104 protein-coding genes and 1 pseudogene (2 of these 105 only partly in view) are annotated in these 113665 nt (G+C 60.4%); 48 read left to right on the top strand and 57 right to left on the bottom strand.

Translation table 11 applies throughout. From position 1 onward, the window contains the following. From Q1A91_RS20100 to Q1A91_RS20010, 19 genes and pseudogenes are all read right to left on the bottom strand, one after another. Nucleotides 1–2345: the 5' portion of a hypothetical protein gene (locus Q1A91_RS20100; RefSeq protein WP_299881915.1), read on the bottom strand. The gene continues 340 nt to the left of window position 1, outside the view; only the first 2345 of its 2685 coding nucleotides appear in the window; the start codon lies at nt 2343–2345; its stop codon lies beyond the left edge, outside the window. A 22-nt stretch (nt 2346–2367) separates the two neighbouring features. Further along, on the bottom strand, nt 2368–2697 hold the full coding sequence (locus tag Q1A91_RS20095) for a gas vesicle protein K (RefSeq protein ID WP_299881913.1): 330 nt from the start codon (nt 2695–2697) through the stop codon (nt 2368–2370). Then, nucleotides 2694–3179, bottom strand: coding sequence for a hypothetical protein (locus Q1A91_RS20090; RefSeq protein WP_299881911.1), 486 nt, complete (start codon nt 3177–3179; stop codon nt 2694–2696). Before Q1A91_RS20090 ends, Q1A91_RS20095 begins: the two co-directional genes overlap by 4 nt. Before the next feature lie 158 nt (nt 3180–3337). Beyond that, nucleotides 3338–3544, bottom strand: a complete 207-nt coding sequence (locus Q1A91_RS20085; RefSeq protein WP_299881909.1) for a gas vesicle protein — start codon at nt 3542–3544, stop codon at nt 3338–3340. After that, nucleotides 3534–4256, bottom strand: coding sequence for a GvpL/GvpF family gas vesicle protein (locus Q1A91_RS20080; protein WP_299881907.1), 723 nt, complete (start codon nt 4254–4256; stop codon nt 3534–3536). The genes Q1A91_RS20085 and Q1A91_RS20080 overlap by 11 nt, the downstream gene beginning before the upstream one ends. Then, nucleotides 4253–5197, bottom strand: coding sequence for a GvpL/GvpF family gas vesicle protein (locus Q1A91_RS20075; protein ID WP_299881905.1), 945 nt, complete (start codon nt 5195–5197; stop codon nt 4253–4255). The genes Q1A91_RS20080 and Q1A91_RS20075 overlap by 4 nt, the downstream gene beginning before the upstream one ends. Next, the gene (locus Q1A91_RS20070) at nt 5194–7290 is read right to left on the bottom strand and encodes an AAA family ATPase (RefSeq protein WP_299881903.1); all 2097 of its coding nucleotides are present in this window, start codon (nt 7288–7290) and stop codon (nt 5194–5196) included. The genes Q1A91_RS20075 and Q1A91_RS20070 overlap by 4 nt, the downstream gene beginning before the upstream one ends. Next, the gene (locus tag Q1A91_RS20065) at nt 7287–7517 is read right to left on the bottom strand and encodes a gas vesicle protein GvpG (RefSeq protein WP_299881901.1); all 231 of its coding nucleotides are present in this window, start codon (nt 7515–7517) and stop codon (nt 7287–7289) included. The genes Q1A91_RS20070 and Q1A91_RS20065 overlap by 4 nt, the downstream gene beginning before the upstream one ends. Next, nucleotides 7517–8287 carry a GvpL/GvpF family gas vesicle protein gene (locus Q1A91_RS20060; RefSeq protein ID WP_299881899.1) on the bottom strand — a complete coding sequence of 257 codons (771 nt, stop codon included), beginning with the start codon at nt 8285–8287 and terminating at the stop codon, nt 7517–7519. The genes Q1A91_RS20065 and Q1A91_RS20060 overlap by 1 nt, the downstream gene beginning before the upstream one ends. Then, the gene (locus Q1A91_RS20055) at nt 8284–8841 is read right to left on the bottom strand and encodes an Hsp20/alpha crystallin family protein (protein WP_299881897.1); all 558 of its coding nucleotides are present in this window, start codon (nt 8839–8841) and stop codon (nt 8284–8286) included. The genes Q1A91_RS20060 and Q1A91_RS20055 overlap by 4 nt, the downstream gene beginning before the upstream one ends. 155 nt (nt 8842–8996) lie before the next feature. After that, a pseudogene (gvpJ, locus tag Q1A91_RS23725) lies at nt 8997–9158 on the bottom strand (gas vesicle protein GvpJ); the annotation flags it as partial. Beyond that, a complete protein-coding gene (gvpO, locus tag Q1A91_RS20045) occupies nt 9158–9472 on the bottom strand; it encodes a gas vesicle protein GvpO (RefSeq protein WP_299881893.1) in 315 nt (104 codons plus the stop codon). The gene gvpO and the pseudogene gvpJ, both read right to left, overlap by 1 nt. Continuing rightward, a complete protein-coding gene (locus Q1A91_RS20040; protein WP_299881891.1) occupies nt 9469–9681 on the bottom strand; it encodes a hypothetical protein in 213 nt (70 codons plus the stop codon). Before Q1A91_RS20040 ends, gvpO begins: the two co-directional genes overlap by 4 nt. 57 nt (nt 9682–9738) lie before the next feature. Next, the gene (locus Q1A91_RS20035; RefSeq protein ID WP_299881889.1) at nt 9739–10653 is read right to left on the bottom strand and encodes an AAA family ATPase; all 915 of its coding nucleotides are present in this window, start codon (nt 10651–10653) and stop codon (nt 9739–9741) included. A gap of 98 nt (nt 10654–10751) precedes the next feature. Next, the gene (pcl, locus tag Q1A91_RS20030) at nt 10752–12065 is read right to left on the bottom strand and encodes a 4-coumarate--CoA ligase (RefSeq protein WP_299881887.1); all 1314 of its coding nucleotides are present in this window, start codon (nt 12063–12065) and stop codon (nt 10752–10754) included. After that, a complete protein-coding gene (locus Q1A91_RS20025; RefSeq protein WP_299881885.1) occupies nt 12043–12525 on the bottom strand; it encodes a hypothetical protein in 483 nt (160 codons plus the stop codon). The genes pcl and Q1A91_RS20025 overlap by 23 nt, the downstream gene beginning before the upstream one ends. Further along, nucleotides 12513–13088: a hypothetical protein gene (locus tag Q1A91_RS20020; protein WP_299881883.1), complete on the bottom strand. Its 576-nt coding sequence runs from the start codon at nt 13086–13088 to the stop codon at nt 12513–12515. Before Q1A91_RS20020 ends, Q1A91_RS20025 begins: the two co-directional genes overlap by 13 nt. A gap of 14 nt (nt 13089–13102) precedes the next feature. Next, entirely contained in the window at nt 13103–13477 is a 375-nt protein-coding gene (pyp, locus tag Q1A91_RS20015) for a photoactive yellow protein (protein WP_299881882.1), read from the bottom strand. A 27-nt stretch (nt 13478–13504) separates the two neighbouring features. Beyond that, the gene (locus tag Q1A91_RS20010; protein ID WP_299881881.1) at nt 13505–13930 is read right to left on the bottom strand and encodes a hypothetical protein; all 426 of its coding nucleotides are present in this window, start codon (nt 13928–13930) and stop codon (nt 13505–13507) included. Between the two features lie 165 nt (nt 13931–14095). Here Q1A91_RS20010 and Q1A91_RS20005 point away from each other — a divergent pair, with 165 nt between their 5' ends. The 3 genes from Q1A91_RS20005 to Q1A91_RS19995 all read left to right on the top strand — a co-directional run bounded on the left by Q1A91_RS20005 (nt 14096) and on the right by Q1A91_RS19995 (nt 15545). Continuing rightward, nucleotides 14096–14248, top strand: coding sequence for a hypothetical protein (locus Q1A91_RS20005; RefSeq protein WP_299881879.1), 153 nt, complete (start codon nt 14096–14098; stop codon nt 14246–14248). 71 nt (nt 14249–14319) lie between these two features. Then, on the top strand, nt 14320–14835 hold the full coding sequence (locus Q1A91_RS20000; protein WP_299881877.1) for a hypothetical protein: 516 nt from the start codon (nt 14320–14322) through the stop codon (nt 14833–14835). Beyond that, nucleotides 14832–15545, top strand: a complete 714-nt coding sequence (locus tag Q1A91_RS19995) for a hypothetical protein (protein WP_299881875.1) — start codon at nt 14832–14834, stop codon at nt 15543–15545. The genes Q1A91_RS20000 and Q1A91_RS19995 overlap by 4 nt, the downstream gene beginning before the upstream one ends. A 73-nt stretch (nt 15546–15618) precedes the next feature. Here the strand turns inward: Q1A91_RS19995 and Q1A91_RS19990 are convergent, their stop codons facing one another. The 3 genes from Q1A91_RS19990 to Q1A91_RS19980 all read right to left on the bottom strand — a co-directional run bounded on the left by Q1A91_RS19990 (nt 15619) and on the right by Q1A91_RS19980 (nt 18901). Next, nucleotides 15619–16161 (bottom strand): VPLPA-CTERM sorting domain-containing protein, encoded by a 543-nt coding sequence (locus tag Q1A91_RS19990; RefSeq protein ID WP_299881873.1) that lies wholly within the window; start codon nt 16159–16161, stop codon nt 15619–15621. Between the two features lie 378 nt (nt 16162–16539). Beyond that, nucleotides 16540–17835, bottom strand: coding sequence for a xylose isomerase (gene xylA, locus Q1A91_RS19985; protein ID WP_299881871.1), 1296 nt, complete (start codon nt 17833–17835; stop codon nt 16540–16542). After that, nucleotides 17795–18901, bottom strand: coding sequence for a LacI family DNA-binding transcriptional regulator (locus tag Q1A91_RS19980; RefSeq protein WP_299881869.1), 1107 nt, complete (start codon nt 18899–18901; stop codon nt 17795–17797). Before Q1A91_RS19980 ends, xylA begins: the two co-directional genes overlap by 41 nt. A gap of 288 nt (nt 18902–19189) precedes the next feature. Here Q1A91_RS19980 and Q1A91_RS19975 point away from each other — a divergent pair, with 288 nt between their 5' ends. Further along, nucleotides 19190–20941, top strand: a complete 1752-nt coding sequence (locus Q1A91_RS19975; RefSeq protein WP_299881867.1) for a helix-turn-helix transcriptional regulator — start codon at nt 19190–19192, stop codon at nt 20939–20941. Here the strand turns inward: Q1A91_RS19975 and Q1A91_RS19970 are convergent, their stop codons facing one another. Beyond that, entirely contained in the window at nt 20942–21871 is a 930-nt protein-coding gene (locus Q1A91_RS19970; protein ID WP_299881955.1) for an aminotransferase class IV, read from the bottom strand. It lies immediately after the preceding gene. Between the two features lie 295 nt (nt 21872–22166). Here Q1A91_RS19970 and Q1A91_RS19965 point away from each other — a divergent pair, with 295 nt between their 5' ends. After that, on the top strand, nt 22167–24143 hold the full coding sequence (locus Q1A91_RS19965) for an ATP-binding protein (protein WP_299881865.1): 1977 nt from the start codon (nt 22167–22169) through the stop codon (nt 24141–24143). On the opposite strand, the gene Q1A91_RS19960 is transcribed toward Q1A91_RS19965, so the two are convergent. Beyond that, entirely contained in the window at nt 24140–25090 is a 951-nt protein-coding gene (locus tag Q1A91_RS19960; protein WP_299881863.1) for a D-glycerate dehydrogenase, read from the bottom strand. The genes Q1A91_RS19965 and Q1A91_RS19960 overlap by 4 nt on opposite strands. Next, entirely contained in the window at nt 25087–26043 is a 957-nt protein-coding gene (locus Q1A91_RS19955) for a dihydrodipicolinate synthase family protein (protein WP_299881861.1), read from the bottom strand. The genes Q1A91_RS19960 and Q1A91_RS19955 overlap by 4 nt, the downstream gene beginning before the upstream one ends. 207 nt (nt 26044–26250) lie before the next feature. Between Q1A91_RS19955 and Q1A91_RS19950 the strand changes: the two genes are divergently transcribed. Both Q1A91_RS19950 and tpiA read left to right on the top strand, forming a co-directional pair. Further along, nucleotides 26251–27084, top strand: coding sequence for an NAD(P)-dependent oxidoreductase (locus Q1A91_RS19950; RefSeq protein ID WP_299881859.1), 834 nt, complete (start codon nt 26251–26253; stop codon nt 27082–27084). A gap of 81 nt (nt 27085–27165) precedes the next feature. Further along, nucleotides 27166–27906, top strand: a complete 741-nt coding sequence (tpiA, locus tag Q1A91_RS19945; protein ID WP_299881857.1) for a triose-phosphate isomerase — start codon at nt 27166–27168, stop codon at nt 27904–27906. Here the strand turns inward: tpiA and Q1A91_RS19940 are convergent. The 5 genes from Q1A91_RS19940 to Q1A91_RS19920 form a co-directional block, all read right to left on the bottom strand. Then, the gene (locus Q1A91_RS19940) at nt 27903–28664 is read right to left on the bottom strand and encodes a hypothetical protein (RefSeq protein WP_299881855.1); all 762 of its coding nucleotides are present in this window, start codon (nt 28662–28664) and stop codon (nt 27903–27905) included. The genes tpiA and Q1A91_RS19940 overlap by 4 nt on opposite strands. A 258-nt stretch (nt 28665–28922) precedes the next feature. Continuing rightward, complete coding sequence (locus Q1A91_RS19935; RefSeq protein ID WP_299881853.1) at nt 28923–30236, bottom strand: TRAP transporter large permease; 1314 nt, start codon at nt 30234–30236, stop codon at nt 28923–28925. Further along, nucleotides 30229–30735, bottom strand: a complete 507-nt coding sequence (locus Q1A91_RS19930; protein WP_299881851.1) for a TRAP transporter small permease — start codon at nt 30733–30735, stop codon at nt 30229–30231. The genes Q1A91_RS19935 and Q1A91_RS19930 overlap by 8 nt, the downstream gene beginning before the upstream one ends. 68 nt (nt 30736–30803) lie before the next feature. After that, nucleotides 30804–31826 carry a TRAP transporter substrate-binding protein gene (locus tag Q1A91_RS19925; protein WP_299881849.1) on the bottom strand — a complete coding sequence of 341 codons (1023 nt, stop codon included), beginning with the start codon at nt 31824–31826 and terminating at the stop codon, nt 30804–30806. A 125-nt stretch (nt 31827–31951) separates the two neighbouring features. Next, the gene (locus tag Q1A91_RS19920; RefSeq protein WP_299881847.1) at nt 31952–32419 is read right to left on the bottom strand and encodes a MarR family winged helix-turn-helix transcriptional regulator; all 468 of its coding nucleotides are present in this window, start codon (nt 32417–32419) and stop codon (nt 31952–31954) included. Between the two features lie 99 nt (nt 32420–32518). Between Q1A91_RS19920 and Q1A91_RS19915 the strand changes: the two genes are divergently transcribed. From Q1A91_RS19915 to Q1A91_RS19880, 8 genes are read left to right on the top strand one after another with little or no spacing between them, the layout of a single operon-like run. Next, nucleotides 32519–33460, top strand: coding sequence for a PDR/VanB family oxidoreductase (locus Q1A91_RS19915; protein ID WP_299881845.1), 942 nt, complete (start codon nt 32519–32521; stop codon nt 33458–33460). A 12-nt stretch (nt 33461–33472) separates the two neighbouring features. Next, nucleotides 33473–34816: an aromatic ring-hydroxylating dioxygenase subunit alpha gene (locus tag Q1A91_RS19910; RefSeq protein WP_299881843.1), complete on the top strand. Its 1344-nt coding sequence runs from the start codon at nt 33473–33475 to the stop codon at nt 34814–34816. Continuing rightward, on the top strand, nt 34813–35286 hold the full coding sequence (locus Q1A91_RS19905) for an aromatic-ring-hydroxylating dioxygenase subunit beta (RefSeq protein WP_299881841.1): 474 nt from the start codon (nt 34813–34815) through the stop codon (nt 35284–35286). Before Q1A91_RS19910 ends, Q1A91_RS19905 begins: the two co-directional genes overlap by 4 nt. Beyond that, nucleotides 35283–36902 (top strand): AMP-binding protein, encoded by a 1620-nt coding sequence (locus Q1A91_RS19900; RefSeq protein WP_299881839.1) that lies wholly within the window; start codon nt 35283–35285, stop codon nt 36900–36902. The genes Q1A91_RS19905 and Q1A91_RS19900 overlap by 4 nt, the downstream gene beginning before the upstream one ends. Continuing rightward, on the top strand, nt 36899–38068 hold the full coding sequence (locus Q1A91_RS19895) for a thiolase family protein (RefSeq protein ID WP_299881837.1): 1170 nt from the start codon (nt 36899–36901) through the stop codon (nt 38066–38068). Before Q1A91_RS19900 ends, Q1A91_RS19895 begins: the two co-directional genes overlap by 4 nt. Continuing rightward, entirely contained in the window at nt 38065–39315 is a 1251-nt protein-coding gene (locus Q1A91_RS19890) for an SDR family NAD(P)-dependent oxidoreductase (RefSeq protein WP_299881835.1), read from the top strand. Before Q1A91_RS19895 ends, Q1A91_RS19890 begins: the two co-directional genes overlap by 4 nt. Next, the gene (locus tag Q1A91_RS19885; RefSeq protein ID WP_299881833.1) at nt 39312–40085 is read left to right on the top strand and encodes a cyclase family protein; all 774 of its coding nucleotides are present in this window, start codon (nt 39312–39314) and stop codon (nt 40083–40085) included. Before Q1A91_RS19890 ends, Q1A91_RS19885 begins: the two co-directional genes overlap by 4 nt. Beyond that, nucleotides 40082–40807 carry an SDR family oxidoreductase gene (locus Q1A91_RS19880; RefSeq protein WP_299881831.1) on the top strand — a complete coding sequence of 242 codons (726 nt, stop codon included), beginning with the start codon at nt 40082–40084 and terminating at the stop codon, nt 40805–40807. Before Q1A91_RS19885 ends, Q1A91_RS19880 begins: the two co-directional genes overlap by 4 nt. Nucleotides 40808–40968: 161 nt before the next feature. Here the strand turns inward: Q1A91_RS19880 and Q1A91_RS19875 are convergent, their stop codons facing one another. Both Q1A91_RS19875 and Q1A91_RS19870 read right to left on the bottom strand, forming a co-directional pair. After that, nucleotides 40969–42000, bottom strand: coding sequence for a fatty acid desaturase (locus tag Q1A91_RS19875; RefSeq protein ID WP_299881830.1), 1032 nt, complete (start codon nt 41998–42000; stop codon nt 40969–40971). A 204-nt stretch (nt 42001–42204) separates the two neighbouring features. Then, nucleotides 42205–46023, bottom strand: a complete 3819-nt coding sequence (locus Q1A91_RS19870) for a choice-of-anchor I family protein (protein WP_299881828.1) — start codon at nt 46021–46023, stop codon at nt 42205–42207. A gap of 416 nt (nt 46024–46439) precedes the next feature. Between Q1A91_RS19870 and Q1A91_RS19865 the strand changes: the two genes are divergently transcribed. Further along, a complete protein-coding gene (locus tag Q1A91_RS19865; protein ID WP_299881953.1) occupies nt 46440–47534 on the top strand; it encodes an alpha-hydroxy acid oxidase in 1095 nt (364 codons plus the stop codon). A 48-nt stretch (nt 47535–47582) separates the two neighbouring features. Here the strand turns inward: Q1A91_RS19865 and Q1A91_RS19860 are convergent, their stop codons facing one another. Genes Q1A91_RS19860 through Q1A91_RS19845 form a run of 4 tightly spaced genes read right to left on the bottom strand, consistent with a single transcriptional unit; the run spans nt 47583 to nt 51922 of the window. Beyond that, nucleotides 47583–48557, bottom strand: coding sequence for a D-glycerate dehydrogenase (locus Q1A91_RS19860; RefSeq protein WP_299881827.1), 975 nt, complete (start codon nt 48555–48557; stop codon nt 47583–47585). Next, nucleotides 48557–49444 carry a succinate--CoA ligase subunit alpha gene (sucD, locus tag Q1A91_RS19855; RefSeq protein ID WP_299881825.1) on the bottom strand — a complete coding sequence of 296 codons (888 nt, stop codon included), beginning with the start codon at nt 49442–49444 and terminating at the stop codon, nt 48557–48559. The genes Q1A91_RS19860 and sucD overlap by 1 nt, the downstream gene beginning before the upstream one ends. Next, nucleotides 49441–50640, bottom strand: coding sequence for a malate--CoA ligase subunit beta (locus Q1A91_RS19850; protein WP_299881823.1), 1200 nt, complete (start codon nt 50638–50640; stop codon nt 49441–49443). Before Q1A91_RS19850 ends, sucD begins: the two co-directional genes overlap by 4 nt. Nucleotides 50641–50674: 34 nt before the next feature. Next, on the bottom strand, nt 50675–51922 hold the full coding sequence (locus Q1A91_RS19845; protein ID WP_299881821.1) for an aminotransferase class V-fold PLP-dependent enzyme: 1248 nt from the start codon (nt 51920–51922) through the stop codon (nt 50675–50677). Between the two features lie 207 nt (nt 51923–52129). On the opposite strand from Q1A91_RS19845, the gene Q1A91_RS19840 reads away from it, so the two are divergent. Then, nucleotides 52130–52795 (top strand): response regulator transcription factor, encoded by a 666-nt coding sequence (locus Q1A91_RS19840; RefSeq protein WP_299881818.1) that lies wholly within the window; start codon nt 52130–52132, stop codon nt 52793–52795. Between the two features lie 80 nt (nt 52796–52875). Continuing rightward, complete coding sequence (locus tag Q1A91_RS19835; protein WP_299881816.1) at nt 52876–53853, top strand: CoA ester lyase; 978 nt, start codon at nt 52876–52878, stop codon at nt 53851–53853. A 47-nt stretch (nt 53854–53900) separates the two neighbouring features. On the opposite strand, the gene Q1A91_RS19830 is transcribed toward Q1A91_RS19835, so the two are convergent. After that, the gene (locus Q1A91_RS19830; RefSeq protein ID WP_299881951.1) at nt 53901–56891 is read right to left on the bottom strand and encodes an ABC transporter transmembrane domain-containing protein; all 2991 of its coding nucleotides are present in this window, start codon (nt 56889–56891) and stop codon (nt 53901–53903) included. Nucleotides 56892–57077: 186 nt separating this feature from the next. Here Q1A91_RS19830 and Q1A91_RS19825 point away from each other — a divergent pair, with 186 nt between their 5' ends. Both Q1A91_RS19825 and Q1A91_RS19820 read left to right on the top strand, forming a co-directional pair. Beyond that, nucleotides 57078–57470 (top strand): DUF3307 domain-containing protein, encoded by a 393-nt coding sequence (locus Q1A91_RS19825; protein ID WP_299881814.1) that lies wholly within the window; start codon nt 57078–57080, stop codon nt 57468–57470. Nucleotides 57471–57570: 100 nt separating this feature from the next. Further along, on the top strand, nt 57571–58380 hold the full coding sequence (locus Q1A91_RS19820; RefSeq protein ID WP_299881812.1) for a phytanoyl-CoA dioxygenase family protein: 810 nt from the start codon (nt 57571–57573) through the stop codon (nt 58378–58380). On the opposite strand, the gene Q1A91_RS19815 is transcribed toward Q1A91_RS19820, so the two are convergent. The 5 genes from Q1A91_RS19815 to Q1A91_RS19795 form a co-directional block, all read right to left on the bottom strand. After that, complete coding sequence (locus Q1A91_RS19815) at nt 58377–59390, bottom strand: ABC transporter ATP-binding protein (RefSeq protein WP_299881810.1); 1014 nt, start codon at nt 59388–59390, stop codon at nt 58377–58379. The two genes, Q1A91_RS19820 and Q1A91_RS19815, sit on opposite strands and share 4 nt — an antisense overlap. Then, nucleotides 59387–60370: an ABC transporter ATP-binding protein gene (locus Q1A91_RS19810; RefSeq protein ID WP_299881808.1), complete on the bottom strand. Its 984-nt coding sequence runs from the start codon at nt 60368–60370 to the stop codon at nt 59387–59389. Before Q1A91_RS19810 ends, Q1A91_RS19815 begins: the two co-directional genes overlap by 4 nt. After that, nucleotides 60367–61248 carry an ABC transporter permease gene (locus Q1A91_RS19805; RefSeq protein ID WP_299881806.1) on the bottom strand — a complete coding sequence of 294 codons (882 nt, stop codon included), beginning with the start codon at nt 61246–61248 and terminating at the stop codon, nt 60367–60369. The genes Q1A91_RS19810 and Q1A91_RS19805 overlap by 4 nt, the downstream gene beginning before the upstream one ends. Continuing rightward, nucleotides 61245–62219: an ABC transporter permease gene (locus tag Q1A91_RS19800; RefSeq protein WP_299881804.1), complete on the bottom strand. Its 975-nt coding sequence runs from the start codon at nt 62217–62219 to the stop codon at nt 61245–61247. The genes Q1A91_RS19805 and Q1A91_RS19800 overlap by 4 nt, the downstream gene beginning before the upstream one ends. A gap of 71 nt (nt 62220–62290) precedes the next feature. Then, nucleotides 62291–63877: an ABC transporter substrate-binding protein gene (locus Q1A91_RS19795; protein ID WP_299881802.1), complete on the bottom strand. Its 1587-nt coding sequence runs from the start codon at nt 63875–63877 to the stop codon at nt 62291–62293. A 220-nt stretch (nt 63878–64097) separates the two neighbouring features. Between Q1A91_RS19795 and Q1A91_RS19790 the strand changes: the two genes are divergently transcribed. The 6 genes from Q1A91_RS19790 to Q1A91_RS19765 are packed head-to-tail and all read left to right on the top strand — an operon-like array spanning nt 64098 to nt 69365. Next, a complete protein-coding gene (locus Q1A91_RS19790; RefSeq protein ID WP_299881800.1) occupies nt 64098–64610 on the top strand; it encodes a MarR family winged helix-turn-helix transcriptional regulator in 513 nt (170 codons plus the stop codon). Next, on the top strand, nt 64607–65323 hold the full coding sequence (locus Q1A91_RS19785; RefSeq protein WP_299881799.1) for a creatininase family protein: 717 nt from the start codon (nt 64607–64609) through the stop codon (nt 65321–65323). The genes Q1A91_RS19790 and Q1A91_RS19785 overlap by 4 nt, the downstream gene beginning before the upstream one ends. Continuing rightward, nucleotides 65316–66335 carry a ketopantoate reductase family protein gene (locus Q1A91_RS19780; protein WP_299881796.1) on the top strand — a complete coding sequence of 340 codons (1020 nt, stop codon included), beginning with the start codon at nt 65316–65318 and terminating at the stop codon, nt 66333–66335. Before Q1A91_RS19785 ends, Q1A91_RS19780 begins: the two co-directional genes overlap by 8 nt. Then, nucleotides 66332–67075: an SDR family oxidoreductase gene (locus tag Q1A91_RS19775; protein ID WP_299881794.1), complete on the top strand. Its 744-nt coding sequence runs from the start codon at nt 66332–66334 to the stop codon at nt 67073–67075. The genes Q1A91_RS19780 and Q1A91_RS19775 overlap by 4 nt, the downstream gene beginning before the upstream one ends. An 11-nt stretch (nt 67076–67086) precedes the next feature. Further along, nucleotides 67087–68499, top strand: coding sequence for a dipeptidase (locus Q1A91_RS19770; RefSeq protein ID WP_299881792.1), 1413 nt, complete (start codon nt 67087–67089; stop codon nt 68497–68499). Continuing rightward, nucleotides 68496–69365, top strand: coding sequence for a DMT family transporter (locus Q1A91_RS19765; RefSeq protein WP_299881790.1), 870 nt, complete (start codon nt 68496–68498; stop codon nt 69363–69365). The genes Q1A91_RS19770 and Q1A91_RS19765 overlap by 4 nt, the downstream gene beginning before the upstream one ends. 7 nt (nt 69366–69372) lie before the next feature. Here Q1A91_RS19765 and Q1A91_RS19760 read toward each other — a convergent pair whose 3' ends face one another. Then, nucleotides 69373–70266 carry a LysR family transcriptional regulator gene (locus tag Q1A91_RS19760; RefSeq protein WP_299881788.1) on the bottom strand — a complete coding sequence of 298 codons (894 nt, stop codon included), beginning with the start codon at nt 70264–70266 and terminating at the stop codon, nt 69373–69375. 166 nt (nt 70267–70432) lie between these two features. On the opposite strand from Q1A91_RS19760, the gene Q1A91_RS19755 reads away from it, so the two are divergent. From Q1A91_RS19755 to Q1A91_RS19735, 5 genes are all read left to right on the top strand, one after another. Further along, nucleotides 70433–71476: a D-cysteine desulfhydrase gene (locus Q1A91_RS19755; protein ID WP_299881949.1), complete on the top strand. Its 1044-nt coding sequence runs from the start codon at nt 70433–70435 to the stop codon at nt 71474–71476. 33 nt (nt 71477–71509) lie between these two features. Beyond that, nucleotides 71510–72472: a glycine betaine ABC transporter substrate-binding protein gene (locus tag Q1A91_RS19750; RefSeq protein WP_299881786.1), complete on the top strand. Its 963-nt coding sequence runs from the start codon at nt 71510–71512 to the stop codon at nt 72470–72472. A 97-nt stretch (nt 72473–72569) separates the two neighbouring features. After that, a complete protein-coding gene (locus tag Q1A91_RS19745) occupies nt 72570–73625 on the top strand; it encodes a glycine betaine/L-proline ABC transporter ATP-binding protein (protein WP_299881785.1) in 1056 nt (351 codons plus the stop codon). Then, nucleotides 73622–75178, top strand: a complete 1557-nt coding sequence (locus Q1A91_RS19740; RefSeq protein WP_299881783.1) for a proline/glycine betaine ABC transporter permease — start codon at nt 73622–73624, stop codon at nt 75176–75178. Before Q1A91_RS19745 ends, Q1A91_RS19740 begins: the two co-directional genes overlap by 4 nt. Then, nucleotides 75175–75903 (top strand): alpha/beta hydrolase, encoded by a 729-nt coding sequence (locus Q1A91_RS19735; protein WP_299881781.1) that lies wholly within the window; start codon nt 75175–75177, stop codon nt 75901–75903. Before Q1A91_RS19740 ends, Q1A91_RS19735 begins: the two co-directional genes overlap by 4 nt. Nucleotides 75904–75943: 40 nt before the next feature. Here Q1A91_RS19735 and Q1A91_RS19730 read toward each other — a convergent pair whose 3' ends face one another. The 3 genes from Q1A91_RS19730 to Q1A91_RS19720 form a co-directional block, all read right to left on the bottom strand. Continuing rightward, nucleotides 75944–77326 carry an amidase gene (locus tag Q1A91_RS19730; protein ID WP_299881779.1) on the bottom strand — a complete coding sequence of 461 codons (1383 nt, stop codon included), beginning with the start codon at nt 77324–77326 and terminating at the stop codon, nt 75944–75946. A 50-nt stretch (nt 77327–77376) separates the two neighbouring features. Further along, entirely contained in the window at nt 77377–78255 is an 879-nt protein-coding gene (locus tag Q1A91_RS19725; RefSeq protein ID WP_299881777.1) for a helix-turn-helix domain-containing protein, read from the bottom strand. 89 nt (nt 78256–78344) lie between these two features. Further along, a complete protein-coding gene (locus Q1A91_RS19720) occupies nt 78345–79451 on the bottom strand; it encodes a mandelate racemase/muconate lactonizing enzyme family protein (RefSeq protein WP_299881774.1) in 1107 nt (368 codons plus the stop codon). A 116-nt stretch (nt 79452–79567) separates the two neighbouring features. On the opposite strand from Q1A91_RS19720, the gene Q1A91_RS19715 reads away from it, so the two are divergent. The 7 genes from Q1A91_RS19715 (at nt 79568) to Q1A91_RS19685 (ending at nt 88114) form a co-directional block, all read left to right on the top strand. After that, nucleotides 79568–81049 (top strand): PLP-dependent aminotransferase family protein, encoded by a 1482-nt coding sequence (locus tag Q1A91_RS19715; protein ID WP_299881771.1) that lies wholly within the window; start codon nt 79568–79570, stop codon nt 81047–81049. Between the two features lie 126 nt (nt 81050–81175). Next, nucleotides 81176–82252 (top strand): extracellular solute-binding protein, encoded by a 1077-nt coding sequence (locus Q1A91_RS19710; protein WP_299881768.1) that lies wholly within the window; start codon nt 81176–81178, stop codon nt 82250–82252. A 75-nt stretch (nt 82253–82327) separates the two neighbouring features. Further along, nucleotides 82328–83431 (top strand): ABC transporter ATP-binding protein, encoded by a 1104-nt coding sequence (locus Q1A91_RS19705; protein ID WP_299881765.1) that lies wholly within the window; start codon nt 82328–82330, stop codon nt 83429–83431. Between the two features lie 12 nt (nt 83432–83443). Next, nucleotides 83444–84310: an ABC transporter permease gene (locus Q1A91_RS19700; RefSeq protein WP_299881762.1), complete on the top strand. Its 867-nt coding sequence runs from the start codon at nt 83444–83446 to the stop codon at nt 84308–84310. 14 nt (nt 84311–84324) lie between these two features. Beyond that, on the top strand, nt 84325–85185 hold the full coding sequence (locus Q1A91_RS19695) for an ABC transporter permease (RefSeq protein ID WP_299881758.1): 861 nt from the start codon (nt 84325–84327) through the stop codon (nt 85183–85185). An 11-nt stretch (nt 85186–85196) separates the two neighbouring features. After that, on the top strand, nt 85197–86822 hold the full coding sequence (locus tag Q1A91_RS19690) for a GMC family oxidoreductase (protein ID WP_299881755.1): 1626 nt from the start codon (nt 85197–85199) through the stop codon (nt 86820–86822). After that, a complete protein-coding gene (locus Q1A91_RS19685) occupies nt 86822–88114 on the top strand; it encodes an FAD-binding oxidoreductase (protein ID WP_299881752.1) in 1293 nt (430 codons plus the stop codon). Before Q1A91_RS19690 ends, Q1A91_RS19685 begins: the two co-directional genes overlap by 1 nt. A 33-nt stretch (nt 88115–88147) precedes the next feature. Here the strand turns inward: Q1A91_RS19685 and phaZ are convergent, their stop codons facing one another. The 4 genes from phaZ to Q1A91_RS19665 are packed head-to-tail and all read right to left on the bottom strand — an operon-like array spanning nt 88148 to nt 92949. Beyond that, nucleotides 88148–88996 (bottom strand): poly(3-hydroxyalkanoate) depolymerase, encoded by an 849-nt coding sequence (phaZ, locus tag Q1A91_RS19680; protein ID WP_299881749.1) that lies wholly within the window; start codon nt 88994–88996, stop codon nt 88148–88150. A 34-nt stretch (nt 88997–89030) separates the two neighbouring features. After that, nucleotides 89031–90740: an alpha/beta fold hydrolase gene (locus tag Q1A91_RS19675; protein ID WP_299881746.1), complete on the bottom strand. Its 1710-nt coding sequence runs from the start codon at nt 90738–90740 to the stop codon at nt 89031–89033. Nucleotides 90741–90757: 17 nt separating this feature from the next. After that, complete coding sequence (locus Q1A91_RS19670) at nt 90758–91234, bottom strand: MaoC family dehydratase (protein WP_299881743.1); 477 nt, start codon at nt 91232–91234, stop codon at nt 90758–90760. Between the two features lie 23 nt (nt 91235–91257). After that, nucleotides 91258–92949, bottom strand: a complete 1692-nt coding sequence (locus Q1A91_RS19665) for a long-chain-fatty-acid--CoA ligase (RefSeq protein WP_299881740.1) — start codon at nt 92947–92949, stop codon at nt 91258–91260. 154 nt (nt 92950–93103) lie between these two features. Here Q1A91_RS19665 and Q1A91_RS19660 point away from each other — a divergent pair, with 154 nt between their 5' ends. Together Q1A91_RS19660 and Q1A91_RS19655 are read left to right on the top strand one after the other, a co-directional pair. Further along, a complete protein-coding gene (locus Q1A91_RS19660) occupies nt 93104–94525 on the top strand; it encodes a wax ester/triacylglycerol synthase family O-acyltransferase (protein WP_299881737.1) in 1422 nt (473 codons plus the stop codon). Nucleotides 94526–94680: 155 nt separating this feature from the next. Next, nucleotides 94681–95454, top strand: a complete 774-nt coding sequence (locus tag Q1A91_RS19655; RefSeq protein ID WP_299881734.1) for a hypothetical protein — start codon at nt 94681–94683, stop codon at nt 95452–95454. Nucleotides 95455–95496: 42 nt separating this feature from the next. On the opposite strand, the gene Q1A91_RS19650 is transcribed toward Q1A91_RS19655, so the two are convergent. Both Q1A91_RS19650 and Q1A91_RS19645 read right to left on the bottom strand, forming a co-directional pair. Next, on the bottom strand, nt 95497–95922 hold the full coding sequence (locus Q1A91_RS19650) for a phasin family protein (protein ID WP_299881731.1): 426 nt from the start codon (nt 95920–95922) through the stop codon (nt 95497–95499). Nucleotides 95923–95985: 63 nt separating this feature from the next. After that, nucleotides 95986–97251, bottom strand: a complete 1266-nt coding sequence (locus Q1A91_RS19645) for a DUF445 family protein (protein ID WP_299881728.1) — start codon at nt 97249–97251, stop codon at nt 95986–95988. 330 nt (nt 97252–97581) lie between these two features. Here Q1A91_RS19645 and Q1A91_RS19640 point away from each other — a divergent pair, with 330 nt between their 5' ends. Continuing rightward, nucleotides 97582–98052: a phasin family protein gene (locus Q1A91_RS19640; RefSeq protein ID WP_299881725.1), complete on the top strand. Its 471-nt coding sequence runs from the start codon at nt 97582–97584 to the stop codon at nt 98050–98052. 164 nt (nt 98053–98216) lie between these two features. On the opposite strand, the gene Q1A91_RS19635 is transcribed toward Q1A91_RS19640, so the two are convergent. Next, complete coding sequence (locus Q1A91_RS19635) at nt 98217–101414, bottom strand: cytochrome P450 (RefSeq protein WP_299881722.1); 3198 nt, start codon at nt 101412–101414, stop codon at nt 98217–98219. 493 nt (nt 101415–101907) lie between these two features. Between Q1A91_RS19635 and Q1A91_RS19630 the strand changes: the two genes are divergently transcribed. Continuing rightward, nucleotides 101908–102942, top strand: coding sequence for a glutathione S-transferase C-terminal domain-containing protein (locus Q1A91_RS19630; RefSeq protein ID WP_299881720.1), 1035 nt, complete (start codon nt 101908–101910; stop codon nt 102940–102942). Nucleotides 102943–102966: 24 nt separating this feature from the next. Here the strand turns inward: Q1A91_RS19630 and Q1A91_RS19625 are convergent, their stop codons facing one another. Genes Q1A91_RS19625 through Q1A91_RS19610 form a run of 4 tightly spaced genes read right to left on the bottom strand, consistent with a single transcriptional unit; the run spans nt 102967 to nt 106952 of the window. Then, the gene (locus Q1A91_RS19625; protein WP_299881717.1) at nt 102967–103848 is read right to left on the bottom strand and encodes a VOC family protein; all 882 of its coding nucleotides are present in this window, start codon (nt 103846–103848) and stop codon (nt 102967–102969) included. Next, nucleotides 103845–104573 (bottom strand): serine acetyltransferase, encoded by a 729-nt coding sequence (locus Q1A91_RS19620; protein ID WP_299881714.1) that lies wholly within the window; start codon nt 104571–104573, stop codon nt 103845–103847. Before Q1A91_RS19620 ends, Q1A91_RS19625 begins: the two co-directional genes overlap by 4 nt. A gap of 8 nt (nt 104574–104581) precedes the next feature. Beyond that, nucleotides 104582–106090 (bottom strand): aldehyde dehydrogenase family protein, encoded by a 1509-nt coding sequence (locus Q1A91_RS19615; RefSeq protein WP_299881712.1) that lies wholly within the window; start codon nt 106088–106090, stop codon nt 104582–104584. Beyond that, nucleotides 106083–106952 carry an NAD(P)-dependent oxidoreductase gene (locus tag Q1A91_RS19610; protein WP_299881709.1) on the bottom strand — a complete coding sequence of 290 codons (870 nt, stop codon included), beginning with the start codon at nt 106950–106952 and terminating at the stop codon, nt 106083–106085. The genes Q1A91_RS19615 and Q1A91_RS19610 overlap by 8 nt, the downstream gene beginning before the upstream one ends. Before the next feature lie 454 nt (nt 106953–107406). Between Q1A91_RS19610 and urtA the strand changes: the two genes are divergently transcribed. The 6 genes from urtA to Q1A91_RS19580 form a co-directional block, all read left to right on the top strand. Then, entirely contained in the window at nt 107407–108669 is a 1263-nt protein-coding gene (gene urtA, locus Q1A91_RS19605; protein ID WP_299881947.1) for an urea ABC transporter substrate-binding protein, read from the top strand. A 63-nt stretch (nt 108670–108732) separates the two neighbouring features. Beyond that, complete coding sequence (gene urtB / locus Q1A91_RS19600; protein ID WP_299881706.1) at nt 108733–110691, top strand: urea ABC transporter permease subunit UrtB; 1959 nt, start codon at nt 108733–108735, stop codon at nt 110689–110691. A gap of 1 nt (nt 110692) precedes the next feature. After that, nucleotides 110693–111949, top strand: coding sequence for an urea ABC transporter permease subunit UrtC (urtC, locus tag Q1A91_RS19595; protein WP_299881703.1), 1257 nt, complete (start codon nt 110693–110695; stop codon nt 111947–111949). Beyond that, nucleotides 111946–112686: an urea ABC transporter ATP-binding protein UrtD gene (urtD, locus tag Q1A91_RS19590; RefSeq protein ID WP_299881700.1), complete on the top strand. Its 741-nt coding sequence runs from the start codon at nt 111946–111948 to the stop codon at nt 112684–112686. The genes urtC and urtD overlap by 4 nt, the downstream gene beginning before the upstream one ends. Further along, nucleotides 112676–113383, top strand: a complete 708-nt coding sequence (urtE, locus tag Q1A91_RS19585) for an urea ABC transporter ATP-binding subunit UrtE (RefSeq protein ID WP_299881697.1) — start codon at nt 112676–112678, stop codon at nt 113381–113383. Before urtD ends, urtE begins: the two co-directional genes overlap by 11 nt. A 123-nt stretch (nt 113384–113506) precedes the next feature. After that, nucleotides 113507–113665, top strand: the 5' end (the start) of a protein-coding gene (locus tag Q1A91_RS19580; protein WP_299881695.1) for a sugar phosphorylase. Its footprint extends 1593 nt past the window's final position; only the first 159 of its 1752 coding nucleotides appear in the window; its start codon is at nt 113507–113509; its stop codon lies beyond the right edge, outside the window.

Here is a 113665-nt window from a genome sequence, read left to right as displayed (position 1 = left end):
TGCGCGCTGTCTCTTGCGTCGACCTGATCGGGAAGCGCTTCCGCCACGGATTCCAATCGTTGAATGACTTTCTGTATTGCTGTCGCGAAGCGGGCCAGGCTCTGCCGTTGCGCTGTCAGGTCAATCTCCGGCACGCCTTGATGCGCAATCTGTGCCTCAAGGCTGGTTTGCATCTTCGCAATTTGCGAGGGCAGCGCGTCAATTGCGCGGAATTTATTCTCAAGACGTGTCGTATCAGCGCAAAGGGACGCAATTGCATCGTGCACGCTACGCAGCAGAACCTCGGACTCAGCGCTTTCAGCGCCTGTGGTGCCAATCTGCCCAACCGCATTTTCAAGCCGCGCCACAACGGCTGCGAGCGCGGTACTGAACATCGCAAAGCTGGCGCGTTGTTCGCTGGTGTCCAGCGCCGGGGTGGGCGCGTTCCTGAGCGCCGAAACCTGTTCTTCGAGCGTGTTTAAGGCTGAGGGAATACCTGCCTGCCCCCTCACAAGCTCCGTGATCTGCGCTTCCAGCGGCGCGAGGTCCGGCGCTGCCATGTCGACTGGGCTGGCGATCCGATCCTCCAAAGCGCTCAATGCCGCCAAGACAGGGGCAAGGTCAGGCGATGCGGGCAGCGCCTTGACCAATTCCTGCGCCATAGCCGAAACGTCCAGTGATTGAGGCAGCTGCGCTGCCAATTGATCCGGCAGCCGCGCGATCAGATTTTCCAAAGGGCTTCCCCCGGAAGCAGGATCGGGCATGTCGCCAAAGCGATCCGCAGATTTTTCCAGCCTTTGAACCACGGTCGCCAGCGCCGTTGTGAAAGAGGCAAAGCTCCGGCGTTGTTCGGTCAGATCCAGAACCGGCTTGGGACGATTGGCAAGCACCTCCACAGTGTCGCTGACCTTTGAAAGGTGATCCCGCGTCTCTGGAAGCAGGGTCAGTTGCTCCTTGATTGTTGCCAGATGGGACATCACCGACGCCGCTTCCGGCGATTCCCGAAGATGGCCGATCAGGGCCATAGGCAAGCTGGCAAGCTGCGCATTCAGACCCTCCGGCGCGTCTGCCGCTGGGGTGTTCATGGTTTCCAGACTGTATTTGATCTGTGTCGCCGTGCCTTCCAGACGCTGGACGACCATATTCATGACCGTGCCAAACTGCGCAAAACTCTGTCTTTGTGCTGTCAGATCCAAAACCGGATCTGGCCGTGCGGAGAGGCCTTCAATACTCTCATGGACCTGCGCAAGCGCCGCAAGGATCGTGGTCCGTTCGGCAGTGCTGTCTTGAAGGGCAGCCAAGGCAGCCGCAATGCTCTCCGATTGCGCGTCGTTCCCGTCCGCGTTCAGTCGCGTCAGGACCTCGTCGAGTGACGTTTGAATAGACGTAAGGACAGCACCCTGTTCCTCGACACGCGGATCAGTTCCCTCGCCCCCCAACTGCGTGCGCATCTCTTCAAGCGTTGCTTGAATGGATGCCAGGGGCGCGTCTTGCGCCTCCGCGCGTGTGCCAGTTTCCGCTGCCTGCGTGAGCTGTGTCAAAACCTCGTCCAATCGGGCGTGACCCTGCTGCATGGCGACAGAGAGAGCGTTCTCGATGCGCCCAAGACCCGCGCCAAGATCAGGCAGCGTCTTGAGCAGGGGTTCAAGGTCTTGTCCCACTGGCGACGGCGCTTCAGCTTCCTTGGCGGCGTCTTCACAAGCCGCATCGATCTGACCTTCGACGGTTTTCAGACGGTCCGAAACATCATTGAGCGCTTCGATGACCTTGTCCGTCCGGGCGCTCTGATCCGCTCTAAACACCTCCAGGGGCGCGTTGATAAGCGCACTCAGATCCTCTTCTTGAGGTTCTTGGGGGAGGTCTGCTGCATGATGCGCCAGATCACCCACCAACCGTGCTGTTTCCAGACCCACGGTGTCCAGCATGCTCAACTTCTCCTGGATCGCGCCAAGACCAGATGGCCCTTCCAGGGCCGTCAGGCGGTCCAGAATTGAAGCAAGCACAGGTTGAACGTCCACTTGCGGGGGCGGTCCTTCGTCAACTGGCTCAGCGGGCACAGAAATTGGGGCTGCAAGGTCCACCAGTTGCTCAGGCAGCCCATCCGGACAGCCAAGTGCAATCACGCCTTCCCGGAATGCCGCGACAAAACGCACTTCCGGCAAATCGCGCAGTTGGCCCACAGCAAACAGCGGATCAATCGCCTCTCCATGGCCCACGACATGGGTCACCACACCTGCGCGGGCCAGATTGTCCAGCTGTGCCTGCGCCCCCTTTGCCGGACGCGCCCCGTGCCGTCCTGAACGGAAGGCATGTTCGTCGGGACCCGCAGGTTCGGATGGGTTGGCTGGGGCAGGGGCGATGCTCATGTCTGATATGCCTCTTTTGGTTTCAAATCGTTCGGCCCAGTGGTCCAAGATCGAGGGAAAGTTCAGCCGGGGTCAGACCGAACTTTGCCGCAAGATCACGAATGGCATCCTCCGCCCGCATCAGTGTGGTGCCAAGCCGTTCTTCCTGTTCAGGGCTCAGCGCACCTGCTTCCATCTGGCGAATGGCTTGCAGTTCCATCAATTCACGCAGAAAGGCCATCAGTCCGAGAACAAGACGGGCAAGGTCCTGCTCAACGTGGTCCGGGTCGATGGCCAACCGGGCGGCAGACGCAACGTTGGGCGTTTTGGACGCGCCCGGATCAAGGTCCAGAACAAAGGGAATTTCGGTCATGCGACAGCCCGATCTGCTTGCGGTTCCTGAAGCTGGGAAAACGCGTAAGGGGGCCATAGCCCGGTTACCTGCAAAAGACCTGTTTCGGCGGGTAAGGTTTGCGCCTCCGCGGCAATGCCGGCCCGTATGCGGGCAGCTTCTGTCCGCTGGACCAGAAGATGACACTGGACGGTGCCGCGTTTGGGGTTATGCAAGATACGCAACGGCAAACCGCTGTTTGAAATCAGGCGCAACACGGCGCGTTGCATCTTCTGCACCGTTTCCTCGGCTTCGTGGCGCTCGGCCTGTCGGCGGCGCAGCCAGCTGTTGCCCCGCGCCGGCCTCTCCGCAACAATCTCGGGCCCTGAGAGTAAGAGCGTCAATTGCCCCAGACCTGCAAGCCTCTCAATGTGCTCCATGATGTGGGGTGCATGTGCCGCAGCACCCTCAACCGCATCTTGCTCTGTCAAGACCGCGCGGGGCGCGATCGGCAACAGGTCCATTCCGAGGTCGAAACACGAAACCTGATGGTGCAAGCGTTGCCGGGGCGCACTGGCTTGGCATTCGGAAACAGACAGGATTGCCAAAGGCCCGACATCTGTTTTGTGAACATCCTCTGGACAGGGGCAATCTGCCAGACACCATCCGATGGCAAACCGTTTCATGTCTTGAGCTCCCGCATTTTCTGAGGACTGCTCAGCACCAGATCAAGGCCCAGAAAAACCAGTTCCACGTCCGCCACGGTCAGCCAAAGACCGCCGCGCAGCACGACGCCGTGATCAAGCAACCCGTCAACAAGATCGACCAGTCGCCCATCGGTCGTTGCAAGCGCCTCCGAAGGGCTGGCCATCTGCATTTCAACAGCCATTGAACGCCACCTCTCTGCCGGGGGAGGCGTTGAAACTATAGGCTGGCCAAGGCCCGCTTGCCTCCAACAGCAACCCAAACTGTTCGGCCCTTGGCCCTTGTTCTTTGAGCAGCGCCTGAAGCTCCAGACGCTCTTCCTGTGTCAGCAGCATTGTAAGATCGAGAAGCGCTTCGCGTGACCCAAAGGATGTCACCTCCGCAATGCCCTGGAGCGCCTGCGCCAGCCATCGTGCAAAATCAGTGCGGTCTTGCCGCGCCGTTTGACGCTTGTCGCGTGCTTGGCGGCGCTGGCTCAGAAACTGCGCACCTGTGGCCTGCTGTGCAGGTGCATCCGCCCCGCCCAGGGGCTGCGCAGATATGCTGAGGCGCACATTGTATTCACGCCGATGGGTCAAATGGGCCAGCCCGGCCAGATGGGTTTCTTCATCCGCACCAAGCGCCTGCCGGACGGCATCAATCGACGAAAAGAACGCTCCAAAGCGCGTCGGCAACAGCACATGGTCGGCGCTGTACGCCAGCAAAAGTTCATGATGCGCCAGCACCCGGTCCGACAGCCCTGCAGGGTCAATCGCGTCAAGGTTGCCATCAAAAGGGCAGCGGCTGACCAAGGCGGTCAGAGCGCCCAATTGCAGCATACGATGCGGGTGCCTGGACCGCAGACGCGGCGACGCGGCAGGCAGGATGCCATGCAGCTGTAAAACCGGGGCGTTCATGCGACGTCCCGGTGATGCACTTTGATCTCACTCTGGCCGTCAGCGCGGATCAGGCACATATGAATGCCGTCATGGATTTGGTCCAGCTGTGCAGCCGCATGGACGGTCTGCGCAGCCCTCCGAATGTGATCTGCATCGCACCCCGGCTGCATCAACGCCGCCCGCCGCGCATTGGTAATGGCATCTGCATCACTGCCGTTGGGCAGGCCAAGGGTGGCATACGCTTCTGCCACCTGATCTGCTGAAACCCACATCGGGTCGATTAGCGCAAAGGAACTGGCAGGTGCGGGGCCAATCTGACGGATGGCAAAACCCTCTGGCCAGATGGCATCAATGCGCTCAACCGCCAGATCAAGGTTGAAGGCATCGCTCTCCGCCACCAAGAGCACAGTGTTAAAGATCACATCATCGGTGTGCGGCAGCAGGATCATGTCCTGCGCAACACCGGATATCTCCTGTTGCATGAGGGCATGAAGACGTGTGGCAAGCCGAGTGATAGCCGCTTGCAGGGCAGGCGCTGTCGTCCTTTCCCCAGCGAAAAGTGGTGCAATTTCGGGCGCGTCTCTGAAGTGGCTGAGAACATCAGAGGCCGTCCATTTGACCGTGACCTGAAACTGCTGCGCCTGGCGCACCCTATGGCTCACCCCCGCAAGGATCTCAGCATTGGCCGTGACGAAGGCCTGCACTGCTGCATCGTCAAGATGTGCATTCGGCCGGACCGGCAGGACGGTGCCAAGGCGCATGCATTGCTCCAGCTGCGCCTGCCGCTGGACGGCCTGTTGCAATGCCTGTCGCCTGTTGGGCAAGAGGGAAAACACGCCAGAGATGTCCGTCGCCAGCGCAGCTATAAAACGCCCCAGGTGCAGCAGCCGTATCCCGTCCGGTGCTTCCGCGCCGTCCGGACACCCGTCCAGAATTGCGATCAAAGCCTGCTTGCTCATGCCTGCGTCCCCTCGTCGATGAAATCCTCGTGACGTGCATCCCGCGCGCGGACCATATCCTCGAACGCCTGTTCGAAATCCACCGGTCGAATGACCGGCGCGTCCGCGCTTTCTGCCAGACTGCGGCGCAATGCCTGTCGTGCTGCGGCCGCCACCAAAGCAGCCAGATCCGCGCCAGAAGCCCCTTCCGCCCGATGGCCCCACCTGTCCAGATCCAGTTCCGGATCAAGCGGAAGGTGTCGACAATGGACATCCAGAATGGCCTTCCGGGTGTCAGGATCGGGCAGTGGGATCCGGATGATCAAATCGAAACGGCCTGATCGGGTCAGCGCCGGATCAATGGCAGCCGCCCGATTTGTCGCAGCCAGCACAACAACATCCGCGTTGGGTGCCATGCCATCCAGCTCTGTCAGCATCTGGGCAACAAGCCGATCCTGCGCGGCATCGCCGCGCCCCCGCCGCGGCGCAAGCGTGTCCAATTCGTCAAAGAACACCAGACAAGGCGCGGCCTGACGCGCCTTGCTGAAAACCTCCGCAATGGCGCGTTCCGCATCTCCCAGAAACTGCGACAGGATGCGCGCGGGTCGCACGGGGATGAAATTCATCCCGCTCTTCGCCGCAAGCGCGCGCGCCAGCATCGTCTTGCCGCTGCCGGGAGGGCCGGTCAGCAAAACCCCTGCTGCTGGTGAAAGGCCCAATGCCGCACAGGCGCTGCGGTGCTGTAGTGGCCACAAAACCGCTTCGGTCAGCGCGGCTTTTACGTCCTCCATGCCGCCGATATCATCAAAGGTGAGGCGCGGGCTTTCGAGCGTGGTATCCCGCAAGACGCTTGGATTGGTCGCATCAACCCCTCGAACAAGGTCGGCATGGGTGATGAACAAATCCGCAGGATCAACACGGCCCTCTCCGCCGGCTTGCGTTACAGCGCGGTCCAGCGCGGCAAGGGACCCTTCGCGCGCGACCGCAGCCAGATCCGCCCCGACATACCCCTGCGTTTCGGCGGCAATCTCTGCAAGGGTGACGTCCGGCGCCAGGGGGGCGTTACGCAAATGAACCGCAAGGATCGCTTCGCGTTGCGCCACATCAGGGGGGCCAAATCCAATCTCCCTGTCGAAACGGCCTGGCCTGCGCAAGGCGGGGTCAAGGCTGTCGGGCAGATTCGTGGCGGCCATCACGATGATGCGGCCGCGTTCGGACAGCCCATCCATCAGCGTCAGCAATTGTGCCACAACCCGGCGTTCGACCTGTTTTTCCCCCGACAGCACATCGCGCCGGGGGGCAATGGCGTCTATCTCATCAATGAAAATGATCGCGGGAGAATCCTTGGCCGCCGCTTCAAAAACCGCCCGCAGGGCCGCTTCGCTTTCGCCATAGTGTTTTGAGACGATCTCGGGCCCATTGATCTGAAAAAACGCAGCAGAAGTGCGCGCGGCAATGGACCGGGCAAGCAGCGTCTTCCCGGATCCGGGCGGTCCGGTGAACAGCACGCCGCGCGGTGCGGGCACACCCAGCCGCTCAAAAAGGTCAGGCCGCAAAAGAGGGACCGCGACCATCTCATGCACGCGGGAAATCTCACGTTCCATCCCGCCGATGTCACTGTAATCCGCCGAAGGCGGCGGTGCCGCGGCGAGTGTAAGCAGCGTCTCCGAGCCGAAGAGGCCCGCAGGAGTTGGGTCAAGCGTGATAACCTCCACCTCAGCCTCCCGGCCCAGCGGAAGACTGATCGAAAGGGTGTCCCCTTCTGTCAACGGGAGATCAAAAAGGGCTTCGGCCAGATCATGGGGGCGGACATCCACATTGCCATTTACCCTGATCAGGGCAGAGCGCAGATCCCGCAGATCCGCCGGGCGCGCCTGTGCGGGACTGCCAAAATCGCCGCGCATGTTCTGTGTGATTTCAACAGAGGCCTCGATCCCGCTGTTGCCCGATGCGGAAGGTGTAACGCGCGCATGTGTGGTGCGCCCGACATGCAGGGCCACGCAATCGCCGGGGCGCAATCCCAGCTCCGACATCCTGTCCATCGGCATCCGCACAAGGGCGCGGCCCTGATGTGCGGTTTGCGTCACCTCAAGCGTCAGACCTGCTGCGCTCATGACAGCATTCCCAGCCGGCTCAGCAGGGTGTCTTCTGCCGCGTCATAGGTGTCATCATCAATCTCTCCGGCCAGCAGCTGCGCCTCAAGCTCGACAAGTGCTTGTCGGATGGCTGCCGGGTCATTGAGTTCCTGTTCCGCGGTTTCATGGATTTTCCGCGCAACCCACATCCCAGTGGCGGCCGGCGCGGTGACGGGCGACAGAAGAAGGCGGCGCAGCAAACCCATCAGGCGGCAACCTCGCTTTGTTGGTCGGTGAGATGCAGGTGCACGAAGTGATAAAAGGGCGCCGGACCGATGATCTGGATCTCAGGGCGCGCATCTGCTGCGAATGGCAGGCTGAAGGCTGCCTCTTCAAGGGCTTGGATGAAAGCGTCTTGCGCGCCCGCTTCAATCAGGAATTCGGCCCGTAAGACTTGTGTGTCATTGTCCGGCGCGCGCAGCACATGGTCACGGGCAACGGGACGCAACGCATCCAGCAGAGCGGATTGTGCGACACCGCGCCGGCGGTCCAGAAGATCCGCAAGGCGCCCGCCAAATTCGGCCATCGCATATTGCGCCTCGGCCCCCCGTCTGGACAGGGCGTCCCGTTCCCGGCGCAGCGCCGGTTCCGCTTCCAACGTGGCAAGGAGCGCGTGCTGGCGGTCAAAGGAAACCCTGATCCCCAGTTCAACACAGCCGCGGATACGTTCAAATGCGGCGCTGATCTGATCATGTTGGGCGTCGATCAGCCTTGCCGCCTCTGTCACGGAAGCGGCAACAAGGCCAAACCGGGCAGGCAACACAGGGGCGGCTGGCAACAGACGCTCAAGCACCTTGGTGTGGGTCAACATCAACCGGCGTTTCGGCGTGATTTCCGCGTCATCCTGCGCCGAGTGGATCAGGGACCAACTCCCGATCCGTTCCACCTCCAGCGCGGATTGCAGCCCCATTGCGCCTTCGAGGGCAGGCAGAACATCCGATGGTCCGGCTTCGGCCAATCCGTACAGGTAAATCATGGCGCCACCTTGGGAATTGTGAGCGCCAGAATGCCGTTGCGCAGTGTCGTGGTGATCTGATCAACCTCGAAGTCCGCTGACAAGGCAATCTCTGCACTGTACTGGCGCTTGCCACTTGTGGTGAGCACCAGTTTTGACCCGGACCGGTCCATCGTCAGCTCCTTGCTGGCCACGCCGGGCATGTCGGCCGTCAGGATCCAGGCATCGTCCTGCTCAAACAGATCGTAGGACAGCGGCGTAGGCGCAGGCGGGGCAGGAGGCTCCGTGTTCTGCGATTGTCGGGCTTGTGAGGCACGGTTAACCGGCTGTGGGGACGGGTCGCTGCGGGTCTCCACGTCCATTCCGCCCATGCGCAGACGGATTCCGGCATGGGCGCGCATCGGGCCCTTCGCGGTCTCAAAAACATGATCCCGTGCGATAGAGCCGCTTTTGCCATCTTCCAGCTTGCCTGCAATCTCTCCGATCGCCTGTCCCAGAGCAGAGAAGAGGCCATCCAGACCCGCGTCGATTTCTGCGCCTTTCTTGCCAAATGTGCTGCGGCGTTTGTCACTCATCCTGTGGCCTGCCTTTCGTGATCCAATGCGGTGATGCGGCTTTCCAGCGCCTCAATCCGGTCCTGCAATGCTGTGTTTTCAACGCGCAGTGCCTCTGCGTCTGCGCTGAGGCCAGGGTCTGATTCCCACCAGTTGATGCCCATTTCCTTGGCCTTATCGACCGTCGCGATCAGCAGGCGCAGCCGGATCGTCAGCAGTTCAATTCCGACGAGGGAAACCGACACATCACCGGCAATCACCACCCCCTTGTCGAGGATCCGTTCCAGCACATCCGCCAATCCGTCGCCCTGCGCGGGCCCCTGAATGTCATATCCCATCAGCCCATCCGATCTTCGCGGTGGTACCTGCGCAGCCGCTCGAAATGCAGCAGCTCTCCGGCCGCATCCAGTTGCACCTCATAGGCGGACAGCAGATCGTTATCCCCCATGCGCGCGCGGCTTTCGACAACGTCCAGTGTGACCGCCCAGCTTGCACCTTCGGCGGATGATTTCGCGCAGTGCACCACCGCATCGATATCAAGACCCGTCATCGTTCCGATGGCGGTCCGCGCGCGCCCGATGGCATCCATCATGCTCAACCCGTCGCCTTTGGCGGGGGAGGCATCGAACTGGACTTTCGCCTCATGTTTCATCTCGCGGCACCCGGTGCATTGGCTGCTTGTGACAGCACCGCCATCAAATGACGGCGTTCTTCGGAATTGCGCGCCAACTCATGCTGATAGGTCTTCGCGCGGTGGGCCGCCTGGTCCAGGCCCTGTTGCAGCCGTGCTGCGTCAAACTCCAGACGCACCAGGCTGATCGCGGCTTCCTTTGCGGAACGTGCCACTTTGGCGGATGCCATTCTGGGCCGTCTGGGCATCTGGGTCTTGGGTCTGTTCATGGTGCTACCTCTCCTGGTCTAAGCGGCATCTGCGAGGGCCTGGGCAATCTCGCGTGTTGTCAATGCAGCTCCCCGTCCGTTGAGCACATCTGCCACGATCTGCGCGATGAGGGCATCCGACAGCGGTACACTGCGCTGTCGCACAGCGGCGATGCGCGCAATCATCAACCCCGCCCGCATGGAACATTCCGCGTCCGGCCAGACTTGCTTTTGCAATCCACGCACCAGCCGGACGATCTTGGTGCTCATCTCCGCATCCAGCCCGGTTCGGGAGGACACGATCCCGGCTTCGGTTGCGGCATTGTACCGCTTCAGCCGAAAGGTCAGCATCCGGTCCAGCAGCGCATCAGGAGAGCTGTTGACTCCGGCATAATCATGCGGGTTGGAGGTCAGGATGATCCGAAAGTCAGGGTGCGCTTCAATACAGGGTGCATCTGCAAGACGGTCGGTTGTGATCAGAATGCCTTCCTCCAGAACGCTCAACAAAATGCCGTTGGCCTTGGCGCTGGACCGGGTGAATTCATCATAGACCAACGTATGCCCCTCGCGCATCGCTTCCCCCAGCAATGAGGCTTCCCAATCGTAGCGCAGGCTTGCTTCGCTGCGGCGGACCCGCTGAACATATTTATCAACCACTGAATGGGCACTTTGGCCGACTTCCTTGCCAATCAGGTCATCGCTGCCCAGCCAGTCGTTCCCGGCCATAAGGGACACCTTGCGCCCCAGTCTGCGGGCAATTTCAAGCGCAATGGAGGTCTTGCCCAACCCCGCAGCGCCTTGAAAATTCAGCGGAACCCCTGCACGTGCATAAAACAGACCTCGTTTGACGAGGCTGGAAATCTCTTCTGTTTCAAAGAATGGGGAGGGCCGTTGCCCCCCGGACCAGGCCGACCGTTGCGCCCCTTGCGCGGCAACTTCTGTGCTGGGCCCCATAAGATGTGATGAACTCTCAAATTTGGTCACGCGGGGCCCCGGATGTTAGCAGATGCGTTTCTGCATCTGCCGTCACCATGCGTGCTTTGGCTTTATTTTCAGTTAATCAATGGGATTGAAGTTTTGATTTCCAAGGACCCGCTCCAACCCACCGGCGCTGGCACACCCCAGTCACACAATTTCCCCATCTCATTGCGGGGCAGCGCCGCGCCAAAGCGAACGGAGGCAGGCCGCGCGGGCGCTGGCAGGTGCCTGCACAGATGCCCATGTATCCGCTTTTCAAGATCCTGCGGGTGTTTGATCCCAGATGCGGGCACCACGAACGCTTTCAACCGCTCACCGTCCAGACGGACAGCGACGTCTGACACGCCCTCAACCTCCCGAATCCGCTCTGCCACCAGGGAGGGTTCGACATTCACCCCCGCGACCTGCACAATATGATCCAACCGGCCGTTCAGCTTGAACTGGCGGCTCCCCTGCCAGTCGATGCGGTCCTGCACGGGCAAGGCAACATCCGGATCTGACGCGCGGGCAATGCCGGTTGGCAACGGCACAAGATGCGGCAAGAGATCAAACGGCGCATCAAACGCCTTACGGCTGCCAAGTCCGCCCGTTTCTGTTGCGCCGTAAATCTCGATCATCCCATCTGGTCGCCCGTCCCCACAGCGCTGCCACGTCTCGGCAGTGCTTGGACCGGCAGAGGTGATGCCCTGCAAACCTTCCGGCAACGCCGCTCCGGCATGGGCCACCATCTGCCACGAAAAGGGTGTGCCGATCACCAGGTCGCCCGCCCGTCCATTCCGCGCGAGCGCAGAAGGCGCAAGGCGGTGCAGATCAACAACAGGTGCCCCCAGATACGCGGGCAAGAGGCAGGAAAAAAGGAACCCGTAGATATGATGGGGCGGGACGAGAGAAACGACGCGCGCGCAGGGCCGGGCCATTGCCAATGGGCCCTCACACAGCGCCTTCAATTCGGCTTCCAGCGTGTCGATCCCATGCACATGTGTGCGCACAGGCCCTGCGGTTCCGGATGTCGCAAATCCAAACGAAAGCCGGGTGTCAACCAAAACCAGATGATGCGTGACCACCTCAACCCACCGCCCCAGCGTGGGGGTCACCAGCAAATAGTCTTCCGCGCCCGTCTGGCTGAGCTGGAAAAACTGGTTAACCCGGCTGATCAACTCCAACCGGGACAAACTGTCAAAGCCCAGCGACGCCTCGTCAATGGCGATGGCATCCACCTGTGACGCAGACCGCCCAAGACTCAGGGCGGCCAGAGCCTGATCCTCCCGGATCAGGCCCCGCCTGTGCAAATCCGACTGCGCTTGCGTGATCAGCGCAAGCAGGACGCGGCGTATCGTTGCTTCATCCAGCCAGTGCGCTGGGCGCTCACTGCGCGCCTTCAAGTTCATACAGGAACTCTCCGATCAGGCTTTGATAATGGCGGCGGTAATCAGCGACCTTTGCGCGCAGATCCAGGGCATAGGCAGCCAGTTCCGCAGGGGCCGCCTTTGCCTCATCCAGACCCATGCCCAGATACACATCAGCGGCAGCATCATATTGAATCAGCTTCTCGATTGCTTCATCCAGATCGTCAAAAATCCATCCCTGCACCCGGTCTTCTTCCTTGTCAGAGACGAAGAACAGGCGGACCGTGGTCACGAACCTCTGATCATTGGTGCGGTACAGATTGATCTCGTACCAATAGGGCAGACTGGGCGAAAAGCTCATCGCCATGGCCAGCTCGCTCCCGTCAAAACTGATCGGACGGCCGCCCACGCGCTTGATACGACGGGATTGAGCGGGGAACTGGGCCACACCATTTTGTTGGGCGCCATGATCTGTCGGCGCGGGTTCCATCATTGAAGACATTGTTCTTTCCTTTCAAACAACGGATCGACGCTCTGCAAGCACTGACCCGTCAGGGAGTGAAATGCGGCAAGCACCTTGTCAGGTGCCAACCTGCGATATGGCGTTTGTTGGGCCAGGGCAGGCCCGACAATCTCTTGAACCCACTGACCCAGCCAGAACCTCAGCTGAAGACCGCTCTCCAACGTCAGATACCGGTAACTGGGGCGGATGCCTTGCCGCTCATCCGGGTTCAGGCTGACGGCGGCGTGAAGGCCCCCGGCGGCATCGACAAAAAGCGCGAATTCATGCGCAAACGCGTCAGTGCCTTCAGGCCAGTGCCCTTCAACGCGGAAGATCTCCGATCCAAGAAAGCGCACAGGTTTCGTGCCGTCCTGCCGCAAGAGAATGCGACCTGACGGACGGCCTGGAGCCACAGACATGTCCTCATCCGATTGCACCCGGTCGGGCTCGGGTCCGGGATCTGCTGGGGGCTTGGCTGCCGCAGGGGTACGCCGTGCCGCCAGCAAATGCCGTAACTCAGGTGAGATCGTGACCTCAACCGCAATCGCATCCGCTTGGTGCATGTCCGTGGCCCTGCTCAGGTGCGTTTCACAAACATCCAGCAGTTCTGCCCGTCGGGCTGCGACTTGAGGTGGATCTTCACCCCGACATCTGCGCCCTTATAGGCAAATGTATAGTCAAACATGACGTTGATCTGCCCCGTGCGATGGAACTTGAGAAACTCACCATGAAACCGCTTGCCCTTCGCACAGGGGGCGACGTCATTGAAAAAGTCCTTGCCAATCATGTCTTCCGGGGCACGGCTTGCGATCAGGCCTTCGGCCTTGTTGTACTTGGTGATCTTGCCATTGCGGTCCAGCATAACGGCGCCAAAAGGCAGGTATTCGGCACGCTGTGGCTCACGGCTGAGGATGTTGTCCAGATCCTGGCTGCCAAAGGGAATGATTTCCATTTTGAAGTCCTTACTTTTTCAGGTCGTTTAGTCGTCCATGTTCACGCCGGGCTCATTCGCAAGGAATGAATTCGATCGCGTCATCGACATGTCATGCAAACGTTTGAGGGGCTGAGAGCCGAATTCCTCGGGCTTTTGGGCCCGTCCTTCGGCTGCGGCCCATTTGTAGTCCATCTTGCCCAGTGACACGACGCACTGCGGGACCAGCTCAAACCGTTCTTTGAGGGCGTATTTGGCAGAATCGACCTCGATCGGTTCTGCCGCTTCGAATTCCAGCATCGCGGTGAGTTCTTCCACCACGCTTTCAGCTTCAAGTCGCGCTGTATTGCCGATCACCTCGGCAGCTGCCTGCAAGACCCATTCAGGATGTTCCCCCCGAATGATGAGCGCACGTGTCGGGTCGCGATACTCATACTGGCCGTCAGCTTCGCTAAGTTGTCCAATTTGGTTCATTCGTCCTTGCTCCTTCCGGCGCGGCAATGAAGTGCATGCCGCGACAATCTGCGGATGGGACGGTGATGCCGGGAATTAATGAAGAATGAGCAAACGATTGCGCCGCCAAAGCCATATGTTAGTTTCAATTCGGGGCGCTTTTTAGGGGTATGGGAGACATTAAGAATGTCCGGAATGGTAGAGATGTTTGTGCAGGACGGTGGCGAAGACGTCCTATATTACAGCTTCAGCTCAATCGCAGAGGCGTCAGAGATGCTGGCGTTCCTGAAAGAGTTCTTTCCGTCAGGCACCTTCCTGATCCAACCTCTCCGACATTGACCGCTTTTGAGTTAACCGTCGGATAACCAAGGCCTGTTATCGCAGTCGCACCCAAGAGAGAGCGTTGCGGTATGATGAACCTTTCGATGCGCACACATGGCCCTGTGCCGTCCGGCCCGGTGGGGGCGGATGATCCCAATGTGCAGGGCGCTATCACAACACCCGGCGGATGGGAAAAGCAGGTGGTCAAACGCCTTGGCAATCCGCCTCTGCGGTTTACTGGCCGGAGGCTTTGTCTCCATTGGCGGTACCTGGATGCGGAACAGCCCATTGAAATCGCTGTCTGGGAACGGCGGCAAAAGGGTTTTGTCCTCGGCCATCCCCGGCTTCATGAGGGGCAGGTGCGTGCAGATGCAGCACAGCTGAAGACGCTGGGTGACGCGGCGGATTTTCTCGAAGACCTGTGTCAAGCGGACCTCGCCGCGCCGTCAGGAGAGGAACCTCTCCTGAACCTGTTATCATCCCTGCACGTAAGGCTGCGCTTTCAGCAGCAGTTCGCCCTGCTTGTTGGGGAGGTTCTTGACCATTGGGACGCCATGCTTGCCGCCCATCCAGATGCCCTACATCAGAAGGAGCCGTTTCAGTGACCTTGTCAAAAGACTACCGCACCCGTGCCGCCCATGTTCGTCGGTCTGCCCGCGCGCATCTGAAGGAAATCCGCCGTGCCAGACTGGCGCGCAAAGATGCCGGCGGCATCGGGGATACCATGGACGATGCACCCCAGTTTCATGAAGAGATCGAAGATGTGATGCCTGTCGCTGAGGAGGCGGCGCATTCACCGCAGGTTGAGGAAGACACGCCGTCGTTTGACGACGACAGCAACCCGCCCATGGAAGAACCCGACGCGGGACCGGATTCTGATGCCGTTGAACATGCAGCCCTCGCTGACATGTTTGATGAGGCCCCCGACATGTCAGACATGCAACCAGACCCGCCAGCTGAAGCATCTGCACCATCGCCCGACCAAAACGTCGAACTGACAGAGGCATCTGACGATGACGCCGAAGATCAAGGAATCGCTGCTGTCGAAGACCCTTCGCCCCTCCCCGAAGCAGAACTGGCGGAGCCTGCCTCTGTCGAAGCAGAAGTGGATTTTGAAAGCAGCGATCTCAACACGTTACCCGGTGCGGGGCCAGGGCTGGTCTGGATGCTGCATCAATGCGGTGTCCGAAGCCTCGCTGATCTTGCCGCAAGCGATCCGGAGGTGTTGACCCCGAAACTGGGTGTCGTGGGGCAAATCCTCGACGTCAACAAATGGATCGACTTTGCATCAAGCGAACCGCCCCCTGCGCATTGATGATGGCCAAAAACAAAACATCCCGCACAGGGGCGGGATGTAGATCTTCCAATTTAGCCTTAGCGGGAAAGGTCTAGGCTTGAGGCGCCTTGCGCCGACGGCGCGACACAAGCGCCATCCCACCCAAACCGGTCAGCAAGAGACCCAGCGCTGCGGGCACCGGAACCACTGTTGCTTCGACGCGAAGATCGAAATCAGACTGGTCACGTGCGACGTTGTCCCAGCGTGCGATCAGGTACTTCGTCTCGCCTGCATCAAAAGTCGTGCGCAGGATGTCACCCGCCGCAAGCGCCGCGCCGGTGATCGTACCGAAAGACATGCCTGAACCGTCAAAGGCAGAGTTCCATTCCACCCGCGCGCCGACAAAGCTGTTGATGGGGTTGAGAGAGTTCGTTTCCAGCGCCGCAAGCGCCTGTGTGGCTGTAAAGCCAAACCAGGTCGACCCGCCGCCATCCACGGTGTCCCCCTCGATGTTCATGGAGAACACGCTGTCCGGTGAAATCCCCACGATTCCGTTGGTGACTGCGCCACCGCGCGTTGTAATGGTCAGTGCTTCCGCTGTCATGGGCAGCGCCATCATTGCGGCAGCAGCGCCTGCAATCAGGTAATTCTTCACGGTGTCTTCCCTTCCCCGATGTAGATGCCTGCGTTCGTTTCCGATCGCAGTGGATTAAGGCAAGAGCTATGCCGCTGAGCGGTAACAGTCGAGTCACAAGCGCGTTTTTGCAGTAACGAAAATCTGATTGGAGTCAGGGGCTTAGCGATGGGGCTGAATTTTTTAAAGAATTTCAATAGCTTGGAATGCGGCGAAATTGGGGCAAAATGGTCATATTCTACCTCTCCCGAGAGGATTTGTGCCGCTTTCGCATCAGTTCTCAGAAATTGAGCAAAGGTATTTTACCACTTTAGACTCGATTCCTATCCATAAGACTCAGAGAGAATCTACCCCTACCGGTCAGTTAGGGGCAGATTCGCTCAGAATCGTCTACCACCCTCATACAAACCGGTTGATGATGTTCTCCAGGATCTCCTGCTGCCCTGACCGGGGGTGCGGATCGATGCCCCCACCAGCAACTTTTTCCGCCACAGCTTCCAGATCCATCTCCAGCAGCGCCTGTCCTTCCGGGGTGTCCCAGCCCGCGTAGCGCGCTTTGCGCATCCGCTCCAGCGTGCCATCTTCCAGCATTGCCGCTGCTGCCTTCAGCCCGCGTGCGCAAACATCCATCGCACCGGCGTGGGCCGCGATCAGGTCCTCCGGACCCAGCGACTGCCGCCGCAGCTTGGCGTCGAAATTCGTGCCGCCGGTGATAAACCCGCCCCCCTTCAGGATTTCGTAATACGCCAGCGCGACCTCGGGCACATTGTTGGGGAACTGATCGGTGTCCCACCCGGATTGATAATCGTTGCGGTTCATGTCGATGGAGCCAAAGATCCCAAGCGCCTGCGCCATCGCGATCTCATGCTCGAAACTGTGACCCGCCAGAATGGCATGGCCCTGTTCGATGTTCATCTGCACTTCGTTCTCAAGCCCAAACCGCTTGAGAAAACCGTATACGGTCGAGACGTCATAATCGTACTGATGTTTGGTTGGCTCCTGTGGCTTTGGTTCCACCAGAATGGCGCCTTTGAAGCCGATCTTGTGCTTGTACTCCACCACCATGCTCAGGAACCTGCCCATATGCTCCGTCTCGGCGGCCAGATCGGTGTTGAGCAGGGTTTCATACCCCTCACGCCCGCCCCAAAGGACATAATTCTCACCCCCCAGCGCATGGGTGGCGTCCATACAGTTTTTCACCGTGGCAGCAGACCACGCATAAACATCCGGGTCGGGATTGGAGGCCGCGCCGGACATGAAACGACGGTGCGAAAACAGATTGGCCGTGCCCCACAAAAGCCGGGTGCCCGTCTGTTCCATCTTCTGTGCAAAAAGATCGGTGATCTCGGAAAAGCGCCGCGCGCTTTCGGCGAAGGTCGCCCCCTCGGGCCGAATATCCGCGTCATGAAAACAAAAGTACGGCGCGCCAAGGATTTGAAACATCTCAAACGCCACATCCGCCTTCAGCCGCGCATCCTCCATGGTTTCGCCAAACCATGGCCGCTCAAACGTCTGACCGCCAAAGGGGTCACCGCCCGGCCAGGCAAAACTGTGCCAATAGGCAACGGCAAAGCGCAGATGGTCCTCCATCCGTTTGCCCATCAGCATCTCGTCAGGATTGTAATGCCGAAAGGCGAGCCCCTTGCTGTCCGGATCAAAACGCAGGGGGGAGAGGGTGCCGAAGAAGTCGGTCATGGTGGGGCCTTTCATCAGGGGGAAGGGAGGGGGCCGCGGGCAGGTTGTCCCGCAGGTAAATGGCTGGCGTGATCGGTGGGTTATCGCGCAGGGGCAGCCGATCCGCCGCCTGCCGCATCATGTCGAGCGCGCGGTCCACCTCTTGTTCAGGCTGTTGGTCAATCACCGCATCCACCAGCCCCGTTTCAACCGCATGCCGCGCATCCGGCGTCAGTTCGTGCACAACGCAAAACGGGTGCGGCGCCACCGGGCGGCGCGCGGCCATCGTGCGAAAGATACCGCCATTGCCTGCGCCAAGGCCGTATATCGCTGAAATTTCAGGGTTTTCAGTCAGATGCCGGTGCAAGAGGTTCTCAACCAGCGGGTCCTGATCCAGCCCTTCGATGGGGGGCAGCACGTGCACATGCGGGAAATCCTGCGCCAGCACCGCTTGCGCGCCAGCCAGACGCTCCGCGTGGTCGCGCAGAGTGAGCGCGCCAAGAATGATCTGAACCACCCCATATCCTGCGGCATGCGCCATCCCGATCAGCCGTCCTGCGGTGCGCCCGGCGGCAACGTTGTCGACACCAACATACCCGACCGCTGCGGCATGGCTGACACCGGATACAAGCGTCACCACGGCAACCCCGTCTGACTGTAGGTCAGAGATCTCTTTCGAAACAGCCGGATCATCGATCCCGACAACCGCCAGCCCATCATATCCTTCGGATCGCAGTGCCCGAAGCTGACCAACCAATGCGGTGATATCAAACGCTTCTACGTCGAAAATCTGCAACTCCACCTGCCGGGCAGGGAAGGTGGCCGCGCGTTGTCTGATAATGTGCCGCATATGGTTAAAAAACGCATTTTCCCCGACAGGCAGGACAAACCCAAAACGGTAGACCCGTTTCTGGGACAGGTTTGCCGCCGCCACGTTGCGCACATAGCCAAGCTGCGCGACGGCCTCTTCCACCTTGGTGCGCGATTTCTCCGCCACGCCGCCGCGTGCGTTCACCACCCGATCCGCCGTTGCATAGCTGACCCCGGCACGGGTCGCCACGTCATTCAATGTGGGGGTGCGGGTCATGAAAGATCTGTGTTCCTGCGGAAGGGAAGGCGTAGGGCTGACAATAGGAGCAGTTCTGATATACGTCTATCAAAAAATGATAGGCGTCTGTCATTATAAGAAAAACTGCGTTGCCCGCCCGGCACCGGAAATTTGCAATTTCCCTAACATTTGCCCAGAGCCGTTCGTTTTCCAAGTTTTTCACCACCATTTCGATTGGAGAAACATGCAATTTCAACTAGTTTCCCCTGGGTAAAGACTTTTTAGTTGTATTCGTCCAGCAATCCATTTTTTGAAAATCGAGTGTCTATGTCTTCCGACTCCGTCCCAGAACGGGACCCACAGCCGTATGATGATCTGATTGGTCGCGTTTATGATGTGGCTCTCAATCCCGAGCGCTACATTGAATTGCGCGATACCTGGGAGAAACACTTCATCTCCGACCGGACCCGCTCCGCTGCGAACATGCAGCTGATCAATCCGGATATCTTCAGTCATTTCGAACGTGCGATTGACGTGCTGGACAAGCTCGACAGCATCAAGCCGCAGAACCCGACGCAGGAACTCCTTGCGCAGTTTGAAAACGTATCGGCCTTTATCCTGACGGGTCAGCAAAAGGTCATGGCGGCAAACACCGCAGCGCGCCAGAACCTCGGGATTGACAGCGGCTGCTCGATCAAGGCGCTGCCGATCTTTGAGGAAGACCGGGCCGAGCTTTCCCGCCAGGTGGCACGCATGATCCGCTCCGGCGCGGCGCCTGTGTCGATTTTCCGCGTGCGCAGTAACGTCAGCAACCGGTACATGATCGTGCAGATGCGGCGTGCGCAGCTTGAAAGCGGTGAGCCCATTGTCATTGCCGCCACTTCCGACCTGCGCTGGCCGGACGGGTTCAAGACGCTGCTGAAAGAAGCCTTCGATCTGTCCACGGCCGAGGCAGAGGTAGTCCGCCTGCTGATCGAATGTTGCAGCGTCAAGGAGATCGCGCAGACGCGGGGCCGGTCCGTGGATACAGTCCGGGCGCAGGTCAAGGCGATTTTCTCCAAGACGGAAACGACCAGCCAGGTCGAACTGGTGCGCCTGGTGCTGTCGATGATGGATATGGCGGCCATAACACTGGCTACAGACGCCAAACCAGCAGCACTTGATGGCGGTGATGGCACGCTCGAAGCCTTGCCCTACAATGCGATCACCGCAGATGACGGGCGCCGGTTGGAATACCTCGTGCTGGGCGACCCCAAAGGCAAACCGATCCTCTTTGTCACCTCCGAGTATGGATGTTTCCGCTGGCCTGCCAGCGCGGAGCGGGAGGCCAGGCGGCGCGGGATCAAGATTATCTCTCCGATGCGCGCTGGATACGGGAATTCTGATCTGGTCTCGCAAAGAGACGATTTATGTGAGCGCGTCGCGCGTGATCTGCTCTGTGTGCTGGATGCGGAAGGAGAGCAAAGCGTCACCGTCGTTTCACTGGTGGATGACCACATGTACGCCACCATGGCTGAAAAACTGCGCCCCGGTACCATGAACGCGCTCATCGCCACGGCAGGCGGCCTGCCGTTTCTGAGCGAAGAACAGGTGGACCGGATGGATAAATGGTTCCGCTTTGTGCAGGCCACCGCGCGGCTGACACCCAACATGCTGCCGTACATCATCAAGATGGGCTACCATCTGGCCCGCCGCCTTGGCCCGCATCGGTTTTTCCAGACGATCTATTCGGATTCTGCCGCTGACATGAAGACCCTTCAGGAGCCCGAAGTGCTGGAGGCGATGCTGACCTGTTCAGAGGTGCTGCTGGCCCAGAAAAGCAAGGCGGTTGATACTTTTGTCCGGCAAACCGTGCTGGAACAACAACCCTGGCTTCTGGACCATGTCAGATGGCTGAAAGGCCGGATGCCGGTGCATTTCCTCCTAGGGTTGGAAGACCCCGCCATGCCGGTCGAAAGCATCGCGGAACATCAACTGGCCTTCGAATGGATTGATTTCCGTCTCTACCCCGAGACGGGCCAGTTGCTGCTGTTCAAACACTGGCGCGATGTTCTGGATCTGGCCGAAGATTACCTCTGATCAGGCCGTTACCGCTGCCACGTGATCGCTGATCAACGCCTTGTAGAGCGTGCGAATGCGCGTTGTCACCGGTGCAGTGCCGTCGCCGATCGGCTTGCCGTCAATTTCGCTCACGATGGTCTGCGCGCCGAAGGTGCCGGTCAAAAAGGCCTCCTCCGCGCCATAAGCCTCATAGAGAGAGTAGTTTTTCTCCCGCACCGGGATGCCGTTGTCCCGGCACAGTTCAATGACCTTGGCGCGCGTCACCCCGTTCATGCAGTAATCCCCGGTTGAGGTCCAAACCTCGCCCTTGCGGACAATGAAAAAGTTGCAGGCGTTGGTGGTGTTCACGAACCCATGCGGATCCAGCATCAGCGCCTCATCCGCCCCCGCCTGTTCGGCCTGTAGGCAGGCAATCACACAATTCAGCTTGGAATGACTGTTCAACTTTGCGTCCTGCGCATGGGGCAGCCCCCGCACCTGCGGCACGCTCGCCAGCCGAATGCCCTGTGCGCCCAGATGGGCTGCGGGGCGCGAATGCTCCATGATGATCACCAACGTTGGCCCGGTCCGGCTGAGCGACGGATGCTGGAACGGCTTCACCTTGACCCCGCGCGTCAACATCAGCCGACAATGCACATCGGTGGTCATGCCATTGGCCGCCGCCGTCATCTCCAACGCGGCCTTTATGCCGGCGCGGTCCATGCCAACCTCAAGCGACACCGCTTTGCAGGAGGCGAAAAAGCGGTCCATATGTTCATCAAAGAACGCCCAGACCCCATCATAAAGGCGCATGCCTTCCCACATGCCGTCCCCCAGCAAGAACCCGGAATCGTAGACCGAAACAACCGCCTCATCCCGGTGATACAGCCTGCCGTTCACATAGATCTGGATGTCACGATTGCGCTGGTCTTCTTCAGCATCATGGGTGGTGGGGGCAGTATCAGGGATCACGGCATTCTCCGGCATCGAGGGGCAGGCTCCATCTGACAGCCGCTGGCCTGTGGACGCAAGCCCTGTCCGTGTTGCGCGGGGTTAACCATCTCTCCAACAATTGCTGCGATAGGTGGTCGCACGGCTGTCGGGATGGGGTGTCGGCTCCGTTCTGACAGCGCCGACAGACCAAGCGATGGAACCCAGATGTATGCCCCCTGAAACGCCTCCCCACACGTTCGAAGGGCAGCCGTTTCGCCCTGTGCAATGGGTCCTGAAAGCCCTTGTTTTGACAGCTGTTCTTGTCACCGGCATGCTGAATCCCGCGCAACCCATGGCGCAACGGCAGGCCGAACCGCCGGTACGGCTCGCCTATACTGAATTTGCACCCTATTCCTTTACCGGCCCGGATGGGACGGCGCAGGGGTTGGCCATTGATCTGGCCCGCCGTCTTCTCGAACCCGAAGGGCGCAGTTTGCAGGCCATTGCCGCACCAAACCCGGCATCAGTGATCGACCTTCTTAACCGGGGGGAGGCTGACATGTCCGCGCTGCTGGGTCAGACGGCGGCGCGCGCGCAGCTGGCAGGGCATACTTCATCTGTTGGCGCGCTCAGTGCGGTGATATTTGCCAAAAAGGCAGATGCGGCACGCACCCCGTCCAGCTTTTCCGGACAGCGCATCGGTGTTGTGTCTGGATCAGTTGGCATGTCGCTCGTCGATGCGGTCCCCTTTGCCGAGGTTGTAGAGCAACCCAATCTGGACAGGCTCATCATGGCGATGATGACCGAACAGGTCGATGCCGTCATTGCCCCATCGGACGGGTTTCACGCGCGCATGCGGTTGATGGGGATCGACCCGCTTGTCGAGGAAGTCCTGCCGCCGCTCGCCCGGTTTCCCTTTGTGTTCTATGTCAGCCCGTCGCAGCCCGGCCTTTTGTCGACGCTGGAAGACGAGATCACGCAGGGCCTGTCACCTGCCGAACTGCGCGCGCTTGATGAGATATGGTTTGGCGTCCCCACCCGCCCGATTGAGCGGGAGATCATCCTGTGGGGCAGCCTCGCCTTTGTCTTTCTGGCTTTGGCCACGCTTGCCGCTCTGCGTGGCAGTTTTGTCCACGCGCGACGGGCAAAGCGCCTCAGCAAGGAAACCGAAGAAAGCCGCTTGCTGATTGATGCGCTGAACGCAGTGGACGCGGCCATCGTGATCTTTGATCAGGATCTGCGCGCGGTGCATTGGAACACTGGCTTCTTCCGGGCCTTCCCTACCATGGTCGACCGGATGGAAAACGGCGTCGGCTACCGTGCCCTGATCGCGGAATGCTACATGGATGGCAGCATTGCCGCGATGCCCTCCAAGGAGGAAGCCGAAGACATGGCAGACAGCATGCTCAGAAAACTGACGACGGGGCAGACCACTCGGCGGATGATCAGATCCGTCGCCGGGCGGGTGTTCGAAGCGGCTGATTTTCGCATTGGTGCCCATCATTATGCTTCTGTGCGGGTGGACATGTCGCGGCTCTATGATCAGGCGGAGCTGATCAGGGAACAAAAGACCAAGCTGGAAACGGTGAACGAACAGCTTGAGCGTTTCAGCACGCTTGCCGCCCATGATCTCAAAGGCCCGCTGCTACAGCAATCCGCGCTGCTTGGTTTTATCGAAGAAGACATGTCAGAGGCGATGCAGGCCTATCCCGGCGATGTGGCGCAGAACCTCCACATCATGCGGACCTTGTGCGGGCGCATGACCCAGCTGGTGGGCGATCTGCTGGAACAGGCCCAGACAGATCAGGACAACGAATTACCCCGGCGCTTCCAGCCCAGAGACCGTCTGCCCGCCATCCTCCAACTGGCCGGCATTCCCGCCAGTTTCGATGTGGAGGTCGCGTCGGACATGCCGGAAGTGACCCTCATGCCCGCCGCATTTGACACCGTCCTGCGCAATCTCATCTCCAACGCTGCCAAACATCACAACGCCAAAGAAGGGTCGATCCGCGTGACCGGACACTGCGAAGGCAACTGGGTTGTCATCGAAGTGGCGGATGACGGCCCCGGCATCCCGGACGCCCACCGCGCCCGCATCTTTGAGCCATTCCAGCGGCTCAGCACCACGAAGGAGGGGTTCGGCCTGGGTCTCGCGTTCATTCAGAAAACCGTCACCTCATGGGGCGGGGAGATCTTTGTCTCCTGCCCGCCGTCCGGCGGCAGCGTGTTTCGGTTCACCATACCAAAGGTCCCCGCTGCGCTGCTGGCGTTGAAACAACCGCAGTTACAGGCGGGAAAGCCGCATTAGACCCGGTTTGGCGGGGTCTGTCCGGCAAAGAAGGCCTTCAGGTTGTCAACCGCCATCATCCCCATCTGTTCGCGCACTTCCAGCGCCGAGGTCCCCAGATGCGGCAGCAGCGTGACGTTCTCCATCGCCACAAGTGCGGCTGGCACCTTGGGTTCAAGCTCATAGACATCAAGCCCCGCCCCGGCGATTGCGCCGTGCTGCAAGGCGTCGATCAACGCTGCTTCATCCACCACATCGCCCCGCGCGATGTTGATCAGAAAGGCGTGCTTTGACATCGCAGACAGGGCCGCCGCATCGATCAGGTGATGGGTTTGCGGGGTAGCCGGAACAGCCAGCACAACCACATCCGCAGCCGCCAGGACGGACGCGAGATCAGGCAGCTGCCGCGCCGGAAACGGCAGATCTGTAACCGGGGACCGGTTGTAGAAGACCACCTCCATCCCAAACCCGGCCTGCGCGCGCTGCGCGATGGCCTTGCCGATCCGCCCCATCCCGACAATGCCAATCCGCTTGCCGGTCACATGCATCCCCAGCAGTTGCGTGGGATGCCAACCTTCCCATGCGCCCGCCCGCACCATGCGTTCGCCTTCGCCCGCGCGGCGGCAGGTCATCAGCATCAGGGTCATTGCAATATCCGCTGTGGCATCTGTCACCGCGCCGGGGGTGTTGGTCACCACAACCCCTGCCGCCCGCGCGGCCTGTGCATCAATATGGTTAAACCCCACCCCGAAATTCGCCAGGATCCGGCACCGGTGTGCGCCCTGCAAGGCCTCTGCGGTGAACTGATCCCCCAGCGTTGGCAGAACCGCGTCATACCCGCTCAATGCCTCGGCGATTTCTGCCGGGCTCAGCGGAGTGTTCTGCGGGCGCAGCGCGACATCGAAGGTCTCCTGCGCGGCGGCCACAACCCTGTCCGGCAAGGGGCGCGTGATCAGCAATTTGCTCATACAGCACCTCCAAGGGGCGGCATCTGCACACCCAACTCTGCCAGCCTCGCATGCAGGCGGTCCATCAACCGATCCACTTCCGCCGCCGTCACCGCATCCAGCATCGCACCGGGCGATCGCACCGCGGCAGAGGCGATGACCCCCCGCCGGGCCAGCACATGTTTGCGCACGGCCAATCCCAGCCCCGGCTGCATCTCAAACCGGATCAGCGGCATATAGGCGTCAAACAGATCCTGCGCCCGATCTGCGTTACCCGCCGCCATCTGCCTGCACACCTCAACCATCATCTCCGGATAGGCAAAGCCGGTCATCGCACCGTCTGCCCCGCGCGCGATTTCCTCCGGCAGGAAACTGCCGCCATTCCCGCACAGGACCGAAATGCGCCGCCGCCCTGTAGCTTCAGCAGCGCGCAGTTTGCTGATCTTGCTCAAACCCGGCCAGTCTTCATGTTTCAGCATCACGATCGACGGCAGTTCATCAATGACCCGCCCCAGCACATCGTCGCTGATGTGTACGCCCGTTGTCAGCGGAAAATCCTGCAACACCACCGGCGTGTCCGGGCCAAGCGCCTCCACTACACCCCGATAATACCCATGAATCTGCGGATCGGTCTTCAACGTGCCGGGCGGGGCCACCATCACACCCGCAGCCCCCATGCCCATCACCTGCGCCGACAGCGACGTGAGGGCCGCCAATCCGGGCGAGGACACGCCAACAACCACCGGCACGTCCCCGGCGCGCTTGATCACCCGGCGCGCCACGTCCGAGGATTCATCCGGCGTCAGCTTGCCCGCTTCCCCCATGATGCCCAGAATGGTCAGCCCGTCGGCCCCCGCATCCAGATAGAAATCCGTCACCCGGTCGAGCGAGGCCCAGTCAATCGCCCCCTCCGGCGTGAACGGCGTCACGGAGATGACAAAAACCCCCTTCGCCGCTTCGGTCAGTCTGGCCATCTTGTTCCTCCTCGCCGCGATGCTGGCAGGAAGGTGCGTCAACACGCTTCGACCCGCAAGGGGCGCGGGACAGGTTTCCGCGCCCTGACCCCGACGGATGGCGGAAAAGGACTGGCAATTTGCATCCACTGATGTCTTCTTCACGTGAAAACAACAACGACAGCCGCGCAGATGTCGCTTGTCGCAATGCTCACAAGGATCCCGCCCATGAAAAAACTCGTCCTCACCGGTGCTGCCGGCCGTCTCGGCTCTCACCTGCGCGCGCCCCTGTCGCAGATGTGCGACACGCTGGTGTCCACCGATATCGCCGACAGCATCAGCGATCTGCATGCCAACGAAACCTACGTCAAAGCCGATCTGGCGGACTTCGACGCCATGGTGTCTTTGCTGGAGGGCGCCGACATGGTGGTGCACTTCGGCGCCATCGTGGATGAGGCCCCCTTTGAAGAACTGCTCGGCCCGAACTTCATCGGCGCCTACAACATCTGGGAAGCCGCGCACCGCAATGGCCTGCGCCGCGTGGTCTATGCCTCCTCCATCCACGCGGTTGGGATGTATCCCAAGAACGAATGTATCGGCATCGACGCGGCGCACCGGCCGGACACCTTCTATGGCCTTGCCAAGTGCTTTGCCGAAGATCTGGCGAGCATGTATTGGGACAAACGCGGGCTGGAAGCGGTCTGCTTGCGCATCCTCAGCTGTGCGCAGGTCACAAACCCCCGCGCGGTGGGCAGTTGGCTCAGCTATGATGACCTGATCCAGCTGGTCACACGGTCTGTCGACACGCCAATCACGGGTTTCTCCATCATCTATGGCGTGTCGAACAACGACCGCGCGCCGGTCGACAACAGCGGTGCCGCGCATCTGGGCTACCGCCCCAAGGACAACGCCGAACAATTCGCCAAGGAAATCTACGCCGAAGCAGGCCCCCTTGATCCGCAAGATCCGGCAAACTTCCTGCATGGTGGCCCATTTGCGGCCGTTGACCTTGGCAACAGCGGCATGGCTTTGCTCAACCTCAAGGAAGAGGATCGGCCCTGACCTCACCCCGTCGGTTTACGCGGGCCCGGATGTGACCCATAAAGGCGGGGCCGTTTTGAACCCGCCCAAGGAGCCCTGTCCATGACCCAAAGACGCAAGATCGCCGCTGGCAACTGGAAGATGTTCGGCACCTCCGGCGACCTGCCCGAACTGGTGGCGATTGGACAGGCGGCAGCGGGTCTGTCCGGGATTGAGACAGTGCTGGGCCTGCCCGCAACCCTCCTGACCCGTGCGACAGGCAACAGGGTTTCGCTGGGCGGGCAGGATTGTCATGCGGCAGCCCAGGGCGCGCATACCGGAGACACCTCTGCCGGGATGCTGGCAGATGCCGGCGCGGATTTCGTCATCCTGGGCCATTCCGAGCGCCGCAGCGATCATGGTGAAACCGACGATCAGGTCGCCGCCAAGGCGCAGGCCGCATGGGCCGCAGGCCTCACCGCCATCATCTGCATCGGAGAGACCCGCGCGGAATATGAGGAAGGCCGCACGCTGGACGTGCTCCGCAGGCAGATCGCAGGCTCTCTGCCCGAAGGGGCCACGGCGCAGAACACTGTTCTGGCCTATGAACCCGTCTGGGCCATTGGCACCGGGCTGACCCCGACGGCGGATGAAATTCAGGCCGTCCACGCAGAGGTCCGCGCGATGCTGGACGCACAACTGCCCGAGGGGGCCACGCTTTCGGTACTCTATGGCGGGTCCGTTAAACCGGGCAATGCGGCAGAGATTTTTGGCCTCGCCGATGTGGATGGCGGGCTGGTCGGGGGCGCATCGCTCAAGGCCGCTGACTTCGTGCCGATCATGGAAGCCCTCGCACAGGCCTAGCGGTGGTGCGCCTCACTGAAACCCGCAACGGGTGTTGGTTTATTGGCCGCATAGAGGGTCTCTTCAAACTCTGATGTCTCTGGCCAAGGGGTCACGATCTGCGGATGGGCCTGTGCCGTGACGGGCACGTCCTTGCGCGCGGATGCCGCACCAAGGGAACGCAGGCGCACCCGGCCAAGACCGATTGCCGCCAGGATCGCGCCATACAGGACAAACAGATACATCGGATAGGCCAGCAGCACCGGGTCAAAGCTGCCCACCGACAACAGCGCAAACCCCGATGCGACAAAGGACACCACCCAGGTCACGGATGTCTCGCTCCCCGGATCGCGGTAGGTCTTGACGACTGTCGCCGCCCCACCCAGCAAGCTGATGCTGATCGTGACGGCCAGCGCATAGGCCGCCGATTCTGTGAAGTACCACAAGACAAGTCCGAACCCGGCTGCCATGAAGATCAGATGATCCGTGTGGCGCAACCTGTTGTTCGTGCCCACCCAGCTTGACAGCCCAAACACCAAAACCGTGCAGGACACCTGCACCCCGGCAAACAACAGCGACGGGCCGGCCCCTTCGTGGATCTGTGACACCAGCGCAATCGTGCTCAGCACCGACCAGATCAGCCATGAGGCGCGCTGCGGTCTGGTGCGCCCCGCGATGGTGTCCTTGATGTAGGGAATATAGGCAAAAACGCTCAGCACACCGGACAGAATGCCAAAAAGAACAACTGTTGGCGTGTCCTGAAAAAGGGTTTCAATCATCAAAAAATCCGCACCTGAAATATCTGTCGTCAGTGGTGCGAGGAGGGGAAAACCGACCCGGAAATATCGAGCCTTTCCTGATCCCTGTCTGCGACCACGGGGAATGGGTAACAGACTGGCAGGCAGGCAGGCCTTTGCCATCCTCCAAATGGGGTAAAGCGCCCGGTGGCGGTCTTTTTAACGGAAAGGGAAACGCACCTTAACGGAAAGGGAGACGCACCCTAACGGAGCGCTGGACACGAGCGCCAAAAAATTGGGCTACATCTGGTTGGGCAGGAACAACACCAGCGCCGGGAAGGCCAGCAACAAGAGCAGCCGCAGGATGTCCATCAGCCAGAACGGCGTCACCCCGCGAAAGATCGTGCCGGTGGACACATCGCCCACCACACCTTTCAGAATGAACACATTCAGCCCCACCGGCGGGGTGATCAGGCTGATCTCAATCACCACCACAACCACGATCCCGAACCAGATCGGATCAAACCCCAGTGACGTAACCAGGGGAAAGAAAATCGGCACCGTCAGCAGCAGCATCGACATGCTTTCAAAAATGCACCCCAGCGCCAGATAGATCACCATGATCAGCGCCATCACGACCCAAGGCCCCAGATCGAGCGATGTCACCAGCGCCAGCAACCCCTCGGGCAGTCCGGCAAGGTTCACGAAGTTGGAAAACACCCATGCCCCAATCAACACGGAAAACAGCGACGCGGTTGTCAGCGTCGTTTCCCCCAACACCTCCCGCATGTCCTTCCAGCTTAACCCGCCCCGCGCCAGCGCGATCAGGAACGCACCCATCGCGCCCATGCCCGCCGCCTCGGTTGGCGAAAACGCAAGGTGCAGCGGCCAGAAATCCAGCGCACCATAGAGCCCGCCAATCACGAGGAAAAACAGCAACAGCACCGCCCAGACATGGCTCAGCGCGCTGAAACGTTCCCCCCATGTCGCACGCGGCCCGGCAGGGCCGGAAGCCGGATCGCGCGCCACTGTCAGGCGCACAGCGGCAAGGTAGAACAGAATGCCCAGAAACCCCGGAATGATCCCCGCCACAAACAGCTTCCCGATGGAGGTTTCCGTCAGCAAACCATAAATCACCAGAATGACCGACGGCGGGATCAGAATGCCCAGCGTACCACCGGAGGCAATCGACGCGCTCGACAGCTTGTCGGAATATCCATACTTGCGCATCTCCGGCATCGCGACCTTGGACATCGTGGCGGCCGTGGCCAAGGACGAGCCACAAATCGCCGCAAACCCACCGCAGGCCACAATCGTCGCCATCGCCAGCCCGCCGCGAAAGTGCCCCAGAAAGGCGTTGGAGACCTGATACAGCTCCTTGCTGATCCCGCCCTTGTTCACGAACAAACCCATCAGGATGAACAGAGGGATCACGCTCAACCCGTAGTCCTGCGAGGTGTCGATGATCAGCCGCCCCACCATGGAAATCGCCGCGCGGTAGCTGGTCTCATACATCAGCCCGACCATGCCGACAAAACCCATCGCAAAGGCAATCGGGATGCGCAGCAGGACCAGCACAAAGACCGCAACAAACCCCAGTGCGGATTCAAACATGCCGGGTCTCCAAAAGGTGCGGGGCGAAAAGGTGCAGCAGTCCCCGGCCCACCAAGGCCACCACGGTGATATAGGTCATCACCGCAATGAAATAGCCCACATAGAACGTCGGAATCGACAGATACTCCGTCACATCCCCATAGCCCCGCGCGCGTTCCGCCAGATCAACAATGCGCCCGGCCGGATACCAAAGCATCGCCGCACAGGCCAACGCGATGAAGGCATCCCGCCAGCGATCCAGTTTGAACCGCCGAAACGGCCCATCCATCAAATCAACCGCAATATGCGCATTTGTGGCGGACAGAACCGGCAGGGCAGCAAAGACAATCAACGCAATCCCCATGCGGATCAGTTCCGTCGCCGCTTCAATCGGCGCGTTGAACATCGACCGCATCAGCACATCCGCGAACGTCAGGCACATCAGTGCAAACAGCGCGAGGCTCGCCACGAACATCGGCAATTTGGCGAGGGTCTGAATGAGACGAAGGGCCGGGTGCATAGGGCGTTCCGCAGGGCTAAAGAAACGGGCGCGCCAGAACCGGCGCGCCCGCGTGTCATCAGGTCGGATCAGCTGCCGGAGGCGGCAGCCATCTCCTTGACCATCATCTCGTAAGCCGCCTGACCATCAACGCCCGCTGCTGTGACTTCGGCAATGATCTTGGCGCGGACCTTCTCGGCCATCGCCGCGAAAGCCGCCTGATCTTCGGCACTGGCCTCAACGATCTTGTTGTCGCCCGCTTCCATGGTCATCTTGCGCGCCGCTTCATCGCCCGCGTCCCAGACCGCACCCATCATGCGCGATGCCGGTTCGCCAAAGACCTCTCCGTCCAGCGCCGCCTGAACATCCGCAGGCAGACTGTCGAATTTCTCCTGAGACATGATGACAGAGAACGACCCGCGATAGAAACCACCGGGCATCTCATACACATTCTTGGCCACTTCGTTCAGCTTGAAACCAATCCGCTCCCCCAGGTTCATCGCAACCGCATCCGCCGCACCGGAATCGAGCGTCTCATACACCTTGGGCGCCGGCACCTGAATGCCCACCAGACCCAGTTCCGCGCCGACATCCGCAGACACGCCACCGCCCAGACGGGTCTTCAACCCGTTCAGATCAGCCAGAGACGACACTTCCTTGTTGGAGTGGATCTGCCCCGGACCATGCGTGGTCAGCGCGATCACCTTCACGCCGCGATGCTCATCCAGCTCGGCCAGCATCGCCTCATGCACCCGCCAATGCGCAACCGAGGAGGCTTCCGCATTGCCGTCATAGCCGGGGATTTCCACCAGCTTGGTGCCCACAAAACGTCCCGGTGTGTAGCCGTGGAACAGGATCGCCACGTCCGCCGCCCCATCCAGCACCAGATCCATCTGCGCAGGCGGGGACGCCAGACCGCTCTTCAATTCCGTTGTTACGGCGCCATCCGTGGCTTCCGCCATCATCTCGCTCAACTGCGCGAACATGCCGGTGTTCACCGGATGTGTCGGCGGCAGCCAGGTGGAGATCGTGATCGTATCGGCAGCAAAGGCGCTGGTGGCGGTGCAGACGGCAAAGGCCGCGCTGCTGAGAATCTTGGTGAATTTACTCATCTGGTGTGTCTCCCTAGAGGTTTGATTTTCTTGATCTTCACGGTCTCTCGCCGCGTTTCGGTGGTTATATGCGTTTTCATATAAGCCCATTTCCCAAGGCTTGAAAACAGTTTTCTTGCCACGCGCTACTCTGGCGTGTCCTGCTCCAGCATTTCCAAAAGCGCGTGCAGGATTGGCTTGAGCCTTGCTGCATCCTCCGGTTTCAACCGGGCCAGAAGCGCCGCTTCATGGGCGCTGGCCTGCGGCACCAGCGCCTGCGTCACCTCCCGGCCCGACGCTGTCAGGAACACCCGAACGCGCCGCCCATCGTGGGGATCGCTCTGCCGCACAACCAACCCACGGTCTTCCATCTGCACGATAATCCGCGTCAGGCGCGACTGTTCCACCAAGGCAATCCGCGCCAGCTGGGTGATCATCTCCCCGTCACGATCATGCAGACAGGCCAGCACCCGCCACTCCGGCACCCGCAACCCGGCCTTGCGCACCTGCGCATGAAACTGCGCACTGGCCCCGTCACTTGCCGCCGCCAACAGATACAGCAGGTAGTCCGAGACAAATCCGGGGCGCGCCGTGGGTTCAGGCTGTGCAGTCATGGATGCCCCTTCTTATGGATCCCGTGGTTGATCGGTTTCACAAACCCTCTTGACCAAAGTTATATGAAAATTCATATTCTTTCAAACGGAGGATCTCACATGGGCAAAATTGACGCCGTTGTCGACAATGTGCAACCGCTGACCGACCGGATCTCTGCCTTCCGCCTGCGCGCCGCTGCGGGCGGGCCATTGCCGGATTGGGAGGCCGGGGCGCATATCGATGTAGAGATTGCGGAGGGCACGCGATCCTATTCGCTGATCTCATTCACCCCTGTGTCCGCTTCCCCCGACAGCTATACCATCGCTGTCCAGCGGGAGGACGATGGCACCGGCGGGTCCGCTGCGATGCATGAATTGCAAGCGGGCGATGCCCTGACAATCTCCCAGCCCAAGAACGATTTCCAGGTCACACCCGACACAGATGCACTGCTTCTGGCCGGTGGGATCGGCGTGACCCCTCTGATCTCCATGGCCGCAGCGGTGAAGGACGCTGGTCAAAACATCCGCTTCCACTACGCCGGGCGCAGCGCGGATATCATGGCTTACCGCACGGCACTCGCCGAAACCTTGGGCGAAGCCTTCACGCTCCATTGCGACGACGACGCCAGCGCGCTCAACCTCGACGCCCTGATCGCCACCCTGGGCGATGCCCACCTCTACGTCTGTGGCCCGCGCGGCATGATCGACGCGGCCCGCGCCAAGGCCGAAGCCGCAGGCGTCCCCGCAGATCGCATCCACTTCGAACTTTTCGAAGCCGCCGCGCCGCAGGAAGGTGACACCGCCTTCGAGGTGCAGATCAACGACGGCTCGGTCTTTACCATCCCGCCGGGCCGCTCCATCATCGACGTGCTGGAGGAAAACGACGTCGACGTGATGTACGACTGCCAGCGCGGGGATTGCGGCATCTGCCAATGTGACGTGCTGGAAGGCGAACCCGATCACCGCGACGTGGTCCTGTCCGAGGCCGAACGCGCCGCAGGCGACGTCATGCAAATCTGTGTCAGCCGCGCGAAATCCGCGCGTCTGGTGCTGGATATCTGAGGGAGGAACGACATGGGCATTTACACCGGAGACCCCGCCGCCGCTGCCAATCTGGTGCAGCCAAATCAGGTCCACCGCGACGTCTACATCAACCCCGACGTCTACAAGCTGGAGATGAAACACGTCTTCGCCAATGCCTGGGTCTTCGTCGGCCACGAAAGCCAGACGCCGAACAAAGGCGATTACTTCGCCACCCAGGTCGGCGACCAACCCGTCATACAGGTGCGCCACAAACCCGATGACATCCACGTTTTATACAATCGCTGCCCGCACAAGGGCACCAAGATCGTCATCGACCGGCAGGGCAATACCGGCAAATTCTTCCGCTGCCCCTACCACGCATGGTCGTTCAAAACCGATGGCTGCCTTTTGGCGATCCCTTTGAAGAAAGGCTACGAAGGCACCGGGCTGGAGGACACCCCCAGCGGCAAAGGCATGAAAGCCGTTGGTGCCGTGCACAACTATCGCGGCTTCATCTTCGCCCGGCTGGCGGAGGAAGGCATCAGCTTCGAGGAATTCTTCGGCGACAGCCTGTCCTCCCTCGACAACATGGTCGACCGGTCCCCGGAGGGACGGCTCGAAGTTGTCGGGCCCCCGCTGCGCTATCTGCACCATTGCAACTGGAAGATGCTGGTCGAAAACCAGACCGACACCTGCCACCCGATGGTGGCCCACGAAAGCTCCGCCGGCACCGCCGTGAAACTCTACGAGGAACTCGGCCTGCCCGAAGACGCCCCCAAACCCCCCGCGATGGAGATCATCGCGCCCTTCATGTCGCCCTACGAATTCTTCGAAGGCATGGGCATCCGCACCTGGCCCAACGGCCACGGCCACACCGGCGTGAACCATTCGATCCACTCCAACTACTCCGCCATCCCCGGTTATTTCGAAGCGATGGCGGAAACCTATGGCGAGGAGAAGGCGAAAGCCATTCTCGACGAGAACCGGCACAACACCGTCTACTTCCCCAACATCATGATCAAAGGCCCGATCCAGCAGTTGCGTAATTTCATCCCGCTAGCCGCTGACCGCACCATCGTGGAAAGCTACATCTACCGTTTGGTGGGCGCTCCGGATGAGCTGACCGCCCGCACCGCGATGTACAACCGCATGATCAACGCGCCCACTTCCATCGTGGGTCATGACGATCTGGAAATGTACGAACGCGCGCAGGAAGGGCTGCATGTGGACGGCATGGAATGGGTCAACATCCAGCGGTTGCTGGAAGAGGACGAGGATTTCAGCGAAGAAGCGGTGCTGAACGGCACCACCGAACGCCAGATGCGCAACCAGTTCGATGCCTGGCGAAAGTTCATGCTGTATGACCAGACAGCACAGCAGGAGGCGGCGGAATGAGCGTCTCCAAGGATCAACTGATCGACTTCATCTACGACGAAGCACGCATGCTGGACGAAGGGCGCTACACCGAATGGCTCGCCCTCTGGCTCCCAGACGGCCACTACTGGATGCCGCTGGATTACAAACAGGCCGATCCGATCAACGAGACGTCGCTGCTCTATGAGGACATGTTCATGCTCAAACTGCGGGTCGAACGCCTGAACGGCGCGCGCACCTTCAGCCAGAAACCCAAAAGCCGCTGCCACCATGTCATCCAGCGCCCCTTCGTGGACGAAATGAACGGCGATACCTTCGTGACCAACACCTCCATGCACTATGTGGAGACGCGGCTGGACGAACAGCAACTGCTGGCACTGACCGCGCGGCATGATCTTGCGCTGGTGGATGGCGCGCTCAGGATCGCGAACAAGCGGGTCGACATCCTCAACTGCGACGCGGCGTTTCGCAATATCCAGTTGCTGCCATGATCACCGCCGCAACCGTATTTGACGCCTTTGCGGATAGCGCCGCGCGCTGGCCGGAGCGCCCGTTCCTGAACGTGCTGCCGGAAACTGCCGGGGTGTATGGCATCGACGATGGAGAGATTGGCTATGCCGAGGCTTCCTCAATCGTGGCGGCACAGAAGCAGCAGTTGATGGAGACAGGCTACGTCAAAGGCCAGCGCGTCATGTTGCTGCTGGAAAACCGTCCGGACTATTTCCTATGGTGGCTGGCGTGTAACGCGCTGGGCATTTCTGTGGTGCCGGTGAACCCAGATCTGAGGCAGGCCGAATTGGCTTACATGATCGGCCATGCCGAACCGGTTCTTGCCATCTCCATCCCTTCCCGTGTGGGCGATCTGCGCAACGCCGCGCGTGAAGCGGGCAGCGCCATGCCTGTTGTCCCCTTGGGGACGGCACTTCCAAACGCGATCACCCAAGACGCCATCGCCGCCCGCGACGCGGAAGCGGCCCTCCTTTATACCTCCGGCACCACCGGCCAGCCCAAGGGCTGTATCCTCACCAACGCATATTTCATCGAAGCGGGCCGCTGGTACAGCACTGCCACCGGCATCTGCGCGCTCAACACGGATGGCGAGCGGATGATCACCCCGCTGCCGATCTTCCACATGAACGCCATGGCCTATTCCTTTATGGCGATGGTGGCCGTGGGCGGTTGCCTGACCGCACTCGACCGGTTCCATCCGCGCACGTGGTGGGCGTCTGTGCGCGACAGCAAAGCCACCTGCCTGCACTACCTTGGCGTGATGCCATCGATGCTGATGGGGGCGAACCCGTCCCCGCAGGACCGTGATCACAGCGTCCGCTTCGGGTTTGGCGCGGGCATCGACCCGAAACTGCATGCACCTTTTGAAGATCGCTTTGGCTTCCCCCTCAGCGAGGGGTGGGCGATGACCGAAACCGGCGCAGGCGGCACGATCTGCGCCAATCGCGAACCGCGCAATGTGGGCACAAGTTGCATCGGCGCGCCGGATGACAAGGTCGAGGCGCGGCTGGTCGATGATCAGGGCCAAGATGCCGATCAGGGGGAGCTGTTGGTGCGGGCGGCTGGGGAGGACCCGCGACGCGGTTTCTTTGCCGGCTACTTCAAGAACCCGCAAGCCACCGCAGAGGCGTGGAAAGACGGCTGGTTTCACACCGGCGATATCGTGCGGCGCGCCGCGGATGGGACGATGTACTTTGTCGACCGCAAGAAAAACGTCATCCGCCGCTCAGGTGAAAACATCGCGGCGGTCGAAGTGGAATCGGTCTTGGCCAAACATCCCAGCATCGCGCAGGTGGCCGTCGCGGCGGTGCCGGATGCGGTGCGCGGGGATGAGGTTTTCGCCTGTATCGTGCTTGCCGAAAACGAGGCTGTCCCCGCGGGGACAGATTATGTTAAGCTCGCAAAACGCATCACCTTATGGTGTCTGGACCAGTTGGCGTACTATAAGGCACCGGGATATATTGCTTTTCTCGACAGCCTGCCGGTTACTGCAACGCAGAAACTACAGCGCGGTGAACTCAAGAAAATGGCAACAGACCTGTTGGACGACCCCGGCACCATCGACACCCGCCCCCTGAAAAAGCGGACCGCTGCGTGAGGCGCGCGCCCTATGATGGCGTTGTGCTGACCGCACCCGTTTCGGTGCCTTACGTGCGCTATACCAATGAGACGGCCCATTGGTGGATCGCCCGCGCGCTGCGGGAGGCGCTCAAGATCATCGACATGACGCCGCCTGAATTGGACGGGCTTTCCGTCTCCAGTTTCACCCTTGCGCCCGACACCCCCGTGGGCCTGACCCAGCATCTGGGCCTGTCGCCCCGCTGGCTGGATACCGTGCCGATGGGCGGGGCCTGCGGTGTGGCCGCAATGCGCCGGGCCGCGCGGGCGGTGCAGGCGGGGGACGTGGATGTGGTGGCCTGTGTGGCCGGCGACACCAACCGCATCGACAGCTTTCGCAATCTGCTGTCGGCGTTTTCGCGCTTTTCGATGGATGCGACCTTTCCCTATGGATTTGGCGGCCCCAATGCGAGTTTCGCGCTGTTGCAGGACGCCTATATGGCGGAGTTTGGCACCCCGCGTGAGGCCTTTGGCCAGATCGCCGTCGCGCAGCGGGCCAATGCGCTGAAGAACCCGCAGGCTTTGATGAAGAAACCTCTGACGCTCGACGACTACATGAATGCGCGGATGATCTCCGACCCGATTGGTCTGTTTGATTGCGTCATGCCCTGCGCGGGGGCCGAGGCCTTTGTGATGATGCGCGAAGACATGGCGGTGGCCAAAGGTCTGCCTTTCGCCCGCATCCGTTCCACGATTGAGCGCACCAATGCCTTCCCCGACGATCCCATCCAACTGCGCGGAGGCTGGGCGGTGGATGTGGATGAGCTGTGGGAGATGGCGGGGCATGGCCCGGAAGACATCGACCTGTTGCAGACCTATGACGACTATCCGGTCATCTGCATGATGCAGTTCGAGGATCTGGGGTTCTGCGCCAAGGGCGAGGGTGCCGCGTTTGTGGCCAGGCACGACCTGACCATTGGCGGTGATTTCCCGCACAACACCTCTGGGGGGCAACTCTCCGTCGGGCAGGCGGGGGCGGCCGGGGGATACCTTGGGCTGGTCGAAGCAATCCGGCAGGTGACGGGGACCGCAGGGCCGACGCAGGTGCCGGATGCGCGTTGGGCGGCAATCTCAGGCTTTGGGGTGATCAATTATGACCGGGGATTGTGTTCTGCCGCCGCAGTGATCGAGGGGGCGGGCACATGACGGAACCGTTGGCACCCCCGCCGAAGAAGAACCCGCAGAAACGCACGCCGACGCCGTTGTTGCCGCCTGCAACGCGCAGTCGCGCAGCGTTGGGGTTGGGTGCGATGGCGGCGCAAGGGCGGTTTGGCTTGCAGGTTTGTGCGGAATGTCAGGCGGTGCAATACCCGCCGCGCGATGCCTGTGTGAAATGCCTGTCGCACGATCTGGCATGGCAGGATGTGGACCCCTCCGGCAGGCTCATGGCCGAAACCACCATCCGCGTCTCACCTGAGCCATACTTCCGCGAGCGGATGCCATGGCGGATGGGGGCGGTGAAGCTGGACGCGGGGCCGATGTTGAATTGCCATCTGCATGGCGAAGTGGCGCGGGGCGACAGCGTGCGCATGGCGCTGAAACTGGATAGGGCGGGGCAGGGCGTGTTGGTCGCGCTGCCGCTGGAAGGAAGTGATGTGATGCAAGATGATCCTGTGCTGCGGGCGATGTCCTGTGATCCCAAACACCGGCGGGTGCTGATCTCTGACGCGCGGTCGCCGGTGGCTTTGGCTTTGGCGGAGGCTTTGCTGGCCGCAGGGGCGGCACATGTGTTCGCGGGAGAGCCGGAGGCCTGGCGGCATTGGCCTGCGCGGGCGGCTTTTGAGGCGATGGAAGACGTCTCCCTCCTGCCGTTGGATGTGACGGATGTGTCTTCCGTGCAAAAGCTGAGTGCGGAGATTGGTGGCAAGGTCGATATCCTGATCAACACCGCGCGCTTTACCCGGCCCGGTGGTGTGCTTGGGAACGACACGACATTCGCCCGCGACGCGATGGAGGTGAACACGCTAGGCCTGATGCGGCTGGCGCAGGGGTTTGGACCGGGCATGGCAGCGCGGGTGCAGGACGGGACCAATGCGGCCGCGGCCTTTGTGAATATCCTGTCGGTGCAGGCGTTGGTGCCGGACGCAGGCTATGGCGCGTTCGGCGCCTCGCAGGCGGCGGCGCGGTCGATTTCGCAAAGCCTGCGGGCGGAATTCCGGGCGTCGGGCCTGCGGGTGATGAACGTCTATGCGGGACCGGGAGAGGACGATCCGTGGTTCCAGCCGCTGCCCCCGCCCAAGGTCACGCCGAAAGCACTGGCGCGGTCGGTGGTGCAGGGTTTGGTTGACGGGTTGGAGGAGGTCACCTGCGGCGATGTCGCGCGGGATGTCTACGCGCGGTGGCAGGACAACGCGCTGTTGTTGGAGCGTGAATTGACGGGGGCAGGGGCATGAGCACGGCAGTTTCAGAAGTGGCAGCAGCCCTGTCCAGGGGTACGGCGCGGATTGTGGATTTGACCCACACGCTCGACCCGGATTTTCCGGTGATCGTGCTGCCGCCGGAGTTCGGCCAATGCGCGCGGTTCCGGATGGAGGAGGTCAGCGCCTATGATCATCGCGGGCCTGCGTGGAAGTGGCACAACATCACGCTGAACGAACATACCGGCACCCATTTTGACGCGCCCATTCATTGGGTGTCCGGCAAGGATGTGCCGAACGGGGCGGTGGATGAGATTGATCCGGGGGCATTTGTCGGGCCGGTGGTGGTGATTGATTGCTCCGACGGCGCGGCGCGGGACGATGATTTTGAACTGACGCCGGAGGTCATCGAAACCTGGGAAGCGCAGCATGGCATGATCCCGAAAGACGCATGGGTGCTCATGCGCACGGATTGGTCCAAACGCAGCGGGGCGGATTACCTCAACATGGCTCAGGACGGCGCGCATTCGCCGGGGCCGACGCCTGCGGCGATTGAACTGTTGCTGGCGCGTGACATTCGCGGGTTCGGGACAGAGACCGTGGGCACCGATGCGGGGCAGGGGATGCATTACACGCCGCCCTATCCTGCGCATTACATGCTGCATGGCGCGGGCAAGTTCGGGCTGCAATGTCTGTGCAACCTCGATCTGTTGCCGCCCACGGGTGCGCTGCTGATCGCGCCGCCGCTCAAGATCAAAGGCGGGACAGGCAGCCCCCTGCGGGTGCTGGCGATGGTGATGGCATGACGGAATACACCGCACTGATCACGGGGGGCAGCAAGGGCATCGGTGCTGATCTGGGGCAGCGGCTGATCCGGAAGGGCTATACTGTGGTCTCTCTCTCACGCGGCGCGCCGGAGTGGTCGGATGCGAAACTGGTGCATGTGGAAGTGGACCTGCTGGATGCAGATGCCGTGACGCAGGCGGGGGCGGAAATTGCCGCCGCGCATGCGGTGTCGCATCTGGTGCACAATGCCGGAATGATCTGGCCCAATCTGGTGGAGGAGGCGACGCCCGCCGATCTGGCGGGGCTGACGCAGCTGCATCTGGGGTCGGCGCTGACGCTGCTCCAGGCCTGTTTGCCGTCGATGAAGGAGCGGCAGTTCGGGCGGGTCATGTTCAACGGCTCACGCGCGGCTTTGGGGGTGCCCACGCGCACCGCCTATTCGGCGACCAAGGCGGGGATCATCGGGATGGCGCGGACCTGGGCGCTGGAACTGGCGCCGCATGGGATCACGGTGAATGTGGTGTCGCCCGGTCCGGTGCAGACGGATAACTTCTGGGGCATCATCCCCAAAGGCAGCGACCGGGAGGCGGACTTGGCCAAGCGCATTCCGGTGGGGCGGTTGGGGACAGTGCGCGATATCTCCAATGCGTTTTTGTTTTTCTGCGACCCGGAGAACGGGTTTGTCACCGGGCAGACGCTTTATGTTTGCGGCGGTGGCAGTGTGGGGGCGATGTCTTTGTAGGGGCTGCACCAGCGGCGTGGCGCTTGGGGTGTCCGCTGCGCAGGGATATTTTTGGCCAAAAAGAGGGGCCAGGGCGGTGGTATGGTGGCTGCCCGGTGGATCTGGGGCAGCCGTGGCAGGCATCGGGTGGAGAAGGGGTGCGCCTCTCTGCGTGCGTGGGGTTAGCCGAGGGCTTTGGCTTGTGAGAATGACAGCAGGGTTTTGCTCTCTTCGTCCCACAGATGCAGGCGCGCGTTGGCGAGGCTTTCGCGGATGGTCATGCGGTTGCCGGTTGCCAGCACTTCGTGGTCGCGCAGCACTTCGGGCAGGCGGTAGAACGGGATGCGGCTGTAGAGGTGGTGGACGTGGTGAATGCCGATGTTGGCGCTGAACCATTGCAGCGTTGACGGCAGCACATAATGCGAGCTGCCATGCAGGGCCGCTTCATGCAGGTCCCAGTCCGGGTCGTTTTCCCAATGGGTGGCTTCGAACTGGTGCTGGACGTAGAACAGCCAGACCCCTGCGGTGGCGGCAAGGATGGTCGAGGGCAGGAAGATCAGCAGGATCGGCATCACCCCCCCAAAGTAGAGGATCACGGACAAGGCCACCAGAATGGCGGCATTCGTGCACATGGCACTGACCCAATAGCGCGCCTTTGCCATCATGCCGAGGGGCAGGCGGTTTTGCAGGAAGAACAGATACCCCGGCCCAAGTCCAAAAAGCACAATCGGGTGCCGGTAGGCCCGGTATTGCAGCCGTCTGAGCGGCCCAAGCGCGCGGTATTCCGCAACCGTCAGGGTATGCACATCACCGATGCCCCGCCGTCCCAGGTGCCCGGCAGAACTGTGGTGGATGGAATGCGAGCGCCGCCAGACGTCATAAGGCGTGAGGGTCAGCACGCCCAGCCCCCGGCCGAGCCAATCGCTGACGGTGCGGTTGTTGAAGAACGCGCCATGGCCGCAGTCGTGCTGGATCGCGAAAAGGCGCAACAGGAACGCGGCATTCAGCAGCGATATCGCAAAGGCGAGCCAGCCGCTGATGGACAGGGACCACCAGGCCAGCGCCCAAAGCGCCACGAAGGGAACAATCGTCAATGCCAATTCCACAGAACTGCGCCCGATACTTGGTTCACGGTATTCCGAGAGGGTCTTGACCCAGTCACGGGCGTTGCGTTTGCCGTGGTCTGGCCGGATCGGTCCTGTTGTTTGCTGCATTTGCCTGCTTCTTATCGTTGTCTGCAAAAGTGATAAACGAATGCGCGGATGGGGCAACGTTTAACGCCAATCCTCTGCGGAAAATCCTAACAAATTGCGGTGATGGGGCAGGAAAGACGACATGTGCAGGTCAATTTCCGGCGCGCGGCCAACAGAAGCGTCGGCCGGAACAGGTTCGCCCGACGCGATTGTGCTGTGGGAAATTCAGACGAAAACGAAGTCGTCGTCGAAAACACCGCTCAGCACAACGGTGCCTTCGGTGTCACCTTCGACAGTGATTTCCATCCCGAAGAAGGTGCGCGTGACGCTGACATCTGCCGGGTCCACACCGCCGAAATCAAGCGTGTCGCGGTGGATCTGGAAATCCATGATCACATCATTGCCAAAACTGCCGTCAAAGACAAAGACGTCCGCGCCGCCGCCGCCCGCAAGCCGGTCATCGCCTGCACCCCCCGTCAGCCTGTCCGCGCCACGGTTGCCAAAGAGCTGATCGTCGCCCGCGCCGCCGTCGATGATGTCCCGTCCGGCGCCGCCGAACATCGAATCGTCGCCGTCACCGCCGTTCATCACGTCGCGCCCGGCGTTGCCAAAGATGTAGTCATCCCCCTCATTGCCGTTAAGCGTGTCACGCCCCCCCAGCCCGAGGATGGAATCGTCCCCGCTGCCCCCTTCCAGAACGTCGCGGCCTCCCCTGCCGACCAGCAGCATGTCGGGGTCCGCCCCGAGCAGGAAGGTGGCCACAATGGGCTCGTGGTCAGAGGCGTTGTCGCTGAAGTCCACGTTCAGGTGCACCACGTCCACTTCCACCTCTTCCAGCAATCCTTCGGTGACAAAGATATGGTCGAGCGACTGGTTGTTGCCCTGGAAGTTGAAGGTATAGGCCTCATCCCCTTCCATTTCCTGGATCAGGTTGGTCAGCACCTTTTCCTCTCCCACACCCGGCAGGTCTTCGGCCAACTCGTCCGTGAACTCAAAGGTGTTCAGATCGCCCAGGACGGACACATTGGCGTCAGGGTCATCGGCAAGCAGGGCATCGACCACTTCGTTCAGGGTCAGCGCCTGCTGTTCGCGTTCCGCTTCGCCGGCCTGCACGAAAGGCTGCACCGCGCCAAAGACGGGGGTGGAGCCGAAGCGGGAAGAGAAGTGGTTGTTGATCAGCGTGATGTCTTCGCCTTCGAAAGTGAAAGTGCCCAGCAGCGGATCGCGGGTGCCGTCGAAGGCATTGGGGTTGGTCACACCGAATTCAGCCAGTTTGTCGGACTCCAGCGTTGTGACCTCTTTCATCTCCACGCGGTCAGCGTTGTAGAGGAAGGCGTTGCGGATGTTGCCGCCCGGCACGCCGCCGTTTTCGCCGTCTTCATCGACAATGGCGCTGACGAAGCTGTAGGTCGGACCGCCTGCCGCTTCGATCGCATCGACAAGCGCCTGAAGGGTTTCATCCGCATCCAGCGTGCCGTCATCCGCCACGCCGCTGTTGTCCTGAATCTCCTGAAGTGCGAGGATATCCGGGGCGCCGAGGTTATTGGCGATCTGCTGGCCGAGTTCCGCAATTTGATCTGCGTCGCCGTCCGCTTCGGCGGAAGTGACGTTGAAGACGTTGTAGGTGGCCACCGACAGTCGGTCTTCTGAGCCGGAGAGCGCGGTGGTCTCCCGGTCGTTGGTGGTGGGGGCTTCAATGCCAAAGACCTCCGTCACGCGGACTTCGTAGTTGCCAAAGCCGTAGTCGACCACGCCGGTGATGTTGCTGAGGAAATCGCCGACAAACATGTCGAATTGCTCAAAACCCTCGGGCAGCAGATCGGGGTCGTATTGGATCTGGATCTTTTCGGGGTTGAGATCCCCGGTGCCCTCGGCGTTGGCGTTGATCGTCAGCCCACCCCGATCATTCAGCCCGCCCGTGGGGGAGGTCACGCCCGCGCCGTCATCGGCCACCACCCATGTTTCGCCAAAGCGGTTGGTGGCGGAAACGGCGGTGGGGGCATCCACTGCGACCAGCATGCCTTCAAGGCTTTCGAAGAAGTCGATGCCATCTGTTTCGGGGTTAAAGGTGCCGGGGTCGTCTTGCAGGTTCACGGGCAGTTCGCTGTCAGAAATCACCACATCTGTGGGCGGGGTCCGGCCTGCGCCGCCCAGCAGGACGGCCTGAGGCAGGGCATTGCCGCTGCTCAGCACCTCGATTGTGGCACTGCTGATCTGGGTGGTTGAGAGGTTGCCGCTGCTGGCGCCGCCGGGGATGAATTCGCCCACAGTGCCTTGAATGTCGATGGCGTCACCGATGCTGACCACATCGGTATTGCCAAAGCCGGTGAAGACAAAGATCGCGTCAGAGGTTGCGTCATCACCGTCGCCTTCGGGATCCTGCATGTAGAAGCCTGCGCCATCAATGGCGGTGACGATGCCATTTGTGCGCACGTCCTGTCCTTCGTAGGCAGAGAGATGGCCCGCGCCTTGGATCTCCCCGATGCTGAGTTCTGGCACCGCTGCTTGCAGATCGTAGACGATGGTGGTGCCTGAAATCTCGTATGCCACGGCGATCTGCGCCTGACCGGAGGTGCTGTCTTCTGCGGGGATGAATGCAATGGTTTCGGGGCCTTGGCGGGCCACGTCGCCCTCTTCTGTACCTTCAACAAAGGCAGGTGGAATGTAGTTCACGAAATGCGCATTTGCCGGATCGCTGATGTCATAGATCATCACGCCGCTGTCGCGCTCCAGCCCGATGAAGGCCATGGTGCTGCCGCCGACTTCGCCGACAACGATGGCCTCCGGCTCCGGACCTTTGGCGTCTGATCTGTCCTCTCCATCATCGCCGTCGTCATCATTGAAACGCTCAGGGGCGAGGTTGGCGATGATCTGTTCGAACTCCGGGCCGGAATCGAAGATCAGATTGCCGTCGTCATCGAAGATGGAGAACGAGCGGGAGGAGAAAGTGTGCAGCACGTCAATGTCGCCGTCCCCGTCCGTATCGCCATCGGTGGTGGAGACTTCGAGCCGCTCCAGCCCGGTTGGATCGACACTTTCATCGAGGTCGCCGATCAGGTCGTCCACGCGGTCTTCGTCAAAATCGCGGCTGTCACCTTCGTTTGCGGTGGCGATGTAGGTCTGGCCGTCAATCTCAAAGCTGGCGATGGCGTCTGCCATGCGAAATCCCACCAGATTGTCGAAATGGCGGATGTCGATTTCGCCATTGTCATTGGGGTCGAGCATGCTGTCGGTGCTGAAATCCACCGTGCCGAGGGAGAACACCTCAGCCACAGTGCCGGTGGCCAGATCGATCTTGGCGATGGCATTGTTTTCCTGAAGCGACACGAAAGCGGTGGTGCCATCCGGGCTGACGGCGATGTATTCCGGCTCTGCGTCCTCGCCAAAGCTGGTGCCGTCCTGAATGCGAACGCCCGCTGCGCGCAGCGCGTCTTCGGTGCCGTCAAACCCGGTGAAATCGAGGATCGTGGCAACGGGTGTTTCGGGATCGGTCACGTCGATCAGGGCGACGGTGCCCAGCGGGTTATCCTCGTGATCGCTGTCGTCGTTTTTCTCCCCTTCGCCCGCGACCAGCAGGGTGGTGCCATCGGCGTTGAAAGTCACGGCATCGGGCAGGTTGCCCACATCCACGCGCGACAACAGATCGCCGGTGGCGGCGTCAAAGAAGGCCACGAAACCGGGTTGGGATTGCTCAATCGTGCCGTCGATCACGGTCACGTCGGCGTTGGGGCGGGCGATGGCCGCAGCAACCACGCCATTCTTGACCGCCACGGATTGAACCCCGTCATAACCATCGAGATCCCCAAGGGTGATGGACATCGAAAGGCTGTTGGTGGCGATGTCGAAGACGTCGATCTGATCCTCGGCGCCGTTGGTGACGTAAAGCTTGCCATCCTCATGCGCGACCACTTCGGAGGCCCCTTCGCCGCCCGCGCCGACAAACTCGGCAGCGATGGAGAAGGTCACTTCGGCGCTTGCGATGGGCACGTCCATGCCGTTTGCAGAGGCAGAGTGGATGTCAGTGGCAGGTATCGTTGAGGGCATATCGTCGTTCCTATGTGAATGTTCTATCCGTGGAATTCGCGCGGTGGAGAGCAGCCAGATTCATGAACATCCGACGTCGGACAAGTCGCCAACAGATCGATACACCGAGACCAAGCAGCACTGCTCCCCGGACAAAGTGCTAGGGACCGAAGGTAACAATTTTAAGTCAGCCTCGGCATCTTCTTGGCTTAATTGGCGGGTGCAATCGGGAAGATGTGGCGCAGGGGAAACCGGGTGAATTGGCGTGTTTGGGCGGCGGCGGGTCTATTGTGCGAGACACCTGTGCGATGTACTCAGCGGTCACGGGCATCACGGCGATGTGGCGAAGGGGAGTGACGGGCGTTGAGAACGAAGACGACTGGGCAGGGGCCAACGGCGCGGCGCGTAGAGGCTGGCCTGCCAGCGTGGGTGTCGGCATGAGCGCACAGGGCATCCATTCTGCTGAAGACGCGCGCAGGCTGGCCAAACGCCGGTTGCCGTGGATGGTGTTTGACTACATCGACGGCTCGGCTGGCCGGGAAACGGGGGCGGACAGGAACCGCGCGGCACTGGATGCGATGACGCTGCGGCCGCGTATCCTCAAGAATGTCAGCAACCGCTCCTTGACCACCACGTTGTTTGATGCCCCGGCGGAGCGGCCCTTTGGGATCGCGCCCATGGGCATGTGCAATCTGTCCTGGCCCGGCGCTGATCTGATGCTGGCGCGGCTGGCCGCGCGCCATAAGGTGCCGCATGGGGTGTCGACCGTTGCCTCCACGCCGCTGGAAAAGATCATCGAGGTGGCCGACGGCCATGCGTGGTTTCAGATTTACTTCAGCGGCGATGGCGCGGGCACCTTCAAGCTGGTCGATCGCGCGCGGCAGGCGGGGTACAAGACGCTGGTGCTGACCGTGGACGTGCCCGAAGTGGGCCGCCGCCCGCGCGAGTTGCGCCATGGGTTCAAGATGCCGTTCCGCATCGGCCCCAAGCAGTTCATTGATTTCGCGCTGCATCCGCAATGGTCCCTGACGAGCCTTTTTCACGGCAAGCCGCAGATGGCGAATTTTGACATGCCGGGATACGATTTTGACCGCACCGAAAGCCGCGCGGCGGCGGATTGGGACACGCTGACCCGCATGCGGGAGGCCTGGCCGGGCAAATTGGTGGTCAAGGGCGTGCTGGATGCAGAAGACGCGAAGATGCTGAAAGACAGGGGCGTTGATGCGATTCAGGTCTCAAGCCACGGGGCGCGGCAGCTGGAAAGCGCGCCGTCGCCGTTTGGCGTCCTGCCGGAGATCCGGGACGCTGTCGGCCCGGATTTCCCGCTGTTTTTCGACAGTGGCCTGCGGTCAGGCGAAGATGTGTTGAAGGTGCTGAGCAGTGGCGCGGATTTCGCCTTTTTCGGGCGCATCCTGCAATTCGCCATCGCGGCAGGCGGAGAGGCCGGGTTGAACGCGCTGTGGGATGTGTTGAGCGATGAGCTGAGCATCGCGATGGCGCAATGCGGGATCACCGATCTGAGTACGCTATAGAAAAAGGGGGCGCTTTGGCCCCCTTCTGTTTCGCTATGGAGGCTCCGATCAGGCGACAAGGTCGCGGGGGGCGGCACCTTCGAAGAAGTCGTTGAGGTTGTCGAGGACCCGGAACCCCATCGCCTCACGCGCTTCCCGTGTGGCGCTGCCAAGGTGGGGCAGCATCACCAGATTGTCGCATTGGGCAAGCATCGGATTGATCCGGGGTTCGGCTTCGAACACGTCGAGCGCGGCACCGCCGATGGTGTCAAACATCAAGGCCTGCGCCAGTGCGCTTTCGTTCACGACCTCACCACGGGCGGTGTTGATCAGGAAGGCATCTTCTTTCATCAGATCGAGACGGGCTGAGTTGATCATGTTCCGGTTCTCCGCCCCGCCGGGGCAGTGGAGGGAGACGAAGTCGCACTGCGGCAGCAGGGTTTCAATCGTGTCGACCTGCCGTGCGTTGTATTGCGCCAGCACCGCCGGATCGACCGCAGAGCGGTTGTAGACGACGATATCCATCCCAAAGCCGAAATGCGCGCGCCGCGCCATCTGCTGGCCGATGCGGCCAAAGCCGATGATGCCCAGCGTTTTGCCCGACACTTTGGTGCCCACCAGATGCGTGGGCCGCCAGCCTGTCCAGTTGCCTGCGCGCAATTCACGTTCGCCGTCCCCCGCCCGGCGAGCGACCATCAGCATCAGCGTCATCGCCAGATCAGCGGTGCATTCGGACAGGACATCGGGCGTGTTGGTGATTGCGATCCCCCGCCGTGCGGCGGTGTCCACGTCGATGTGATTGAACCCCACGCCGTAGTTGGCAAGGATCTTGGTCTGGGCACGCGGCACATCCAGCGCTTCTGGCCCGATCTTGTCCGTCACGGTGGGCAGCACCGCGTCAAAGCGGCCAATCGCATCGCGGAAGTCCGACGGCGACAACGGGCGGTCAGAGCGGTTGAGTTCCACGTTGTAGGTTTCGGCCAGCTTTTGTTCAACAACAGCGGGCCAGCGGCGGGTCACAAGGATATTGGGTTTCACAGCCATCACGCGGCCTCCATCACTTTTGCAATTGTTTCGCCGATCACGGCGGGGTTTTCGGCCACGGTCACACCCGCAGCAGAGAGGATTTCAACTTTCTCAGACGCGCTTTCCCCAAAGGCGGAGATGATCGCGCCGGCGTGCCCCATCGTGCGGCCCTTCGGGGCGGTCAGACCAGCCACATAGGCGACGACGGGTTTGGAGATGTGGTCGCGGATATACTCCGCCGCTTCGGCTTCCTGCGGGCCGCCGATTTCACCAATCAAAGCGATGACATGGGTGTCAGGGTCCTGTTCAAACCGCTCCAGAATGTCGCGGAAAGAGGAGCCGTTGATCGGGTCCCCGCCGATGCCGACGGAGGTAGAGACCCCGATGCCGCGTTCCTTGAGCTGTGCCGCGGCCTCATAGCCCAGCGTGCCGGAGCGGCCCACGATACCCACATTACCTTGCAGGTAGATGTGACCCGGCATGATGCCCAGCATCGCTTTGCCGGGGCTGATGGTGCCTGCACAATTCGGCCCGGTCAGCACCATGCGGCGTTCCTTGGGGTAGCGGTACATGTAGCGTTTGACCCGGATCATGTCCTGCGCGGGAATGCCATCGGTGATGCAGACGCAATAGCGGATGCCCGCATCTGCGGCTTCCATGATGCTGTCGGCGGCAAAGGGGGGCGGCACGAAAACCAGCGAGGCTTCGGCGCCTGTCGCGGCAACGGCGTCCTCAACCGTGTCGAAGACGGGCACACCTTCAACCGTTTCACCGCCCTTGCCGGGCACCACGCCTCCCACGACATTGGTACCATAGGTCAGCATGTCCTTGGTGTGGAACCGGGCCATTTTGCCGGTAATGCCCTGCACGATGACTTTGGTGTCGCGCTCAATCAGAATGCTCATGATACGGCCCTCACGTTGGTGGCTTGCGCCAGATCGTTCTTCCACGCGCCCACGGCGCGTTCGGCGGCTTCGTTCAGGGTGGCGGCGCGGATGATCGGCAGGCCGGATTGAGCGAGGATCTTCTGGCCTTCTTCCACATTCGTGCCCGCAAGGCGCACGACAACGGGCACGTCCACATCAACGTCCTGCAACGCCTGCACCACCCCCTGGGCGACCCAGTCGCAGCGGTTGATGCCTGCAAAGATGTTCACCAGAATGGCCTGTACGTTCTTGTCCGACAGGACGAGGCGGAAGGCTTTGGCCACACGCTCAGGCGTGGCGCCGCCGCCGATGTCGAGGAAGTTCGCAGGCTCCCCCCCGGCGAGTTTGATGGTGTCCATCGTGGCCATCGCCAGACCCGCACCGTTCACGATGCAGCCGATGTTACCGTCAAGACCCACGTAGTTCAGGCCACGGTCCGCCGCGCGGCTTTCACGCGGATCTTCCTGGGACTTGTCGCGCAGCTCGCTGATCTGTGGATGGCGGAAGAGCGCGTTGTCATCAAAGGTCATTTTGGCGTCCAGCGCGATGACGCGGTTGTCTGTAGTCACCACAAGGGGATTGATCTCTACCATGGTGGCATCCAGTTCGGTGAACGCGCGGTAGCAGCCTTGCAGGGTGCGTACCATCTGCTGGACCAGCGACGCTTCGATCCCCAGTTTGAAGGCGATCTGACGGCACTGAAATTCGCGCAGGCCCACGGCGGGTTCGACGGTCGCACGCACGATGCTCTCGGGTTTGTCGGCCGAGATATCCTCAATCTCCATCCCGCCTTCTGCACTGGCGACAATCATCACCCGTTGCGATGTCCGGTCCAGTACGAAACCGAGGTAGATTTCCCGATCAATCGGCACAGCGGCCTCAACATAGACGCGGTAGATGCCTTTGCCTTCGGGGCCGGTTTGATGCGTGACCAGCTTCTGGCCGAACATCGCGTCGGTGGCATCATGGATCTCAACGTCGCTGGCGCAGACTTTGACACCGCCTGCCTTGCCGCGCCCACCGGCGTGGACCTGCGCCTTGACGACCCACCGCTCCCCGCCCAACTCGCGGGCGCGGTAGGCGGCCTGTTCGGGGCTATAGGCGAGCGCGCCGTCCGGCACGGCCACCCCGAAATTGGAGAGCACTTCCTTGGCTTGATATTCGTGAATGTCCATCTTCCCTCCTCCCAAAGGTATGACGTTGCGGGCGTTATTCGGCGGCGATGGCCCGGCGGTAATGACGATCCAGTGCGGCGGTCACGTCGGCCTGATCAAAGGTGACCCCAAGTGCGCGCATCGCATCGCCGAAGCGGGTGACGATATCGGTGATGGCGGCTTCGTTCAGCAGGTTCAGGATGCCGATGCGCACCTGCACGGGTTCGGACAGGGTGGGCCAGATGCCGAAATTCTGCGCGCGGCAATGCTGCACCAGTTCCATCTCGCGGCCTGCCATGTCTTCGGGCAGGTTGAGGACAATCAGCGATGTCATGTTGGAGGTCACGTCACAGCCCATCGCGGTGACAGCCTCCTTCAGCGCGGCTTCATGGAAAGCGTAATCCTTGGCGCGCTGGGCAACGGTCTGTTGCAGGGTGATGCGCAGCGCTTCGTGGAAGGCGGCAACGGCGTAGGCGCTGTGGGTGCGGTGATAGGTGCCGGTTGCCACGTCCTGACCGTCGATGATGCCCCAATGGCGCGCCTCAAGGATCGGGTGGTGCACAAAGGTGCGGGTGCCGGTCTGCTTGAGGGTGTCGATGTAGCGATCGGTGAAGGACACCGGTGCATAGGTCAGCGGCAGGCAGCAGATGCCTTTTTGCGGGCAGGAGGCCCAGCCGTGCACACCGGGGTAGTCGTCAATGCGGAAGTTTTCCACGCCGAGCGAGGAGACGGCATCGACCAGTCCCATTGCGCCATGCGCCTCGCAAGCATCGGAGAACCCTTGGATGTCATTCACCCGGCCTGAACCGGTTTCCCAATGCGCCATCGCGGCCCATTTTGGTTTGTGCGTGGCGAGCGCCTTGTCCACGATCTCGGCCGTGACGGACTGGCCATGGGGCACATTGATGATTGTCACGCTGGCGGGCTGCGGATCCATGGGGTTGGCGGCGAGTTCCTCAGCGGTGGCGGCTTTCATCCGGACGGTCAGCCCGTCGATGCCGGAGAACGTGCCATTGACGAACATCACGACACTGTCGCCGGGCATCACGGCGCTGAACATCACGTCCAGACCGCTCCACCCCGTCCCGGCGACGCCGTAGGTGTGGATGTTGTCGGTGCCCATGACCTCGCGCAGCATCTGCTTGCATTCGACCATGCCACGCAGGACATCCGGGTGCATGTGATCCGCTAAACCTGCACCTGCGAACCGCGCCAGCACGCGGGCATCGGTGTTGCCAGGTCCGGGACCGGCTGCGATGGTCTGGGGAATGTCGAGTTGTGGAAAGATGGATACGTTGGTCATGTGGGCTCCTCCTGTTCCTGCGGAAGACAACGGTCATTTCGCAGGGTTGAGAGGAACCATATGGGCGTGGACATTTACCACAACGCCCCTTACTCCTGCTTTTGGGTATCTATATGGGTGGGGATTTACCCACCCAAAGGTGTAAAAATACCATTGTATACCGTTTGTGAAGCCACCCAAATGGGTAGTAAATTGGAATAAGTAAATATGAATCAAAGTGTTAACGATTCTGGGGCGCCGATTGGGATTATGCTGGCGGACAGCAATCCGCTGGTTCTGTCGGCCCTGTCAGAGATTATTGACCGTGATCCGCGATTCTCTCTGGTGGCCACATCGGCCACGGCGGAAGGGTTTCTGGGCACGGTCATGCGGGTGCCGGTGCAGATTGGCGTGATTGACTGGAACCTGCCGGCGCTGGGCGGCGCGAAGCTGATCGAAGTGCTGCGCGATCAGGCCAATGCACCGCGGGTGGTGGTCTATGCCGAGGATACCGGCGATTTGCCGCGTCTCGCGATGACGGCAGGTGCGGCGGCCTTTGCCCCGCGATCCAGCGCGGCGGAGACGTTGCTGGAAACCTGCATGGACGTTGCGGCGGGAAAGATGGTGTTTCCCTTCCTCGATGTGCGGGAGTTGCAGTCAGATCCGATCCATCAATTGTCCCGCAAGGAACGGGTCATGCTGGAGGCGCTGTCAAAGGGGCTGACGAACCGCGAGCTGGCCAAAGAGCTGTCGATTTCGATCAACACGGTGAAGTTTCACCTGTCCAACCTCTTTGAAAAACTGTCGGTCAAAAACCGGGCGCAGGCCATCGCGTTTTACTACTCCTCCCGGCTGGCGCTTGAGCGGGATCAGGGCGACGGTATACCCAGATAGACCGAAACTCTCCTTGACATAATCGTTCATTCTCAACCTATCTGCCGCAATATTATTACTTGCTAGAAAGGCAGCAGATCATGTCATTCCACCCCGTCGAACAGGCCCCCGGCCGCCTGAACCGTTCTGAACTGGCCGTGCCCGGCAGTCAGCCAGAAATGTTTGAAAAGGCTGCGAAATCTGATGTTGATGTGATCTTTCTTGATCTTGAGGATGCGGTGGCGCCGGACGAGAAAGAACAGGCGCGCAAGAACATCATCAAGGCGCTGAATGAAATCGACTGGGGCACCAAATCCATGTCGATTCGGATCAACGGGCTGGACACACATTACATGTACCGTGACGTGGTTGACGTGGTGGAACAAGCGGGCGAGCGGCTTGATCTGATCATGGTACCCAAGGTCGGCACGGCGGCGGATGTCTATGCCGTCGACATGATGGTGACGCAGATCGAAGACGCCAAGGGCTACAAAAAACGCATCGGGTTCGAGCATATCATCGAGACCGCTTTGGGGATGCAGAACATCTCGGAAATTGCGGGCGCATCCAAGCGGAATGAAAGCCTGCATTTCGGTGTGGCGGATTATGCCGCCTCCACCCGCGCGCGCACCACGGTCATTGGCGGGGTGAATGAGAATTACGCCGTGCTGACCGACCCTGCTGCTGACGGCAGCCGGGACACCCATTGGGGCGACATGTGGCACTATGCGCTGGCCCGGATGGTGGTGGCCGCGCGTGCCAATGGTTTGCGTCCAATTGACGGGCCGTTTGGTGATTTTCAGGACCCTGAGGGGTACAAGGCAGCCGCGTATCGCGCCGCAGTGCTGGGATGTGAAGGTAAATGGGCCATCCACCCCAGCCAGATCGCGCTGGCAAACGAGGTGATGAGCCCGTCGGAAGCGGAGATCACCAAGGCAAAACGCATTCTGGAAGCCATGGCAGAAGCCGAAGCCGCAGGCAAAGGAGCGGTCAGCCTGGATGGACGGTTGATTGATTATGCGTCGATCCGTCAGGCCGAAGTGCTGGTGGAGAAAGCCAAGCAGATCGCGGGCGGGTAACGGGCGCATTATGCCAGCGCGCCGCCGTTGCGCGCGGTGCGCTGGTCCTAGTTCGTGACGTAGCCTGCAACCACTTGAAGCAGCTTGTAGGCGGTTGATGCGTCGTTCTCCACCACGGCGAGGAATTCTTCCGCGCCGATGCGCAGGCAGGTCAGTTCGGTCGCGGCTTTCATATCCAGCGCGCGCGGCACATTGCGGATGAGGCCAAGCTCCCCCACCAGTTTGCCGGACCCGATGGTGCCGATGAGGGTGTCTTCCCCCCCGCTCTGCGGGAGCAGCAGGTCTGCTTCGCCTTCCACCACCACATAGGCGCCGTCGCTGGGATCATCGTCCTTGTGAAAGACGTATTCCCCCGGTTTTGCCTTATACCAGCGCGCGCCAAACGCCAGCAGGCGCAGCTGTTTCCGATCAAGGCCCGAGAACAGATCGGTTTGTTCCAAGGTGGCCAGCTTGCGGGCCAGATCCGCGCCAACGCCGCCTTCTTCACCTGTGTCACTTTGTGCCGTGTCGCCCACGATGCGCCCCTGTTGCAGTTCAAAATGGGTGTCAAATCGGCTGATGTCCTCATGCGCGGTATTGAGGAAGATCAACGTGGTTTCCGGCAGCAGATCACGCAACTTGTCGAACAGCGCGCGCTGCGTGTCCGCATCATAGCTGGCCAGCACCGCATCCAGTATCAGAATGTCCGGCCGTTTGATGGAAGCGCGGCTGACCGCCAGCAATTCCGCATAAAGCGCAGGCAGGTTACTGCCGCCAAGGGTGATCGGCATGTCAAAGATCAGCCCTGGCACAAGCCTGTCGATCCCCTTTTCGATCAGCAGGTTGGCCGCAACACGGCGGACTTCATCCCCTTTGGAACCCGCGCTTTCCGAGATTTTCCCATAGAGCGCGTTTTCAAGAACCGACAGGCCCGGCACGCATTCATCCGCGCGCAAGAGGGCAAAGAGGTCATCCATCCGTTCCTGCAAAGCGTGCCCATGGTCGCGCCGCATGGACAGCACCCGCGTCTTCATATTCTCAGGGAAAGCCGCCCCGATCCGCTCGGCCGATATGACAAAGGGGACGGCGATCAGATGGGCCTCTTCCTGAGATGAAAGCGGCAGATCCTTGCGTTTCTTCGCGACCAGATCGACCCCTTTCTCATAGCTCTCCGCTTCCAGCCCCAGATTGCGGAACAGCGGGTGATCGGTGCCGTCCATGCCGAAAATCTGGCGCAGCAGGTCGATCATGTCGACGGCCAGTTGCAGCAGGTCCTGTTCCAGATTGAATTCGACAAGAAGCTGCATGAAGTGCGGATGCCCTGACAGCAGGTCAACCGTGATCGGCACACGCGGCGTGGCAAACATCAGGTTGTCGCCCACGGGCAGGGCCGGGTTATACGCATCTTCATCAAAGAAATGGACGTATTGCGACAACGCCGCGTCCGAAAGGGTGGCGGCCAGTTCAGCGCGCAGATCAACCAGTTGCCGTGCCAGACGGGGATAGCTTTCGGGGCTGAAACGCTGATCCAACCCGCGCCGGAACAGCGCGTTGCCACGGCCCATGCCTTCTACCAGCCCCAGCCACCAGTCGCGCAGTTCCAGCGTGCTTTCCATGCGGGCCAGAGAGGGGTCAATCCATTCCGCTGTAACGGGATCAAGGCTGTTGCCGGATCCGGCGGCCTCTTTCATGAGCCGGGGATCGCCTTGGTCATTTTGTGGCGCATGTTTCAGCGGCATCAGGACGTTGTCGCCAAAGCTGCCCATGAACATCACAGGTCGGGAGGTCGCATGCCCGATTCGGGCCGAGATCACGCCTTGGTGCAGTTCCGCCAGATCGAGCCCGCTCAACATCACTTTCCCGCTGGCGGGCGGGATTTCGCGGATCAGCAGTTCGGCAAAAGCGCGGCGGTCTTCGTCTTTGGGGGCGGTGATGCCGATGGTCGTGCCCGCGCGCAACGTAGTGTTCAGGTCTTCCAGAACGGGGTTGCCGTCTTCATCACGTACCGTGACGCCTGCCAGTTCGATGTCACCGTTCAGGGCAGGGATGGCGTCAGGCTCCCCGTCGAACAGCTGGGCTTCAACCATGCCCTTGGGCGCGAAGCGTTCCATGATCGTGTCCCAGCGCAGCGACATGTCCTGCGTCTGGTTGTAGTATGCCAGCAGTTCTTTCCACGGGCTGGACAGATCCTTGTAGGCGGCCAATGCGGCCACCAGCGCGCCGACGGTGATCTCCCCCTTGATCGTCAGGTAGCCCCCGATGGAATAGAAAAAGAATGGCGTCAGCTGTGTGATGAAGTTGTTGATAAACTTCATGAAGAACTTCTTCTGGAAGATATCAAACCGGATGAAATAAAGATGCCCCAACCGGTCGGAAATCATCGCCATCCGGTAGCGGACGCCCCCATTGGTGCGCAGGGACGCCGCCCCGACCGAGCCTTCCCCGATCTCCGCTGCCAGCGCGCGCACCTGTTGCACGCGTTTCTTGTTCAAGAGGTTGATGCGCCTTTGCAGACGGGGGATCAGCCAAGCCTGCAACGGGATCAGCGCGCAGGCGGCAAGGCCGAAGGTGATGGATTGGAAAAACAGAAACCCCAGAATGGTCAGCATCTGCCCTGCCTGAAGCACCGGTTGGGCCAGCGCATCTCCCATCAAACCGCCCATCGGTTCAGATTCGGAGGTGACCATCGACACCAGTTCCCCTTGCGAGGTCCGTTCAAAATAGGGGGCGGGGAAGCGCAAAATGCGGGCGATCAACGTATAGCGCAGGCGCCGCAACAGCCGTTCGGCCAGCACACCTTTCATCGTGTTGATGCGCATTTTCATGATGCCGTGGACAAAAACCGACAGCAGAAACAGCCCGCACAAAAGGCCCAGGAACATGATCTGCGACATCTGAACGCCGTAGACATCCACCACCGGAGAGCCCGCCCCAATGGCGTCATTGATGATCCGCTTGGGCAGTTCAAGCGTCAGATAAAGCAATGGAAACAATGTGATCGTGACAAGCAGCAGGATCAGTTGGTCACGTTTGGAGTATTTCCAGATGAATGCAAAAATCGAGCGTTCTATGGTGGCAGTCCAATTCGGATAAACTGCAGTGTCCCCCGCGGGCTCTGCAACGGCGTTGGGACAGGGTAGCAAGGAAAGGGCGACAGAACCAAGTGCTTTGGTCTTAACCACAGGAATGTTGCTGCGCGGGGCAGGGCGCACTAGGCTGGTGGTGTAACTGCGTGGAGTGTGTGTTTGTTCGACGTTTTAAATGATGTGCTGATCCTGCTGGTCCTGCTGCAGGTGAAACATATGTTAGCGGATTTCTATCTGCAGACCCCGCGCATGTTGGACGGACGCGGTCGGTATGTGCATCTGGGCCGCGCCCAGCATGCGGGCATCCACGCAGTCGGCTCGGCTTTGGCGTTTTTCGTGATGGGAGCGCTGTCGGGCGTTGTCTTGTGGATTGTTCTGGCTGAATGGCTGGTGCACTACCACATCGATTGGGGCAAAGGCCGGTATTCTGATATCAAGGCCCATACACCTGCTGATGCGGGATACTGGCGGGCGTTTGGTTTCGATCAGACATTGCACCAGCTGACCTATGTGGCCATGGTCTGGGCATGGGCTGCATACGGCCTGAGCTAGATCCTGAAGGCGTCTGGCCCCCCGGTGCGGGACCTCGTGTAGACATGGCGGGTGGTCACCCGCTAGGCTGGGTCACAGCCTTTGCAGGAGGAGCCGACCGATGCACTACGCCCCTATCCGCGCGATCACTCAGGATGAAATAGACACATTCGACCGCGACGGTGTGGTGTGTCTGCGCCAGTTCTTTGATGCCAAAACAATCGGCCTCCTGCGCGACATGGCTGAGGAAAACACCCGCAACCCCAGCCCCATGGCCGTGGATGCCTCCCGCGAAGGCACGGGACGGTTTTTTGGTGATACCTTTGTCTGGGCTCATCATCCGCCGTTGAAAGAGTTCGTCTGGCACTCTCCCGCGGCTGATATGGCCAGCGCCGTCTTGCAGTCAGAGAAGATCAACGTGATCTTCGATCAGTTCCTGATCAAGGATCCTGGCACTTCAACGCCGACGCTTTGGCACCATGACCAGACCTATTGGCCAGTGGCGGGCGATCAGGTGGCGACGATGTGGATCGCGCTTGATCCGGTCACCAACGCGACGGGCGCGGTTGAGTACATCAAGGGCTCCCACAAGTGGGGCCAGCGGTTCAAGGCGGTCTCTTTCAAGGACAAGGACCTTTACAAGGAAGACCTGCCTGAGGTGCCTGATATTGATGCCAACCGCGATCAATATGAGTTCGCGCAATATGAGATGGAGCCGGGCGATTGCACGCTGCACCATGGTTTGACGGTGCATGGCGCGCCGGGGAATTCCAGCCTCACGCAGAAGCGCCGGGCGTATATCATCCGGTGGGCGGGGGCGGATGCGACCTATGACCCGCGTCCCAACCTGCAACCGATGCTGCGCGATCCGGGCATTCAGCCCGGCGACCCGCTGGATTGCGATCTGTTCCCGGTGGTGCGGGGCGGTTAGCCAGCTTTGTTTGTGGCCATTTGCTGCGCATAATGATGGCAGGCCACGGCGCGCAGGTCTGACACGCTTTGCGTCAGGGGTTGCGTGGTTTTGCACGTCGGCCCGGCGAGCGGGCAGCGGGGGTGGTAGTAGCAACCAGAGGGGGGCGAGAGGGGCGAGGGGACTTCGCCTTCGATGGTGTCGAAGCGCACCAGTTCATCCGCATCGACAACAAGTTTGGGCACACTGCCAAAGAGCGCGGCCGTATAGGGGTGGGCGGGGGTGCCGAAGACGTCTGCAACCGGCCCCAGTTCAACGATGCGACCCAGATACATCACGGCGACCCGGTCGCTGACGTGCTGCACGACGGACAGGTCGTGGCTGATGAACACGCAGGTCAGGTTCAGATCGCGGGTGAGTTCCAGAAAGAGGTTGATGATCTGCGCCTGGATGGAGACATCGAGCGAGGCGACAGGTTCATCGCAGATCAGCACATCGGGCTGCATGGCCAGCGCACGGGCAATCGCGATCCGCTGGCGCTGCCCGCCGGAAAACTGGTGGGGGTAGCGGTCGACCCAGACCGGATCCAGCCCGACACGTTCGAACCATGTGGCAACGTAGTGTCGGGCGTCTGACCGGGTGGTCAGCCCGTGGGCGATGGGGCCTTCGGAGACCGTGTCACCCACCTTCATACGCGGATCAAGGCTGGCGAACGGGTCCTGAAAGACGGTTTGCACACGGGTGGTGACCTTGGTGCCGTTCTCCATCACCGGGGCGCCGTCGATGGCGACGGTGCCGGAGGTGGGCGGCAGAATGCCTGCGATGACCCGCCCCAGCGTGGATTTCCCACAACCGGATTCGCCAACCAGACCCAGCGTTTCGCCTTTGCGGACGCAGAGTGTGACATCGGACACCGCGCGGACGGAGCGCGTCTCCACCTTGCTGCCCAGCTTGGCGGCGATCTTTTCGCCGGTGGTCAGTTTCGGGCCGAAGACCTTGCTGACATCGTTGATCTTGAGAAAGTCGCTCATGCCGTGGCCCCTTCCGGCAGACCACCCGGATGGAAGCAGCGCCAGCCGCGGTCGTCATCAAGCGTCATCTGTGGATCGGTGCTGCATCTGTCTGTCGCTTCAGTGCAGCGCGGCGCGAACGGGCAGCCGGGGGGAAGGGACAGGAGCGACGGCGTGGTGCCGGGGATCTGGGTGAGCGGTGTGCCGGGTTTCGCCATCGCGGGCAGCGACGCGATGAGGCCTGCGGTATAGGGGTGTCGCGGGTCGCGCAACAGCGTGGCCGTTGGCCCCTGTTCCACAATGCGGCCTGCATACATGACCGCGAGCTTGCTGGCGAGGCTGGAGACCACGGCAAGGTCATGGCTGATCCAGATCATCGCGGTCCCCGTCTCAGCCGCCAGATCGCGCATCTGGTAGAGAATTTGCGCCTGGATCGAGACATCAAGCGCAGTCGTTGGTTCATCGGCAACAATCACCGCAGGACGGTGCAGGAGCGCGATGGCAATCGCCACACGCTGCCGCATCCCACCGGAGAATTCATGCGGATAGGCGCGCAGACGAGCGGCGGCAGAAGGAATGCCGACCTGTTCGAGCAGTTCAGCGGAACGTGCCAGCGCCGCACGGGTGCTCAACCGTTCGTGGGCATCCAGCGCCAGCTTCATCTGCTGACCGATGGTCAGCATCGGGTTCAGCGTGGCGATGGGGTCCTGGAAGATCATCGAAATCTCCCGCCCCCGCCGGTCGCGCAGATCGGTGTTGGAGAGCGTGGTGAGTTCGGTTCCGTTGAGTTTGACCGATCCCTCCACAATCCGCCCCGGTGCATCCACCAGCCCCAGAAGGGAAAAGCCCGTGACGGTCTTGCCCGATCCGCTTTCGCCGACAAGGCCCATGATCTCTCCCTTAGCGAGATCGAAGGAGACGCCGTCGACGGCTTTCACCACACCTGCACGGGTGAAGAAATGGGTGGTCAGGTTGGTGACGCTGAGGACCGGATTGCTCATTTCCGCAGCCTCGGGTTGAACTGGTCGCGGACCTGATCGCCGACGATGTTGATGGCCACAATGAGGATGATCAGGGCCACACCGGGGTAGACGGAAATCCAGTAGCGGCCGCTCATCATATAGGGAAACCCGTTTGAGATGAGCATGCCGAGGGAGGGTTCCGTCACCGGCAGGCCGAGGCCGAGGAAGCTGAGGGTCGCTTCCAGAGAGATCGAATTGGCGATTTGCACCGTGGCCACCACAATGAGCGGCGGCGTGCAGTTGGGCAGCATGTGCCGCCAGACCACCAGCCGCGCGCTGAGCGGGGTGGCAAGTGCTGCTTCGATGTAATCCTTGCCGCGTTCGGCCTTGGCCGCCCCATAGGCCGTGCGCGCGAAATAGGCGTATTGCGCGGCAACCAGTGCGCCAATCAGCTGCGCCTTGCCTTGCCCCAGCAGGGCGACAATAACGAGCGCCAGCAGGATCGCAGGGAAGGACAGTTGCAGGTCGACCATGCGCATGATCAGCGCCTCGACCCGCCCGCCGACATAAGCGGCGAGGATGCCGAGCGTGGTGCCGATGGTGAGCGACACAAACCCTGCCGCCAGCCCGATCTGGATGGAGATGCGCAGGCCGTAGAAGATTGCCGACAGCAGGTCACGGCCCTGCGGGTCGGTGCCCAGAATATGTGTATACCCACCGGAGCCGACAAAGCCCGGCGGGCGGCGCGAATCCATCAGCGACAGGTTCGCCAGATCATAGGGGTTCTGCGGGGAGACGACGGAGGCAAAAAGCGCCAGCAGGATCATCAGCGCCACGACGACCAGCGCCACAACGGCAATCCGGTTCTCCCGAAACTCAACCCAGAAGCGGCGCAGCGGTGTATTGGTATCGCTCATGCAGAGGCCCCATGGCGCACGCGTGGGTCAATAAGGGCAAAGGTCAGGTCAATCACGAAGTTGATGGTGACAAACAGGAAGGCCACAAGGATCAAGTAGGCGACCATCACGGGCCGGTCGAGCACGGCAATGCTGTCGATGATCAGCTTGCCGACCCCGGGCCAGGAGAAGATCGTCTCGGTCACCACCGCAAAGGCGAGGGTGGAGCCGAGTTCCAGACCAAAGACGGTGATGATGGGGATGGAGATGAGCTTCAGCAGGTGGCGGCGCAGGATCGTGGCCTCCGACAGTCCCGCGGCGCGGGCGAATTTGATGGTGTCGGTCAGCATGATCTCCCGCGTGCCTGCGCGGGCAAGGCGGATCATCATCGCCAGTTTGAATAGCGCCAGATTCACGGCAGGCAGGACAATGTGCGACAGCCCGTCGAGGGTGGGGAAGGACCAGGGCACGCCCCAGATCTCAACCGTGTCGCCGCGGCCCCCGGCGGGCAGCCAGCCGAGGTTGACCGCGAAGGCGAGGATCAGGATCAGGCCCACCCAGAACGACGGCACGGAAAAGCCCAGCACAGAAACCGCCATGATGGTCTTGGAAATCCAGCTGTCAGGGCGGTAGCCTGCGTAGATGCCAAGGCTGACGCCCAGCACAGTGGCAGAGATGACGGAGATCAGGACCAGTTCGAGCGTCGCAGGCAACCGCCCGCCGATCAGTTCCAGCACCGGCATGTTGTAGACGAAGGACCGCCCCAGATCGCCCTGCATGAGGTTGGTGATGAAGATGAAATACTGCTCATACAGTGGCCGGTCGAGGCCAAGCCGCCGGATCGCTTCTTCGCGGATATCCTGCGTGGCATCGGGGGGGATCACGATGTCGATGGGATTGCCGATGGCATAGACGCCAAAGAACACGATGACCGACATCACAGCCATCACCACAACGGCCTGCATGAAACGCTGGATGATGAAGCCGAGCATCAGCTCTCCCTTTGGGCAAAGCAAGGGCCGGGCGACACATCAGCCGCCCGGCCCCTTTGTCTGTTGGTCAATTAGGACGCAGGCTTGATGAAGAACGCAAGCGTGTCTTCGTCAAAGCGCGGCATGAAGTCGAGCATGCCTGCCTTTGCGCCCCACACGGTCTGAAGCTGCACCAGAGAGATATAGGCTTTGTCCGCCATGACCTTCTCCATCGCCTCTTCATAGGTGGCGCGGCGCTGGTTTGCGTCCATCATGGTGGCACCTTCCTGCAACAGCCGGTCCACGTCAGCGTTGCTGTATTCAATGCGGTTGAACGCACCCAGCTTGACGTCAGGGTTGTTGGTATGCGCCAGCCCCCCAAGGGTGTAGGACGCCTCACCCGTCAGGGTGCCCCAGCCGTTCATGAACATGGAATACTCCAGCCGCGCCTGAGCGGGGAAGTACACGGTCTTGGAGATCGCATTGACATTGGTCTTGATGCCCACCTGTGTCAGCATCTGACCCAGACCCTGACAGATCGCACCGTCACCCGGCAGACGGTCAGCGGTGCAGTAGAGATCAACTTCGAACCCATCGGCATAGCCAGCCTCAGCCAGCAGTTCCTTGGCTTTGGCGGGATTGTATTCCGGCATGGGGATGTCTTCGGAGGAGCCAAAGAAGCCAGGAGGCATCATCTGGTTGGCAGGTTTGCCCAGCCCTTCGAGGACGATGTCCACCATGGTCTGGCGGTCAATCGCGTGATCAATCGCCTGCCGGACTTTCAGGTCGCGGAATGGGTTTGCATCCAGATCGGACCCATCGATGGCGCGCACAAGGGGCGTGTCTTCGCGCTGATCCAGTTGCAGGTTCATGATGTAGACACTGTCGCCTTTGACGGCATCAATGTTCGCGTCCCGCTCCAGCGCCAGATAATCGACGGAGGAGACGTAGTTGATCACATCAACCTGGCCGGCTTTCAGCGCCGCCAGACGGGAACTGTCGTTGGGGATTTCCTTGCGGATCACCTGTTCCCACGCGCCCATGCCGCGCCAGTAGTCGTCGTTGCGTTCCAGCACCAGATCGCCCTTGGGCTCCCAGCTGACATACTTGTAAGGGCCCGTGCCCACCGTCGCAGCGCCTGAGTTGAAGCCTTCGGCGGCTGTTTCAGGGGTGGAGTAGTCCGCTGCCGCCTCGGAGGAGACGATGAATAGGCGGATGAAGTCGTTGGGCAGGGTGGCGGCCTGACCATCGGTGTTGATGTGGATAGTGTGGCTGTCGATGATGTCCACGGACGCCACGCGGCGCACATAGATGGTCGTGGTTGTCGGACCGGTCACTACCGGGATACGCTCGATGGAGAACTTCACGTCCTCGGCGTCAAAGTCGGACCCGTCGTGGAATTTCACACCCTGACGCAGCTTGAATTCCCATGTGTCTTCATCGACAGGTTCCCAGCTGGTCGCAAGGCCCGGTTCGATCTGTAGATCAGTGCCCGACCAGACCAGCGTGTCGAAGATATGCTTGGCTGCTTCGGCATGCGAGCCAAGTGCGGAGAAATGCGGATCCATCGATTCTGGTCCGCCACGCACCCCCATCGTCAGTGTCTGCGCCGACGCGGCCCCCGCCGCCGTCAGACCCAGCGCAACTGCCAGTGGTGCAAGGAATTTCCGGTAATTCATGATTTTCCCTTCCCGTTGGTGAAGAAGGCGGTATGCCCCATCCACAGTATCTTGTGTTCCATTTGGAACTTGCTTTTCCAGAATGTGCGGAGATAATGAGGCAGTCAAGTTCATTTTGGAACTCACCGGGGTGATTGAGAGGAACAGCAAAGATATGTCAGGTCCACAGACTGCCTGTGATCAAGATTTTGGCACAACCAGCGCCGGGCAAGGCCCGGATATGCTGGAGGCCAAGCTTTGGGGCAATCCGTGCCCCTTCACATTTCGGATCAACTATCTGGCGCTGTTGTATAACACGCCGCTCTATACCTGGGTGCAGGACACCTATGGGTTGAAGCGGCCGGAGTATGTGGTGCTCTATTCCTTGGCGCTGGCCGATGGAGGCAGCGCGCGGGACATTTCGCGCACCTCGGGGTTTCCCAAGAACACGCTGAGCCGCGCGATCAACCGGCTGGAGCTGATGGGGCTGATCGTAGCGCGCGACAAGGCACCGGGGGGCGGGCGCAGACAGGCGTTGCATCTGTCCACAAAGGGCTGGACCCTGTTTGAGGAAACGCGCCCGGCCTTTGAAGCGCAGGAAAAGCGGATGCTGACCGCCTTGTCGGACGGGGAGCGGCAAATGCTGTCTGAACTGATGTCCAAGGTTGTGCTGGCCGCACAGGACTGGGCAGGGGAATTGCCGTCTGAGGCCACGTCCGGTCTGCAAAGTCTGCAAGAAGGGACACCGCAATGAAAGTGGCCGACATGAACTGGCGCGATGTTGAAGCCGCCGCCGCCCGTGACCCGCGCTGTATCCTGCCCATCGGCTCCACTGAGCAACATGCGCAATTGTCGCTGTGCGTGGATATGATTTTGGCTGAACGGGTCGCGACGGAAGCCGCGGCGCCGCTGAACATTCCGGTTTTTCCGGTCATGCCCTACGGCCTTGCCCCCTATTTCAACGCCTATCCCGGCACCATTTGCCTGCGGGTGGAAACCCTGATGGCGGTGGTGCGGGACATCATCGCATCGCTGCGCCGCGCGGGGTTTCGGCAGATCCTGATCGTCAACGGACATGGTGGCAACAACCCCGTCGGCGCGCTGGGGCAGGAGTTGATGGCCGAATACGGCGATATCTCCGTCAAGTTTCACAACTGGTGGAATGCGCCTGCGACATGGGCAAAAATCCAGTCGATTGATCCAACCGGGTCGCATGCCAATTGGATGGAGAACTTTCCCTGGACCCGGCTGGCCCATGCCCCGGCCCCCGAGGGTGAAAAACCAACCGTTGATATGGCGCAGATGAAAGCCTCCCCGCCCGCGCAGGCGCGCGCGCTGCTGGGGGACGGATCATTTGGCGGGCCGTGGCAGCGGCCGGACGATGAAATGCAGGCGATCTGGGATCAGGGCGTGGCAGAAACACGCGCTGAACTGGAGGGACCCTGGGCTGACTTCGGCCATGGATGATCCGGTTCTGATCTGGGGCGCGGGCGCGATTGGCGGGATCCTTGGGGCCTATTGGGCGCGCGCCGGTGTACCGGTTCTGATGGTTGATATTGTACCCGAGCATGTCAGGGCCTGCGCCACCACCGGTCTGGTGATTGAAGGCCCGGTTGCGGCATTCACCCAAGTGGTGCCCTGCGTGACGCCGGACCAGTTGGAAGGCAGCTACAGCCGCATTGTGCTGGCCGTGAAGGCGCAGGCGACGGAGGCCGCGCTGGCGCAATTGACGCCGCATCTGGCTGAAGACGGGTATGTGCTGTCTGCGCAGAACGGGTTGAATGAACATGTGATTGCCCGCCACATCGGGGTGGCCCGCACGATGGGGGCTTTTGTGAACTACGGTGCCGACTGGATCGGTCCGGGGCGCATCCTGTTTGGCAACCGCGGCGCGGTTGTGGTGGGAGAGGCCGCAGGGCCGCCGCAAGACCGCACGGCGGGCATGCACAAGTTGTTGCAGGTGTTTGAGCCGGAGGCGGTGCTGACCGAAGACATCTGGGCGTATCTGTGGGGCAAGCTCGGCTACGGTGCGATGCTGTTTGCAACGGCCCTGACGCCGGACAGTATGACAGAGAACTTTGCCGACCCCGAACGGGGGCCCGCCCTGATGGGGCTGGCGCGGGAGGTGATGCGGACGGCGGTGGCCGAAGGGGTGGACCCCAAGCCGTTCAACGGATTTGATCCAAGTGCCTTCATGCCCGGCGCCGGGGATGCCGCAGCGCTGCGGAGCCTTGCGGATCTGGCGGCATTCAACGCCAAGACCGCCAAGACCCACACCGGTATCTACCGCGACCTTGCCGTGCGCAAACGCAAGACCGAAGTGGACCCGCAGGTGGGTGCGGTTGCGCAGATTGCGGCCGGGCACGGTATTGATGCGCCACTGCTGCACAGGCTGGTCGCGCTGATCCATGATATTGAAGAGGGCCGCCGCGAGATGTCGGTCGAGACCTTCCATGAACTGACCAAGGTGATCGGGTGAGCGCCCGTACCGCCTTGGTGACCGGCGTTGTGGGCGGTATCGGTGCGGCCATCGCCACCCGGCTGGCAGCGGACGGGGCCAAGGTTGTCGTCAGTGATCTGCGGGGTGAGGCTCTTGATGTGGCGGCGGAGCGTTTGGAGCTTCCTGCGGTGGGTGCCGATCTGGGTGATCCGGCCGCGGTCAAGGAAATGGGGCGTGAAATAGCGTTGGATCACGGCGATCCGAGCATTCTTGTGAATGCCGCAGGCGGGGTGCGCAATCAGGTGGGCACGCCGCTGGAGGATGTCGACCCTGACGCGTGGCGCAGCATCTTTGCGGTAAATGTGGATGCGTCCCTCTATCTGTCCCAAGCGCTGGTGCCTGCGATGAAAGCGGCCCATTGGGGGCGGATTGTTACCATCAGTTCCGGTGCCGGACTGCGCCCCAGTCTGACGGGTATTCATGCCTATACGGCGGCCAAACATGCGCTGGTGGGGCTGACCAAACAGCTGAGTTTAGAGCTTGGGCCGCATGGCATTACGGTCAACTCCATTGCGCCGGGATTTGTCCTATCCAACCCCGCCACCCAGCGCCAGTGGGACGCATATGGTCCGGAAGGGCAGGCCCAGCTTGTGGGTCGTATCCATACCCGCAGGCTTGGCACGCCCGAGGACATCGCCGCCGCCGCCGCGTTCCTGACGGCGCAGGAAGCCGGATGGATCAGCGGCCAGATCCTGAGCGTGGATGGCGGCATAACCTGAAGAGAGACGAAATGACCGACCCTGTTCTTGCACATGCGCTGGACCGGCAGCCGCAGTTGATCGACGCGCTCAAAGCGCTTGTTGCCTGTCCCTCCGTAGGGGCGGACCCTGCCATGGCGCAAGGGATGGAAGACGCACGGCGGATCATCGAAGCGCGGCTGGATGCGATGGGTTTCGACAGCCGGCAGCGCCTGACACCGCCGGACGGCAGCGGTCAGCCTGCGATCTATGCCGAACGGCTGGATGCGCCGGGCACGCCGACGATCCTTGTCTACGCGCATTATGACGTGCAGCCTTCTGACCCGCTGGACAAGTGGGAGACGCCACCCTTTGAGGCCACGGAACGGGACGGCAGGCTCTATGGGCGCGGGATTTCGGACGACAAGGGTCCGATGATGATTGCGCTCGACACGCTTGCGGCGTTTGTCGCGGTCGAGGGGAAATTGCCGATCAACGTCAAACTGCTGATCGAAGGGGAAGAAGAAACCGGATCTCCATCGCTGCCCGGCATTCTGGAGAGGCACCGTGATCTGCTGGCCGCCGATGCGGTACTGTCGGCGGATGGGGCGCGGTGGCGGCCTGATATCGTGGCGCTGAATGTCGGTTCGCGGGGGAATGCCGGATTTGAAGTGCGGGTACAGACTGCGGCGCAAGACCTGCACTCGGGCCGTTTCGGGGGCATCGTGGCCAATCCGCTGCATGTGCTGTCAGGGCTGATCGCGGGGCTGCATGATGCGCAGGGGCATATCACAGCGCCCGGATTCTATGACGGCGTGGCGGAGCCGACAGAGGCTGAGCGGGATGAAATTGCGGCAATCCCTTACGACGAAGACACGGCCTTTGATGCCATCGGTGCCGTGCCCCACGGCGAAGCGGGCTATTCCACGCTTGAACGGCTGTGGATGCGCCCGACGGTGGATGTGAATGGGATGTGGGGCGGCTATACCGGCGCGGGGTCCAAAACCGTGATCCCGAATGAGGCCTTTGCCAAACTGACGATGCGGCTGGTGCCGGGGCAGGACCCGGAGCGGGCCAAACAGGCGGTCATCACGCATCTCAAGGCGCAGGTGCCGCCCGGTGCCACCGTGGAGATATACGCGGATCGGGGGCAGGGTGGTGCCTATGCGGTGCCCAAAGATCACCCGCTGTTGGCGGCGGCTGTGGCTGCGCTGGAGCATACCACGGGGCAGACGCCGCTGAAGGTGCGCATCGGTGCGTCCCTGCCTCTGACCGAAATCGTCTCCCGGATTCTTGGGCTTGATACGGTCATGTTCTCATTTGCGCTGTCGGATGAGAACTTTCATGCGCCGAACGAGTTTTTCCGGCTTTCGTCCATTTCTGACGGGCTGGCGGCCTGGGTGCGCATCATGCGCCAGATCGCACAGATCGCCCCGGCAGCCTTCAAACCCTACAGACGCGGGTGACCGGCGGGGAAGCCATCAACAACCGTTACGGGGCGGTGTTGCTGGTGGCTGCTGCCGGTGTTTTCACCGCTGATGTGACAGCGCTGCGGTTTCTGGATCCGGAGGTGCCTTTTGCGCTGATCATCTTTGTCCGCTCGCTCTGCCAGCTTGTCATTGTGGCGCTTTGGATTGCGGTCAAAAACCCAACGCTTTTTGCCTCCGCCCGCTGGCCCAAGCTGATCATACGCGGGCTGACCAGCCTGATCTGCTGGTGGCTCTATTATGCAAGCTTCCTGCAACTTGATCTTGCCCTTGCCTCCACACTGACCTTCACGACCTCCCTTTTTGTCGTCGCGCTTGCGCCCTTTGTTCTGGGCGAACGGATTGGACTGACGCGCGGCCTGACCACATTGGTCGGGTTCGCAGGGGTGGTGCTGGCCAGTGGCGTGAATGGGTTCAGCGTGGCGCCGGGGGTGATCTTTGGCCTGTGTTCGGCCTTTGCAGCGGCGATCCTGATCTTTCAGAACCGGGTGCTGGCGCGCACGGATCATACCGCCACGATCATGTTCTGGATCGGGTTGGTGGCCAGTCTGGGCACTTTGCCCGGTGCGATCATTGGCTGGACCGGCGTCAGTTGGCAGGATGGTGCGCTGCTTTTGACGGCAGGGGCGCTTGGCACGCTTGGCATGTTGCTGACGGTTGAGGCCTACCGGTTTGGGGAAGTGTCGGCTTTGGCGACATTCCCTTACCTGCGCATTCTGTTCGCGGTTGTGGTTGGGTACTTCGTCTTTTCGGAAGTCGTCTCCGCCCGCGCGCTGATCGGGGCTGTGATCATTGTGGGATGTGGTTTGCTGGCCAGTGAGCACCGCCGCCCGCCGGTTGCGTAACGCCCAGCTACCGCGCGCCAACCTTCCAGACATCCAGCAATGCAACGGACATCTCATCTGTGGTGTCCGCATAGACGGCGACTTCCAGCGGCTCCTTGCCATAGCTGTTGCCCAGAGAGATAAGCTCCCCCGCTTCCACCTCCCGGTAGACCATGCTGTAGGGCAGCCAACCGATGCCGATGCCGTTCAGCACCAGCTCCTTGATCCCGCTGGAGAAAGCCGTTTCGCAGGCCGGGTTTGCGGCATGGCCTTGGGTGCCGAAGGGCCGTTCGCCTTGTTTCAGCACTTCGCCGAAGTAGCTGTTTTCGGGATAGATGACAGCGGGTGTGTTTTCCGGCAATTCCTGATTGCCTCTGACTGTGTAACGCAAGGCACCGCCCACCACCGGGATGAGGTAGTCAAATCCCCAAAGCTCCCTCCGGATGCTTTGCCCAAAGGGCAGCGGGCCTGCATTGGCGGATTCGTAGCACAGCAGCATGCTGACATCGCCGCGCAGGAAGAGCGTGACGCAATCGCGCAGGTTGCCCGCCCGCATGCGGAACCTGAGCGCCGGAAAGCTGCGTTTGGCGCGCAGGGCCATGTCAGGGAAGGTGGAGAACACCGGCGCGTGTTGTGCGGCGATCGAGATCGTGGAGCTTGCCGGGTCAAAATGCGCAATCTTGCCGCGCAGATCGCGCAGCCGTTGTACGAGGGCGCGGATTTCCGCTTCGTTGGACCGAAGGGAGGGCCGCAGTTCAACCCGGTTGGTGCCGCGGTCCAGAACGCTCACCCCCAGCCAGTCTTCAAAGCTGCGAATGCGCCGCGAAAACGCGGGCTGGGTGATGTTGCGCCGCGCGGCGGCGCGGGTCATGTTTCCTTCCTCCAGAAGGACCAACACATCGTCCAGCCATCGCATGTCCATGGTAGATCTCCCTATTGCTCATACTATTTGTATGGGCAGCCTGACGAATTGGCATTATTTTTCTGCATCTACCTTCGCCACACTTTGCCTGACCCCCATTCAAGGATGCAAATGCGTGACCGATTCTGATCAGCTTTCCGCGAGCGACGCTGGAACCTCTCCTGAAATGACACTCAGCAAGTGCAAGGACCTGTCGATTGCGCTGGCGAGATTCCCCAAGGTGCGTCTGGGTCATTTGCCGACCCCGCTGGAACCGATGGACCGTCTGAGCGAGATGCTGGGTGGCCCGCGCCTGTGGGTCAAACGCGACGATTGCACGGGGCTCTCTTCGGGCGGGAACAAGACGCGCAAGCTGGAATTCCTGATGGCGGACGCGCAAAAGCAGGGGGCGGATACGATCATCACCCAAGGGGCGACACAGTCCAACCATGCGCGCCAGACCACAGCGGCGGCGGCAAAGTTGGGGATGGCCTGCCACATCCTGCTGGAAGACCGCACCGGGTCGAATGAGCCAGATTACAATCTGAACGGCAATGTGTTGCTGGATCAATTGCACGGCGCGTCGATTTCCAAACGCGGCGGTGGGACGGATATGAATGCCGAGATGGAGGTGCTGGCCGAGAGCCTGCTTCAGGACGGCAAGGTCCCCTACATCATCCCCGGCGGCGGCTCAAACCCCATCGGCGCGCTTGGATATGTCAATTGCGCCCGTGAACTGGTGGAGCAAGCCGCAGGGATTGGCCTGAACATTGACGCGCTTGTGCACGCGACAGGCAGTTCCGGCACGCAGGCCGGGCTGGTTGCCGGTCTGGCCGCGCTGCAAAGCGACATCCATCTGCTGGGGATCGGCGTCCGGGCCCCGCAGGAAAAGCAGGAGCAGATGGTCTTTGATCTTGCCGAACGCACGGCGCAATATCTGGGCACAGGCGTTCAGATCGACCGCAGCGCGGTGCGGGCCAACTGCAACTACGTCGGCCCCGGCTACGGCCTGCCGACAGACGGCATGATCGAAGCGGTCAAGCTGCTGGCGCAGACCGAAGGCCTGCTTTTTGATCCGGTGTATTCCGGCAAGGGGCTGGACGGTCTGATTGACCAAATCCGAAAGGGCTATTTCGACGGAATGGACAATGTCGTCTTTTTGCACACGGGCGGCAGTGCAGCCCTGTTCGGCTATCCCGATACCTTTGGATTGCCGGGATATACCGACTAAAAACAAAAACGTACCAACAAGGAGAACCACCATATGTCACTTAGAAAATCACTTGTAACAGCAACCTTGCTGGCGGCACTGAGCACGCCTGCTTTTGCCGCGGAAGAAGTCAAGATCGGCGTTCCCACATGGACCGGTGCACAGGCCATTGCCCACCTTCTGGGCGCTGTGGTTGAAATGCGCATCGGCGGCACGGTTGAATATGTCCCCGGCAACAACGCCACGATCTTTCAGGCGATGGATCAGGGCAAAGGCGACATCGACGTGCACCCCGATGTCTGGCTGCCAAACCAGGAAAGCTTCACCAAGAAATACGTCGATGAAGCTGGCACCGTGACCCTGTCCTCCAACCCCTATGAGGGCAATCAGGGCTTCTGCGTGTCCAAGGATTTCGCGTCGGCCAACAATATCACCGACATTGCCGATCTGGGCCGCCCGGATGTGGCCGCATTGATGGACAGCGATGGCAACGGCAAAGGCGAGATGTGGATCGGCGCCCCCGGCTGGGCGTCGGCCAATGTGAACGAGGTCAAGACCCGTGACTATGGCCTGCTTGATTTCATTGAGCCCGTCCGGGCTGAGGAAAGCGTAAAGACCGCGCGGATCAAGGACAGCATCGCCAAGGGCGAAGGCTATGCCTTCTATTGCTACAAGCCCCACGCGGTCTGGTTCATGTTCGATGTCGAGATGCTGACCGAGCCGACTTTTGATCCTGCCAAATATACCATGATCCAGCCTTCCGATGACGCCGACTGGTATGAGAAATCCAGCGTTGCCACCAAGGATGCGCTGAAAGAGGTGCAGATCGCATGGTCCAACTCCCTTGAGGATCGGTCCCCGGCGATTGCCGAATTCTTCAGCCGCTTTTCCCTGACAGCAGATGATGTCAGTGGTTTTGCCTATGAAATCAGCGGCAAGGGCCGTGAGCCTGCCGAGGTTGCGCGCGAATGGGTTGAGGCGAACCCGGATCGCGTCGATGCGTGGCTGGGTCTTTGATCTGAACGCCCAATGACATTGCCGGGGCCCCGACCCGTTTGGGGCCCCGGCATATGGAAACACCGGCCTATCGCCCCTTTCATGGAAGTGCCCTGTTATGCGTGACGATACCGTTATTGAAATTTCAAACGTTTGGAAGATCTTTGGCGCCCGCCCCCTGGACGCGCTGCGCGCGATCCGTGAAGAGGGGCTCGACAAGCCGCAGGTCTTGGCCAAATACAATGCGGTGGTCGGCGTGGCCGACGTCAGCCTGTCCGTCAACCGGGGTGAGATCTTCTGCATCATGGGTCTGTCTGGCAGTGGGAAATCCACGCTGGTGCGCCACTTCAACCGCTTGCTCGAACCAACAGACGGCAAGATCGAGATTGAAGGGACAGACGTCATGGGTCTGGGCCCCAAAGAGCTTCAGTCCTTCCGCAATCAGAAAATCGGCATGGTGTTTCAGAATTTCGCACTGATGCCGCACCGGTCGGTGCTGGACAATGTGGCGATGCCGCTGGAAATCCGACAGGTCAGCAAGAACGACCGGATGCGGCAGGCGGCGGCGATCCTTGATATTGTGGAATTGGGTGCATGGGGCGCAAAGTTCGCCCACGAGCTGTCAGGCGGGATGCAGCAGCGGGTCGGACTGGCGCGCGCCCTGGCCGCAAACCCGGATGTGCTCTTGATGGATGAGCCGTTCAGCGCGCTTGATCCGCTCATTCGTCGTCAGTTGCAGGATGAGTTCATCCGCCTGTCGAAGATCCTCAAAAAGACCACCGTTTTCATCACCCACGACCTGGACGAAGCCGTGCGCATCGGGGACCGCATCGCGATCATGCGTGATGGCCGTCTGGTGCAGACCGGCACCGCCGAAGAGATCGTGATGAACCCCGCTGACGACTACGTCGCGGACTTCGTTGCCGGAATTTCCCGCCTGAAGGTGGTGCACGCCCATGCCGTGATGCAGCCGCTGGAGAAATATCTGGCCGAAAACGGGCCGGTGCCCGCTGATGCCCCGCGCGTGGATGGCAGTGAAACCCTGAGCACGTTGATCAATCTGGCAATCGACACCAGCGCAGGCATTCTGGTGGAGGAGAACGGCACGGATGTCGGCGTCATCACCCGCGCGGACCTGCTGCGCACCGTGATCGAAGGAACTGAAGTATCATGACTGCAACCGATGCACCGACACGGGGCGCGAACCCGCTGGAAGACACCGAAAGCGAAGCCGCACTGGCCTATGCCGCCGAAAGGCGCGAGAACATCCGCACCTTCGTGCGCACCAGCCCGGACTATTACATCGCCAATTTTGACAAGATCGGCGCGTCCTCCCGGTTCACGGCCACCTTCAACCTGATGGCGGGGCTTTTTGGCCCGGTGTGGTTCGGGGCCCGCGGGTTGTGGTCATGGGCGCTGCCGTTTCTGATCATTGAAACACTCGCCTTTGTCCAGATCGCGCGCGGTCTGTTCGGGGATCTGGCGGCGGATGCCATGGCGCGGATTGCTTCTATCGAGGGCACGCTGGAACTGCGCCGTCAGCAGCTGGCCGCTGCCATCGAAAACAACTCCGACAAGATCGACGTCTACCGGCGCACGGTGGAGTCGCTTGAGCAAACCATCGGTGGCATTCGGGCAGAGGCCGAGGCGCTCGCTGCGGAAGGTCCGACGATTGTGGTAACGGGCATTGCCTTGCTGCTGGTGGTCAAGGCCGTGCAGGCGGTTGTCGGCAACTGGGCGCTTGAGGCGCGGTTTTCGGAATGGCTGTCGGACCGCACGGTGCGCTCGGGCCTGCCGGTCACCCATATCGTGCTGAGCGCGCTTTTCATGGGCCTGATCCTGCTGGCCGCGATGCTGCACTACAGTTTTCCGGGGCGCTATTCCCTGCTCAGCGACTTTCCGACAGACCCGAACATCCGCCTGACCAGCATCAGCGGGGTAGAGGATTTCATCGCCTGGTGCGTGCGCAACAGCGAGGCATTCTTTGACGGGCTGACCATTGGCATTCGCATGCTGCTGGACGCGCTGGAAGTGGTGCTGGTGCAGACCCCCTGGGTGGTAATTGCCAGTTTGATTGTGCTGCTGACCTGGCTGACGGCGGGCATCCGCACGGCCATTTTCTCAGGCGCGTTTCTGGCCTACATGGGGCTTTTGGGCTTTTGGGAAGCGGCGATGACCACGCTGGCACTGCTGGGCACGGCGGCCTGCCTGTCGATTGTGATTGGCATCCCGCTGGGCATGTTCGCAGCGCGCAGGCCCCGGTTTTACGCTTTCATCCAGCCGATTATGGATTTCATGCAAACCATGCCTGCCTTCGTCTTCATGGTGCCGGTGATCGCCTTCTTCGGCGTTGGGAAACCTGCGGCGGTTATCGTGACGATGATCTTTGGTGGCACGCCCGTTGTCCGCCTGACCGTCCTTGGCCTGCGCGGCGTGCCGGAAAGCGTGCGCGAAGCCGCGATCTCCTTCGGGGCGAGCAAATGGTATCTGCTGACGCGGGTGGATCTGCCGCTCGCCAGCCCGTCCATCAGGGCGGGGATCAACCAGACGATCATGCTATCGCTGGCGATGGTTGTTGTGGCCTCCCTGATCGGGGCCAAAGGCTTGGGCGAAGACGTGCTGGAAGCGCTGCAATATGCAAACGTGGGGCAGGGGATTCTGGCGGGCTTTGCCATTTTGTTCTGCGCGATGATCCTGGACCGCATCGTGCAAGGGCAGCGCAAGTGATCCCTTTGGTGTTGGTCCATGGTTTCATGGGCGGTAGTGCGCAATGGGAAGCGCTCCAGAGCGATCTGGAAGGGGCGGTTGACATGATCGCAGTGGATCTGCCGGGATTTGGCGCGAACAACCATTTGCCTGCCCTGTCCAGTATCAAGGGTTTTGCCCAATGGGTTGTCGATGAGCTGCGCCGCAAAGGGGTGGAGCGCTATAATCTGCTGGGGCATTCCATGGGCGGGATGATCGCGCAGGAGATAGCCCGCCTTGACCAGGACCACATCAACCGTCTGGTTCTTTATGGCACCGGGGCCACGGGTGTCTTGCCGGGACGGTTCGAGACCATTGAGGAAAGCAAGAAGCGGGCAGAGCAAGATGGACCGACAGCAACCGCCCGGCGCATCTCGGCCACGTGGTTTCTGCAAAGGGAAGACGCATCCGGCTATGCCGGGTGTGCTGCCATCGCAGAGCAATCTGCGGCGCAAGCCATCGCGGCGGGGCTGGACGCGATGCAATCCTGGTCCGGTGTGGATTTCCTGCCCCGGATCACGCCTGAGACGCTGGTGATCTGGGGCGAAAAGGACCGCACATACCCTTGGGAGCAGACCCAGGAGCTGTCCGGCACCATCCCGAACGCGCAGCTTGCCATTATGCCGGATTGCGCCCATGCGGCTCATCTGGAGAAGCCTGATATCTTCGCGGGTTTGCTCTACGATTTTTTGCAGCCGGGGTCCTGACCCTTCGCAATGGCGCCCACCGCGCATGACAGGTCACGTCCTACAATCCGCGAAACGCGATGGCTTTTTCGAGTGCACGCGCCAAGGCCAGCACTTGCCTTTCGGCATGTGGCTTCCCGACAACCTGAGCCCCGACCGGGAGACCATTGCCATCCCGCCCGATTGGAAGGGTGACAACAGGCCAGCCCATCAGGGTTACGGGCAGGGTGAACCGTGTTAACGCATCGAAATACCCCAGCGGGCCCGCTGCCGTGTCAAACGTCTGATCATAATGCCGCACCCCACCCCGGTCTGTGGTCGGGGGCAGGTGTTTGAACGCGCAGATCCCGGTCACAGGCAGGATCAGCGCATCGACATCGGCCCAATGGGACAGGGTCTCTGCGCGGAAGCGGTCCATATCGGCCAGATTGTCCGCGTATTGGCCTGCGTCCCTGCGATAGCCTTGATGCACATGGGTCAGGAAACCGGGGGACTGTCGCGCTGCTTTCCGGTCACGGCGCAAGACCCACCGGATCAACGCAGGGATCAGAGCGCCGGTTTCGTGGCCAATGATCTCTCCGGTCATGCGGTAGACCTCAGCGGTGAAGAGCATCGACATGGGATCGGGGGCTACGGCCAGATTGGTCTGACCGAGGAGGGCCGGGAGACGCTGCCAAACGTCCAGCGTCATCCCGTCGCATGGAGCGGACGACCCAGCGGTCCAGAGCGCCACCTTTTGGGGCTGGGGGATGTCGTTTTCCTTTTCATCGGCCATCACGTCCCAGATAAACCGCAGATCCCGGACCTGTGCAGCGATTGGGCCAATACGCGCAAAATGCGCCAGCGATTGACCTTTTGGAAGCATACCGGCCGTGTTCACTGCCCCTTCCGTCGGGGTTAGCGAGGTCACGCCACACCATGCAGCAGGCAAGCGCAGCGATCCCCCCAGATCAGCGCCGATATCCAACACGCTCATACCGGAAGCGACTGCTGCCGCACCGCCACCTGAACTGCCCCCTGACGTGTATCGCGGATCGTGCGGGTTGGTGGTGGGGCCACGCCGCGTGTTGCCGGTTTGAAAGTCCATGGCATTGGGCGGCAGCGCGGTCTTGCCCGTGACCTCTGCGCCCTGTTCCTCAAGCCGCGCGATCAGCGGAGCGCTTGTGCGTTCCAGCTTTTTTGATGGTCGATCCAACCCGAACCCACGTGCCCAACCTGCGACGGCAATCTGATCCTTGACGGTAATGGGCAGGCCATTCAGCGGGCCGGAAGGCGCGTCGGGGCATGCTTCCCGCCGCGCTTCGAAGGCGTTGATTTGCGGTTCCAACGCAGCACGTTTGTGATGCAGAGCGGCATAGAGCGCTTGGCGGTTCGAAGTGTGATGGATGTCTGCCACGATCTGGCTGAGCAAGGCGGGCTGCGATGGGGGAAATGTATCGGTCATTGTCGTCTCCAGTGGTGGTTGCCACGCAGAGGTAGAGGACGATGGCCGACCTATGCTTTCCCGTATGTGCTGTTTTCGACCGGCAGATGGATCAACGCGCTCAACGCCCGCCTGCCTGCTGTCGAAGGGGACGCCAGATAGGTTTCAAACATCCAGCCGGGCCGCAGGGTGAGGTCAAACCGGCGAAGGCCCACCCGCACAGCGCGGTTCCATGTCAGGGGCAGGGTGGTCAAAGGGCCGTGGTGCGGAAAGACGGCAAAGCGCCCTTGATCGATCTGGGTCCATCCCTCCGGCCAGTTCAGGGCACGTTTTTCCGAAAGCAGCGCGCCGTAATGCGCGACAGCCTCAGGATCCTCAAACGCCTTTGGGCCCTTGGGGTAGGCAGCGGAGAAACTGCGCTCCGCATCTGCCAGTTCCGCAGCCAGAGTTTGAAAAGAGGCGCTGATCTGGGTCAGGTCCGGGAAGAAACGCCCTTCTGCCATCCCCGGTGCACGGCGCCAGCACAGCCATTGATCCGGCATGTCCACAAAGTCATGGTCCCATGTGAGCGTCTGGCTTTCGATGGGGCGCAGATAGGGGCGTGGGGCGATGCCGCGGGTGCCTTCGGGCAGGCCTTCAGCCCGGAATGTCTTTGGGTTGAGGCCAAAGTGCCCGGAGAAGGCCCGCGTCAGTGCAGCATGCGTTTCAAACCCGCATTCAAGCGCGATGTCCAGAATGCGCTGGTCGGTTTCGGCCAGCAGCAGGGCGGCGCGCTCCAACCGTCGGCTGCGGATGTAGCCCGCGACGGTCTCTCCGGTAGCGGCGGCGAATGTGCGTTGAAAGTGATGCCCTGCCATGCCGCATGCCTGCGCCAGATCGGTGATCGGGTGCGGTGCGCTGAGGTCGCGTTCAATCAGCGCGCAGGCTTGGGCGATGTTCTGTGAAGGCATGGGGGCGACATCTGAAAGGGGTGATCTGCTGATGCAAAGGTAGCGCCCTGTTCAGCAGGTCCACCACCCGGACCCTGAAATGTTGCCGCTCACGTGTCCCAGGTGCTGCTCTGGTGATGGGCATTGGCCAGCCAGTCCGGGTTGACCTCAACACCCCAGCCCGGAGCATCGGTCACGGTTGCCATGCCGTCCGTGATGGCAAACGGATCGTTCACAAAAATCTTGTCCTGCCAGGGATAGTAATCAAGTCCTTCAATCGAGAACTCCAGATACTTGCCTGCGTTCGGGATCGCCCGCAGAAGGTGCATGGTAAAGAGCGTCACCATCGACAGATTGGCGCAATGGGGTGTCACGGGGATGCCTGCGTCCTGCGCCATTCTGGCCACCCGCAGGGTGCGTGAGAGACCGCCAAGGTAGCACACATCCGGCTGCACGATATCGACAATCCGCCGATTGATCATGTCCCGCCAACTGGCCATCATGCAGTCCTGCTCCCCGCCGGTGACGTCAATATCAAGCGCATCCGTGACCTCTTTGGTCTGGTCAAACTCCCAGTAGGGGCAGGGTTCCTCATAATGGGAGATGCCGTTGTCTTGCAGGATATGCCCCACTTCAATGGCGCGCGCAGGGGAATAGCAGGAATTCGCATCGACGAGCAGCGCAATGTCATCGCCCATGGCGCGGCGCATGGTCGGAATGATCTCCTCTGTGCGTCCGGGCCATTCGTCCTGATTACGTCCGACTTCCGCGCCAACGCGGAACTTGAATGCGTCAAAGCCCTTCTCATCGCGCAGGCGCACCAGCCTGTCGGCTTCAGCGGCAGGGGTAATGTCGCGTTTCATGGAGGAGGCATAGGCTCGGAAGGGTCCTGGCGTGCCGCCGATCAGGGCGCAGACCGGCTTGCCTTCGCGTTTGCCGCGCATGTCCCACAGCGCGGTATCAAGGCCACCCATCGCGCGACGCAGGTAAGATCCGGGGAATTTGTGCTCCCGGTCGCGCACAAAATCAAGGATCGCATCGATATCAAAGCAATCCTGACCCAACGCATAAGGAGCCACCTGCCGGTGCAGAACCTGAGCAGTAATATCTGCGTAATAGGGCGCCACCTGCCCCCACCCCTGCGCCCCGTCTTCTGCGGTCACGCGGGTGAAACAGACGAATTCATCCGAGAACGTCTCAATGGATTTGATCTTCATAGCATCCCCCTGACAGCAAATTCCGGTGCCGTGCCAACGTTGACGATACTCCAGATTGGTCCTTTAATAAGGTCCATTATGACGATTGTAGTAGTCCAATATATCCGGGCAGCCCCGTGAAGAAGAAAGCAGGCGCGCTGCTGTCCTCGATCCGGATTGAGCGGGGGTCGGACAAGAAGATATCTGTTCAGCTTTACATGGCCCTGCGGGAGATCATCCTGTCTGGTGGGCTTGGCGCCGGGGACAGACTGCCCGCAAGCCGCACGCTCGCCCGTGAAATCGGCGTGTCGCGCACCACGGTGATTGATGCGGTGGACCGCTTGATTGCCGAGGGGATGCTGGTGTCCAAGGTGGGGGCGGGCACCTTTGTCAGCGACATTCTCGAACACCAGCGACCTGCCGTGCCCCCTGCTACGCAAAGTCAGGGGGCGGTCGCACAGCCCCGGTTGTCGCATACGATCACCCATGCCTCTGCCTCATATGGGCCGCGCAGTTGGCTGCCGCATGAAACCCGCGCCTTTGTGACGGCGCTGCCCGCGCTTGACGCCTTTCCCCGCACCCACTGGGCACGCATTTCCGCGCGCCACCTGCGCGGCGCACCGGATGAAATCATGGGGTATGGCCAGCCGCAGGGGTATCAACGCCTGCGCCAGTCCATTGCCAGCCATCTGCACGCGGTGCGCGGGATCCAGTGTAGACCCGAGCAGATCTTCGTCACCGGCGGCGCACAGCAGGCGTTTTCCCTGATCGGGCGGGTGCTGCTGAATGCAGGCGACCGTGTCTGGTACGAAAACCCCGGCGCGGTCGGCGCGCGCAATGCCTTCGTGGCCTGCGGCGGTGTGCTGACACCTGTCCACGTGGACGATGAGGGCATGAACATCGCTGACGGATTGCAGCAGGCGCCGCACTTTCGGCTGGCGTTCGTGACGCCGTCGCACCAGCAACCTTTGGGCCATGTCATGTCGCTGCCCCGCAGGCTTGAGCTGCTGGAGGCCGCCAGTCAGGCGCAGGCGATCATAGTGGAGGATGACTATGACGGGGAGTTCCATTTTGATGGCCGCCCGCAGCCGCCCCTGAAAAGCATCGATACGCAGGACCGGGTGATCTATGTCGGCACGTTTTCCAAGACGCTCTTCCCGTCGCTTCGGCTGGGCTTCATGCTGGTCCCGGAAAGCCTTGTGTCGGTGTTCGACAGCGTGTTCGCCTCCTGGATCAGCAGCCCGCCGACGTCCACGCAGGCCATTGTCGCGGATTTCATGGAGGAAGGGCAGTTCGCCACACATATTCGCATGATGCGCCGCCTCTATTTGGCGCGGTATCAGGTGTTGATGGAGGCGGCGCAGGCGCTGCCTGACATGGTCCGAGTGCAGGAAACCAGCAGCGGCTTTCACACCATGGCATTCCTCGACAGTCGCATTGACGAACATGCCGTCGTCGCGCAGGCTGAAGCGCAAGGCGTGACGATTGCACCGCTCAGCCGGTATTGCCTTGAACCTGTCCAACAAAAGGGCATCGTCCTTGGATTTGGCAGTGCGGCGCCCGATGACATCTTGTCGGGGATGGAAGTGCTCAGTACGCTGCCTGCATTGAACCTGTGAATGCCAGCCCAAATTGGTCTGGCAACAATTCGGGAATGGATATGCGTTCCAGTCCAATGCTTTCTTAGTGTTGGCGGGTATAGATGGATACATGGCGCGTATGCGCCCAAAACCTGGGAGGAATCTATGAAACGAAACTTCAAGATCACTGGCCTTGTCGCAGCGATGATGCTGACAACGGCCTCCTACGCGCAGGCGGAAACCCTGCGGCTGTTGACCTGGGGCTCTTACGCGCCGGATGAACTGGTGCAGAAGTTCGAAGAACGCTACCCCGACATCACCGTCGAAGTAACGTTTTCCAACAACGAGGAAATGATCGCCAAGCTGCGCGCCACCGGTGGCGCTGGTTTCGATCTGGCCCAGCCAAGCCACGACCGCATCGCGGCGGCGCAGTTGGAGTACGACATCTACAAGCCGCTTGATCTGTCCAAGATCGACACCTCCGTGATGGAAAGCTCCCATCTGGAAGGCGTGAAAGCCAACACCACCATCGACGGTGAAGTCTATGCGGTGCCACACCAGTGGGGCACATCGGGCCTGATGAAGAACAAGGCTGAGGCACCGGATTTTGCCGGTTGGGACGATCTGTGTGATCCGCAATATGCGGGCAAAACCTCCATGCGGCTGAAGCGGACGATCCTGCTGGGCACGGCGTTCTCCATGGGGCATGATCCTTTCGCGGCCTATGATGATCTTGATAAGTATCAGGAAATCCTGGACGAGGTCGCCGATAAGCTGATCGAGTGCAAGGCGAACATCAAAGCCTATTGGCAGGGCGGTGATGACCTGTCCGCGATGATGCTGTCGGGTGAGATTGTCGCGTCAGAGACGTGGGATTCAACCGCGTACAAACTCTTTGCGCAGAACCCTGACATCGTCTTCGTGCCACCAGAGACAGGCGCGCTGGCCTGGATCGACACATTTGCACTGCCGCGCAAAGGCAAGGCGGATGATGCGGCCTACAAGTGGATCAACTTCGTGCTTGAGCCTGAAAACGTCTCCATCATGTCCGGCAGCACCGGAGCGATTGCGGCGGTCAAAGGTGGTCTTGATCTGTTGCCCGAAGACAAGCGCAACGCGGTCACAGCGGCCTTCACGGACGAAGACATCGCCAACCTGAAGTTCTTCGCCAACATCCCTCCGGGTGTGGAAGACATGGAAGGCAAGACGCTGGAGCGTATCAAAGCGGCCACCGGCGGCTAAGCCAAACACCGGGGGCGGCGACCATTCAGGTCCGCCGCCCTTTTTCTGTCCTGACTGCGCCTTTTGGAATTTCGAATGACCGTTACTGACACGCCCGACCTTGAATGCACGGCCGTCTGCAAAGACTTTGGGCAGGTGCGCGCCGTCGACAACGTTTCGTTCCAAATTCCCAAAGGCTCGTTCTTTTCCATCCTCGGGCCGTCTGGCTGCGGCAAGACCACATTGATGCGGATGATTGCCGGGTTTGAGGATCCGTCGTCAGGCGATATCGAGATCAAGGGCAAGTCGGTTCTCAACACCCCGCCGAACAAGCGCAACGTGAAGATGGTGTTCCAGCATCTGGCCCTTTTCCCGATGATGAACGTCTATGAGAACATCGCTTACGGTCTGCGCTGCGTGGGTACGGACAAGGCGACAATCGACCAAAAGGTCAAAGACGTGTTGGAGCGGATTGCCCTGCCGGATGTTGGCAATCGCGAAGTCCATCAGCTGTCTGGCGGCCAGAAGCAGCGGATCGCCATCGCCCGCTGTATGGTGCTGGACCCGGATGTGCTGCTGCTGGATGAGCCTTTGGGCGCGCTGGATCTCAAGCTGCGTGAGGCGATGAAGATCGAACTGAAGCTGCTGCAACACCAGTTCAACACCACCTTCATTTACATCACCCATGACCAGTCAGAGGCGTTGGTGATGTCGGATCACGTGGCGATCATGAACGAGGGCCGGTTTGAGCAGATCGGCAGACCAGAAGAGCTGTACCATGCCCCCAAGACCGCCTTTGTGGCCGGGTTCGTGGGCGATTCAAACCGCTGGTCCGGTAAGGTGAGCGCGGTAGAGGGTGGCAAGGCCAAGGTAACCACCGATGCCGGATTGCAGATGCTCTGCCAGAAACGCGACGGCAGTGACCTGAGCGCGGGGCAGAGTGTGAATATCTACGTCCGACCTGAATTCATCTCTGCCAAACGGGCCGACACGGGTGCAGCAGGGGATCTGAACGCCATCCGGGGCAAGGTTGATTCCGTGCTGTTCAATGGTGCCAACAGCCGCGTTCTGGTACGCGGCCCGTCAGGTGAGTTGATTGAGGCGGATGTGGTTGTCACAGGCTCTGACAGCGATCTGCGCGCAGGGGATGATGTGGCCCTCAGCTGGTCCGACCAGCAAACCATGTGTTTTGCCACGTGACGGGGCCGGGCCATGCAATCTGACATCAAACGGCTGTCGCTGATCCTGCTTTTTGCGCCCTTCGCGCTGTGGATTTTCCTGCTGATCGCGTTGCCGCATATCGGCATGGTGATCCTGTCGCTGCGGGAGAAAGTAGCCCCCCGCGTTTATGAGTTCGGGTTTGGCAACTACATTGATTTCATTCAGGAACCGATCTACTGGAACACACTGCTGCGCACCGGGTCGATGTCCATTCTGGTGACGTTTCTGGCGCTGCTGATTGGCTTTCCGATCGCCTACTACATCGCCAAGATCGCCGGGAACCGCTCCAAAGGGGCGCTGTTTCTGCTGTGCCTGATCCCGCTGTGGGTCAGCGATCTGATCCGCGCGTTTGGCTGGATTCTGCTGCTGCGTGAAACGGGCGTGGCCTCCAGCTTCCTGCTCTGGACCGGAGCGATCAATGAGCCGATTGAGTTTCTGTATAACGACGTCACCGTCGTGGTCGGGCTGGTCTATACGGTGATCCTGTTCATGATCGTGCCGCTTGTCTCAACGCTGGACGGGATGGACGACGCGATGGTGGAGGCGGGGTATAATCTGGGGGGGAGCGGTTTTACCGTGCTGCGGCGGATCATCATCCCTTACGCGATGCCGGGGATCGTGTCGGGCTGCATCGTGGTCTTCATGCTGACAGCGGGCAGTTACCTGACGCCCATTCTGTTGGGGGGCAAGAACTCCAGCTGGTTCACAGAGCAGATCTACGATCAGTTCATCACACGGTTTAACTGGGAATCCGGTGCGGCCTTTGGCTTTCTGCTGCTGGCGTTCACGTCGCTGGTGGTCTGGCTGGGGCTGAAGCTGACCGGGCAGACGCTGGCCAACACCGTGGCGAAAAGCTGAAAGGGGGAGGGCAAATGGCACAATCAAGATCGAACAAGGCCTTTCTTCTGGGATACCGCCTGTACATCCTCGCGTTCTTTGTCTTCCTTGCGGCACCCTTGGTGGCGGCGGGCAGTTTTGCGTTCAATGACAGCCTGTTTCCGTCCCTGCCGTGGCAGGGGTTCACGCTGGATTGGTTCTTTAACGATACCGAGCCGAAGCTGGGCATGTTCCACGACCGCCGCTTGCTGCGGGGGCTGTATTATTCGGCCATCATCGGCGTGATGGTCTCCGCGCTGTCGGTGTTTGTGGGCACGACAAATGCGTTCCTCTTTGTACGGGGCAACTTCCCGGCGAAGAATTTCTTTTACATCATCATGATCCTGCCACTGGTCATCCCCGGCGTGATCCTGGGCATTTCCATCCTCGTCATGGCCAGCAACATCGCCAACGGGATCGAGGACCGGTTCAACTATGAGATCGACTTTCTGCGCCCCGGCATTGTGCTGGTGGTGCTGGGGCAGTTTTCATTCGTGACCACAATCACCTCACTGGTGATCACCGCGCGACTGAAAAAGTTCGACTACACGATGGAGGAAGCAGCGCTGAACCTGGGTGCCAGCCGGATACAGGTGCTGCGCACCGTCACCCTGCCGTTCCTGCGGCCTGCGATGATCGCGGCAGGGATCGTGGCGTTTCTTGTCTCCTTTGAGAATTTCAACACCACGTTGTTCCTTGTCGGATCGGAATCGCCGCTGACCATCACCATGTTTGACCGCATGGCCAAGGTTGGCTCCACCCCGGTGCTGAATGCGGTGTCCTTCTTCCTGATTGTGGGTTCTGGGCTGCTGGCGCTGATCAGCGTTGTGGTCCAGCGCAACGCACCTTCTGACTGAGCGCTACCGGCATGGCGCAGTATGACTTCATCATTGTGGGTGCAGGCTCTGCCGGGTGTGTTCTGGCCAACCGGCTGAGCGCCCGCGGCAAATTCAAAGTGCTGCTGCTGGAAGCGGGCGGCAGTGATCTGAACTTCTGGATCTGGATGCCGATTGGCTATGGCAAGACGTTCTACAAGCGCAGCGTCAACTGGATGTACGAAACTGCGCCGAACCCGGAATTGAACAACCGCACTTCCTATTGGCCACGTGGCAAAGTGATGGGCGGGTCCAGTTCGATCAATGCGATGGTCTACATTCGGGGCCAGCAGGAAGACTTCGACGGCTGGCGTGATCTGGGCAACCCCGGTTGGGGCTGGTCCGACGTGCTGCCGTACTTCAAGAAAGCGGAGACCAATGACCGGGGCGAGGATGCCTATCGCGGCGGGCAGGGGCCCGTCCATGTCGCCACGATGGACCGTTACCTGCACCCGTTGTGTCAGGATTTCATCAAGGCAGGGGAACAGGTCCAGTTCCCGCATAACCCTGATTTCAACGGGGCCACGCAGGAAGGCATAGGCACCTATCAGAACACCGCCAAAGACGGGTTCCGCATGTCCACCGCGCGTGCCTACATCCGGCCCGCGCAGGGGCGCAAGAACCTTCGGGTTGAGAAAAACGCGCTGGCCACGCGCGTGTTGCTGAAAGACGGGCGTGCAGTAGGTGTCGCATACCGCCAGCGGGGGCAGGAGAAGCAGGCCTTTGCGGGTGCTGAGGTGATCCTGTCGTCCGGTGCGGTGAATTCACCGCAGCTCTTGCAACTGTCCGGGATCGGACCCGCAGAGATGCTGCGCGCCAAGGGGGTCGAGGCTGTCCACGACAGCCCCGGCGTCGGGCAGAACCTCCAAGACCACCTGGCGATTGATTTCCTCTATCGTTCCCGCGTGCCGACGCTGAACGATCAGTTGCATTCCTGGCATGGCAAGCTTTGGCAGGGGCTGCGGTATGTGCTGACGCGCGGCGGGCCTTTGTCGCTGGGTGTCAATCAGGGTGGCGGGTTTGTACGCTCCCGACCGGGGCTGGCCCGGCCCAACATGCAGCTGTTTTTCTCGCCCGTCAGCTATACCAAAGCGCCACCGGGCAAGCGGCCCTTGATGAACCCCGACCCGTTCTCGGGTTTCCTGATGGGCGCGCAGCCGATGCACCCCACCAGCCGGGGGCATCTGGCCATCCGGTCCACCGATCCCGCAGAGCCGCCGGAGATCCATCCCAACTACCTGTCAACCGATCTGGACAAGCAGGAGATGCTGGAAGGCTCAAAGCTGATGCGGCAGTTGGCGGCAGCGCCCGCACTCGCAGACCTGATTGAGGATGAGATCCTGCCCGGCGCAGCCGTGCAATCAGATGAAGAGCTGCTGGAAGACATCAGGGAGCGGATCGGCACTGTGTACCATCCCATTGGCACCTGCATGATGGGGCCGGACCCCCAGACGGCGGTGGTTGATGCGCAGTTACGGGTGCATGGTGTGCTGGGGTTGCGTGTGGTGGATGCCTCGATCTTTCCAACCCTGACGTCGGGCAACACCAATGCGCCTGCGATCATGGTGGGGGAAAAGGGCGCTGATATGATTCTTGCGAGCCATGGAGGCGCTGTCTGATGTCGCTTTTTACAACGGACTTCAAAGAGTCCCCCTACTGGTGGGAGGCCGCCCCACCAGAGCCAGCGTCTGAGCAGGACCTGCCGAAACAGGTGGACGTGGCCATCATCGGATCTGGCTACACAGGGCTGCACGCCGCCATTCAGACCGCGCAGGCAGGTCGCACAACCCTTGTGCTGGAAGCCGAAGCAGCAGGGTTCGGGGCCAGTACGCGCAATGGCGGGCAAGTTTCGACCTCAATCAAGGGGTCTTTGCCGGAATTGACCCGGCAGTTCGGCGCGCAACGGGCGGTGGAGATCCTGCGCGAAGGGCAGGCGAGCCTCGACTTCATGAAAGACTTCATTCCCGCCCATAAGATCGACTGCGACTTTCAGGTGGATGGACGGTTTCACGGTGCGCATACGCCCAAGAAATACGACCAGCTTGCGCGCAGCATTGGGGTCAACGCAGCCGTGTTTTCGGATGATGCCTTTATGATCCCGAAGGCCGATCAGGCGACAGAGTTTGATACGGCTGCATATCACGGCGGCATCGTTTACCCGCATCACGCCAGCCTGCATCCGGCCAAGTATCATCGTGGTTTGCTTGGGATTGCGCGACGCCACGGGGCGGAGATTGCGACGCATTGCCGGGTGAAAAGCCTCAATCGTACGGCAAAGGGGTTTGAATTGCAGACCCCAAAGGGGCCGGTGCGTGCTGGCCGGGTGGTGCTTGCCACGAATGGCTACACCGGCCCGCTCAGCCCATGGCAGCAGCGGCGCATCATTCCCATCGGGTCCTACATCATCGCGACGGAGGAGCTGCCATCAGACGTGATGGATCGTCTGATGCCCACCAACCGCATCCTGTCAGATACCCGCAAGCTGGTGTATTATTACCGCCCGTCGCCCGATCGCAAACGCATCCTGTTTGGGGGGCGGGTATCCTTGCGGGAAACCGATCCCCGGCGCACCGGACCCAAGCTGCATGCAGAACTGGTCCGATTGTTCCCGGAGCTGGCCCAAACCCGCATCAGCCACAGCTGGTCTGGTTTCGTGGGCTACACCTTTGATACGCTGATGCACGCAGGCCAGGAGGACGGTCTGTACTACGCGATGGGGTATTGTGGTTCGGGTGTTGGCATGGCCAGCTATCTGGGCATGCGGATCGGGCAACAGGCGTCGGACAACCCCGAAGGGATGACGGCGTTCAACAAGATCCCGTTCCAGACCCGCCCGTTCTACACCGGGAACCCGTGGTTTCTGGCACCGTCCGTGCTGGCCTATCGCATCCGGGACCGGTTCGGCATTTAGCGCCCCTTGGCGGAACGCGGGGGCAAGTTGCCTTTACAGCGTCTCGTCCGACAGGAAATCCTCAACCATTGCGGCTGTCCCCTTAGGATCGGTCACGACAAACAGGTGCCCGTCATCCACCAGTTCCAACCGGGAATTGGGGATCAGATGTGCCAGCATCCTGGCGTTCGCGACATTGATCAGCGGATCATCGGTGCCGGAGACAACCAGCGTTGGCTGCTTCAGCCGCCACAGCCACGGCACAGACGTCCAGCCGGTCATCGCCAGCAGCTGCATCATGTAACCGGCATTGGACGACGGCTTCATGCCTGCCGCATGGGCATTGATCAGCGTATCGTCACGCCGGAAGGCGCCGCCATAAATCTCTGCGGCGATGGAACGCATATAGCCCTTGTCGGTATAGCGCCGGACGTTTGCCATTTTGGACAGCACGTTCGGTTTACCGGGCACCATGGTCCAGCCGGAGGAGGTGGAGACAAGGACCAGCCTGCGGCAGATCTTGGGATACTGCCGCGCAAATTGCTGCGCCAGCCCGCCGCCCCATGACACGCCGGAGACGTCGACCTGATCAATCTCAAGGATCTGCAACAGATGCTTGGACATCCGCGCCAGCGTCGATGGACGGTACGGCAGGCTCGGCATCGGAGAGCCGCCGACACCGGGCACGTCAAACAGGATCGCGCGGCGGTTCTTCAGTTCCTTCAGAAACGGAAAACCCAGTTCAAGGTTTGCACCAATCCCGTTGAACATCAGCAGCGGCGGCAGGGTGTCGTCCCCGTCCTTGATCGCCACGCGGAGCATCTGGCCCCGGACATCGATCATCTCAACCCGGATGCCTTTGGGCAGCTTGAGTTTGGGTTTTTCCATTGTGTCTTCACGCATCAGGTGGTTCTTCCTTTTGACCACAGGTTACCGCTTATGGTTCGAATACATAGGTGCCGGGCGCATCACCCAGGGCCGGGTGTTTCTTGCTGCCCGGCTTCTTGGGTGCCGCGACCAGCTTGTCGGATTTCGTTTTCAGCATCTCGCCCCAGTCCAGCCACCAGCTGCCTTCATGCTTGGTCGCTTTCTCGGCCCAATCCTCTGGGTCGGCCTGTTTTGCATCACCCTTCATGTACCACGCCTTGGGATTGCCCGGTGGGTTCAGCAGGCTTTGCAGGTGGCCGGAATTGGACAGGATGAACGTCGTGTTCTTGCCGTAGAGCCGCGCTGTTTCGTAGACGGCTTTCCAAGGTGTGATGTGGTCTGTGGTGCCTGCGATGACATAGGTGTCATAGTCCACCTTGGTCATGTCGATCTCATGCCCGCCCACAACCATTTCACCGGGATTGAGGAACGGGTTGGTGTAGATCATATCGAGGAAATCACCATGCAGCCCCGCAGGCAGGCGGGTCGTGTCGGCATTCCAGTACAGAACGTCAAACGCCGGTGGCGCATTGCCCATCAGGTAGTTGTTCACCCAGTAGTTCCAGATCAGATCGTTGGGCCGCATCCAGGCGAACATCTTTGCCATGTCCTGCCCGTCCAACACACCCCGGCTGGACGAGGCCAGCTTGGCCGCCTGCACCGTCGCAGGAGTGACCAAAGCCGCCATGTCACTGTCGGTGGAGGCCATGGTGTCGAGCACGCAGACCGCCAGAATGACCGAGTTGATCTTGTGCGACATGTCCTGCGCGGCCAGCCAGCCCGCATAGGTCGACAGGGTGATCCCGCCCGAACAAGACCCCATGATGTTGACTGAATCCGAGCCTGTTATCTCCAGCGCGGCGTCGCAGGCCTCGTCCAGCGCTTCGATATAGGTGGTCATGTCCCAATCGCGATGCTCTGCCGTTGGGTTGCGCCAGCTGATGCAATAGGGCTGGATGCCCTGCGCCAGCAGGAATTCGATCATGCTTTTGCCCGGCGCCATGTCGATGGAATAGTATTTGTTGATCTGTGGCGGCACCACCAGCAGGGGGCGCTTGTGCACCTTGTCGGTGTTGGCCGTGTAGTGGACCAGCTCAATCACCTCATTGCGGAACACCACCTTGCCCGGCGTGATGGCAAGGTTTTCGCCCACCTTGAACTTGGACGTATCAACAGAAGCGGGCAGCCCGCCGTTCTCTGTCAGATCCGTCAGCATGTTCTTGAGGCCGGAGACAGCGCTTTTGCCACCTGTTTCAAACAGTTGCTTCATTGCGGCCGGGTTGGCGAAGAAATTGTTGGAGGGTGACATCGTATCAATGAAAATCGACGTCACCAGCCGCGCACGTGCGGCGTCCTTGTCCGGCAGGTCCAGTTCTTCGACCGTCTCTGCCAGTTTCTCTGCCCAAGCCAGATAGCTTTGCATGATCCCTTTGGAGAAAACGTTGTTGTTCCAGCCGCTGTCGGCAAACCGCCTGTCCTTGCGGTCCGGGGCGATTTCTGAGGACTGGGTGACAACCTTGGTCAGGTCAGAGGTCAGCGACATCCATTGGTTCATCATCGCCTGCGGCTGGGAGGCCATGGCGCGCATCAGGGTGGTGCCAGCGCTGAACATGTCTTCAGCGCGCAGGCTGACCAATGGGTTCAGTGCCAGTGTGTTTTCCGCTGCGTTTTCCGCGATGTCGCGGGCGTTCTTGGAAATCTTGGATTTATCGTCGCTCATACCCTGTACCCTCTCTGTCAAACTACGGCGTCTGGTCCGGGGACCAGCATTGCCAGACTTTCGGCAATCAGGGCGGGTTTGTCCGCCCCGTCAATTTCGATCGTGTTTTCGGTCATCATCAGGAACTGGCCATTGCTCTTGCGCTCGAACCCGCTGAGCTTGGAATGCAGGCGGATCTTCGCGCCCACCGGAACGGGCGCCAGAAAACGCACCTTGTCCAATCCATAATTCAGCGCCGCTGCGGTGCCCTGTGGCACCACGCCGATCTCCATCGCCATGGCCGACAGCATCGACAGCGTCAGATAGCCGTGGGCAACCGGCCCGCCAAAGGGGCTTTCCTTTTTGGCCCGCTCCACGTCGATGTGGATCCATTGATTGTCGCCCGTGCAATTGGCGAATTCGTTAACCGCTTCCTGTGTCACAACCTGCCAGGAGGATGTGCCCAGAGCCTCACCCACCATGGTGCCCATCTTCGCAAATGTCAGATCACTCATATTTTTGTCTTTCCTGTGGGAGCTTAAGCGCTCATTTCCTTGATGGCAGCATCGCGCAATTCACGGCGCAGGATCTTGCCGACATTGGTCTTTGGCATCTCATCGACAAACCGGATGTGACGCGGTTTCTTGTAGCCCGTGAGTTCCCGCATGCAGAACGCGCGGACATCCTTTTCTGTCAGGTTCGGGTCGGATTTGGTGATGAACAGCATAACCGCCTCCCCGCTGCTGCGGTCCGGGACACCCACGCAGGCGGCTTCGTCCACGCCATCACATCCCACGGCAACCGCTTCGATCTCATTGGGGTACACATTGAAACCGGAAACAAGGATCATGTCCTTCTTGCGGTCCACGATCTTGGTAAATCCTCTTTCATCCATGATGCCGATGTCGCCGGATTTGAAATACCCGTCGGGTGTCATCACCTCTGCCGTGGCATCAGGACGTTGCCAGTATCCGGCCATCACCTGCGGGCCGCGAATGGCGATCTCTCCCCGCTCGCCTTGAGGCACGTCATTGCCGTCATCATCGAGAATGCGGATATCCACGTTTGGCATCGGCAGGCCGATGGTGCCAGAGTAGGCATCGGTATCGGTCGGGTTGCAGGTGATGCCGGATGAGGTTTCAGACAGGCCATACCCTTCGCAGATCGGACAGCCGGTAATCTCCAGCCACTTCCTGGCCACGGCTTCCTGAACGGCCATGCCGCCGCCATTGGCGATGCGTAACTGGTCAAAGTCCAGCTTGGCGAAATCGGCATGGTTGGTCAGCCCATTGAACAATGTATTCACGCCCGGAAAGACGTGAAATCTGTACTTGCCGATTTCCTTGATCGTTGCCGCCATGTCACGCGGATTGGGGATCAGGATGTTCACCCCGCCCGACCGCATCGACAAGAGCGAGCAGGTGATGAAGGCAAAGACGTGATAGAGCGGCAGCGCGCAGATGAAGGTCAACTGCCCTTCGATGGGGCGGCGGTTCAGTCCCGGTTTCATCCACGCCTCTGAAGACAGCAGGTTCGCAATCACCGTGCGGTGCAGCAACACCGCCCCCTTGGACAGCCCCGTGGTCCCACCGGTGTATTGCAGCACCGCCACGTCGTCGGCCGTCACCGCCGGCTTGGTCATCTTCATGCCCGCGCCCATGGTCAGTACGCGACCCAGCCGGATATGCCCCGGCAGCTGGAAAGGGGGGATCGCCTTTCGGACCCGGCGCAGCACGAAATTCGTGACCAATCCCTTGGGAAAACCCAGCAGATCGCCAACACCTGTTACCACGGTATGTTCGATAGGGGTATTGTCGATCACCTTGTCGAGGGTTTCGGCAAAGTTTTCGATGATGAAGATCGCCCTGGCCCCGGAATCGCTGAGCTGATGTTCCAATTCGCGTGGGGTATAAAGCGGGTTCACATTCACCGCCACAAAGCCTGCGCGCAGGATACCGGCCAACACGACAGGGTATTGCAGCACATTGGGCATCATGATCGCCACCCGGTCCCCCTGCTGAAGCCCGAGGCTTTGCAGATAGGCTCCTACAGCGCGCGACTTGCGGTCCAGCTCGCCATAGGTCAACGCCTTGTCCATAAGGATATAGGCATTGTCGTTGGTGTATTTGGAGAAGCTCTCCTCCAGCAGATCAACGAGCGAGCCATATTGGCCAATATCAACCTCTGCGGGCACGCCGTCAGGGTAGTGTTTGGTCCAGTTTCTGTCCATTACGTCCTCCCAGCGTATCGCTTGTCGCCTCTTTAAACGGGCAGATCTGAGCAACACTGAGGCGCTAAAACCGCGCCCCTTGACCTACGTTACAGAGTTTCGTCAACTGATCAAGCAAGCGCGCAGCGTCAACTTTTAGGGAAGAGTTCCGGTTATGAAGCAGCTAAGTGGGATTGATGCGACGTTTCTGTACATGGAAACAGACCAGACACCGATGCATGTGGCGGGGCTCACGCTGTATGATCTGCCCAAGGGCTTTAAGGGGTCGTTCCACAAGCACTTTACCGACTTCTTCAAGGGGCGCGTGCACCTTATTCCGATCTTCGGCATGAAGTTGGCCAAGGCCATGTGGCAGGTGGATCACCCCGGCTGGGTCGATGCCGGTGAGCTTGATTTCGACTACCATATTCAAAGCGCCAAACTGCCCAAGCCGGGCAACCGCAAGCAACTTGAAGACATGGTCGCGGCCTTGCATGCAGAGCGGTTGGACCGGAAAAAGCCGCTGTGGCAGTTCACGGTGATCGAGGGGCTCGAAGGGCGACAAGCCGCGCTTTACTCCAAGGTGCACCATGCGGCGGTGGATGGTGGTGCGGGCATGGTGATCACCAAAGCCCTGTACGATGTAACCGACCAACCCCGTGAGGTAGATCCGCCTGAACCCAAGAAACCCACCCGCAAGCCCAGCGATCTGGAACGCGCGATCCTGGGGATCAGTGATGTGGCCGCCAACATGGCGCGCCAGCAACTGACGATGATGGAGAACATCCCCAAGATGCTGGGGCAGGTCTCTGACATGGTGGCACCCGTGTTGGCGGGCAAAGTCGGCATTCCGCAGCTTCTGGCACCCCGCACGCCTTTCAACGTCACGGTCGAAGCCAAGCGCAGCTATGGCGCGCGGTCCATTTCGCTGAAAGAGGTGAAGGCGATTGGCAAGGCGACCGGTACCAAGCTGAATGATGTGGTGATGGCGATCACCAGCGGCGCCGTGCGGCGTTACCTGACAAAGCGACAAGCGTTGCCCGATGCCGCGCTGGTGGCGTTTGTGCCGATTTCGATGCGTGAAGTCGGCAATTCGGACATCAACAACCAGGTCTTCGGGATGAATGTGCCCATTGCCACGAATTACGGTGACCCGCTGAAACGTCTCAAGAAGATCTCTCAGGAATCCGGAACCTCAAAGACCCTTGCGGGCAGCGTGAAAGACGCCGCCCCCAAGGATTTCACGCTGATTGGGGCGCCAACGCTTCTGCCGGGGTTGATGCAGCTCTACGGTGCGACGAAATTGACCGAACATATCCCGCAAGTCGTCAACATGTGCATTTCCAACACCCAAGGCCCGCCATTCCCGCTCTATTGCGCTGGGGCAAAGGTCACGGCCCTCTATCCGGTGTCGATTGCCACCCACGGTGTGGGGCTGAACGTGACGGTGCAAAGCTACCTCGACCACCTCGATTTCGGCATCACAGCGGATCACAAAGCCATGCCCGACGCGGATGTCTTTGTGGATATGATCGTCGATGCGTTTGAGGAACTGAAGCACGCAGTTGAAAAGGCGGAAGCCGCAAAGAGCGCCTGAACCAAGCGCCCGACCGGCTATTTTGCAGATGCAGCACTGTCAATTTTGCTTGCGCAGCATTGTCAGGGTGACCTTACGGATTTGTTGACAGACTTGTTTTAAGCCCTCTCTATGTTGGGACCGAGGCAGAATGTCGCAACAAAAAGGATGCTAAAGTGGTCGAAACAACTGCAATTGCGCCAAGAAAATCGCTCCTCCTGTTGGAAGGGCGCGCCATTCCTGAGCTTTTCGGTTTTGCCGCCGCATTGCCAACCCTGACGGCGCTTGTGCCGCGTGGGGATGGGCAACCGGTGTTGATCCTGCCGGGTCTGACGGCAGGTGACAGTTCGACCGTTTCCATGCGCCGTTTTCTGAAAACCAAGGGCTATCCGACCTATGGCTGGAAGATGGGCCTGAACTTCGGACCGCGTCCCGGTGTGGAACAGGGGCTGATTGATCTGGTCGAAAGTCTTGCCGACAAATACGACCGCAAGGTCAGCATTGTCGGATGGAGCCTTGGCGGCATCTATGCGCGCCAACTCGGCAAGATGATGCCCAAACTGGTGCGGCAGGTGATCTCAATGGGCAGCCCTTTCGGCGGCAGCCCGCGCGCGACAAATGCCTGGCGGGTGTATGAAATGGCCAGCGGTCAAAGCTCCCATGATGGGGAGCGGCATATGGGCGGTGCGATCTCGGCGCCCGCTCCGGTGCCGTCTACGGCGATCTACAGCAAGACTGACGGCATCTGTGCCTGGCAGAACTGCATTGAGGTGCAGTCTGACATCGCGGAAAACATCGAAGTGCGCGGCAGCCACTGTGGATTGGGTCACCACCCGGCAGCGGTCTATGCGGTTGCAGACCGTCTGGCGCAGCCTGAAGGGGCGTGGAAGCCGTTTGACCGCTCTGGGGTCAAAGGCATGATCTTCCCAAAACCCGAATACCCGGCGTAAAAGGTGCGCTGACACCGGCAATCCGTTGTCAGCATCAAGCCCTCAGCTTTTGTCTTTGCCCGAAAGCTCTGCCACGCTTTCCATGACGCGATCTTTGATCACCTCGAACGTGTCCATGTTGCCCTGACGGACAATCTCAGCCATCTCCGTGGTGGTTTGAAGCGTTGTATCAAAGGTCTTCTTCGCCAGTTCCATCGGGTTCGCCATCATTTCAGAGGCATCCGCACCAGCGGTCATGTTCTGAACGCCGTCGGAGATTTCTGCCAGTGTCTTTTCCAGCGCCTCGCGTTGCTTGGCCATCAGCGACTGCGCGCTGCCAGAGCTGACCTGCGCGGCGGCCTGCAACGCTTGCAGGTTCTTGCGGTGAAAATCCATCATGTCATTCATGTCCGGACCCGGAATGCTCAGGGATTTTCCAAAGTCCTGAAACATATCCATAAAGGGGTTCTTGCTGCTATCGTCTGCCACGTCGTCTCTCCTTGCTGCGTCGCCCGGATGATCCGGTGATGTATGCTAGAGGCTTGGACGGCTCTATGACAAGAGCAGTCTTTCAATGGCATAGAGCGTGACCCCCACGCAGCCTCCGATGATCATGCCGTTGAACCGGATGTATTGCAGATCGCGCCCCACGTTCACTTCGATCAACTGCAAAAGCTGTTGCATGTCCCAGGCTTTCACCTGCTCGGAGATATAGGTCGAGATGCCGCCCCGCTGTTCCTCCACCAGATTGGAGATGACGATCACCATGCCGTTGTTGATGTCCCGGCGCAGATCAGGTTCATCCGCAAGGCCGGTGCCGATTTCAACCAGCATATCCGTCAGGCGCGCCACCAGCAGGCTATCGTCAGAATGCACATCCTTCAGAATATAGTCGCGCAGCCCGTCCCACATGTTCTCTGCCGCGTCGGCAAGTTCGGGCCGGGACAGGATCACTTGCTTCATCTGCTCAACCTGTTTGGCAAAGCCCTTGGTGCGGCGTGTGCGGTTGATGTAGGAAATCAGGAAATGCTCGAACTCAAGCCGCAGGGGATGATCCTTGTCGTCCTTGATCTCATCCAGCAACTCCGTCGCGGCGCGCACGATGCGGGCCAACACCACGGAATCCGCCCCGATGATGTTGAACAACACCGGCAGTTCGCGCTTCACCTTGGTGCGGATGATCTCAAGCGTGTCCTCATTGTTCAGAAACCGGTGCAGGGCGCGTATCAGATCATCCAGCAGTTTCTGATGGCGGCCCTTCTTGGTGAAGGTCTGTAGAACGTTGCCCAGCAGCGGGGCGATGTCTGTCTTGGCAATCTGGCCGGTCACGCGCTGGCTGGCAAATTGCACGAGGCCTTTTTCATCGACCGCGTGCAACAACTGCGGCACGAACTTCACCACAAAGGCAGCAAGGCTTTGCGATTGCGACCGCACGGCGAGCCAGTTTGAGAACTCTCCCGCGAAATCGACTTCCTTCAGTTTGCCTTCAACGGCATCTCGCGCCAGGAAGTTGGTATCAATGAACCGGCCAAGATTGTCTGCGATGCGCGGCTGGTTGTTGGGAATGATCGCAGTATGCGGGAAAGGCAGGTTCATGGGGCGCTTGAACAGGGCCACAACCGCGTACCAGTCCGCAATGCCGCCAATGGTTGCCGCTTCTGCGAAGGCGGCCACAACGCCAAACGCAGGGTAATGATGTTCCAGCAGTTTCGCGATCACCATCACCACGAAGCAAATGAACAGCACCAGTGTGGCGAGCATCTTGACCCGGTTGAGCTGTCTGAGCTTTTCAATGTCCTGAATGTCTAAGCTGCGCATGCGCTGTCCCGATCCGTGTTGACATCACCGAGGCCTATCATGGATTGGAGGGGGTCTCAACATGCTGCATTGCAGCATTAAGGTGAGTCGCAGGAGGCGGTTTGATGGTGTTGTTGGCTGGCTATCGAAGCAGTTCTCGAATTTACCAGATATGCGTTGTTTATATAAGCATCTGAAATATATGAAATATAGCAAATTTTACGTAATCTGACGCCGCGTCACTTCAGAAAAATGTTGCACTGCAGCATTGGAGATTCCATATACCTCTCATCCCGGGTTGGAAATCAAACGGGACCCACCCATGGCTTAATCGAAGAATGGAGAAATCAAATGACCAAGAAGACAGAAACAACCGCAAAGACCGCAGCTTCCAAAGCAAAAGCGGACGATAACAAAATCACTGACCGCGTTGCAGAAGGCGCACGTGAGTTCGTGATGCGCTCCACGTCCACCGCGAAAGAGCGTGCAGACGGCGTGTACGAGACAACACAGAAATACAACGCAGAGCTGGAAAACATGCTGGTGAAAGCCGCCAAAGGCTACACCAACATCCTCGGCAACATCGCCGAAGCCGCTTTTGTAAACGTGAACCGTGGCATCAACGCCGCCGAGAAACTGGCTGCCAGTAAGTCGCTGTCCGAAGCCATGCAGGTTCAGAATGAATACGTGCGTGAGCAGTCCACATGTTCCCTGAACAACGCCCGCGCCGCAGCTGAATATGTGCGTGAAGTAGTTGCAGAAGGCAGCGAAAACATGCGCGAAACAGCGACCAAAATGTGGAAATCCGACAAAGCTGCATAAGCTTTGCCACATACTACACTCTGGAAAAGGCCCACTCTCGCGGTGGGTCTTTTTTGTTTGAGGTGCCGCCGCCACGGGGGGCGGCGGGATGAGGGTTTTCCACCCTCATACTCCCGAGGTTTTTTGAACCATTTGGAAGAGGGATTGCAGGGCTGACCGGTGATCTACATCGACACCCAGACATCAAGGTTATAACGCCCTTCGTCTGACATCTGGTCCAACCAGGTATTGGCAGCTTCAGCGCCCACATCCTTCTCCTCGGAATAGATCAGCGACAGGGCGCGGCGCACATCCGGCTCCATCCGGCTGCCGTCCCCACAGACATAGATGCGCGCGCCCTGTTCGATCAGCGCCCAGACCCTGTCCCGCTGTTCCCGGATCAGATCCTGCACATAGGTTTTCTTCTTCTCCTGTCGGGAGAAGGCTGTGTGCAATTCCGCAATGCCGTCTTTGGCGCATCCCTCCAACTCGTCGCGATAGATATAGTCCTGGTCAGGGTGGCGGCAGCCGAAGAACAACAGGGCGGGACCCAGGTCCTTGCCCTGCGCTTTGAGGGCCGCCCGCTCTTTCAGGAACCCCCGGAAGGGCGCGATGCCGGTGCCGGGCCCGATCATGATCACCGGTGTCGCGGGATCATCGGGCAGCCGGAAGCCGTCGCTTGTATCCCGAACGGCCACGTCAATACTGCCGCCCACAGGCGTCTGGGCCAGATGGTTTGAACACACGCCCTTGAAGTTGCCCCGCCCGGAAATCGCTGGATCATCGACAACGCCGACCGTGATGGAGCATTGGCTTGCGTCATCCAGCGGCGAGGATGAGATCGAGTAGTACCGCGGTGTCAGCATTGGCATCAGTTCAAGGAAGACCCCAAATGGCAACTCGCAGGCTTCGAAATCTTCCAGGATATCCAGAACAGACAGGCGTTTTTGCTGGACCTTGGCCTTGTAGTCGTCCTCGGCCAGCGCCTTGAGTTTTGGACCGGAATGCGGACATTCGGTATAGCGGACCAACGTCGCCACGTCCCGGCGGGAGGCGACCGATTGCAGCTCCAGCATCTGTGCCAGAAGCCGGTGCACGGACAGGGGCTTGTCGACCGGCAATTGGCTGTGATCATCCGCGCTGGACTGGATGCGGATCTGGGCGTCGGCGGAAAAGCCGAACCGTTTCAGCACGCGTTCGACAAGCGCGTTGCCATTAACAGGCACCACGCTGAGGTGATCACCGGTGCGATAGGTCATGCCATCTGGCAATGCCACCTCGATGTGCCGCGTCGACCGGCCCGATGCCGCGGTATTCTGCAATTCGCGGTTGGTCAGGACGGTTGTTGGCGCTGCCCCGGCCTGCTGCGTGACGGGATTGCTGTCAAGCGCGCTGAGCCGTTCCACCTGATAGAGCGGTGGCGCTTCGCCTGCATCCGCGAGGTCGAGCGAGAAGGTCTCAGCCAGTGCTGGCCAGACGCTCTTGGCCCAGGCATCAAACTGTTCATCAATGTCGTCGCGCGCATCGCCTTCCGCGCGGGGGGTGAAGCGCGTACCGCCCAACCGCTCCAGCGCGTCGTCGATCTGCCGTGGCGTGGCTTGAAAGGTTGCCGCCCAATCGCTGTGGCCACAGCCGAAGACGCCATACTGCACCCCCGTCGCCGCGCCGGGTTCGGCGGTTTCGAGCCATTTCACGAACTTCACGGCATTGTCCGGCGGCGCGCCGTTGTAGGACGCACAAGCGATCAAAACCGCACCAGTGGTGGGCAGCTTGCCTGCATAGCTGTCCATGTCGGACATGGTCACGTCAAAGCCGTTGGCTTCCGCAGCGCGGGACAGGTCGCGGGCATAATCCTCCGTCGTGCCAAGGTTGGAGCCATAGAGCACCAGCGCGGGTGTGCCGTGTCCGGGGCGGTTTGCCGTGTCGTTCAGGCCGCCCGCAGCACCTTCGGCTTCGGGCGCGGAGCCGGGCACCAGATTGGAGCGTTGGATGTCCTTGCGCAGCCGCACCTTCATCCGCAGGCCATCCGGTTTGATCGAGAGGCTCTCCTTCAGCTTGAACTGCCATTTCTCGTGATCAATCAGTTCAAAGCGTTGCAGGATCATGCCAATGACCAGCACCGCCTCCTGCATGGCGAATTGGCGCCCGATACAGGCGCGCTGGCCGTTGCCGAAGGGTTTGTAGGCGTTCACGGGACGCGAAGCGACCGCATCGCGGTGGAAGTTGTCGGGATTGAAATCCTCGGCGTTTTCCCCCCAGACGGTCTTGTCCCGGTGCAGCATCAGGGACAGCACCGTGGTGAAGGTCCGCTCCTTGAGCTTGTATTTCCCGCCGATGATTTCGTCCTTGTAGGGATAGACGGAGAAGGCCGGCGCCGTGGGCCAGAGGCGCAGCGCCTCCAGCAGGATCTGGTTGACGTAGGTGAGCTGATTGACCTGCTTGAGCGTCGGCTGCACTGACACATCGCGACCCATCACCTGATCCACCTCCGCATAGGCTTTTTCCAGCACATCCGGGTGGTTCATCAGGAAATGGAGCGTGAAGGACATCAGGCCTGATGTCGTCTCATGGCCCGCAATAAGGAAGGTGTTGATCTGAAAGCGGATATTCTCATCCGAGAGGCTTTCGCCCGTGACCTTGTCCACCCCGTCGAGCATGTAGTTCAGCAGATCCTTCTCCGCCCGCGCGCCGCTGCGCCCGCGCCGTTCTGCGATGATGTCATCGACGAGCTTGTTCATGTAGCCCACGTCTTTTTCCATCGCGGCGAGACGTTTCTTGAGCAACTGCTGCTCGAACGGCAGGCCCCGCTGCATCATGCAGGTTTCCAGCGTGTTGGTCAGCGCGTCGATGAAAGGGTGATAATCTTGCCGGTAGAAGGAGTTGAACCGGTAGTTGAAGCCACAAATGCCGATGGTATCGAGCGCGACAGCGGTCATATCGTGCACGATGTCGATGTCATCATCGCTGTTCAGCCGTTCCCATTTGAGACAAAGCTGCCCGGCCACGTCCAGCATCATCGGGAAATAGTTGCTCATCGCCTGACGGGAAAAGGTGGGCAGCAGGATGTTGTGTGCCTTGCCCCAGTTTTCTTCCTGGGTGTCGCCCGTGAACAGACCGTCGCCGCCAATCGCCCGGACCCGGCGCAGCGATCCGCGCACGGCTTTGTCAAACCGGCTTTCGTCGCAAAGCTCTTCCACATATTCATGGCCTGAGGCGACCACCAACGGGGTGCCCATCATGTCCATCCGGAAGATCGGCCCCAACTCGCGGGTGAGCTGCATCAGGCTTTGAAGGGGCTGATCCTTGTCGACGGACAATATGTTCCCCACAACAGGTTTCTTGTCGGGCATCGGGATGCGTTCAAGTTTGACCTGCTCTGACATTGGGGATCTCCTCTACATTCCCGCGACAATAGACGTTCAGTCGACAAGGAAACGGTGTGCTGAGTCAACCAACATGCGCCAGACCGGGCAAAGGGATGGAGGCCGCCCAGTGCGCCGACGTGTGGATTTTCGGTGACCACCGGCCTCACGGACCGGAGGCCGGACATGATGTGTCATCGGTTCAATCCAGCGTTACAGGAGCAGTTTTTCCAGCTTATTATCTTGTTTCCGCCATCGGATGGCGTGCATCTGGGGGGTGAGCGCAGCGCCCAGATGATCAGGTGACGCGCGGAAGTTGGCGATCACGCTGCGCGCTCGAACCGTCATCGTGCAATGGTGTTGCTTCCGTGACGTCAGCGCGTTCGCGGTTGGGGCCGGACCCTCTCCACCGCCGCATTTGTCCTTCAATGGCTGGAATAATGCAGGCGTGGCGGGCAGTGTGTGTCAGGGCAGGCGCAGGCGAAACGCGCCCCCTTCAGAGCAGGAGAGGCGTGTGACTGAGAAATCCGTCGAGGAATCCCAGAAAGACATCGCTGCGCGCCGCGCGCGGGGTGAATTTGTGCGCGGTGTCAGCGGTTTTCGGTCCATCCTTGGCAAAGACCCGGACTTTCCGGCCGAACCGGATCGCTATCACCTTTTTGTCGCCCTCAATTGCCCGTGGTGCCACCGCGTCACCCTTGCCCGGAGCATGCTGGGATTGCAGGACAGCGTCACAATGGATGTGGCCTTCCCCAGCCGCACCACCGAAGAGGATCCGATTGCGCCGAACCGGTGGGAGTTCAATCCGGCCCGCATCGCATCGTTGACCCGCGCCCCCCTGCCGGAATGCACTGATGAGACAGGCACCGGACAGAACCTGCGTCTGGTCAAGCAGATCTATGATCTTGAGGGGTCTGATGAGGCGTCCGTACCGGTCTTGTATGACAAGAAAACCAAGCGGATCGTGACCAATGAAAGCGCTGAGATCGTTCGCATGCTCGATGCGCAGGCAGAGGGTCTGGAGCGTTCTCTTGAAGGCAAGGATCGCCCCCGTTTGTACCCTGCCGGCGCGGAACATGAGGCGCTGCGCAAAGACATCGATGAATTGAACGAATTGATCTATGTCGGGATCAACAACGGTGCCTACAAAGCAGGTTTTTCATCTGACCAGTCCGTCTATGAAGCGGCGTTTGCATTGTATTTTGATACGCTCGAAACGCTGGAGGCACGGCTGGCCGCAGATGGACGCCTGTTCCTGACCGGCTCAACGTTTACCGAAGCCGACCTGCGGCTTTTCCCAACGCTCTATCGACATGACCCGGTGTATTATCTGCGTATGAAACTGAACGGGGCGCGGATTTTGGACTATCCGAACCTGTGGCGCTGGCTCTGCCGCGTCTATGCCTTGCCGGGCGTGGCAGAGAGCAACGCTCTGGTCCATTGCCGTCAGGGGTATTTCGGGCGGTCCTGGAACAATGTGATCCCGCTCGGCCCGCGTTACCCGATGAGCTATCCGGAGGCCTATCTGCATCCAGAGCTGGCGCGGTAGGCTGTTTGGCAGCAAGAACCGGATTCAATCTGCCACAAACCGCAGGACTGTATTGGCGGTATCCTCTGGCGACATCAGAACATATCCACCCGGAACCTCCTGATATGGCGCGCCTGACTGCGACAGGTACCCAAGAAGCACTTCCGGGTCGGACATGCGCAGGTCCATGCCCGCAATGAAGGGTGATGCGTCTTCATTTGCGCATTCCGGCAATGCCCCGACAAAACGGCTGAAGGCCGTCGGTGAAAACACACGGATGACACCGTTAGCGGTCTTGCACGCAAACCCGCCTTCAAGCGCTTGGAAGCTGTCATAGAGGCCCGCAAACCGTGCCTTCAGTTCCGGCTGAATGCTGGGTGACGCCACGATATTGATCGCACTGATTCCGGTTACCTTGTTCGGATGCGACAGCCACTCCGGCACATAGATCAGCTCGGGGCGGTGCTGTTGGCACAGGAAAAAAGACAAACGGGGAAATCTCTGGTCCGGCAGCAGGGCGAGCGTGGTTTTCGTGCGATCGGCCGTGCCGTCGGGCAAGGTGACATCCCGCCCGAACTCCAGATGGCCCGCCACGTCAAAACCAGCTTCCGCCGCGCGCATGGCATCTGCCTGCGCATCTGTGCTGTGCAAGGCTGTCAGGGCCACGCCATCGCGTTGTTGCAGATGCGCATGGACATGCCTGCCAAAGCGAAATTCGCCTGCGGGGTTCTTATCAATAAGGGTGTCATCATAGATCCCCATGATTTCCAGCAGGCAGCCGTCAAACATCGCCAGACTGGTGCTGGTGCCCCAGGGATGTTTGCCGATCGGCGTCATGTTGAAACCAAGCGCAATCAGGTGGTTGCGCAGACCGTTGATGTCCCGTGTCGCCAGAAGCGGATGGTCAATGCCAAAGGCTGCATTCATGGGGCAGAACCCGCAGGGGTGAAACGCACACGCGCGGTGCCGCGCATCATTGCTTTCTGGCCCGCGATCAACGTGCCCTCCGGCACGTCCTCCAGCACAATTGCCCCGGCGCCGATGTTGGCCGCGGCACCAATGGTGATGCCACCCAGCAGGATTGCACCCGCACCAATCACCGCACCACGTTTGACATGAGGGTGCCGCTTGGGACCACTCTTGCTCAAGGTGCTGCCAAGCGTAACGTTGTGCCAGATGGAGACGTCCTCTTCGATGACGCTTGTCTCGCCCGCGACAAACCCCAATCCGTGGTCGAGCCACAACCCTGCGCCAATCCGGGCGGCAGGGTGGATGTCGGTATCCAATGCCCGCCCGCATATGGCAGAGACGGCCCGTGCCCGCGTGGTATCGCCATCGGTCCAGACCTTGTGCGCCACCCGGTGGGCCATGATGGCCTGGGCGCCACGCGCAAACAGACAGGTCGCCGCCGCACCGCCCGGTTCAACATTTCTGCGTGCGGCTTCCGCGATGTCATGGACAGATAGGTCTGCCAAAACCGGGTCCCCACGGTAGGTGTCGGCAACTGTTTTGCCGATCTGCGCGTTGCCCGTCAGGTGTCTGAAAACCGCGCCTGCCAAGGCCGGGAAATCGGAGAATGGCCCAAGGTCGAGAATGGCTTTGGCCTGTGGGTCTGCCTCCAGCAAGGCTTTCACATCATCAACAAGCTGCATGATTTCTCCTAGGAGACATACCCGAAGGCAATCCTTGGTTTTGGCGCACTGTCCAGCCAGACGCTTTTTGCGGAGGTGTATTCCATCAATGCGTCGGTTCCGCTGGATCGCCCAAAGCCGGAATTCAAGGATCCCCCGAAAGGAGAAGAGACGTGAATGGCCTTGTAGCTGTTGATCCAGAAGGTGCCCGCACGCACCGCATCCGCCATCCGGTGGGCCCGCCCCACATCAGCAGTCCACACCGCGCCCGCCAAACCGAATGCGGTATCATTTGCAAGGGCGATGGCCTCCTCTTCATCCTCAAAGGGAATGGCGGTTACGACCGGTCCAAAGATTTCTTCCTGCGCGGTTTTTGCGGTGTTGGAGAGGCCGTTCAATACGGTCGGCGCAACGAAGTAGCCCTGTTCTTGGTGATCTGACCGTGACAGCACGTCTGCACCCGCATCGCGGGCGGCGGCAATCATGCCGGTCACATGTGCATATTGTCTGGCATTGCTGATCGGGCCGATCTCCGTTGCCTCGTCCAGCGGATCACCCAGTTTGATGCTGTTCATCCCGCGCTCCAGCATCTCAATCAGTGGGGCATGAATTGATTTGTGCACCAACAACCGCGACCCCGCGACGCAGCTTTGTCCGGCGCCAGAGAAGATGGCGGCCTGCGCCCCGAGGCAGGCATGTTCAATGTTCGCGTCGTCAAAGACGATATTCGCGGATTTCCCACCCAGTTCCAGAACCGATGGTTTCAGCGCGGCCGATGCCGTTGTGGCGACCCGGCGTCCGGTTTCCGGAGAACCAACAAAGACCACCTTGCGCACAGCGGCATGTTTGATCGCCGCTTCGCCACAGGTGGGGCCAAGACCGCACAGCACGTTCACCAATCCGCGTGGCAGGCCAGCGTCCTCGGCCAGTTTCACCAGAGCAACGGTTGTGACCGGTGTCAGCTCACTTGGTTTGATCACAACCCCGTTGCCCGTCGCAATCGCGGGTGCAATCTGCCAGCCGCCGGTAAAGATCGGTGCGTTCCATGGTGTGATCTGGAACACCACGCCAAGGGGTTCGCGGATGGTATAGTTCAGATGCCCGGAGGGCACCGGGATCACCTCCCCGTGCAGTTTGTCTGCCCAGCCGGCGTAATAGGCAAACATCTCTGCCACCTTGGCGACCTCGACCCGGCAATCGCGGATGGGCTTGCCTGCGATGATCGCTTCGATGGTCGAAAGGGGGGCGATATGGGCCAGAACCGCGCGGGAGATGTCCTGCATGATCTGTCCCCGCGCCGCGGCTGACATGCCCTTGGCCCACCCCTGTTGCGCGGTCTGAGCCGTGGCACAGGCGTGCAAGGCCAGATCAACATCGGCATCGGGGTAGGTACATAGAACCTCTTCGGTGAAGGGGTCCGTCAATGTGATTTCCGCGCCCGCGCCATCACATAGCGCGCCGTTGATCAGGGATTGCGGGACTGCGCCCAACCCAACGGCAGCCATGGCTTCGTGCAAAGCCTTCTTGCGGTCATCCATGCGTCTGGCCTTTCTCGTTATACCCGACAATTGCATTGAAATCGGCCTCATCGGGAATGTGTTCAGACCCGCGCAGCCACAGATCGGCAATGCGATCAAAGCCCGCCAGATCGACACCTGACGTCTTGGCCAGCTTCAGAGCCAAACCTACATCCTTGCGCATCAAACCCATGGTGAAGCCGGAATCAAAGGCGTCATTGAGAACCCATTTGGGGAAATTCACTTCGCTCACCCCGCTGCGACCTGACCCGGCGTTGATCCCTTCGAGAAGATCGTCGGCACGCACGCCTGCTGCTGCGCCAAGACGCACCGCTTCGGCGACCAGCACAAGGTTGGCGGCACATAGCATGTTGTTGACGATCTTTGCAGCATGCCCTGCACCCGATCCTCCGACAACCACGGTCTTGGATGTCAGGATGTCCAGAACCGGGCGAAGCTTTTCAATGGCGGTGGCGTCTCCGCCCAGCAGCATCGTCATGGTTCCGGTGTTGGCCGCGGCAGGTCCACCGCTGACCGGCCCGTCCACAAAGTCAAACCCGTGTTCTTTCCCAAGCGCCGCCATTGCCTGAGATGTGCCGGGTTCCGATGTTGACGTGTCCAGAACCACAGCCCCCTGCACCAGATGTGGCGCAATCACTGCCATGACGCTTTCAACAACGGATGCCTTGGGCAAGGACAAGATCACGATCTCGACCGCCCTGGCGACCTCTGCTTCTGATGTTGTGACCTCTGCTCCGGCGGTTTGCATGTCCTTGCGTATCGTGGGGCTGGGGTCATAACAGACCAATCCACATCCGCTGGACAACATGTGGCGCGCCATGCCGCCGCCCATGTTTCCACATCCAATCAGTCCAATCTGCACGCCGCTGCTCCGTCATCTGTTCTTGACTGAATGCACTATGCACACAGTGGCGCGGGCGTGAAACACCGCGATGAGCACCCGGCACAGGATGGGGTGCGATGATCATGGGACCGGGCGCGGCGAGATGGCAGCCCCCAAGCGCCGATCTCCCTTGGCTTAGCGGCCTGCCTAATTACTAAACGCTTTTTGGTGATGTGCTGATTTTATGAGCGGTCATTCGCGGCTCAATGGCTGAAAAGTCGCAATTGACTCCAGCGTCCTGCGAATTCTGCCTACCAATTCATCGGGTCCTTTGTGGATCCAGCAAACTAAAATGCGCGATGGTGCAGGCCTAGCAACCAAATTCACCATCGCACACCGCAATAGATGCGTGTTGCCGGATATGGGGTGTTCTGATCTCCCATGCAAGGCTGTCGCGCGTCGCAACAAGGAAACTGCGATGTCACCAAAACTCATGAAAACTTCCGCTGCGGCCCTTTTGATCGCCAGCGCCGCCCCCGCATTTGCCGATTGCCCCGTCAAAGTGGGCATTCTGCATTCCCTGTCCGGCACCATGGCGATCTCCGAAACGACGCTCAAAGACACAATGGAGATGCTTGTAGAACAGCAGAACGCCAAAGGCGGCGTGCTGGGCTGCCAGTTGGAAGCCGTTGTCGTTGATCCCGCCTCCGACTGGCCACTCTTTGCCGAAAAGGCGCGTGAACTCCTGACGGTGCATGAGGTTGACGTGATCTTTGGCAACTGGACGTCCGTGTCACGCAAGTCTGTGCTGCCCGTGATCGAGGAACTGAACGGTCTGCTGTTCTACCCGGTGCAATACGAGGGCGAGGAAAGCTCCAAGAACGTCTTCTACACTGGCGCCGCCCCGAACCAGCAGGCCATCCCGGCCACGGACTACTTCCTCGAAGAACTGGAAGTAGAGAAATTCGCGCTGCTTGGCACGGATTATGTCTATCCCCGGACGACCAACAACATCCTAGAGTCCTACTTGCAGCAAAAAGGGATCGCCAAGGACGATATCTTTGTGAACTACACGCCCTTTGGTCATTCTGACTGGTCCAAGATCGTAGCGGACGTTGTGGCGCTGGGCGCGGACGGGAAGAAGGTTGGCGTGATTTCCACCATCAACGGCGATGCAAATGTCGGGTTCTACAAGGAACTGGCAGCGGCAGGCATTTCCGCGGATGATATCCCCGTTGTCGCCTTCTCTGTTGGAGAGGAAGAACTGTCTGGTCTCGATACCACCAATCTGGTGGGTCATCTGGCGGCGTGGAATTACTTCCAGTCTGCCGACAGCGACGCCAATGAAGCCTGGATCGCCGCATGGAAAGAGCGCATGGGCGAAGACCGTGTGACCAACGATCCCATGGAAGCGCATTACATCGGCTTCAACATGTGGGTGAATGCGGCAGAGGCAGCGGGATCCACAGAAGTGGATGCGGTGCGCGAAGCGATGTACGGGCAGGAGTTCCCGAACCTGACCGGCGGTACGGCGGTCATGCTGCCGAACCATCACCTGTCAAAGCCTGTCCTGATCGGTGAGATCCAGGAAGACGGCCAGTTCGACATCATCTCCCAGACCGAAGAAGTGCCGGGGGATGCGTGGACGGATTACCTGCCTGAATCCGCGGTGCTTGTCTCCGATTGGAAAGACCTCGGGTGTGGCATGTACAACACCAGTTCTTCGACCTGCGTGCAGATCAAGTCGAACTACTAAACGACGTCTCAAGACAGCCGGGGCGGGCAATCGCCCCGGTATTGAGGTCAAAGGAATACCCTGATGTTGCTGCTGCTCCGGCGTTTGGTCGCCTGTCTTTTTGTATGCGTTTCCCTAGCTTTGCCTGCATCCGCGCAGCAGTCCGACACGCCCATCCAGTTGCTGCTTCAGCAATTCGGGCCGGAGATCCAGAAATCATCGCGCAAGTCCATTGGCCCGGCCATCGACGCGCTTGCAAACAGCGGCCTTCCGGACGCTCAGGTGGTGCTGGAGCGGTGGCAAGCCAAGGACATGTGGTTTGAAAAAGAGACGGGCCTGTTTGTTTTTGGGGCGAAGGCCGATGGCGGTGCGCTGACGCTTTTTGACGTGGCTGGCGGCTTGGAAATCGGCACCGCGCCGCGGAAATCCTACAAACAGCTGAAACCCAACTCAGGCATTCGTGGCATGATCGCCTCCGCTCTGGTGCAGTTCCAGCTTAACGATCCGGACCCGGTGACCCGTCAAAGGGCGCTGACAGCGATTGAGCGGGATGCCGAAGCGACCCATTTGGCCGCCCTTCGTGCGTCGATTGATGTGGAAACCGATGCGGCGCTAAAGGCCCGCAAGGCCCGTTTGGAACGGCTGCTCACGATCCGGTTTGCCGAAGAAGATGCAGAGCGTATTGCCGCCATTGAAGGATTCTCCGGCGATCTGAGTGTTGATCTGCGTGCCGCGCTGAACCCGCTGGTGCAAACCCGTCTGGACGTCGCACAGAGCCTGCCCGAAGGTGCGATGCCCGTTGACGTGGGAGAGGGGCTGTCACCTGATGCAGCCTACGCCCTGCTGACCGCCCAGAATCTCGCCCCGCCCCGCACCGATCCTGACATGCTGCGCGCTGCCCTGATTGAAAACATCGATGGCGACCAGATTGCGGGCATTCAGGTCGCCACGCTTGATACCGATGACGCCCGTGCCGCCGTTTACGCAACCCTGGCGCAAAGTGGCGCAGTGCCCCCGCTGGTGACCGATGAAGACGTGGCGACGACGCTGGAGCGTTTTGTCTTCTTCGAGGCTTTTGTTGGGGCACCTGTCCCGGTTGCTTTGGCGGCTCAAACCGCGCTGAAGGATATCGAAGCCAAACTTGCAATGAGCCAGACCGTTGATCTTGCATTGGATGGCCTCTCCCTCGCCTCGATCTACTTTCTGGCGGCCATTGGGTTGGCGATCACCTTTGGCGTGATGGGCGTGATCAACATGGCCCATGGAGAGTTCATCATGATGGGCGCCTATACGGGCTACGTCGTGCAATTGTTCGTGCCCGATTACACCCTGTCGATCCTGCTTGCCATTCCGCTGGCTTTTGCCGTGACCTTTGCCGCCGGTGTGGTGATGGAGCGGCTGGTGATCCGCTGGCTCTACCATCGCCCCCTCGAAACGCTGCTGGCCACCTTCGGTGTGTCCATTGCCTTGCAACAACTGGCCAAGAACATCTTTGGCACGCAAGCGCGGCCCCTGACGGCACCCGGTTGGCTGGATGGCTCACTGGTCATCAACGACGTCATCGCCATCAGCTACATCCGCATCGCGATCTTTGTGCTCGCGCTGATTTTCCTTGCGCTGTTCCTGTTTGTGATGAACCGCACGCGATTGGGGCTGGAAGTGCGCGCGGCTACGCAAAACCCGCGTATGGCGGCCTCCATGGGCATCAACCCGGACCGCATCAACATGCTGACCTTCGGCTTTGGGTCCGGCATCGCGGGGATCGCCGGGGTCGCCATCGGGCTTTACGCAAAGGTCACCTCGGAAATGGGCGCGGACTACATCGTTCAAAGCTTCATGACCGTGGTCGTCGGGGGCGTCGGCAACATCTGGGGCACATTGCTGGGCGCGACATTGGTCGGCACGCTGCAAAAAGGGATCGAGTGGTTGAACCCCTCCAATACGCTTGCCGCGCAGACTTACATGATCCTCTTCATCATCCTCTTTATCCAGTTCCGGCCGCGCGGGATCATCGCGCTCAAAGGCCGGGCGGCGGAGGCTTGAGATGACGGATCTGGCCCTGACCCCCCCCCGCCGCGCTTTTGTGCTGCGTCACCCCTCCGCGGTGATCTTCATCGGCATTCTGGCGCTGTTTACGATAGGCGTCACGGTTCTGGCGGAAGGATTTGGCATCGGCGTGATCTCAACCAGCTTTGTCAAAACGCTGGGCAAAACCCTGTGTCTGTGCCTTGTCGCGTTGGCGATGGACCTTGTCTGGGGCTATTGCGGGATCCTGTCGCTGGGCCATATGGCGTTCTTTGGCATCGGTGGCTACGCGATTGGCATGTGGCTGATGTACGCCCGCACAGAGATCATCGTGCAGACCAGTCTTGCCGCAGCCCCATTGCCCCCCACACCGCAAGAGATCTCTGACGGCATTGCGGCACAGATTTTCGGCGTGGTGGGGGCATCGGAGTTCCCGCCGATCTGGGCGTTTGCCCATTCCTTGCCCTTGCAACTGGCCGCTGTGGTTCTGGTGCCCGGCCTCTTGGCGCTGGTCTTCGGTTGGCTGGCGTTCCGCAGCCGGGTGACGGGCGTCTACCTGTCGATCCTGACGCAGGCGATGACGCTGGCCCTGTCGCTGTATCTGTTTCAGAACGACTCCGGTCTGCGTGGCAACAACGGCCTGTCTGGCCTGCAAAACCTCCCCGGTCAGGGAGATGTGCCGCAATCCACGATTTCCATCCTGTTTTTCTGGGCTTCTGCGCTGGCCTTGGGGCTGGGCTATCTTATGTGCGCCTGGGTCGTCTCGGGCAAATTCGGCTCTGTAATCCGCGCCATTCGGGATGATGAAGCGCGCGTGCGGTTTCTGGGGTATTCGGTTGAAGCCTATAAGCTGTTCATCTTCACCATCACTGCTGTGATCGCAGGCATTGCCGGCGCGCTCTACTATCCGCAGGCGGGTATCATCAACCCGGCGGAGATCGCGCCCATTGCTTCCATCTACCTCGCCGTTTGGGTCGCGATTGGCGGGCGGGGCAGGCTCTATGGCGCTGTCATCGGGGCGGCATTCGTCTCGCTCTTGTCGACATGGTTCACGGGCGGGCAGGCACCCGACATCAACCTGGGTGTCTACACGGTGCAATGGGTGGACTGGTGGACGATCCTGTTGGGGCTGTCCTTTGTTGGCGTGACCCTTTTTGCCCCGCGCGGCATTGGTGGGCTGTTTGATCTGGTCGCAGCGCGCCGGATGCCGAACCGCCATGGGCAAGACCTCGGCCCAGACGCCGGTGCGCTGCGCGAAAAGGAGGCGGACAGATGAGCACACTTTTGGAAGTCTCGGGCGTTTCCGTGTCGTTTGACGGGTTCAAGGCCATCAACAACCTGTCATTCCAGATCGGTGAGGCTGAGATGCGCGCGGTCATTGGCCCAAATGGCGCGGGCAAGACCACCTTCATGGACATCATCACCGGCAAAACCCGCCCGAACGATGGCCGGGTGATCTGGGGGGAGAAGTCTGTGTCCCTTCTGTCGATGTCGGAAAGCCAAATCGCGCAGGCCGGGATTGGACGCAAGTTTCAGCGCCCCACGGTATTTGAAGACCAAAGCGTGGCCGATAACCTGATGCTGGCGCTGAAAAAGAAACGCGGGCCTCTGGCTGTGCTGCGCTTTCGCGCGTCAGAGGCCGATCGCGCGGCGGTCGCGGATCTTGCTGAACAGATCGGGTTGGCCGCCGCGCTGCATCGCAAATCAGGAGAGCTGTCACACGGTCAAAAGCAATGGCTGGAGATCGGCATGCTGCTGGCCCAGGAACCGCGCCTGCTTTTGGTGGATGAACCTGCTGCGGGCATGACGGCCGCGGAGCGCGAACACACCACGGCGTTGTTGGTGGAAGCCGCCAAGACCCGTGCGGTGGTCGTGGTGGAGCATGATATGGAATTCGTGCGCCGTCTGGGCTGCAAAGTGACGGTGCTGCACGAAGGATCGGTGCTGGCTGAAGGCAGCCTTGATCATGTAACGGCGGATGAAAAAGTGATTGAGGTATACCTTGGCCGATAACCTGCTCACCCTCAGCGATCTGACGCTGCATTATGGCAGCAGCCAGATCCTCAACGGCATTGATCTGACCGCGCAGATTGGTGAAGTCACCTGCGTGATGGGCACGAATGGCGTGGGCAAGACAAGCCTGCTCAAAGCCATGTCAGGCACTCATCCGATCAGCGGCGGATCCTACGTGCTGGATGGTCAAAGCATCACCCGCGCACAGGCCCACGTTCTTGCCAAACGCGGCGTCGCCTACGTGCCGCAGGGTCGTGAGATATTCCCGTTCCTGACCGTGCAGGAAAACCTTGAAACCGGCTTTGCCTGCCTTGACCGGGGAGAGCGAGAGATACCGTCAGAGATTTTCGAGCTGTTCCCCATCCTCAAGCAATTCCTGAGCCGTCGAGGCGGGGATCTGTCTGGTGGTCAGCAACAGCAACTCGCCATTGCGCGGGCGTTGATCACCCGGCCAAAACTGCTGTTGCTGGATGAGCCCACAGAAGGCATCCAGCCCAACATCATCACCCACATCGGAGAGGTCATTGGCGAGTTGCGCCAACAGGGACAAATGGCGATTGTGCTGGTGGAGCAATACCTCGACTTTGCATATGGGCTGGGCGACAGATTTGCAGTTCTTGAACGGGGCAGGTGCATTCTTCAGGGCGCAAAGTCCGAGATTTCCTCTGACCAGCTGCAACAGGCCGTTTCGATCTGAACAGCCACACGCGCCATCGCAACAGTGCCCAGCAATGTGGCAATGCGCGGAAACTGTCATTGGCCAGCGGAAAAAGAGTGTTGAGCGTTTGTCATACCAATCCAGACATGGTTGCTTGATCAGATGAAGAAACCCAGCCCTGATCGAACGGCCCTGCACAGCGCCGCTGCCGGCTATCTGGCGCAGATATACCCGGACCGGGATGCGGATGCGCTGGCCGCAGAGGTCATTGCGGGGTTCTGGCCCACAGGCACGCACCATCGCAAACGCAAGCGGCAGCCG

Source organism: uncultured Sulfitobacter sp. (genome assembly GCF_947500075.1).
Classification (GTDB): Bacteria; Pseudomonadota; Alphaproteobacteria; order Rhodobacterales; family Rhodobacteraceae; genus Sulfitobacter.
Note: the sequence above shows the minus strand (reverse complement) of the source record. Positions and strands in the feature narration are given on the sequence as shown.

What these genes read in the sequence shown, in the direction of transcription:
- Q1A91_RS19810 (WP_299881808.1), bottom strand. Translation starts at nt 60,370, where the DNA reads ATGAGCAATCCGGTCCTCAGCGTCACCAACCTGACCACCCATTTCTTC.
- Q1A91_RS19710 (WP_299881768.1), top strand. Translation starts at nt 81,176, where the DNA reads ATGAAACGAAACTTCAAGATCACTGGCCTTGTCGCAGCGATGATGCTG.
- Q1A91_RS19880 (WP_299881831.1), top strand. Translation starts at nt 40,082, where the DNA reads ATGACGGAATACACCGCACTGATCACGGGGGGCAGCAAGGGCATCGGT.
- gvpO (WP_299881893.1), bottom strand. Translation starts at nt 9,472, where the DNA reads ATGAAACATGAGGCGAAAGTCCAGTTCGATGCCTCCCCCGCCAAAGGC.
- Q1A91_RS19930 (WP_299881851.1), bottom strand. Translation starts at nt 30,735, where the DNA reads ATGCACCCGGCCCTTCGTCTCATTCAGACCCTCGCCAAATTGCCGATG.
- Q1A91_RS19640 (WP_299881725.1), top strand. Translation starts at nt 97,582, where the DNA reads ATGACCAAGAAGACAGAAACAACCGCAAAGACCGCAGCTTCCAAAGCA.
- Q1A91_RS19720 (WP_299881774.1), bottom strand. Translation starts at nt 79,451, where the DNA reads ATGAAGATCAAATCCATTGAGACGTTCTCGGATGAATTCGTCTGTTTC.
- Q1A91_RS19950 (WP_299881859.1), top strand. Translation starts at nt 26,251, where the DNA reads ATGAAAAAACTCGTCCTCACCGGTGCTGCCGGCCGTCTCGGCTCTCAC.
- pyp (WP_299881882.1), bottom strand. Translation starts at nt 13,477, where the DNA reads ATGGAAATCATTCCCTTTGGCAGCCAGGATCTGGACAACATCCTCAGC.
- Q1A91_RS20000 (WP_299881877.1), top strand. Translation starts at nt 14,320, where the DNA reads ATGATGAACCTTTCGATGCGCACACATGGCCCTGTGCCGTCCGGCCCG.
- Q1A91_RS19815 (WP_299881810.1), bottom strand. Translation starts at nt 59,390, where the DNA reads ATGAGCGACTTTCTCAAGATCAACGATGTCAGCAAGGTCTTCGGCCCG.
- Q1A91_RS19800 (WP_299881804.1), bottom strand. Translation starts at nt 62,219, where the DNA reads ATGCTCGGCTTCATCATCCAGCGTTTCATGCAGGCCGTTGTGGTGATG.
- Q1A91_RS19900 (WP_299881839.1), top strand. Translation starts at nt 35,283, where the DNA reads ATGATCACCGCCGCAACCGTATTTGACGCCTTTGCGGATAGCGCCGCG.
- Q1A91_RS19910 (WP_299881843.1), top strand. Translation starts at nt 33,473, where the DNA reads ATGGGCATTTACACCGGAGACCCCGCCGCCGCTGCCAATCTGGTGCAG.
- Q1A91_RS19690 (WP_299881755.1), top strand. Translation starts at nt 85,197, where the DNA reads ATGGCGCAGTATGACTTCATCATTGTGGGTGCAGGCTCTGCCGGGTGT.
- Q1A91_RS19780 (WP_299881796.1), top strand. Translation starts at nt 65,316, where the DNA reads ATGGATGATCCGGTTCTGATCTGGGGCGCGGGCGCGATTGGCGGGATC.
- Q1A91_RS20085 (WP_299881909.1), bottom strand. Translation starts at nt 3,544, where the DNA reads ATGGCTGTTGAAATGCAGATGGCCAGCCCTTCGGAGGCGCTTGCAACG.
- Q1A91_RS19750 (WP_299881786.1), top strand. Translation starts at nt 71,510, where the DNA reads ATGTCACTTAGAAAATCACTTGTAACAGCAACCTTGCTGGCGGCACTG.
- Q1A91_RS19875 (WP_299881830.1), bottom strand. Translation starts at nt 42,000, where the DNA reads ATGCAGCAAACAACAGGACCGATCCGGCCAGACCACGGCAAACGCAAC.
- Q1A91_RS19805 (WP_299881806.1), bottom strand. Translation starts at nt 61,248, where the DNA reads ATGAGCGATACCAATACACCGCTGCGCCGCTTCTGGGTTGAGTTTCGG.
- Q1A91_RS20035 (WP_299881889.1), bottom strand. Translation starts at nt 10,653, where the DNA reads ATGGGGCCCAGCACAGAAGTTGCCGCGCAAGGGGCGCAACGGTCGGCC.
- Q1A91_RS19940 (WP_299881855.1), bottom strand. Translation starts at nt 28,664, where the DNA reads ATGATTGAAACCCTTTTTCAGGACACGCCAACAGTTGTTCTTTTTGGC.
- Q1A91_RS19795 (WP_299881802.1), bottom strand. Translation starts at nt 63,877, where the DNA reads ATGAATTACCGGAAATTCCTTGCACCACTGGCAGTTGCGCTGGGTCTG.
- Q1A91_RS19885 (WP_299881833.1), top strand. Translation starts at nt 39,312, where the DNA reads ATGAGCACGGCAGTTTCAGAAGTGGCAGCAGCCCTGTCCAGGGGTACG.
- Q1A91_RS19615 (WP_299881712.1), bottom strand. Translation starts at nt 106,090, where the DNA reads ATGGATGACCGCAAGAAGGCTTTGCACGAAGCCATGGCTGCCGTTGGG.
- urtB (WP_299881706.1), top strand. Translation starts at nt 108,733, where the DNA reads ATGTTGCTGCTGCTCCGGCGTTTGGTCGCCTGTCTTTTTGTATGCGTT.
- Q1A91_RS19730 (WP_299881779.1), bottom strand. Translation starts at nt 77,326, where the DNA reads ATGACCGATACATTTCCCCCATCGCAGCCCGCCTTGCTCAGCCAGATC.
- Q1A91_RS20005 (WP_299881879.1), top strand. Translation starts at nt 14,096, where the DNA reads ATGTCCGGAATGGTAGAGATGTTTGTGCAGGACGGTGGCGAAGACGTC.
- Q1A91_RS20055 (WP_299881897.1), bottom strand. Translation starts at nt 8,841, where the DNA reads ATGAGTGACAAACGCCGCAGCACATTTGGCAAGAAAGGCGCAGAAATC.
- Q1A91_RS19625 (WP_299881717.1), bottom strand. Translation starts at nt 103,848, where the DNA reads ATGAATGCAGCCTTTGGCATTGACCATCCGCTTCTGGCGACACGGGAC.
- Q1A91_RS19845 (WP_299881821.1), bottom strand. Translation starts at nt 51,922, where the DNA reads ATGACCAACGTATCCATCTTTCCACAACTCGACATTCCCCAGACCATC.
- Q1A91_RS19705 (WP_299881765.1), top strand. Translation starts at nt 82,328, where the DNA reads ATGACCGTTACTGACACGCCCGACCTTGAATGCACGGCCGTCTGCAAA.
- Q1A91_RS19745 (WP_299881785.1), top strand. Translation starts at nt 72,570, where the DNA reads ATGCGTGACGATACCGTTATTGAAATTTCAAACGTTTGGAAGATCTTT.
- Q1A91_RS19660 (WP_299881737.1), top strand. Translation starts at nt 93,104, where the DNA reads ATGAAGCAGCTAAGTGGGATTGATGCGACGTTTCTGTACATGGAAACA.
- phaZ (WP_299881749.1), bottom strand. Translation starts at nt 88,996, where the DNA reads ATGCGTGAAGACACAATGGAAAAACCCAAACTCAAGCTGCCCAAAGGC.
- Q1A91_RS20010 (WP_299881881.1), bottom strand. Translation starts at nt 13,930, where the DNA reads ATGAACCAAATTGGACAACTTAGCGAAGCTGACGGCCAGTATGAGTAT.
- Q1A91_RS20060 (WP_299881899.1), bottom strand. Translation starts at nt 8,287, where the DNA reads ATGATTTACCTGTACGGATTGGCCGAAGCCGGACCATCGGATGTTCTG.
- Q1A91_RS19685 (WP_299881752.1), top strand. Translation starts at nt 86,822, where the DNA reads ATGTCGCTTTTTACAACGGACTTCAAAGAGTCCCCCTACTGGTGGGAG.
- Q1A91_RS19835 (WP_299881816.1), top strand. Translation starts at nt 52,876, where the DNA reads ATGTCATTCCACCCCGTCGAACAGGCCCCCGGCCGCCTGAACCGTTCT.
- Q1A91_RS20025 (WP_299881885.1), bottom strand. Translation starts at nt 12,525, where the DNA reads ATGTCTTCAATGATGGAACCCGCGCCGACAGATCATGGCGCCCAACAA.
- Q1A91_RS19840 (WP_299881818.1), top strand. Translation starts at nt 52,130, where the DNA reads ATGAATCAAAGTGTTAACGATTCTGGGGCGCCGATTGGGATTATGCTG.
- Q1A91_RS19645 (WP_299881728.1), bottom strand. Translation starts at nt 97,251, where the DNA reads ATGCGCAGCTTAGACATTCAGGACATTGAAAAGCTCAGACAGCTCAAC.
- Q1A91_RS19770 (WP_299881792.1), top strand. Translation starts at nt 67,087, where the DNA reads ATGACCGACCCTGTTCTTGCACATGCGCTGGACCGGCAGCCGCAGTTG.
- Q1A91_RS20080 (WP_299881907.1), bottom strand. Translation starts at nt 4,256, where the DNA reads ATGAACGCCCCGGTTTTACAGCTGCATGGCATCCTGCCTGCCGCGTCG.
- Q1A91_RS19635 (WP_299881722.1), bottom strand. Translation starts at nt 101,414, where the DNA reads ATGTCAGAGCAGGTCAAACTTGAACGCATCCCGATGCCCGACAAGAAA.
- Q1A91_RS19980 (WP_299881869.1), bottom strand. Translation starts at nt 18,901, where the DNA reads ATGACCCGCACCCCCACATTGAATGACGTGGCGACCCGTGCCGGGGTC.
- Q1A91_RS19755 (WP_299881949.1), top strand. Translation starts at nt 70,433, where the DNA reads ATGACACTCAGCAAGTGCAAGGACCTGTCGATTGCGCTGGCGAGATTC.
- Q1A91_RS19870 (WP_299881828.1), bottom strand. Translation starts at nt 46,023, where the DNA reads ATGCCCTCAACGATACCTGCCACTGACATCCACTCTGCCTCTGCAAAC.
- Q1A91_RS19665 (WP_299881740.1), bottom strand. Translation starts at nt 92,949, where the DNA reads ATGGACAGAAACTGGACCAAACACTACCCTGACGGCGTGCCCGCAGAG.
- urtC (WP_299881703.1), top strand. Translation starts at nt 110,693, where the DNA reads ATGACGGATCTGGCCCTGACCCCCCCCCGCCGCGCTTTTGTGCTGCGT.
- sucD (WP_299881825.1), bottom strand. Translation starts at nt 49,444, where the DNA reads ATGAGCATTCTGATTGAGCGCGACACCAAAGTCATCGTGCAGGGCATT.
- Q1A91_RS19865 (WP_299881953.1), top strand. Translation starts at nt 46,440, where the DNA reads ATGAGCGCACAGGGCATCCATTCTGCTGAAGACGCGCGCAGGCTGGCC.
- Q1A91_RS20075 (WP_299881905.1), bottom strand. Translation starts at nt 5,197, where the DNA reads ATGAGCAAGCAGGCTTTGATCGCAATTCTGGACGGGTGTCCGGACGGC.
- tpiA (WP_299881857.1), top strand. Translation starts at nt 27,166, where the DNA reads ATGACCCAAAGACGCAAGATCGCCGCTGGCAACTGGAAGATGTTCGGC.
- xylA (WP_299881871.1), bottom strand. Translation starts at nt 17,835, where the DNA reads ATGACCGACTTCTTCGGCACCCTCTCCCCCCTGCGTTTTGATCCGGAC.
- urtA (WP_299881947.1), top strand. Translation starts at nt 107,407, where the DNA reads ATGAAAACTTCCGCTGCGGCCCTTTTGATCGCCAGCGCCGCCCCCGCA.
- Q1A91_RS19965 (WP_299881865.1), top strand. Translation starts at nt 22,167, where the DNA reads ATGCTGAATCCCGCGCAACCCATGGCGCAACGGCAGGCCGAACCGCCG.
- urtD (WP_299881700.1), top strand. Translation starts at nt 111,946, where the DNA reads ATGAGCACACTTTTGGAAGTCTCGGGCGTTTCCGTGTCGTTTGACGGG.
- Q1A91_RS19915 (WP_299881845.1), top strand. Translation starts at nt 32,519, where the DNA reads ATGGGCAAAATTGACGCCGTTGTCGACAATGTGCAACCGCTGACCGAC.
- Q1A91_RS19975 (WP_299881867.1), top strand. Translation starts at nt 19,190, where the DNA reads ATGTCTTCCGACTCCGTCCCAGAACGGGACCCACAGCCGTATGATGAT.
- Q1A91_RS20095 (WP_299881913.1), bottom strand. Translation starts at nt 2,697, where the DNA reads ATGACCGAAATTCCCTTTGTTCTGGACCTTGATCCGGGCGCGTCCAAA.
- Q1A91_RS20090 (WP_299881911.1), bottom strand. Translation starts at nt 3,179, where the DNA reads ATGGACCTGTTGCCGATCGCGCCCCGCGCGGTCTTGACAGAGCAAGAT.
- Q1A91_RS20040 (WP_299881891.1), bottom strand. Translation starts at nt 9,681, where the DNA reads ATGGCATCCGCCAAAGTGGCACGTTCCGCAAAGGAAGCCGCGATCAGC.
- Q1A91_RS19760 (WP_299881788.1), bottom strand. Translation starts at nt 70,266, where the DNA reads ATGGACATGCGATGGCTGGACGATGTGTTGGTCCTTCTGGAGGAAGGA.
- Q1A91_RS19925 (WP_299881849.1), bottom strand. Translation starts at nt 31,826, where the DNA reads ATGAGTAAATTCACCAAGATTCTCAGCAGCGCGGCCTTTGCCGTCTGC.
- Q1A91_RS19960 (WP_299881863.1), bottom strand. Translation starts at nt 25,090, where the DNA reads ATGAGCAAATTGCTGATCACGCGCCCCTTGCCGGACAGGGTTGTGGCC.
- Q1A91_RS19725 (WP_299881777.1), bottom strand. Translation starts at nt 78,255, where the DNA reads ATGCCTTCACAGAACATCGCCCAAGCCTGCGCGCTGATTGAACGCGAC.
- Q1A91_RS19820 (WP_299881812.1), top strand. Translation starts at nt 57,571, where the DNA reads ATGCACTACGCCCCTATCCGCGCGATCACTCAGGATGAAATAGACACA.
- Q1A91_RS20065 (WP_299881901.1), bottom strand. Translation starts at nt 7,517, where the DNA reads ATGGGTTTGCTGCGCCGCCTTCTTCTGTCGCCCGTCACCGCGCCGGCC.
- Q1A91_RS19955 (WP_299881861.1), bottom strand. Translation starts at nt 26,043, where the DNA reads ATGGCCAGACTGACCGAAGCGGCGAAGGGGGTTTTTGTCATCTCCGTG.
- Q1A91_RS19920 (WP_299881847.1), bottom strand. Translation starts at nt 32,419, where the DNA reads ATGACTGCACAGCCTGAACCCACGGCGCGCCCCGGATTTGTCTCGGAC.
- Q1A91_RS19620 (WP_299881714.1), bottom strand. Translation starts at nt 104,573, where the DNA reads ATGCAGCTTGTTGATGATGTGAAAGCCTTGCTGGAGGCAGACCCACAG.
- Q1A91_RS19860 (WP_299881827.1), bottom strand. Translation starts at nt 48,557, where the DNA reads ATGGCTGTGAAACCCAATATCCTTGTGACCCGCCGCTGGCCCGCTGTT.
- Q1A91_RS19905 (WP_299881841.1), top strand. Translation starts at nt 34,813, where the DNA reads ATGAGCGTCTCCAAGGATCAACTGATCGACTTCATCTACGACGAAGCA.
- Q1A91_RS20020 (WP_299881883.1), bottom strand. Translation starts at nt 13,088, where the DNA reads ATGCACCAAGCGGATGCGATTGCGGTTGAGGTCACGATCTCACCTGAG.
- Q1A91_RS19675 (WP_299881746.1), bottom strand. Translation starts at nt 90,740, where the DNA reads ATGAGCGACGATAAATCCAAGATTTCCAAGAACGCCCGCGACATCGCG.
- Q1A91_RS19935 (WP_299881853.1), bottom strand. Translation starts at nt 30,236, where the DNA reads ATGTTTGAATCCGCACTGGGGTTTGTTGCGGTCTTTGTGCTGGTCCTG.
- Q1A91_RS19785 (WP_299881799.1), top strand. Translation starts at nt 64,607, where the DNA reads ATGAAAGTGGCCGACATGAACTGGCGCGATGTTGAAGCCGCCGCCGCC.
- Q1A91_RS19890 (WP_299881835.1), top strand. Translation starts at nt 38,065, where the DNA reads ATGACGGAACCGTTGGCACCCCCGCCGAAGAAGAACCCGCAGAAACGC.
- Q1A91_RS19740 (WP_299881783.1), top strand. Translation starts at nt 73,622, where the DNA reads ATGACTGCAACCGATGCACCGACACGGGGCGCGAACCCGCTGGAAGAC.
- Q1A91_RS19695 (WP_299881758.1), top strand. Translation starts at nt 84,325, where the DNA reads ATGGCACAATCAAGATCGAACAAGGCCTTTCTTCTGGGATACCGCCTG.
- Q1A91_RS19850 (WP_299881823.1), bottom strand. Translation starts at nt 50,640, where the DNA reads ATGGACATTCACGAATATCAAGCCAAGGAAGTGCTCTCCAATTTCGGG.
- pcl (WP_299881887.1), bottom strand. Translation starts at nt 12,065, where the DNA reads ATGAACTTGAAGGCGCGCAGTGAGCGCCCAGCGCACTGGCTGGATGAA.
- Q1A91_RS20070 (WP_299881903.1), bottom strand. Translation starts at nt 7,290, where the DNA reads ATGAGCGCAGCAGGTCTGACGCTTGAGGTGACGCAAACCGCACATCAG.
- Q1A91_RS19670 (WP_299881743.1), bottom strand. Translation starts at nt 91,234, where the DNA reads ATGAGTGATCTGACATTTGCGAAGATGGGCACCATGGTGGGTGAGGCT.
- Q1A91_RS19790 (WP_299881800.1), top strand. Translation starts at nt 64,098, where the DNA reads ATGCTGGAGGCCAAGCTTTGGGGCAATCCGTGCCCCTTCACATTTCGG.
- Q1A91_RS19700 (WP_299881762.1), top strand. Translation starts at nt 83,444, where the DNA reads ATGCAATCTGACATCAAACGGCTGTCGCTGATCCTGCTTTTTGCGCCC.